Raw genomic sequence first — 112,432 nt, 5'->3', positions numbered from 1 at the left:
TCACCGGAGCCCTTCGGTGTGCTCGGGCCAGGCATGGCCGAGCACGTCCCTGCTCATCAACGCGGCCTTGATCTGAAGCAGGGTGTCCGGCTGCGAGAGAGGCGAGCCGAGCAATTCCTCGATCCGCTTGAGCCGCAGGCCGACGGTGTTCGGGTGCACGTACAGCGCGGCTGCCGTCCGGGCGGTGTTCAGCTCCTGCTCCAGGTAGGTGCGCAGGGTCTCCATCAGGGCGGCGTCCTTGCGGGAGTCGTAGTCGCGCAGCGGTGCCAGGACCCGGTCCGCGAAGCGGATCAGCTCGCGCGGGTCGTCGAGCTGGAGGAGCAGACCGTATATGCCGAGATCGGACAGTGTGACCGTCCGGTCCCGCCCTCCGCTCAGCTGCCCGAGTTCGATGGCTCCGCGGGCCACCCGGAAAGCAGCCGCGTACTCGTGGAGTTCGGAGCAGCTCTCCCCGACCGCCACGGTCACGGTGGAGCCGTTCAGCGTCCGGCTGACCGCCTGGCGGATCGAGTCGCCGGCGGCCACCGGGTCGGCGTGCTGCTTCGAGGTGCCGTCGGGCCACAGCACCACCACGAACTCACCCCAGTTGGTGACCAGCGGTCGCGGTCTGATGCCCTCGGTCGCGCCCTGCACGATGCCGAGCAGCCGCCGTACGTCGGCCGGTCCGGCATCCCCTGGACGATGCGCGGCCGCGGGGTCCGCCGTCGCGGCGTCTGCCTTGATCACCAGCACCCCGTGCGGCCGGGAGAGGTCGTGGCCGAGCGTCTGGGCACGTGATCGCAGCGTCCCGGACGCGGCGCCGGAGAGCAGATCGCTCAGCAGGTCTCCCCGCAGCCGCCACTCCACCTCCAAAGCGGTCCGGCGGCGCAGCAGTTCGAGGGCGGCCACGGTGGCGCCGTGCTCCACGGCGCGGTGTCCGAGCGGGCCGAGGTCGGCGAGCCGGCCCGGCAGCCAGATCCGCGCCACGAGCTCTCCGCCGAGCAGCACCGGCGCCACGATCCGCGGTCCGACGTCCGCGGCCTCCACCTCAGTCAGCCGTTCGGAGACGGTCTCATCCGGGAGCTCGACGTTCGGGACGTCCAGTCGGGCGCCGCCCTTCTTGGCGCTCCCGAGCGGGTGGCCGGTCGGATCGGTGATCAGGACCGGGCAGGTGAGGAGTCCGGACAGGGCAGTGGCGACGCCTTGTACGCCTGCCGCGCGCAGAGCCACGGATGTCAGATCGTGGTGGATCTGCTCGGCCTCCTGCAACAGCCGGTGCTGTGCGGTCAGCGACTCGTTCAGCTCCTCGAGGTCGGCGATGGTGTCGCGTTCGCGGTCGCGGAGCCTGGCGGTCTCGATGGCTATCCCCGCCTGATCGGCCAGCGTGAGCAGCAGCTCCAGCTCGTCGGCGGTGAAGGCGTGAACCTGGGGCCGGTAGCAGTTCAACGTGCCGGCCGGCACTCCGGCGACCTTGAGCGGTACGGACACCATGGAACGGTAGCCCTGCTCGCGCGCCAGCTCTTCCCAGGGCCGGAACATCGGCTCCGCCGTGACGTCCTCGATCGCGAGGGGCTCGCCGCTGTTGAACGCCCGGCTGGACGGGCCCTCCCCCAGCGGCCCGGGCCCGAGCCGGATCGGGTGGTCGGTGTTGACGCGCGCGACGTACTCGGGGGAGAAACCGTAGGACCCCTCGATCACCAAGGCGTCCTGACTTTCGTTGGCCAGCAGCACGCCGCAGAGCTCGTAACCCATGAGGGTGCAGGCCTTCTCTGCCACCAGATCCAGGAGCACCGGCAGGGGTACGGGCTTGTTCACGGCGGTCGCGATCTCTGCGACGCCCGACAGCCACCGCCGCACCTCGTTCGTGCCGTCATCGGTACGGCTGGGGAGCGTTTTGTACACGGCGTTCACTGTGCCTACGCACAGCGAATTCGACAAGGGGGGTGCCGCCACACATTGAGCGGGTTCGAGTCGCTCCGGGACAGTGGGGAGCACAGATCTTCAACCGAATCGCCAAGGAGTGCCCGTGCCTCCGCGTGTCGTCGTGGTCGGTGGCTCCCTCGGCGGGCTCAGTGCAGCCCTGTACCTGCACCGGAGGGGTGCGGACGTCGAGGTGTTCGAGCGCAACGCGTACGAACCGTCCGACCGCGGAGCGGGCGTGCTGCTGCTCCCGTCGACAGAGCGGCTGCTCGCCGAGTCCGGCGCCCTCGATATCGCCGTGGCGCGGACGGTGCGCCACTTCGACGCCCAGGGCGTGCTCCTTCATGAAGAGCCTCGCGCTCACCACTTTGCATCCTGGGCCGCGCTGCACCAGGCGCTGCTGACAGCTTTGGGCCGCGACCGGGTGCGCCGAAACCACGCGGTGGTCGGTTTCGAGCAGGACGGCCGGGCCGCCGCGGTCCTCTTCCGCGGGGGGCGGGTCGAGCGGGCCGACCTGGTGGTCTGCGCCGATGGCACCGGCTCGACGAGCCGGCGGCTGCTGCTCCCTCGGTCCTTCCCGCGTTACGCCGGATATGTCGCCTGGCGGGGCCGGGTGCGCGAGAGCGACCTGCCGCCGTCCGCGTCCCGGGTTCTCACGGGTGCGGTGAGCTTTCTGCGACTGTCGGACGGCTATGTGAGGGTGAGCCCCGCGCCGGGGCGCCTGCTCGACTTCGTCTGGTACCGCGACGTCCCGGACGGCCGGGCGCTCGCCGCCGTGCTCACCGATCGCACGGGTGTCCAGCGCTCGCTGACGGTTCCGGCGGGCATGGTGCCCGAGGCGTCCGTGCAGCGGTTGCGGGAAGCGGCGGCCGAGGTGATGCCGCCGGTCTTCGCCGAGCTGGCGACGCGGGCACCCGAGCCGTACATCGAGCAGATCGTCGATGTCGCGGTGCCCCGGATGGTCGTCGAGCGGATCTGCCTGATCGGCGACGCGGCCTTCACATCGCGTCCCCCCGCGACGGCAGCCGCGGCGAAGGCGGTCGAGGACGGCTGGTCCCTCGCCGAGGCGGTCGACCGTACGGGCGCTGATGTGCCGGTCGCCCTCGCCGAGTGGGAGCCGCCGCGGCTGCACGGAGGGCGCCGGCTGGTCGCCGGTGCACGGGCCCTCGGCCGCCATGCGGGACTGTGGGAATCCACAGTCAATTGGCCATTCACCGTGTAGCCACACATGTTCCGGCCTCGCCTCGCAGGCCAGTCTGGTCGGGCCCAGAACAGACCTGGAGGCAGATGATGAACGAATACGGCCGGCTGCGAGTGGCGGTGGTCGGCGGGTCCATGGGCGGTTTGACCGCCGCCCTGGTCCTGCACGAGCTCGGTTGCCGGGTGGATGTGTACGAGCGGTCACCTGAGCTGCTCGACGGGCGCGGGGCCGGAGTGGTCCTGCAGCCGGACACCATGCGCTGGTTCCAGGAGCGCGGCGGAATCGCCGCGGTGGAGCAGGTGAGCACCGGATCCTCCACGCTGCGCTACCTCGGACCGGGCAACGAGATCATTCACGACGAGCCCAGCCAATGGCGGTTCACCTCGTGGACGGCCACCTACCGGGCCCTCCTCGACGACTTCGGAACCGAGCGGTACCACCTGGGTGAGCATGTGGCAGGGCTCGACCAGGACGCCGACCAGGTGACGCTGAGGTTCGTCAGCGGGCGGCAGGTCAAGGCGGACCTGGTGGTGTTCGCGGACGGTATCTCCTCCACCGGTCGGCGGCGGCTGCTGCCGGAGGTGCGGCCGCAGTACTCCGGCTATGTCGGATGGCGCGGCACGGTGCTGGAGAGCGAGGTCAGCGAGGAGACCTTCGAGCTGCTGCACGACTCGCTCGCCTACTCGGTCGGACCGAGCACCCACATCTGCATGTACCCGATCCCCGGTCCGGCCGGGGCGCTGGAGATCGGCAAGCGGCACCTTAACTACGTCTGGTACCGCAATGTCGCCGAGGGGCCGGAGCTGGACGAACTGCTCACCGACAAGCGGGGCTTCCCCTGCGCGGTGTCGGTCCACCCCGGGATGGTGCAGGACCGTTACGTCGAGGAGATGCGCGCCGCAGCTCGGGAGCAGCTGGCACCGGCCGCCGCCGAGATCGTGGAGCGCACCGAGCAGCCGTTCATCCAGCCGGTCCTGGACATCGAGGTGCCCAGGATGGCGTTCGGCCGGGTGGTCCTCACCGGTGATGCCGCCTTTGCCGCACGGCCACACGCCGCGGCCGGCACCGCGAAGGCCGCCGCCGACGCGTGGGCCCTGGCCGACGCGCTGCGCGAGACCGGCGGCGATGTGGTCTCCGCCCTGGAGAAGTGGGAGCCCGGCCAGCTCGAACTCGGCCGCAACCTGCTGGCTCGGGTCCGTGCCATGGGGACCCGCTATCAGGTCGACGGCACCGCCGATCCTCGCGACCGCTCGCTGCGGTTCGGGCTGTACGGCCCGGACCGGTGACAGCCGGTAGCAGACAGCAGACATCCGTAACGACAGGAAGGAGGTCCGCCCATGCCTGAGGTTCCCGAGGTACAGGTGGTCCGGCACGACGAGCTCGACGACGACACCCCGCAGACTCCGGGTCTGCAGCGCTTCGAGGCGGTGTCCGCGAAGCGACTGGGCTCCACGGAGCTGTGGATGGGACTGTCCGTCCTCCCGGCGGGCGCGAAGACGGGCGTCCACCATCACGGCGAGTCCGAGACGGCCCTGTACGTGCTCAGCGGCATCGGCCGCTGGTGGGTCGGCGACCGGCTGGACCAGGCCCGCGAGGCGCATGCCGGGGACTTCGTGTTCATCCCGCCGGGCGCGGTGCACTGGGAGGAGAACGGCAGCGACACCGAGCCGGTGCGCATGATCGTCGCGCGCAGTACACAGGACGCCATCGTCGTCAATCTCGACCACCACCCATACGCTCCGGCGCACAGCTCGGACCCCGCCCAGGACCGCGCGTCCCATGGTTGAGAACACATGATCCGTGCCACAGCCTGTGGATCAGCACAGTCACCTCCTGGATGGCGCGACGTAATCTCGGGGTAACCGCACCCCCTGCCGACCTCGGCCCGGGCCCCGGTCACTCGCCCTTCCTCAGGAGCCGCACCGAAGGACAGGCAATGAAGCCGCCCACATTCACGTACTGCGATCCCGAATCCGTCGATGAAGCCGTCACCCTCAAGAACGAGTACGGCATCGACTCCCTCGTCCTCGCCGGAGGACAGAGCCTTCTCCCCATGCTGAACATCCGGCTCGCCAGGCCGGAAGCGCTGATCGACATCAACAAGATCGGTGAGCTGCAGAAGATCGAGCGCTGGTCCGACGCCCTGGAGATCGGCGCAGGGGTCCGGCAGTACGAGCTGGAGAACCACCCTCTCGTCCAAGAGCTGGTCCCACTGCTGCCCCAGGCCGTCAAGTTCATCGGCCACATCGAGAACCGCCACCGCGGCACGGTGGGGGGCAGCATCGCGCACGCCGACTCCGCCGCCGAACTGCCCTGCACGGCGGTGGCGCTCGACGCGACGGTGGTCGTACAGGGCCCGTCGGGCTCCCGCACCATCGCCGCCCAGGACTTTTTCCAGGGCTGGATGACCACCGCCCTGGAGCCGGAGGAGGTCCTCGTGGCGGTCCGCTATCCGGTCATGCCGTGGACCGCCGGCCACGGGTTCGTCGAGGTCGCCAGGCGGGAGGGCGACTTCGCGCTCGCCGGTGCCGCCGCGGTGGTGAACCTCGGCGAGGACGGCCGCTTCGCCTCCCTCTCCGTCAGCGCCGCCAGCATCTCGGACACCCCCGTGCGCGCCACCGAGGTCGAGCAGGCGCTGACCGGCGAGCTGCCGACCAAGGAGAACATCGCCAAGGCTGCCCAGGAGATCGTGCCCTCGGTCACCTCGGGAGACGACATGCACGCCACGCGCGCGTACCGCCGGCACCTGGCCACCGTCGTGGTGCAGCGAGCGATCACCGCGGCCGTGGCCCGCGCTCACGAGAGGAGCAACCAGCAGTGACGACTTCCACCGGCAGCAAGTACCGCACCGACCGCCGGACCGTGACCGTGCGCATCAACGGCCGGGGCGTGACGCGCGAGGTCTCCACGCGCACCACGCTCGCCGACTTCCTGCGCGACGAACTCGACCTGGTCAGTGTCCATCTCGGCTGCGAACACGGCGTGTGCGGATGCTGCACCATCCTCCTCGACGGCCACTCGGTGCGCTCCTGCCTGATGCTCGCCGTCCAGGCCGACGGGCACGCCATCGAGACCGTCGAAAGCCTGTCCGGCAACCCGGCGGAGCTGCACCCCATCCAGGAGGCCTTCGCCGAGGAACAGGGGCTGCAGTGCGGCTTCTGCACGCCCGCGATGGTGCTGCGCACCAAGGAGATCATCGAGACCGGTCGTGAGCTGACCGATGCCGAGGTGCGCCACGAGATCTCCGGGATCCTGTGCCGCTGCACCGGCTACCAGAACATCGTCAACGCGGTCCAGTCCGCCAGTGCCAAGCTCCGCTGCGGTGCGGCCGGGGCCGGCTGCTGCGCGGCGGCGGCCGACGACAGCACGGGAGGTCGCCACTGATGGCTGCGGAGCACACGAACACCATGGACAAGCCCGGCTACAAGTACCTCGGCGCGGACCGCAAGCGGGTCGAGGACCCGCGGCTGCTGGTCGGCCGCGGCGGGTACATCGCGGACCTCAAAATCCCGGGGATGCTGCACGCAGCGATCCTGCGCAGCCCCGTGCCGCACGCGCGGATCCGGTCCATCGACGCCACCGAGGCGCTGAAGCTGCCGGGAGTCGTCGCCGTGGTCACGGGCGAGGACTGCAAGGCGAAGATGAACCCCTGCATGAACTTCGGCCCGGCCACCGTCGCACAGTATCCGCTGGCGGTGGACAAGGTCCGCTACGTCGGCGAGGCCGTCGCGGCGGTCATCGCGGAGAGCCGGTACATCGCCGAGGACGCCGTGGAGCTGCTGGAGGTCGACTTCGAGGACCTCCCGCCGGTCACCGACCCGATGGCGGCCATGGAGCCCGGGTCCGCCCTGCTGCACGAGGAGCACGGCAGCAACATCGGCTACGAGCGGACCTTTGAGTTCGGCGATGTGAACGCCGCGTTCTCCCAGGCCGACTTCGTGGTGGAAGACAGCCTCCACTGGGGCCGCTCCGCGGGTATGCCGATGGAGACTTCGGGCGCGGTGGCCCAGCCAGGGCTCAACGGTGTGCTGGAGATCTACTGCAACTCGCTCAACTTCAGCTACTTCTCCTTCCTGATCGCAGCGGCACTGAAGCTGCCGTCCAACAAGCTGACGATGAAGCCGGTCCCCGCCGGCGGCAGCTTCGGCAGCAAGTTCACCGCGCACAAGGTGCCCACCCTCGCCGGCTTCCTGGCCCTGCAGGTGGGCCGCCCGGTCTCGTACATCGAGGACCGGATCGACCACCTGATGAACTCCGATCACCACGCGTCCGACCGCTACTACGACGCCCGCATGGGCTTCCGCGGCGACGGGACGATCGTCGGACTCGACATCGACGTCGTCGACGACTACGGCGCCTACATGCAGTTCGGAGTCGGCACCCACGGCAACGCCTTCTCCCAGATCGTCGGCCCGTACAAGTTCCGCGACGTGAAGTACCACCTGCGTGCGGTGCTCACGAACAAGTGCCAGCAGGGCGCGTACCGTGGCTTCGGCTCCGAGGTGCACAACTGGGTGCTGGAGCGGCTGATCGACAAGGCGGCGCAGCGGCTGGGGCTCGCCCCGGAGGAGATCCGCCGCCGCAACTTCATCCAGCCCGACCAGTTCCCGTACAAGATCCCCGGCGGCAACGTCTACGACAGTGGCAACTACCCGGAAGTGCTGGACAAAGCCCTGTCGATGATCGACCTGGACAAGTGGCGTGCCGAGCAGAAGCGGCTGCGGGAGGAGGAGGGCCGCTACATCGGCATCGGCCTGGCCACCACCCAGGAGCGCAGCGTGTTCAGCGCCACCGAGTTCTGGGCGCTGATGGACAACCCGGCGTTCCCTCTCACCTCGAGCCCCGAGAGCGCGACGGTGACGATCGACCCCACCGGCGAGTTCCAGCTGCTGCTGCACTGCCAGTCGATGTGGGGCAACAGCCCCGAGACGGTGGGCGCCACCGTGCTGGCCGAGGAGTTCGGCATCGCGCCGGAGAGCGTGAACGTCCGGTACGCCGACTCCGCTCACGCGCTGCCGGGCACCGGCCCGGGCGGCAGCCGCTACACCGTCATGCTGGCCGGTGCCGTCAGGGGCGCGGCGCGCAAACTGCAGAAGAAGCTCATCGACATCGCCGCGCACACCCTCGAGGTGGCCGCGGAGGACCTCGAGCTCGTCGACGCACGCGTGCAGGTCAAGGGCGCACCGGAGCGGGGACTGACGCTGGCCGAACTGGCGGGAACCGCCTACTTCTTCGCGCTCAACCTGCCCGAGGGCATGACCAGCGGGCTGGAGGAGTCCTACACCTACGACCACCCGTACACGACGCTCCCGTCACCGGACCGCTCGGACCTGGGCGTCTTCTACCCGATCATGGGCCACGCCTGCCATATCGCGGTTCTGGAGGTCGACCCCGACACCGGGATCCTGTCCTTCCTCGACTACGTGGCGGTGCATGACGCCGGGACGATCGTAAACCCCAAGAGCCTGGGCGGCCACGTCACCGGCGGCGCCGCGCAGGGGCTCGGGTCCACGCTGTACGAGGAGCTGGCCTACGACGAGGACGGGCAGTTCAAGTCCTCGACGTTCATGGACTATCTGGTTCCCACGGCCAACGAGGTTCCGGCGTTCCGCATGGCGCACGTCGAGACCCCGTCACCGTTCACCGAGTACGGCATCAAGGGCGGCGGTGAGGGCGGCCGCATGGTGACCCCGTCGGTCGTCTCGGCGGCCATCGACGACGCGCTACGGGACTTCGGGATGCGGGTCCGGGAGCTCCCGGTCAAGCCCTCGGAGATCGTGGCGGCAGTGCAGGCGGGGCGCGCTGCGGCAGGGTCTGTCTGATGTCCGCCACCGCCGCGGAGCTGCTCGCGGTCCTCGGAGAGCTCCGGCCCGAGGACCGCGAGCTCCGGCCTGAGGACCGGCTCCGGCCCGAGGACCGCGTGGGACGCCCCCGCCCTGTCGCCCTCGCCACGCTGGTCGCCGTTCGCGGCTCGTCCTACCGCCGGCCCGGAGCCCGGCTGCTGATACGCGAGGACGGCAGTACGGCCGGCAACCTCACCGGCGGCTGCCTCGACGCCGAAATCGTCGAGGCAGCCCGTGAGGTCGAACGGACCGGGGCCGCCCGGATGGTGACGTTCGACCTCACCGCCGACGAGGAGGCCGTCCTCGGCTGGGGCATGGGATGCAACGGCGTGCTCGACATCCTCGTCGAACCGGCCGGGTCCGCCCGGGCCGCGGGACTCGTACTCGCCGAAGCGGTGTCAGCCCGCCGCAGGACCACCGTGCTGACGCTCATCTCGGGCGCAGCCATCGGCCGGCGCTGGTGGCAGGTCGGCTCCGCGGAGCCGACCGGCGGGGCCGACGCCGGGCCCCCGCCGAGCGCGGTCCGGTCCGCGCTCGCCGCAGGCCGCAGCGGCCTGGTGACGCTGCCCTCCGCAGCGGGCGAGGAGCGGGCGTTCGTCGAGGTCCTTGATCCGCCGCCGCGGCTCGTGGTGTGCGGTGCGGGCGTCGACGCGGTGCCGGTGACCCGCCGCGCAGCGGAGCTCGGCTGGGACGTCGTCGTGGTCGACGACCGGCGTCTCGTGCTGGACCCCGACCGCTTCCCGCCGGGGACCAGGTTGGTCCTCAGCGCTGCGGGCACGGTCCGTGAGCTGCCGGTGGACAGCAACACCTATGTCGTCGTGATGAGCCATAACTTTCTGCGGGACCGCGACTACCTGGGCGCGGCTCTCGGCACCGCCGCCAGATACATCGGGGTCCTTGGGCCTCGCCGGCGGCTGCAACGGCTGCTCGACGACCTCAGCCGCAACGGAGTGCTGCCGACCGAGCTGGACGAGCTGCGGCTCCACGGCCCCGCCGGGCTGGACCTCGGCGCGCAGGGACCGGACGAGATCGCCATCTCGATCGTCGCCGAAGTCCTGGCCGCCAGCCGCGGACGTGCCGGCCAGGAGACCATCAGCCGCCCGTATGCGCTGGATCTCGCTGCAGAGCCCACTGGCTGAACGAGCCCGATACCTGAAGTCCATCGATAGGAACACACCGTGCAACTCCAGAACTCCTTTGTGGTGTCCTCCCCGGTCGAGAAGGCCTGGGACTACTTCCTCGACGTCGAGAACATCGTTCCCTGCATGCCGGGGGCGGAGCTCGTCGAGACCATCGACGACAAGAACTGGCGCGGCCGGCTGAAGCTCAAGTTCGGTCCGGTGGCGATGGCGTTCCAGGGCACGGTCGAGATGGTCGAGCGCGACGACGCCGAGCGCCGGATGATGCTGCGCGGTACGGGCAAGGACCAGCGCGGCCGAGGCAACGCGTCGGCCGACATCCACGTCGTGGTCGAGCCCGGCCCGCAGCCGGACACCACATCGGTGTCGGTGTCCACCGACCTCAAGGTGAGCGGCCAGATAGCCCAGTTCGGCCGCGGCATGATGCAGGACGTCTCCGAGCAGATGACCAAGAAGTTCGCCGACTCGCTGCAGTCCCGCCTGCAGGAGTCGCAGCCGGTCCCGGAGCTGGGGCAGGAGCCGAGCGGGGAGTGGGGTGAGGCGGCCCCCGTGGGGGCTGCTCCCGCCGCGGCGCGGCCGGCAGCCCAGCCCGCGCCCCGGGAGGCCGAGGCGGTCGCCGGGTTCCGGCTGCTGATGGGACTGCTCGTGCGCGCCGTTCTCCGGCAGTTCGGAAAGCTGCGCCGGCCCGCGGGAGCACAACGTGACAACTGACCTCGCACCGACGACGTCCGGCGGCCGTAACGGCATCTCCTCGGTCGCCGAGGTCAAGGAGCGGCTCGGGCAGTTCCGTTACCTCGCCGACGACGGACTCGCCACGGCCGCGTACCTGGCCCTCGGCCTGGAACGCCCGCTGCTGCTCGAGGGCGAGAACGGCGTCGGCAAGACCGAGATCGCCAAGGCGCTGGCCGGACTGCTGGACCGCGAGCTGATCCGCCTGCAGTGCTACGAGGGCATCGACACCAGCCAGGCCCTGTACGACTGGCACTACGGGCGCCAGCTGCTCGCCGTCCGAGGCGCCGGCGACAGCGGGGCGGAGAACGTCTTCACCCGGGACTATCTGCTCACCCGCCCGCTCCTTCAGGCCTTGGAGAAGGGCGACCGCGCCGTGCTGCTGATCGATGAACTCGATCGTGCGGACGATGAGTTCGAGGCATTCCTGCTGGAACTGCTGTCGGACTTCGCGGTCACCATCCCCGAAGTGGGCCGGATCGAGGCCGCCTCGCGCCCGCTGGTCGTCCTCACCTCCAACCGCACCAGGGATCTGCACAACGCGCTGCGCCGCCGCTGCCTCTACTACTGGGTGGAGCACCCGGACATCGAGCGCGAGTTCCAGATCCTGCGGCTGCGCGCACCGGAGGTCCCGGAGACACTCGCCAGGGAAGTCGCCGCGACCGTACGGCGGGTCCGCGGGCTCGGCCTCGGCAACCCGCCGGGAGTGGGAGAGAGCATCGACTGGGCGGGCGCCCTGAACATGCTGGGCGTTTCCACGCTGTCGCCGGAGACCGCCGTCGCCACCCTGAGCGCCCTGGTGAAGGACGTGGACGACCAGCAGGTGGTGCGGGAGAAGATCGCCGACGTCGTACCGACGGCACCATGACGGCGTCCGCAGCCTCCCCGGCCGAAGTGACCGGCCGCGCATGCGTGGAGTTCGTCGCACTGCTCAGGGACCGCGGCCTGCAGCCCGGGCCCGAGCAGACTGTGGCGTTCTACTCGGCGCTGCACCTGGTGGGCGCGGACTCCGCAGGCTCCTCCGGCCTGCGGCAGATGTACTGGGCCGGTCGCGCGGTGCTGGTCAACCAGCGGCACCACTACCCGGTGTACGACCGTGCGTTCGCCGACTTCTTCGGAGGCTCGCCGACCGATCCGCAGGAGGGGCCGCCGGCGCCGAAGGCGGTCCCGGTGAGCGTCCGCGAGCGGGAGGACGCCGCGCCCGGCACGCCGACTCCGCGGGCCGCCGACGCCGAGGACGAGCAGGCCGACCATGCCCGGCTGGTCCCCAGCGAGGTGCAGCTGCTGAAGGAGAAGTCCTTCGGTGCGATGACAGCCGAGGAGCGGCGCCGGGCCGCCGCGCTGATCCGCCGGCTGCGCCCGGACCTCCCCCGGCGGCGCAGCAGGCGGCAGCAGCCGGCGGCTGCGGGGCGGTATCTGCACGTCCGGGGGCTGCTGCGCGGATCGCTGCGGACCGATGGCGAGCCGATGCGGCTGCCCCGCCGACGGCAGCGCTTCCGGGAGCGTCCGCTGACCCTGGTGATCGACGTGTCCGGCTCCATGGCACCGTACGCCAAGGCGCTGCTGCGCTTCGGGCATGCGCTGATGCACGCGGGACACAGCGTGGAGGTGTTCACCTGCGGGGTGCATCTGACCCGCGTCACCGATGCACTGCGCAAGGTTTCGGTGGACGCCGCGCTGCGTCACATCGGTGGCGTCGTCGACGACTGGGATGGCGGCACCCTGCTCGGCACCTCGATGCGCGAGCTCATCGAGCGCTACGGCGGGCACTCCTCGGTGCGGGGTGCGCTGATCGTGGTGTGTTCCGACGGCCTCGACCGGGACGATCCGGCGACGCTGGGCGAGGCGATGCGCAATCTGTCGCGCCGGGCTCACCGCATCATCTGGCTCAACCCCCTCAAGGGCGACCCGCGGTACCGGCCGCTGGCCCGGGGCATGGCAGCCGCCCTGCCCCACATCGACATCTTCCTGCCCGGTCACAACCTCGCAAGCCTCGAGAACCTGTGCCGGGCGATCTCCGGCCGGCACGCGTCGCGACGGAAGGCTGTCTCCCATGTCCCAGCCCACGCCGCCGATTGACCTCGGCATGCCCCGTACGAGGCGGGCCCCCGACCTCGCGGGCCGCCCGGACACCCCGCTGCTGGTCGACCGCTTCGGCCGTACGGCCACGGACCTACGGGTTTCGCTGACCGATCGCTGCAATCTGCGCTGCACCTACTGCATGCCTGAGGAAGGCCTGGAATGGATGCCCCGGCCCGACCTGCTCGACGACGGCGAGGTGGCCACACTGATCGGGATCGCCGTACGCAGGCTCGGCGTCACCGAGGTGCGGTTCACCGGCGGTGAGCCACTGCTGCGCCGGGGGCTGGAGGAGATCGTCGCCGCCACCGCGGCGCTGTCGCCACGGCCCCGGATCTCCCTGACCACGAACGGGGTCGGGCTGGCCGCGCGGATCGACGCGCTCGCCGAGGCGGGGCTGGACCGCGTCAACGTATCGCTCGACACCGTGCGCGCCGACCGGTACCGCACGATCAGCCGGAGGGACCGGTTCGACGACGTCCTGGCCGGGCTGGCCGCCGCAAAGGCCCTCGGTCTGGAGCCGGTGAAGGTCAACGCGGTGTTGCTGCGTGGCGTGAACGACGACGAGGCGGTGCCGCTGCTGCGCTTCTGTCTCGACCACGGTTACGAGCTGCGCTTCATCGAGCAGATGCCCCTGGACGCCCAACACGGCTGGCAGCGGTCGCAGATGGTCGGCGCGGACGAGATCGTCGATGCCCTCGCCGCCGCCTTCACCTTGACCCCGGACTCCGAAGAGCGGGGGTCGGCGCCCGCAGAACGCCTACTGGTGGACGGCGGCCCGGCAACGGTCGGCGTCATTGCCTCGGTCACCAAGCCGTTCTGCGCCGCGTGCGACCGCACCCGCCTGACCGCCGACGGGCAGATACGCAATTGCCTGTTCAGCCAGGAGGAGACCGATCTGCGCGGGCCCCTGCGAGCCGGGGCCGATGAGGAGACCCTGGCCGGTCTGTGGCGGGGCTCGGCATGGGCCAAGGCAACCGGGCACGGCATCGACGGCCCCGGCTTCACCCAGCCGGTGCGCACGATGAGCGCCATCGGCGGGTGAGGGGAACGGGGATGAACGCGAAGACCGAGTCCGCCGAACGGCGCGCGTACGACCGCGGCTTCTGGTACGTGGCGTGCGGCTTTCTGATCGTGATGTCCTTCGGCACCCTGCCCACCCCGCTGTACGTGCTCTACCAGGCCCGGGACCACTTCTCCGCGGCGACGGTGACCGTGGTGTTCGCCGCGTACGCGGTGGGCGTACTGCTCAGCCTGTTTCTGCTGGGCCACTTCTCGGACGTGGTCGGCCGGCGCCGGGTGCTGTTGCCCGCCGTGCTCGTAGGCGTCGTCGCGGATCTGGTGTTCCTGTTCTGGTCCGCACTGCCCGGACTGCTTCTCGCGCGGGTCCTCACCGGAGTGTCGGTCGGCCTGATCACCTCCACGGCCACCGCGTATCTGGCCGAGCTGCACCAGGCCGCAAGGCCCGGGAGCAGCACGCGGCGGACGGACGTGGTTGCGATCGCAGCGAATCTCGGTGGCCTTGCCCTCGGTCCTCTCGTCGCCGGGCCACTCGCCGATCTCGCCCCCCGGCCGCTGGAACTGCCGTACTGGGTCTACCTCGTGCTGCTGGTGTCGGTGGCCGGACTGCTGAGCCGCGTTCCCGAGACGGTCGACGTACCCGAGCCCCGTCCGCCGTACCGGGTGCGGCGCATCACGCTTCCCGCCATCCGGCGTGGTCGCTTCCTCGCCATGGCCGTCTCGGCATTCGTCGCGTTCGCCGTGTTCGGACTGTTCGCCGCACTGGGACCGTCATTCGTCCTCCACTCCTTGCACATGCCATCCCACACCGCCGGTGGGGTGGTCACCACGACGGCGCTCGGCGCCGCCGCCGTCGCTCAGGCCGTGGTGCGCGATGCGACCGCGAGCCGCACGCTGGCAACCGGGTTCGCCGCGCTGGCCGCCGGGCTGGGACTGGTGGTTGTCGCCGTGTGGTCCGCGGGGCCGGGGCTGTTCCTGGCCGGTGCGCTGGTCGGCGGCGCGGGAGCGGGATTGGTCTTCGCCGCGGCGGTCGAGACCGTGGCGGACAGCGCCCCGGCCGGACACCGCGCGGATGTGCTCTCCGGTGTCTTTTTGGCGGCCTATCTCGGCATCACGCTGCCTGTCGTGGGCCTTGGAGCAGCGACGTGGTTCGTTCCCGAGCCGGTCGCTCTCACCGCGTTCGCGGCCGTGATGGCGGTCGTCGCCACGGCGGCGGGCACCGTCGTCTTCAGGGCGACAGCCGAATCCCGCGTACCGCCGGATCCCGAGCCGTACTGCCGTCTGACCGGCGGCCGCTGAGCGTGGACGAGGTCTTGGCCGCGGGGACGGGACCGGGACAGGGCGGAACCGTCATCTTCATCGGCACGGTGCGCGACCACAACAACGGCAAGGAGGTGATCCGCCTGGAGTATGAGGCGTATCCGAGCCTGGCGTTGAGGATCCTTGCGGACATCATCCGCCGGTGCGAGGCCACCGCCCCCGGCGTCCGCGCCGCTGTCGTCCATCGCACGGGCCGTCTCGAGATCGGGGAACCGGCCGTCGTCCTCGCGGCGTCGGCCCCACCGCGCTGAAGCCTTCGCGGCCGCCCGCGCATGTATCGAGCTCCTGAAGGAAGAGGTGCCGACGGGGGCAGGCCATGCAGCCGAGGCCATCCATTGATCGAACTCCTAAAGCGGGTGTCGCAGGTTCGAATCCTGCCGGGGGCACCACGCGTTACTGCTCTGACCTGGGGTTTCTCCCCCAGGGAGGCGCTCTATTCGGCCTCGGACTCCCGTCCGGGGCCGTTTGCGTGAGCGGTGCGTTAGCGGACGGATCGCCAGACCCCGATATTTCTCCGGACGGACCAGCAGCATCCAGCACGGACTCTTCCGCCTCGTCGGGCTCGGGCTCCGCATCGGGGGTGGTGTTCTCGGATGTGGCGCGAGCGCGCGGTACGAGCCGGGCTGCGGCCTCAGCAATGGCGAGGTCGGCCTCGGGCAGCAGGCTCGTGTACGTATCGGCCGTGATGGTGATCGAGGAGTGGCCGAGCATCTCCTGGATGTCCTTTTGCCTGCGGCACGAGGGAGGCTACGCGCTTGCGGAGGCTGAGCCGGAAGCCAAGGACGAATCCCTTAGCGAGGCGGCGCCCCGCCTGCTGGCCGAGGCGGTCGGCATTCGGGATGTATGGACGCAGCCCGGCGCCGAGAGCCCCTTCCTGGTCGACGTGACCAGGTCAGGGCAGCACAGGTACGGCCCTCGCCTCCAGGTTGGCATCCGCTATCTCCCCACCTGATCGGAACCCGATGAGTCCTCGAAACCAGCAACTCGCCTACGTAGTAAGCCTCGTCGCAATTGGCGGCTCCCTCCTGCTGGGCATCTGGAGAGGCTGAATGTACGAGCGCAGGACCAAGGAGCAGCCCTCCGTGCCTCCTCCGCCTGTCGGCACGGTAGGGGCCACCAGGCCGCCCACCGATGTCCGCATTGGCGACTTCCTCCTCCTCGACGGCCAGTATCAGCGGATCCAGGACATGAGGTCCGCCGGCACTTCGGCCCACCGCGTTCTGCACTTCGCCGGACCCACCCCGCTGATCATGCGAGAGGCCCGGACCACCTACCGGCCCCTCGAACGCCGCTGATCGCAGCCCGCTCGGACACCGCACCATCCTTCTCACCTCAACACGCAAGGAGCACTGTCATGCGCTTTCGCAAAATCCACGGCACAGGAAACGACTTCGTCCTGCTCTCCGGCCTCGAACCGGACGACGACAAGAACTGGCCCAAGGAGGCCGAGCGCCTGTGCACCAGGCGTACCGGCATAGGCGCGGATGGGCTGGTCATCAGTCGATTGGTCAGTGAGGACCCCGCCGTCCTCGACGTCACCTGCTTAAACGCGGACGGGTCGATCGCAACGATGTGCGGCAATGCCCTGCGATGCTCCGCCTGGGCCGCTCGCCGCGATCACGGCTTTCAGCAGATGAGTCTCCACATGGCCGGAGTAGTGCACGAGGCGATCGTGTCGGACGACTCCGTGTGGGTCACGGCCGAGGTGGGCGAAATCCTCCCCCGGCGCTTGCAGACGGTCATCAACGGCAGGCCGACCTGGTTCGACAGCGCCTACACCGGCACGGAGCACGTCGTAGCCATCGTGGACGACGTGGACGCCATCGACGCGGTAGTGGTCGGTCGCATAGTCCGTCACCATCCCGACCTGGCCCCGCTGGGCACGAACGTCAACTTCGTTCAATCCGCCGGCAGCCAGGCGCTGAAGATCCGCACCTACGAACGCGGCGTCGAGGCGGAAACCCTGTCGTGCGGAAGCGGGGCAGTCGCAGCCGTCATCGTCGCGACCATGCGCGGACTGGTCGCACAACGCGCCGTCACCGTCCACAACCGCGCCGGGGAGCCGCTCATGGTCCGGCCACACGACGCCCGGCCGAACCGAACTCAGTGGGTCGGCGGTCCGGTCACCAACACCTTCGAAGGGGTACTCGCATGACTCTCTTCCTCAGCCCCAGCTCGCACCTCGCGATGCAGAAGGCCGCCGAGGAGCTGCGTACATGGGGGCAGAGCCGCCAGGGCCTCGGCGTCGCCCTGATCTACGGGCCGGTGTCCGCCGAGGACAGGCTCTACCACTCGAAGTGCCCCGTCGAACAGCGATCCGTCACTGCCCTGGCCGAGGCGCTGGAGGAGATCGGCGCCCGCTGGCAGGTGCTGGACCCGTGCGAACCGGACTTCATCATGGACCTGGTCGGGTACGAAGTGGCTCTCTCGAACCTCCACGGGCCGTACGGTGAGGACGGCCGGTTGCAGGGCCTGCTCGACTACCTTCGCGTGCCCTACTGCGGCAGCGGAGTCGGGGCATCCGCGGTGGCCGCCGACAAGATCCTGTGCAAGCGGATGATGCTGACCCTTGGCGTCCCTACGCCTGGCTGGCAGGTCTGGACCGGCGGCCCGGCGACCTGGAACGGGCCCCCGTGATGGTCAAGCCGCCCTTCGGCGGGTCCAGCGTGGGCATGAGCCTCGTACACGACCCGGCCGAGCTGCCCGGCGCCCTGGCAGACGCTGCCGGCGACGAGGGCGCGGGCGTGCTCGTAGAGGACTACGTCAGCGGCGCGCCGCTGACCGTGGGGCTGCTGGAGCTTCCGGGCGGCTCCGTCATCGTCTTTCCGCCGCTGGCCACCGAAGCCACCGATGCCGAGTTCTATGACGCCGACACGAAGCTCGACGTGGACTCCAGGGGAACCGTAACCGTGCGCGCCGCCGAGCTGGCGGCCGATGTGCTGGACAAGATCACGGGGGACGTCCGGACGCTGTGGGACGGGATCGGGCTGCGCGGTTCAGCCCGTATCGACTTCATCCTCACCGAGGACGGCGGGCCGTACGTGCTGGAGGTCAACAGCACACCGGGCATGTCCCGTGACAGCAACTTCGCGGTGGGGGCGGCAATGGTCGGACTCACGCACACGGACGTCGTATTGGCCATGCTGCACGAGGCCCTGACCCGCCCGCCGTACGATGTCCCCCTGCCCACTCCCGCGTTCTCCAGCACCACACTGACGCGGGAGGCTGCCGTCTCCCCGTAGGAGCCTGCCGCTGTGCCGCGCGTCCACGAAGTCCCCATGTGCCGTCAGCTCATCACCCCCGCCGAGTGGGATCTACACGGGGGCTGGGCACTAGGAGACAGGATCGAATGGTCCAACCGGGCGTGCGGCCTGGCATCGCTGAGAATGATCCTGCTCGCCTACGGGCACCAGGCGCCCACGGTGACGGAACTCCTGAAACTCGCGGTCAAGCATGAGGTTCTGACCCCGCGTGGAGCACTTCACGTGGGGATCGCGAGCCTGGCGACCCACCTGGGAGTGCCTTCTCTCGCAGAGCCCGTTCCCGTCGAAGAACTGCTCGGCCGCCTCGATGACGCCCCGCTCATCGTGTCCGTGACCGAGCAGTTCCCCGATGACGGCCGTTCAGGCGGCCACCTCGTCATCCTTCGCGGCTACGAGGACGGCCCCGAGCCGACGATCTTCATCCGAGACCCGTCAGCCTGGGGCCAGACGCATGATCGCGTCCCCCTCAGCCGCTTGTCACCTTCCTACACCGGCCGCGCGATCACCTTCGCGCCCCTGATTCACAACGGAGAGTCTTGATGACCGAGGCAGTCGGCGAGACGACCGAGGCCGTAGGCGGCCGGAGGATCGCCGTACTCGGAGAGATGCTGGAGCTGGGCGACGAATCCGTTGAAGCCCACCGCGAGATCGGGCGCTTCGCGGCGGAAGTCGGCGTCGATCTCGTCTTGGCGGTCGGCGGGGACCTCGCTAAGCAGCTCGCCCTCGCGGCAGGAGCAGCGGGGGTTCCCGAGATTGGCATTGTTCGCGACAACGAGACCGCTGCCGCCTACCTCGAATCCATCCTCTGCCCAGATGACGTTGTGCTCGTCAAGGCGTCCCGCGGCGGTCAGCTCTGGCAGATTGCCCAAGCGCTTACCGGGCAACCCATCACCAGCCTGTGACCCCGCCTCCAGCCCACCAGGTGCTGTGCCCCACATAGGTTCGGCCGTGGGACCAAGCACCCTGGGCTCATCCACCGCAGTGTCCACGATCCGGCCGACAGCACCTGTGGCTGCGTCAGTTTCCGAGGGAGTCATTTCGGAGCGACTTCGGGAGTCATTCTGGAACGGGCATCGTGATCAATGTCAGTGACTTTTGATGTCACTCGGGCGCTGCGGGGCCACTCCTTCCGGTTCCAGGCTTCTCTGAACCAGACCATCGCTCTGGCTTGCAGGAGTCGCCTCGGACCGCTGCTTCGCGTTCGGCTCTTGCTGCCGTGAGTGAGGCTCTTGACCCTCACGTGGCGTCAGGCTGCATAGTCAGTGCCGTGGGGGATCACTGGACTGTGGGACGCGTGGCCGAGCTGGCTGGCGTGAGCGTCCGCACGCTGCATCACTATGACGAGATCAGGCTCGTTCGGCCGTCGGCGCGGACCGCGGCCGGGTACCGGGCCTATTCGGCGGGCGACGTGGAGCGGCTGCGGGAGGTGCTGGCCTAGGTGGCCACCGTCCTCGCAGAGTTTCCCTCGCTTGCTGGGATGGCCGACGCGATCGGTGCCCGCTGAGGCGGTGCCCATCCCGTGGGACTGCGCTGACGGCCTGTTCGAGGCGTACTGGCGCCGACCGGGGGTGTATCTGGAGGATCACGTGCGCCGTGCGATGTCGGTGTGGACGAGGGTCGGGCCGGAGGCCGAGCAGCGGGCGGTGCGAAGCCTCAGCGATGACCTCGACTCCGGCCGGTGGGCCAGGCGCAACAGCGACCTCGCCGACCTCGACGCGGCAGATCTCGGCCTCCGCCTGCTCATGGCTTGACCCGCGTCGCAGGTTCAGCGTCATGGCGGCTTCTGGACGGCCGCTGGTTCGGCTGGTTGTCAGGCGGCTCTTCCCGTGTGGCGCCCGGTCAGCTGGCCTGGGCTTGTTCGGCTTGGGCCTTGGTGTGGGCGAGGCGGTAGGACTCGGTGCCGGTCTGGATGATGGCGCCGTTGAAGGTCAGCCGGTCGACGATGGCCGCGCAGAGCCGGGGATCGGTGAACGTCTTCGTCCATCCGCTAAAACTTTCGTTCGAAGCGATGGCGACACTGTTCTTTTCCTCGCGCTCGCGCTGGGCCTGCGCCTGGTGACCGTGCCCGAGGGCCTGACCGCCCAGAAGGCCCGCCAGTTGGCGACCGCCGGCACCGCGCTTCGGGCCCACCTGGCTACGGGCAAGACACTGCGATCCCGGCTATGGCGCGCAGCCATCTACGGAGTCCATGGCCCTTGTGCAGGCTCTCCGCAATCAGGACGTGGAGGCTTATGCCGAGGCCCTGGAGGCACTGGCCGCCGCGCACCGGCGGGAGCACCGCACGCGTCGGTGCGCCGAGCTGCTGGGCGTCCTACGCGCCGCTCACCCTCTGCTGGCAGGCCGCCTCGTGGACAGCGCCGGCGATCCCGATTGGGAGGAACGGCTGGGATCCCCGGAGCGGGCTTGGGCGTGGGCGAAGGCTTCGCAGTTCCTGGACAGGCAGCGCACGCCCGGTCTGCAGCGCAAGCTCGAAGGAGACCTGAGCGAGCACGAAGCCCGGCTGGAACATGTGACCGGTGAACTCGCCGCGGCCTGGGGTCGGTTGCACTGCCTGGAGCGGATGACGCAGGAACAGCGCTCGGCGCTCCAGGCCGCCGAACACTGGGGCTGCCTGAAGTACAACCAGGCTCTGACCGGGAACTCGGACTCCTTCATGGCCCTCTCAGTCGAGGGCCGGGAGACCGCGGACTACTACAAGGCGCTTCAGTCGGGAGAACTCGGCCGCGCCGGCGCTCGCCACACGACTCCTGAGCAGGCGCTATCCGGATCACTTCGTCTCGATCGTGCCAGCCGACACGGCCCTGCGCGCAGGGTGGGCCCTGACCAGCAGGGACTCCGGCCCGAGGTCGGGCGCTACCGGTACCGCCCGCAGTTCTTCGCCGAGGTATGGAGGCCCGGCGAGCCCTCTCGCGTCGTTCCCGATCGCGTGCAAGGGCAACCACAGTGGGCTCTCCGCCTCGCATACTCAGCTCGTATCGGCTTCCGCCCACGTTGAGGCGGTGGTCGGCACGGACCACGTCTTCCGACTTAACCGGAAGCGGGTCGAGGCATTCTCCGGAGTCGCCGAGGATCTCTTCGGCCACCTTGAGGAGGGACGCATGGAACAGTACCGTCGCGAAATCTACGCGCGCCGGTCCACCTGGCCGCGCGATACCTGGGCCCCACGTTGGAACGGTCCCGTCTCCGTACATCCTGACGGTTCCGTGCCGGCTATACGCCTACTGCGCGATTAGTCCACGTTGTACATATGCGCAGTGGCGCTCGGCCCCGTGGGCGCAGCTAGCGCCCACCCGGACTTCGAGGACTGGCGCGAAGCGGCGAAGGAGCCGCGCACCGCGGAATCCGTCGCGGACCTGGTGGGGATCTCCACGGTGGTCACCCGTCGGTACCTGAACCACCTCGTCGAGCAGGGAGCTGCCGTCGTCGACCACCGGTACGGCCACCGCGGCCGACCGACCAATAATCGGTTGGCGGCGCGCGCTTTCGGCGGACCGGCGGCGACGGGGCCGTCATCAGCTGGGGGGCCGATGGTGCACCGGGCGCTGGAGGCAGCCGACCGCCTCGCGGTTTACGGCATCGACGCCGCAGTCCCCGACCTCAGGTGGCTGCGCCCCTTGGATGAGGACGCCATCGCCCGCGCCGTCGAGATGAGCGACGGACGCGTCGTCGGCGCCCATGAGGCCAAGCGCGAACCTCGGTGAGCTGGTCACCACCCGATCCCTGATCACCATCCGGAGCCAGGCCTCCGCGGACACGGCACTCCGGCCATGCGCCTGGCCGCGCAGTTCGCTGGGCGCATGCAGCTGTGGTGACCGGAGTCCGGCCCCGCAGCGCGGGGCATCGCAGGGCCTGGCACGCCATCCGCCGCCAGGTCCTCTCGAATTCAGCAGGCGTAGAATTAGCTCATGGCGGCGACCCCGTTCGTCTCCCCGATCGGTGCCTTCCGGCGCGGCGATCTCGGCCGGGCCGGGGGCAAGGGCGCGAACCTCGGTGAGCTGGTGCGCGGAGGGTTTCCCGTACCGCCCGGATTCGTGGTGACCACGGACGCCTACGAGCTGGCCCTGGAGCACAGCGGAGTGGGTGATCGGCTCGCCGAGCTGCTGCGAGAGGCCCCGGATGGCTCGGCCGTCCGCCGGGCGGTCGAGGCGGCCGGGATCCCGGCCGAGGTGGCCGACGCCGTGCGGCGCGCCTACCGGGAGCTCGGCGCCGGCGCCGTGGCGGTGCGGTCGAGTGCGACTGCGGAGGACCTGCCCGGGGCGGCGTTCGCGGGGCAGCTGGAGAGCCGACTGAACGTCGTGGGTGAGATCGCGGTGCTGGACGCGGTGTGCCATTGCTGGGCATCGCTGTGGACCGAGCGCGCCGTCTCCTACCGCGAGCGGCACCACATCGGACAAGCCGACCGGTATCAGGAACGGGACCGGGGTCCGGGCGTCGCGGTCGTGGTGCAGCGCATGGTGCCCGCCGCGTACGCGGGCGTGATGTTCACGGCGAATCCGGTGACCGGGGCGCGCGACGAGATCGTGGTCGACGCCGCCGCCGGGCTCGGCGAGGCCGTCGTCTCCGGCCTGACCACGCCCGACCACTTCGTCGTTGGCAAGCGGAGCCGACTGCCGCGGCTGAAGGAGGCGCGGCCGGGCCGCCGCGAAGTGGTCGTACGCCCCCGGCCCGGCGGTGGGACCGAACAGCTGGCGCAGCCCCGCGGCCACAGCGCACCGCCCCGCCCCGCGCTGCCCCGCCCCGCCTTCCGGCAGCTCGTACGGCTCGGCGTCGCGGTTGAGCGGCACTTCGGGAACGCTCCGCAGGACATCGAGTGGGCGTGGGCGGACGGGACGGCGTACCTCCTTCAGTCGCGGCCCGTCACCGCCCTCCCGCCCGAGCCCGGGCCACTGCCCAAGACGAACCCCCTGGAGCGCGCCGCCGCCGTATTCGTGCCGGAGTTCTTCCCCATTCGTCCCTACCCGCTCGATGTCACCACGTGGACCGGCGGGTTGCTTGGCGTGGGACGCCAGTTCCTGCGGTTCTCCGGATTCTCGGTCTCGCCAATGTGGTGGACTTTCGTCGAGGAGGACGGGGTGGCCGTCCGGCTCGCCCCGCTACGGCTGCCGATACCCACGCCGAAGGCGCTGCTGCTGCCCGCCAAGCTGCTCCGCCGCGCCGTTCGCCACGACCCGCGGACCTGGGAGGACGATCCGGACCTGGCCCGGTGGATCGATCAGGTGCGAGCCCTGGAGCGACGGGATCTCGGCCGCCTCCGGTGGGGCGACTTGCACGCCGCCGTACGCAAGGCGCTCTCCTTGATGTACCCGGTGCTCGAACTGCGCCTGCGGTACTTCCCGCGGACCGTGCCCGCCATCGCGTACGTGTATCTGCTGTTGTGCGTGCTCGGCCGCAGGGATCGCATGGCGGCCTTGTTCTCGTCCGGCGACATCAAGACGGCTCAGGTCAACCGGGCCGTGGAGGAGCTGGCCACCCGGATCCGCTCCGATCCCCGACTGCGGGAGATCTTCGCCTCGCACGAGCCCGGCGAGCTGTGGGACGCGCTCGCATCCCATCCTTTCCAGGCCGAACTACGCAGTTTCCTCGACCGTTACGGGAACCGGGAGACCGTCTCGCCGGTCCTTGCCACGCAGCCGACGTGGAGCGCGGCCCCGGAGGTCGTCCTCGGCCTGCTGAAGGGGTTCGCTGCCGCCGAGCCGCCCGCCGAGCGCGGCCGCCCGGCGGATGAGGTGGTGCGGGAGGAGATCCTGGCACACCCCCTGATGCGGGTGCCACCGCTGCGGTCCGTCACCGTGCGGGCGCTGGACCTGATCCCGTGGTTCGTGCGGATCCGAGAGGACACCCGGTTCTATCTGACCCTGGCGCTCCCTGTGGTCCGGCGGATCCTGCTCGAGTTCGGGCGCCGGCTGGCCGACGCAGACGCGCTCGATACCGCGGACGATGTATTCCATCTCAGGCTCGAGGAGCTGGCACGCGACTGGCCGCCCTCCGAGGAACTGCGCACGATCGTCGAGCGGCGCAAGCGGAAGCGGGCCGCCCTCGGGGACACCCCGCTGGTGGACCCCCGCCTTCTGAGGGCAGCCGGTCCTGCCGGCGCCACCGGCCCACCGGGGCGTGTTCCCGGCGACGTCCTGCTCCGCGGAACCCCGGGCAGCCCGGGCGTCGCCGACGGCCCGGCACGGATCATCCGCGACGCCCGCGAGTTCGGCCGGCTGCTGCCGGGCGACGTGCTCGTGGCGCCCTACACCCACCCGTCGTGGACTCCGCTCTTCCAGCGCGCGGCGGCGGTCGCCGTCGACAGCGGAGGCGCGGCGTCCCACGCGGCGATCATCGCCCGCGAGTACGGCATCCCCGCCGTGATGGGCACAACGGACGGCACGGACAGGCTCACCGACGGCCGGCCCGTCCGCGTTGACGGCAGCCGGGGGCTGGTCCTGGCGCCGGGCTCAGCGGACGGTGCGTAAGAATTCCCCACGCATGTGGACGTCCGGCAAAACCACGGAAGTTGTTGCGGTTGCACCGGGCTACCGTGTTGCAAGGCCGTTTGCACCAACGCCGTGCCGATCCTTGTGGAGGTAGAGCAATGCACGTCCCATTCAGCGTCACGGACTTCCTGGAGCGCGGCGAGACCGGCTTCGCCGAAAGTGTGGCCGTGGTCGACGAGCCCAGCCAACCGGCGGACACTGTCGGGCAGCTCACCTATCGCGATCTCGCCAACCGGGTCCGCGCCTGGCAGGCAGGCCTGGATGCGCTGGGGATCAGTGCGGGCGAACGTGTGGCGGTTGTCAGCCACAACTCCGCACGCCTGCTCGAACTTCTGCACGCGGTGCCGAGCAGCGGCCGGATCTGTGTGCCGGTGAACTTCCGGCTGAACCGTCACGAGGTCGGCTACATCGTCGAGCACAGCGGCGCGTCCGTGCTGCTCGTCGATCCGGAACTCGAAGCAGCGCTGTCCGACGTCAAGGTGGCGCACCGGTTCGTGCTGGGCGAGCAAACCGAGACGGAACTGCTGCGGTTCGCCACCGAGCCGGTCCCATGGGCGTCGCCGGACGAGAACGCGACGGCCACCATCAACTACACCTCGGGTACCACCGCTCGGCCCAAGGGCGTGCAGTTGACCCACCGCAACATCTGGGTCAACGCGGTCACCCTCGCCATGCACACCCGCGCCTGGGAGCGCGACGTGTATCTGCACACGTTGCCGATGTTCCACTGCAACGGATGGGGAATGCCCTTCGGCCTCGCCGGGCTCGGCGCCCAGCAGATCGTGCTGCGCAAGGTGGACGGCGCCGAGATCCTCCGCCGCGTCGAGCGGCACGGGGTGACGTTGATGTGCGGCGCGCCGGCGGTGTGGAACGCGGTGCTCGAGGCGGCGCAGCGGTGGGAAGGGGAGATTCCCGGCCGCGATCGGGTGCGGGTCGTGTGCGCCGGTGCGCCACCGCCCAGCCGGACCATCGCTCGCATCGGTGACGAACTGGGCTGGGAGTTCCTGCAGATCTACGGACTGACGGAGACCTCCCCGCTGCTGACCTTCAACCGCTCCCGCCCGGCGGACGAGGCCCGGCCCGCCGAGGAACGCGCGCGCAAGCTGTCCCGGGCCGGGGTTCCCGCGCTGGGGACGCGGCTGCGTATTGCTGATTCCGGCGAGGTGCTGGCCCAGTCGAATGTGATCATGGACGGTTACTGGAACAACCCCGAGGCCACCGCCGATGCGCTGCGGGACAACTGGTTCCACACCGGCGACGGCGGGTCAATCGACGACGAGGGACACCTGACGATCTCGGACCGGAAGAAGGACGTCATCGTCACCGGCGGCGAGAACGTGTCCTCCATCGAGGTGGAGGACTGCATCTTCTCGCACCCGGGGGTGGCCGCGGTGGCGGTGATCGGTGTGCCGGACGAGAAATGGGGAGAGACGATCAAGGCACTGGTGGTCGCGGCCAACGGCGCGACGGTCACCGAAGCGGAGATCATCGCGCACTGCAAGCAGCGCCTGGCCGGGTACAAGGCGCCGACCTCTGTGGAGTTCCGCACCGCGATCCCGCAGACTGCCACGGGGAAGGTCCAGAAGTTCAAGCTTCGGGAGCCGTACTGGAAAGGCATGCAGCGCAAGGTGAACTGAAAGAAGGACGATGAGTCAGGACCAGGATGCCGTTGCCCGCCTCTACCCGCCGCGGCTGCGCGGCCGGCCGGGAAGGTTGGAGGTCTGGTATGCGACCTTGACCGACCCACGGACCGGTACCGGGGTGTGGATCCACCATGAGGTGGTGACCCCGCCGGACGGCTCACCTGCCCATGCACACGGCTGGGTCTCGGTCTTCATCCCCGGAAGACCTCCGGTGACTGAGCGATTCACGGCCGGATCCAAGCCGGTTGACCAGGGCGATGACTACTTTGCGACTCCCGACGTGCGCGCCTCGCGTACCCGGCTGATGGGGTGCGCCGGCCCGATCCGATGGCAGCTGGACGTTCACGAGGACGGCCCGCCCCTGTACACCTTCCCTCGCTGGGCCTGGGAGCGGGGAGTCCTGCCGGCCGCGCAGATCGTGCCCGCACCGGACGCAAGCTTCCACGGTGTCCTCGAAATCGGCCCGGAGCGTTTGGAGTTGTCGGGAGCCAGGGGTGCCGTCGCCCGTATCGCCGGACACGGCAACGCCCGGCGCTGGGCCTGGCTGCACGCCGATCTGGGCGGCCGGGACGTCCTGGAAGTGGTGGCCGCCGTCGCCCGTCGGCCCGGCATGCGGTTGCTCCCGCCGCTGCCCCTGTTGCAACTGCGCGTCGACGGACGGGACTGGCCAACCGATCCGCTGCTTGCCTCCCCGCTGTTCAAAGCCCGGATCGGCTTGCCGGAATGGTCGGTGCAAGGCCGGGTCGGGCGGCGCAGGCTGCGCATCGAGGTACGCCAGGACCCCGACGACTGCGTGACGCTGAGCTACACCGATCCGGACGGGGCGACAGCCACCTGCGCCAACAGCGAACGGGCTTCCGCCGAGGTGGTGGTCGAGCGACGTGCCGGCTCCCGGTACGAGCTCGAGCACCGCTGGACACTCGACCACACCGCACACGCCGAGGTCGGCACCCGCCCATGACAACGTTGCGCCATCCCCGGCCGCGGCCCTGGCGGCGTGGGCGTGGCGGGCCTCAGTCGTCGGCGGCCGCCGCGAGGATGTCCTGCCGAATCTGCTCCATCAGCTCGCCCATGTCGCGGACCTCGGGGTCGAGTTCGGCGGCCCGCGGCGCCACCTTCTGGAGCATCGCCATCGTGGCTACCGCGAGCTCAACGGCATCGTCGCTCCGATCCTCGGCGAGCAGTGACTCGATCTTGAAGGCGAGGCTGGCGAGTGTCTCATCATCGGTGGCCGGGACCAGGTATTCCTCGAGACCCGGTGGGTAGGGCGTCCGCTCCCGCAATTCGCGCAACGCGGTCACGACCGCAGGCACGGCACTGAACCGGTCGAGCAAGCCGATGAGCACGTACAGTCGCGCCACCAGCCGTGGCCGGCCGGGGTGGCGGTCCAGCCAGGCGAGCAGAGCACGCTGATCACCAAGATGGTCGACGATCCGCGACATCTTCTCTGCGATCGGGTTGGGCAAGGTCCAGTGGAACGGCATGATCCGCGTTACCTGATGAGCGAGTGTCGCCTCGCCCTCTGGGTCCAGCGTGCCATCGACGAAGCCGTTGACCAGCGTAGGGTCGAGCCCGTATTCGGTCGGCATCGACCGCTCTTGTGAGTCTTGCGACGAGACGTCGCGGCGCTTGCGGAATAGCCGGGCGCCGATGTTGCTCAGCGGTTTGTCCCGCATGAATCCTCCCACCTCCGCATACGCTGTCCGCGTCTTGTTCCGGTACCTGCTTCTCGCCGCCGTCCATCCCGCGATGCCGCGTCTTCCCCTCCGACCGGGGCTGAGGCCCGCAGCCTGCACTGACACCCTGACCCTCGCCCGCGGGGAACGCGCCGTTTGTTAACCCATTTGGGTGACATGGAGGGCTGTGACCGGGAGCCTCAGCACGACCAGCACCGCTCGGTGGCGTCGTACCCCAGCGGCGCTTTTCGCCAGTCGGCCGATCCACAGCTGCCGTGGCTGTCCTTTCCTCGACCAGCTGGCCCCTGGCTTTGCGGTGGTTCAGCTCCAGCTCGGCGAGGGCCCGTTCCGCTCCCCATACGGCACCGGTCGGCCTGTGAACGCGTCCAGGAGCACACGGTCGCCAAGGAGCCGGTCCAGCTTCACCGTCACCTTCTCGCCGCGCGGCTCGCCGGTGCAGGGACCGTCCTTCGTCCCGACGACAGATGCGGACAGCACCACGCTGCCACCCGTTTCCAGCACGTCCACGGCGGGGCCGTCATCGCACGATCCGTAGGTGGCCCACCACGGTGACGGACCGGCCGTCCGCGTCCACCTCGACAAGCCGGCCGAGCGGGGCCGGCTCGTCGGTGGGCACCTCCCTGGCCGACGATCGGCGGCTCGGGGAGCTTCGACGGACTGAGGGCCACGCGCTTGAGGGGTGTCGTAGCTCTCCAGGGTGGACAGCCACGCAAGGACGGTCGACCGCTGGCGCCGCTTATACGTACCGGCGCTCGGCGTGATCGCTGTCGCGCAAGGAGAAACGCCGACCGGATCGCGCCGCGGACCGATGGCAGCCCGAGTCGTCCCGGTGCGGGCCGACTCCCCCGCGGACGGCCCGGCACCGGATGTGTGCCACAAGTAGTGATCCTCTGCCAGCGCACGGGGCCTGTCAATAAATTCAGAAGATCTCGTTCCATCTCATCCCGTTTTATTTATCTATCTGCCTCGCGTCTTTCAGTTTTTTACGGATGACTCAGGTCGCGTCGGGCCGAGGTCCCCTAAGATCCACAGACATGTCGTCACATCAGCCGGACGGAGTGGCGGACGGTCACCGGCGCGAGGACCACGACGCTGCCCTGCGGTTCGGGCAGCGCTTCCGCCGCCTGAACCAGGTGCTCTACCCCGCGGACCTGGGACGGCCATACCGGGAACGGGAGATCGCGGATCAGGTGGGCCTGTCGGTCAGCCAGGTCAGCAATCTGCTCAACGGCCGGTCTGTGCCTCGGGCAGACCGGGCTGTGATACTGGCGCAGAACCTCTACGGCGTGCGCGTGGAGTACTTCTTCCTGCCGGATGACGACCCGTATGTGCAAGCCGTCGAGGAGGACCTGCAGGCCATCGAGAAGGAGCGCCGCGGTGAACCAGTGAGCCGCAGCTACCGTACCGCCGGCAGTGCGACGCAGGCCGATGCGCAGCTGCTCCGCGACGAACAGGTCCGCGCCATAGCCGAGGGCGTTGCCGGACTGCCTCGGGACATGCGGGAGACCGTCGGCGCTCTGGTGGACCAGCTCCGCCGGGCCGCCGGCTTCCAGTCGAAGAAGCAGCGGGGAAGTCGGCAGTGAGCGAGCCCGGCAGCGCTCCACTCGTGACATCTTGGCTATTGCCGGAGGGGGAGGGCATCGGCGTGGGCATGCGGGCGGAGAGGCGCCGCGTCAGGGGATTACTGAAGAACCTTGGACTGCCTGCGCACCCGACCCTCAGCCAGCTGGTCGCCGCGTACGAGGCCCGGACCGGCCGCCGGCTGGTGTTCATCGAGCGGGACGTCCCGTTGGGTCAGCCGTCGGGTGAGTACGAGCAGTACCTGACAGAAGACCGCATCTTCTACCCCCGGCACACCAGCTGCGCCCACCAGAATCTGGTCAAGTGCCATGAACTGGCGCATCTGCTGCTCGGCCATCAACCCCGGCGCGTGACCATCAACCCCGCAGTGATCCGCCGAGTACTGGGACGCTCCCACTACGACGACCCCGCCGAGCACCAAGCCGAGACCGTCGGACGCCTGCTGTACCTCGAGCTGAATCTCGAGCCCGATGAAGGTGCCGCCGCCCAGATCGCACCGTCTCTGGTCCACCGCGAGGGACGCCATGTCTGAGCTCGAGGCGCCGTTCACCATCACCTACCTGTCGGTGGGCGCCGTCATGTACGCGCTGGCGGCCTACAAGGCGCTGGACTGGTCCCGCGAGCGCATCCCCGGCCTGCTGCTGATGGCCAGCGCCGGGTTCGCCGCCGGCACCGGCTTCATCTCCGCCGCGCCGGACGTCTACCGACGGATCGGACAGGCCAGCGGCATCTCCAACCTGGCGACCCTGGTCGTCTACACCTCCATCACCGTCTGCTGTGCCTTCTTCCTCGTGCTGGTGCTGCTGTGGTCACCCGACCGTGCCGGCGCCCCCGAGGGCGACGAGACGCCGGGCACGGTGAGGACCGCGCTGCGGCGGGTCGTGCCGCCGTACGCTGCCGTGATCGCGCTCATGGTGACCCTGTTCCTCTCCGCCGACCTGCCTGCCCGTGAGACTCCGCTGACCTTCGACACCACCTTCGCCGGCCGACCCGCCATCTTCGGCTACCTGATGGTGTATCTCGCCGGCTTCGGCGCGGCGTTGTGGTCGATGATGTACGTCTGCTGGCGGCGAGCGAAGGAAGTTCGGGACCCGGTCCTGCGCCGTGGACTCCTGCGCACATCGGCCGGCTGCGCCATCGTCTCCGGCTATGCCATCTGCAAGATCATCGCGATCAGCGGCGGAGCACTCGGCACAGCGGCACTCGATCCCCTGAGCACGGACCTCGGGCCCGCCTGTGCCTCCCTCGGCGGTGTGATCCAGGCCGGTGGATGGGTCTACGCCGCCATCCGGACCCGCCGGCAGCGACGCCGCGACTTCCGCGCCCTGGAGACCCTCTGGACCACGGTCACCCGTGCCGACCCCGCCGTCATTCTCACCAGTCCCCCCGCCGGATCGACCTGGGACTTCCACACTCTCGGCCGCGTCGGCGAGATTCGCGACGGCCAACTGGCGCTGCGACCCTGGACCTCCCAGGACATCGTGGACACAGCACGGCGCCTCGGCCAGGAGCACGGCCTGCCCACGCCGGAACGCGACGCGCTCGCCGCGGCAGCCGCGCTCAAAGGCGCGCTGCAAGCCCTGAAGTCCGGACAGGCCCCCGAAAGGCCCTGCGAGCAGCCCCCTGGGATCGGGGTGCCTGCGCACGCCGAACGGCAACACCTGGTCGCGGTCGCCCGCCACCTGGACAGCCCTCTGGTCTCCCAAGTCCTGGCCAAGGCGGAACGACAGTGAGCCGCGGTGATGCCATAACGCGCGTGGGCAACGACCAGGAGCAGGCCCATGCGGTGTACCGGCGGCTGGCCATGGTCGACTGCCCGGAGGACCTCAAGCTGGGACTGAACCTCGGTTTCTACCGGGTCTTCGGCGTCCCCAGCATCGCCCGCGTGCTGGCTGGCACCGGAAAGATGACCGGACAGCCGAAGGTCAGAGCCAAGGCGACCGGCACGCTGATGTACGCGATCATCGAGCACGGCCTCGACGCGTCTGGCGGACGCGAAGCGGTGGCCACCCTGAACCGGATCCACGCGCACCTGCCCGTAGGCAACGAGGAGTTCGTATACGTCCTCGCCGCCTTCTGCATCACTCCCATGCGCTGGATCGACCAACACGGCTGGCGGAGCACAACGGCGGCGGAGAAAATCGCGGCTCACCGCTTCTACTGCGGCTTGGCCGAGAGGATGGGCATCGAGGGAGTACCCGACTCGTACGAGGCGCTGGCTTGTTGGACGGACGACTACGAGAACCAGTACTTCGCAGTCACCGCGGAAGGCCGGGCGCTGATGGACGCCACCCGCGTTCTCCTCACCGACCGCTTCCCATCTCCTGCCGCACCGATGGTGCGCGCCGCAGCGGACGCACTGCTCGACGAACGCCTGCGCGCGGCGGTGGGAACAGCATGCCCGCCGGCCCTCGTCCGGGCCCTGGTCCACGGAGCCCTGCGGCTTCGGGCAAAGACCTTGCGGAGACGGCACCGCCGGTAGAGCCGCCTTCTCCGGTCACCGCAGGCGCCGCACCGAGGTGCAGCGCCGGACGGCCGGAAGAAGGCGGCTGCTTCTGGGACCCGGGCTCGAGCAGGGATTCATTCCAGTGCCGGGGGCGGTTTCTCCGTACTGCCGTCAAGGCGCGGCTGTGGCTCCCCGCTCACCGCTGTTTCTGGTGCCGCGTCAGCCAGGGTTTGCCCGGTAGCGAGGTGACCTGGTGCGGTCAGCTGCAAAGCGCCGGATCGGCCTCGTAGTGGGCCTACTCGGTCGATCGGGCAACGCAGCGGATGGCCGTGCCAGGGCGGCGAGCGGGGCAAACCCTGGCTGACGCGGCACTAGCCGCTGGTGCCGAAGTCCTGGGTCCACCACGGACCGCCGTCCCCCTCGTGGACGCCTATGCCGATGTCCTTGAAGGAGCAGTTGAGTATGTTCGCGCGGTGGCCCTCGCTGTTCATCCAGGCGTCCATCACTGCGTCCGCGTCCGGCTGGCCCTGGGCTATGTTCTCGCCGACGGCGGACCAGACGTAGCCCTCTCGCTCCACTCGGTCGCTGACCTGCGAGCCGTCGGGACCGGTGTGCGACATCTGCCCGGTCTGCGCCATCACGTCGGAGTACTTCTCGGCGGCCGCCGTCAGCTTCGCACTGCTGGACAGCGGGCTGCAGCCGGCCTCCGACCGCGCCTGGTTGACCAGTTGGAGGACGCGGGCGGTCTGACCCGTGGCCGCGGGCGGCGCCTGCCGCGGCGCCGGGTTGCTCCGGGCAGCCGTCGTCGCACTGCGCGTGGCGGGCCGCTCGACGGTCCGGGTGGGCGTCTTCTTCACCGTGCGCGTGGGGGTCGGCCTGGCCGAGGTCTTCTTGTGCTTTGGGGAGGCGGTCTTGGACGCCGTCGGGGAAGCGGTGGTGGGCGTCGCCTCCTCGGCCATGGGGGACGCCGAGGAAGCGACGCCGTCCGAGGCTGGTCGGGCCTCGGCCACCGCTGCGCCGTCTCCCCCCGAACTGACGACAGCCACGCCGGTGCCGACGCCGGCGGCGACCGTAAGCACTCCCGCCGCCAGTGCCAGCCTGCGCATCGGCAATCCGGTGGCGCGGCCGGAACGGCGCCGATGGGACGTCGGGCGTCTGCGGTGGCGAGGGCTCATGGTGATCGTCCTCCGGGGGTATGGGGGGTAGCGCCGGCCCTGTCGTGCAGGCCGACGTCGAATGACCATAGGCACCCGATCGAGGCCGATCATCGTTGGAGCGAGATCTTCAAGAATCCATAAGTGTTCACTCAGGCGGGGTTTGGGATCACCACGGTCTTCCATGGCGGAACGCCATCTTCCGGCTTTCCGGGGGCCATCCTGAGCGGCCGTCAGCCGCCGCCGGGAGAGGACGACGCAGGAACCGGGACGGGCTGCTGCGGCACTCGTTCGCGAAGACGCGCGCACCCGCGATGTACCGACTCGGGAGTCACCTGAGCCGTCGAGGACAAGGGAGTTGATACCTCAGCGATGGGTACGGAGGGGCTCAGCTATCTGCTGACACTGACGGCTCGAGGGGCAGTCGGGGAAGAATCCGGTCCACCGCGGCGGAGTGTCCAGTGTCCCGCGTGCGAAGACCACCAGCGCTTTGGCGTTCCCGTAGAGCAGTCCGCCTTGGTCCGTGAACGGGTGCGTTTCCAGCAGCCGGGCCAGGTCCCGGCGTCGAAGCCGAACTCTTCCCGCCACATCGCGACCAGGTCGCGTCCGGTGCAATCCGTGCAGTCCTCCGTGGTGAAATACCGTGCCGATCCGCTGTCGATCAGCCGCGCCAGCCCGGCGTAGTCGCGTTCGCCGTCGCTGCGGCGATGAACATGATGTTCGACATGGACCGCCCCACCCCCGTATCGAGGATGTTGATCTGTGCCTATCAGCTGGCATCAGAGTTGTTCAAGAGTGAACTGCCTTACGGCGATACCCTGTTGGTGTTGAACAGCGAACGGCGACGCTCGGTTACGGCGCGGCCCTTCTGGCACGGCCGAAGTCGTCCGCTCTTGCTACGTGACGGTGAGGCAGCCCGTCATGCCGCGGCCGGAGATCAGGACCGCACGCTGAAGGTGCGCGTGGTACCTGCGAAGGCGCTGACGCCGCCCGTGAGGCGCTTGGCGTCACCGTGATAGCTGATGCGGTAACTGCCGACCGTGCTGCCCTGCGGAATGTCCCAAGTGACCGTCACCTTTGATGACGCGATCCCGTCGCGCTCCCACCGCAAGGTCGTCGACCAGTCCCCGTCGTCGGCGACCGGGCGCCATGTGCTGCCGTCGAGCCGCTCCACGCGCAGGTAGGTGCCGCCCCGGTGCAGGTCGTTGCCGGGGTGGGCGCCCGCGAACACGGCGACCACCCGGTCGCCGGCCCGATAGGCCTCGCCGGGCTGGCTCAGGACGTCCCCGAACCTCTTCCCCAGTTGTGGCGCGTCCGCCACGATGGGCGGTTGGAGGGCCAGCACCTTGTCCGACAGGTCCGGGGGCACGGGGCCCAGCGGCGGTGTCGTGCCGTCGCGCATGGCGCGGGCCAGCTCCGCGGAGACCTGCTGCAGCGCGGGCAGCTGCCAGCGGCCGAAGAGCGTGCTTCCCCCTTCATACTGCTGGGCGTCGTACTCCTCCGGCGTGGTGAGGTAGTGGAAGTAGGAGTTCGCGTAGCCCGCCACGAGCACGTCCTCCAGCTCGGCCCCGAGGGTCTGCGCCACCGTGCGGCGCAGTCGCAGGCCGGCACCGATGGTGACTTCGCCGGGGATGCCGATGAGATGGAGCCGGCCGATCCGCAGCAGCTGGACCGGGACCCGCTCTTGCACCCACGGGTAGAGGCGGTTCATCTCGCCCACCGGTACGAAGATGTCCTTCGGCGCCTGTGCCTCGCGCATTTCGGGCGAGGCGGTGTAGATGACCGAGTCGGAGACCGCGTCCCACAAAGGGTTTTCGCCCTCCTGGAAACCGGGGAAGGCAGGACCGTCCTCCGTGCTGCCGGCGGCCATGGACGCCCCGATCGCAGGCTTGGCGGTCCGATGCGTACGGCCATCACCGGTGAACTCCGGCTGGACTGTGACGCCCGAGAGATCCACGTACACCAGGCGGGAGTCCACGCCGCCGCTGAGTCGGGTGCCGGCCTGCTCGAGCTGACCGGCGGCCGCCTCGTACTGACGCAGGCCGCCCGCCCTGGTGCGCTCGAAGTCCGCCGGGGTGGTTGGCGGTTTGAGGTCGAGATTGGGCGACATGTCGCCGGCGTTGGTCTGCGCGAAGGCGGTGACGACCTCCGGTGTCGTATCTGCCAGGTAGTCCGCGCGGGCGACCTCGCGTTCCCAGTGGTAGGCCGCGTAGCCCTTGTTGTCGGCGCTGATCAGCCTGTTGTCGCCGGACATGCTCGTACCGTGGGTGGCGAACCAGTTGACGGCCCCGACCAGCCGCCCGCCACGCTCGACGCGCAGCAGCGTCGTCTGGGGATCGATCGCGCCAGGAAAGTGGTCCGTGATGTCTGCGGGGTTACGGTCGAAGGCCACGCGGGACCGGTTCACGCTCGCGTCGCGCAACTCCCCGTGGGTGAGAATGAGTTCCGAGGGGGCGAGATCGTCGTGCGCCCGGCCGGCGGCCTCCAGGATGCCGTGGGTGATCGCGTCGAAGGTCTTCGCGTGGAAGCCGAGCGTGGTGAGGTTGTACAGAAGGTGGTGGGAGTGGCCGCCGGGGCCGGAGTGGGTGTGGGTGGCGGCGATCATGACATTGCGGGCGGTGTAGAGATCGCCGTAGCGCTCGGCGAGGCCGCGGAGCACCGCTTCATGCACACTGCTGAAGATCATGCCGGCGTCGACCACGACAAGGAGCACCCGATCACGAGCGGCATCGTCGGCGATGACGAAGGCCCGCGCCCGTAGGCGTGTGTGCAACCCCTGAGCCTGCTGGTCGACGCGTCCGTAGCCCATCATGCCCACCTCGGCCACCTCGCCGGTGGCGTCGGCGATGCCCCGGCCCACGAGGTAACCCCCCGCATTCGGGGTGTCCGCACGAGCGGTGCCGGCGCGCTCATCGGCCACCGCCCCGGGGGCGCGTGCGAGGAGGCTGAGTCCTGCCGTCGCGGCCCCGGCGCGCAGCAGGTTCCGGCGACTGCTGCCCCGGCTCGACTGCGTCTCGGCGGAGGGCCGGCCATGGACATCGGCGAGCTGTGGGGCTCGGAGATCTTTCACGCGCGCTCCTTGCAGCTCCTGGTGTGGGGGTGAAGCGAGCATGACAGCCGGCCAGAGGCGCTGACAATGTGCCGACAGGCACGAACTCGGCCCACCGGGCGCCCGTCCCAAAAGACGACCGGACCCTACGGCGGCCCTACACTGACGCTCGATCCGAGCGCCATGACGATCGAATCAAGCGTTGAATTGTTCTCTTCCACGAGATTCTGCTGTACGGTCATCGCCATCAGTCGTAGGGGAGGTACTTCGTGGACCGCAGCCGACTCCGGCACCTCCTGGCCCGGGAGATCACCGAAAGTGCAACGCGCAACCCTCGCTCGCAGGCCGCCTACGAGCGCGCGGAGCACCTGTTCGGACGCGTGCCGATGACCTGGATGAACAAGAACGCTGCCGCCTTTCCGCTCTACCTGGAGGGAGCGCGCGGCGCTCGGGTCCGGGACATCGATGGGCATGAGTACATCGACTTCTGCCTCGGCGACACCGGCGCCATGGCCGGGCACTCCCCCGCTCCGGTGGCCGAGGCGGTGGACCGTCGTTACCGTGCCTCGGGCGGCGCCACCGCCATGCTGCCGACCGAGGACGCCGAGTGGGTGGGCGCCGAGTTGGCCCGCCGTTTCGGTCTGCCCCGCTGGTCCTTCTCCCTCACCGCGACCGACGCCAACCGCTGGGCCATCCGGCTCGCACGGGCCGTCACCGGCCGCTCCAAGATCCTGGTGAACAGCTACTGCTACCACGGCAGCGTGGACGAATCCCTGATCGTGGTCGGCGCGGACGGCCACGGTGCCAGCCGGCCCGGCAATGTGGGCGCGCCCTGCGACGTCACGCTGACCAGCCGGGTCGCCGAGTTCAACGACCTGCCGGGTCTGGAGCGCGAGTTGGCCCATGGCGACGTGGCCGCGGTGCTGATGGAGCCGGCCCTCACCAACATCGGCATCGTGCTGCCGGAGCCCGGCTATCTCGAGGGCGTCCGCGAGCTGACGAGGCGTTACGGCACCCTGCTGATCAACGATGAGACGCACACCTTCTCGGCGGGTCCCGGCGGCTGCACCGGCGCGTGGAACCTGCGGCCGGACATCCTCACCCTCGGCAAGGCCATCGGCGGCGGCATCCCCGCCGGCGCGTACGGCCTTTCGGAGGAGCTGGCCGACCGGCTGCTGCGTCGCAGCGACCTGGACCTGGTGGACATGGGAGGGGTGGGCGGCACCCTGGCCGGCAACGCCCTCTCCGTCGCGGCCATGCGCGCCACTTTGGAGCACGTCCTCACCGACAACGCCTTCGCCGCCATGTGCGCTCTCTCCGAGCGCTTCGAGCAGGGCGTGCGCAAGAGCATCGAGGCATACGGACTGCCCTGGTCGGTGAGCCGCCTCGGGGCCCGCACCGAGTACCGCTTCGCCTCGCCCCCGCCCCGCACCGGCACCGAGTCCGCGCACAGCGCCGACGCCGAGCTGGAAGACTTTCTGCACCTGTGGATGGCCAATCGGGGCGTGCTGATGACCCCGTTCCACAACATGGCACTGATGTGCCCGGACACCACCGAGGCCGACGTGGATGTACACACCGCCCTCTTCGATGAGGCCCTGGCGGAACTGACCGGCTGAGGCGGGGGACACTGCGCGCGTGGACGACATCGACCGGGCCATCCTGCGGGAACTGCAGGCCGACGGCCGTATCCCCTATGCCGACCTCGGCCCCAAGGTGGGGCTCTCCCCCTCGGCCGCCCGGCAGCGACTGCAGCGGCTGATCGACACCAAGGTGGTGCAGGTCGTCGGGGTCACCGACCCGATGGCCATGGGCGGGCAGGCCATGGCACTGCTGGGCATCGCCGTGGACGGCGACGCCCGCGCGGTGGCGGACGAACTCTCCCGTCACGAAGAGGTCATCTACGTGGTGCTCACCTCCGGCACTTTCGACCTCTTCGCCGAGGTCGTCTGCCAGCGCCCGTCCGAGCTCCTGGACTTCATCAACGACGTCGTCCGCCCCATCGACGACGTGGCGAAGGTGGAGAACTTCCCGTACTTCGGCATCCACACCCACCGCTTCATGTGGGATGTGGGCTGAGCCGGGACCACCGGTCAGGTACCTCCGCCTCCGGCGAACTTGCCCTTCTCCAGCGCAGCTTGGGGCCGCCGCCGGACCTGGCTGCTGGCCGGCGGTCCAGCCCGTTTCGCGTTCATGCCCCGACCGGTGGCTCCGGAACGGCTGCGCTGGACACCGGCGCAGGCGGCGGCATTCCAGCGACACAACGCCCAGGCCTTCGCCGACCAGTTTGGCCGACCTGCTCGAGCCGCTGCCGGACACGGGCATGCGGCACGGTGAGGCGCTGGGCCTGCACTTGTGCACAGGGTCGGGTTGCGCCCCCGCTCTGGCGAGGACGGTCAAAGCCGCCGCAGGCCGCCCGCGAGCCCCGGGTCAGACCGTCGGGACGACAGGATTTGCACCTGCACCCCCTTGCCGCGTGCAGGGTGGCCGAACTTCACCTCGGCGCCCCCCGCCTCGACGACGTAACGTTGGGGGTATGGAGAGCGAGCCGATCGTTCTGCCGTATACGGACCCTGCCTTCCTCCTGGATCCGTTCCCGTTCTACCGGCGATTGTGCGAGGACGGCCCCGTGTGTCGTGCCGTGCTCGCCGGCGGGGTGGAAGCCTGGCTGATCACCGGCTACGAGGACGGGCTCGCGGCGCTGTCGGACCCCAGGCTGAGCAACGACATCCGGGACGCCGCCGACACCCGGCTCCTTGAGCGGCTGCCCTCGACGGAGCGGGAGTCCTTTCTGCGGAACATGCTCCGCGTCGATCCGCCCGACCACACCCGGCTGCGCCGTCTGGTCTCCAAGGGCTTCACCGCCCGCCGCGTGGCCGAGCTGCGTCCACGCGTACAGGAGATCACTGACGCCTTGCTCGACGCGGTCCTGCCGATCGGCCGCGCCGATCTCATCGCGGACTTCGCGCTGCCGCTTCCGGTCACCGTGATCAGTGAACTGCTGGGCGTGCCTGTGCAGGACCGGCACGACTTCCACCGGTGGACCGACGCCATGATCCCCCGGCAGGCCGAACCGCCCGACCCGGCCGTGATCGACAACGCCTGGCAGCAGATGCGGAGCTATCTGAAGGGGCTTCTGGAGGCCAAACGGGCCCGGCCCGGGGACGACCTGCTCAGCGCGCTGGTCACCGCCCGGGACGAGGAGCAGCGGCTGGACGACCACGAGCTGATCGCCATGGCGTTCCTGCTGCTGGTCGCTGGGTACATCACCACGGTCAACCTGATCGGCAGCGGCATCGCCGCGCTGCTCGCCCACCCCGAGCAGCTGGAGCTGCTCCGGGCGGACCCGGGGCTGCTGCCGGACGCGATCGAGGAGTTCCTCCGCTACGACGGGCCGGTGAACCCCGGCATCGCCCGGTTCGCCCGCGAGGACGTCGACATCGCCGGGGTGAACATCCCGCGCGGGGCGACCGTACTGATCGCCACCGCCATCGCGGACCGCGACCCGGCACGCTTCCCGGACCCCGACCGCCTGGACATCGCCCGGCGGGACAGCTCCCACCTGGCGTTCGGGCACGGCATCCATTACTGCCTGGGCGCGCCCCTGGCCCGGCTGGAGGGACAGATCGCCATCGGCACCGTCCTGCGCCGGCTTCCCGGTCTCGCCCTGGCCGTGCCGCCCGGCACGCTGCTCCGACGGCCCTCCGTACTGCGCGGCCCGGAGCACCTGCCCGTCACGTTCACCCCGCTCGCCCCGAGCTGAGCCGGCCCTGCGCGGTTCCAGAACTGACTCAGCGTCTTCGCGTCTCGTCGCTGCGCAGCTGGTCCATGAGGCGGCGGGAGGCGACCTTGATCAGCCACCCGCGAGGATTGTCCGGGAGGCCCTTCTCTGGCCATTGCCGGGCGGCCGCGAGCAGCGCCTCTTGTACGGAGTCCTCGGCGAGGCCGAAGTGCCCGTCGCGGCGTACCAGCGCGCCGAGGACCCGCGGCGCATGCAGACGCAGCAGTCCTCGACCTCGGTCGTACGTCTCACGGCAGCACCTCGCCATCGACGAGAACAGCAGCACCTTCGTGCCCTACCCGGCGCTGCCCTGACATCCGCCGCGCGCACAACGAAAGGAAGGGTCCGCCGGGTAGCTAGCTACCCGGCGGACCCTTCCGTATGGCTGCCTCAGTTGGCTGCGGGTGCTACCTCCACAGCCACCGGCTGGCTGCCGGCGGTTTCGCTACGAGGCTGAAGGACCCGCTCCGCGAGGTGGCCGAACAGCACCCCGAAGGAGGCCCACAGGGTGAGCTGGATGGCCAGGGCCGCGAGGCGGAACTGCCACAGCAGCGTCGCCGAGAAGTCGTGCGGCACCTCGTTGATCGTCGGCAGGAACGCGTAGGCCAGACCGACAGCGAGGACGAACCCCGCCCCGGCCACCACCGTGGCGTACCAGGTGCCCAGTCGCGGCGCGAGGCGCTTGCCCAGGATGACGGCCGCGACCGCCAGCAGCACGCTGAGGGCCATCATCAGGAAGTACAGCGTGGTGCGCTTGCCGATGGTGTCGGGGTCGCCGACCGACGGCGGGTTGGCCGGGTACTTCAGGAACGGCACCAGGTAGACCGCGACCAGGGCGGCGGCCGACAGCAGGGCGGCGGTCGCGCGCGGACTGAAGCGGCCGATCCGGCCCAGGGCGAAGCAGAACGCCAGGGCCGCGATGCCGCCCAGCGCCACGCCGTAGATGAGCACGCCGGTGGCCAGTCCAGCGGTGGACTGCATGGTGCGGCTCACCAGCTCCGCGCCGTGTTCGTGGGAGTGTCCCTCCTCGTACGCGATGGCGGCGTCCACGTGCGGTTCGCCGAGCAGATAGGCGACGACGAGGGCGAGCAGCCCGGCGGCGAGGCCGGCGAGCATGCCGCGCACCAGGAGAGATCTGACGGTGATGGAGTTCACGTTCGGGGCCCCTGTCAGTGGCAGGGGAAACCGAGCAGGTGGCGGCCGTCGTGCACCCACTCGTGCACGTTCTCGCCGGAGAGCAGCGCCGTCGCGCCCTGCTCGGCACCGACGAAGTACAGCAGGATCAGCATCAGGATGCCGAAGAAGGCCGCCCAGGGCAGGATCACCCGGATCGGCAGCGTGGCCGGAGCGGCGGGGGCAAGAGTCGGCGGGGCGACGGACTGCGCCATGGCAGGACCTCCCGGGGAACGCGCGTCCCATGTCGTTGGAGCTCGGAACGACGGCAGCGGGTCTGACTCACCCAGCGATCACCACCCCGGGGCGGGGTCGGCTCCTGCCGGGCTTACAGTGGCGCGACCGTGCCGGATTCCCACCGGCTTCCGTTTGCCGTCGTCAATATCGTCGCGACGGTATCGCGAATGGGCGATCCGGCCAAGGGGCGCGCGGGCCGCACAGGGGTGCACACCATTCCGCATGTGTGCCCCCAAGGCCCGGTACTCATCGGCTGGTTGGCCCAGGGAGGAGTGGCGTGTGACCACTCGGGTGATGTTGATCTCACCAGCGGTGAGTGCTGCTCTGCGGCAGGCGCGCTTCGACGACGGCTGCTCCCTGGACGCCGCGGGGCTGCGGCGCGCTCGGTTCGCCGCCGAAAGCGTGCCGGCTGCGGACCGCGTAGCCATCTCCCCCACCGCACGCTGCGGGGAGACCGCCACCGGTCTCGGCCTGGACGCGGTGCCGCGGCCCGAGTTGGCCGGGCTTGCGATGGGCCGGTGGAGCGGCATGACCCTGGAGGAGGTCACCGCCGCCGAGCCCGAGGCGGTGAAGGCCTGGCTTACGGACCCGGCGTGCGCACCGCACGGCGGGGAGTCGCTGTTCGAACTGTGCGACCGGGTGGGCGGCTGGCTGAAGAGGGAGGCCAGTGAGCCGGGGCGGGTGGTCGCCGTCGTCGAGGTCGATGTCGTACGGGCGGCGGTCGTACGGGCGCTGGATCTGCCCGTGCAGGCGTTCTGGCGGATCGACGTACCACCGCTGGCCGCCGTGGAGTTGAGCGGGCGCGCCGGGCGATGGAACCTGCGGGCCGGACGGCCGCTGGGCGACGGCGGGTAGGCTGGGGAACGCAGTCGGTTCGCCCCCGCCCTCCCCCGGCCTTCGGCATGGGGGACCCCAGCGGGAGCGTCCTAATCCCGATCCGCGGTGTGCGCCCATCGCCGGTAGCCGATACGAAGCGACGGCCACCGGCACATCGTTCCCCGATGCAATGGAAGCCGCTCATGCGTTTGGATCGCTCCGAGTTTGAACAGTCAACTCTAGGAACCCGGCAGTCACTCCCATCAATGGCGGAGGCGGTTGCTGAGTCCAAGCGGGCTGCCCGACGACAGTCCGTTGACCGGCGAGAAGTGGCTTCCGGTCCGTAACCCCCCGTGCTGACCGGTACGGCGGCCCTCGCCGCGAAGCTGTTCGAATTTGTCGAGAGGACAGGTGATGGGAGCCCACGAGGGTCCGCAGCAGTCGGAGGAGGCAGCCGCCCCCCGCGAGGTGGGACGGCGGCGATTCCTGGGATACGTGGTGGCAGCTTCGACACTGACGGTGGCAGCGCAGTTGGGGGAAACGGCTGTGGCACCCTCACATGCTGCGGCGGCTGTCCCGTCGCCTTCCCAGCCGTCCGAGCTGTACGACCTCAACGACATGCTCACGGATGCCGCGCGGCCCACGTCCAACCTGATCAGCATTCAGGTGCACACCGATGGCACCGCCTCGTTCGCGCTGCCGCGCGCCGAGGTGGGTCAGGGCATCACCACCTCCAGCGCGATGCTGATCGCGGAAGAGCTGGACCTGCCCCTGGACAAGATCCGCATCACGCTCGCCGATGCGCGTCCGGAGCTGCTGTTCAACCAGCTCACCGGCGGGTCGAACACCACCATCTCCACCTACACCCCGATCCGCGTCGCGGCGGCCACTGCCAGGCACCGGCTGCTGGAGGCCGCGGCCGCGGAGTTCGGCGAGCCGGTATCGGCGCTGACCAGCCGCGCAGGGATGATCACCTCAGAGAGCGGCAAGAGCGCGACCTACGGCTCGCTGGCGGAGAAGGCCGCGAGCCCGCAGACCGTGCAGGTGTCCGTCACTCTCAAACCGCAGTCGCACTTCTCGGTCATCGGCACAGCACAGAGCCGGATCGACGCGCTCGAAAGCGTCACGGGCCGTAAGCAGTTCGCCATGGACCTGGACATACCCGGCGCAAAGCCGACCATGGTGTGCCGGCCGCCTACGATCAACGGCACGGTGCGGTCGGTACAGAACCTGGCAGCGGTACGGGCGATGCCGGGCATCACCGATGTCGCGAGCGTCTCCACCGGCGTAGCGGTACGGGGAAAGACCTTCGGGCAGTGCATCGACGCGGTGCGGGCATTGCAGGTGACCTGGGGCCCCGGCACCGAGGACGGAGCGTCCGATGCCACCGTGCTGCGGGAACTGAAGGAAGCCGAGCTTCCGTTCGCGGTACCGAAGCTGGGACTGCTGACGAAGGCCGTGGAGGGCACCTTCACGTTTCAGTTCGCCAGCAACAGCGCATTGGAGCCGAACTGCGCGGTGGCCGACGTCAGGCCCGACCGGGCCGAGATCTGGGCCGCGCTGAAGTCGCCGATCGTGGCCCAGCAGGCGATCGCGGAGAAGCTCGGGTTGCCGCCGACCGCGGTCACGGTACATGTCACCGAGGGCGGCGGGTCGTTCGGACGCAAGCTGTTCTTCGACGCAGCACAGGAAGCGGCCGAGATCTCACAGACCATGGGCAAGCCGGTCAAACTCATGTGGCATCGCACCGACGATTTCCGGCAGGGTCGCACGCACCCGATGTCCACGAGCCGAGTGCGTGCCACGTACACGGGGAGCGAGGTGCTCGCGCTCGAGCAGCGGCACACCTCCGTGGCCACGGACTTCGGCCACGGCCTCGGCGAGATCATCACCGCCATGGCCGCGAAGCTGCCCGTAGGCGACATCGGCTTCTCCGAAACGGTATTCGAACTCACCCAGCAGACGCCCTACAACTTCGGCACCACCACCCAGCTGCTGAGCGAGGTGGACAAGGGGTTCAACACCGGCAGCATGCGCAACATCTACTCACCCAACGTCAGATGCGCGCAGGAGCTCATCGTCGACCAGCTCGCCAACGCGATGGGCAAGGACCCCTACCGGTTCCGCCGGGAGTTCCTCAAGGACGACCGCGCACGTGCCGTGCTCGACAAGGTCGCGCAGATCGGCGGCTGGGGACGGGCGATGCCGGCCGGGACCGCGCAGGGCATCGCGATCCACCCCGAGTACCACGCCGTCGTCGCGGTGCTCGTCGAGATCGACTGCCGTTCGGACACGACCGGCCGTAAGGTCCATGACGCCTACACCGGACCGCGGGTCACCAAGGTCGTCTGCGCCGTGGACGTCGGTCTCGCCGTCAATCCACGCGGCCTGGAGGCCCAGATGATGGGCGGGATCATGGATGGCATCGCCATCACCCTCAGCTCCAGCCTGCACCTCAAGGACGGACACTTCCTCGAGGGCAGCTGGGACAACTACTTCTACACCCGCCAGTGGAACACGCCCCCCGAGCTGCGGATCGTGGTGATGCCGCCGACCACCGGCAAGCCCGGCGGGGCAGGGGAGCTGGCCGTCGCCGGGGCGATGGCGGCCGTCGCCTGCGCGTACGGCCGGGCCACCGGATCAATGCCGACCCGATTCCCGATCAACCATGACGGCCCGCTCGGCTTCGAGCCGCTGCCGACCGTTCCCCCGATTCCCGCCTCCCCCACTGACGGCCTGACCCGCGCCTACTAGGAGCAACCGTGCCCCAACACACCTTCATCCTCAACGGCAAGCAGGTCACGGCGGACGTCGAGGGCGACGTGCGGCTGCTGTGGGTGCTGCGCGACGTCCTGGGTGTCACCGGCCCCAAGTACGGTTGCGGGCTGGGCGTTTGTCAGGCCTGCACCAGCCACATCAACGGCAAGGCGTTCAACCCCTGCTCGGTACAGGTCAAGGACATCCAGCCCACCGACGAGATCACCACCATCGAGGGCCTGCCCGCCACTGTCGGCAAGGACCTGCACCCCATGCAGGAGGCCTGGCTCGAACACGACGTCGCGCAGTGTGGTTACTGCCAGCCCGGGCAGATCATGGCCGCCGTCGCCAGGGTCAAGCAGGCCCGGGCGGCGGGCCACGAGATCGGCGAGGCCGACCTCGACGAGATCCGCAACATGTGCCGCTGTGGCACCTACCACCGCATCCGCGAAGCCATCATGGCGGGCGCGAAAAGGTTTTAGGCCGACCACCTGCGGCGCGACGATCAGACCGGAGCGCGCTTGGAGCCAGATGCATCCACTGCCGCAGCAGCGTCAATCGGGGGCCTGCCCGGCACAGATGCCCTGGGAGGTGGGGTCAGAGGAGAAAGCCGGATCGGACCAGGAGAGGGACCACGTGGTTCTGTACCGCAGGAGCGAGCATTGGTGCGTGCTCGTCGCTGCCGTTGATCCATCGCAGGTCAGCCAGTTCGGCGGCCGGCCGAGGGACCTGGTCGATCTCGGCCCTGAAAACCGTCATACGCATCGGCACGCCTTCGAGTGCGGCGACATCCTCAACGTCGAGCAACATGGTGAGACTGGTGGGGGCCACGCCGAGCTCTTCATCGAGTTCACGGATGAGTGTCTCCTCGGCGCTCTCCCCCGCCTCCGGTTTGCCACCAGGTAGATAGAAGACGTTCGGAGCGGCCTTCTTGCTGACCACGAGCAGCCGGCCCTGCTCTACGATCGCCGCTGCCACCACCGTGATGGTCGATGGCCGCTGACCACCGTCGGTCGCGACGTCCTTGTTCACATCCTCAGCCCCGCATTTCTGTCAGACATGGATCGGTCAGACATGGATCGGTTGCCGAGCGCTCCTGCCAAACCCTCGGCCAAGCCGGCGAGGTTGTGTCCGCTGGAGAAGACATCGATATGGGGCAGTGCGGCCTGCATTCCGCGTACGAGCGGCTCGTACGCCGGGTCCTCCTTGAGGGGGTTGAGCCAAACGACTCGGTGGGCGAGGCGGGACAGCCGCAGCATCTGCTGTCCGAGCAGCTCCGGGTCACCGAACTCGAGCCCGTCCGAGCAGATGACCACCGCCGCCCCTCGGGCGAGACCGCCGTGGCCGTACCCGTCGAGGAAGCACTTGAGGGAGCCGCCGATGCGCGTGCCACCGTCCCAGTCGACGACTTCGTCGGCGGCCCGTCGTAGCGCTTCGTCCGGCATGCCCTGCGCCAGCTCGCGGGTCACTCGCGTGAGCCGGGTACCGAAGCAGAACACCTCCCATTCCCGCTGCGCTCGCACTCCCGCGTGGGCAAAGAAGAGCAGCGCACGGGAGTAGGCCGCCATCGAACCGGAAACGTCGAGGAGGAGGATGACCCTGCGTGGGCGGAGCCTGCGCACACGCCACGCCCGGCGTACCGGCTCGGCCCCGGTACGGAAGGAGGCCCGCAGAGTGCGATGGAAGTCGGGCACCCCCCTGCGGGCGGCTCGATAGCGCCGGGAACGACGGGGGATCACCGGCAGGCGAGCGCCGACCGCGAACAACGCCTGGAGCTCCTCCTCGGTGCAGTCGGCGAATGATTTCTTCCTCAGCAGCTCGACGTAACTGGCCATGGAAACCTGCTGGTCGGCGTCCTCGTCGGATGGGTCGGCCAGCCCCGCGGTGTGTGCGGTCCGCATGACGGCTGGAGCCTCCGGCGGCGGTTCGGGCATGAACACCGACTCATGGTCGGCGAAGAAGCTCCGGAACACGCGTTCGTAGACCGCGATCTCCTCCCGATCGCTGACCAGCGTGGCCAAGCCGGCCCAGTAGAGCTCTCCAAGTTCGGCCGCGGCGCGGCAGAAGTCGATGATCTGGCCGCTGCCCACCGGCAGGCCCTCTGTACGCAGCACCCTGCAGAATCGGGTGGCGAGCTCTACCGGGTCACTCACCGACGAGCTCGTGCAGTCGCGGTTCGACCAGGCGCATGTCGTCCTGGTTCTTGATCGCCCAGCCGAGCGTCAGGCGGCCCTCCTCACTGGTGACGGCCTCAGCTCCCAGCAGCGCAAGCGCATTGGCCCAGTCGATCGCCTCCGCGCTGCCCGGCCGCTTGATCAGGTCGAGCTCGCGCAGCCGCGCAATGGCGGTGACGACCGAGCGGGCCAGCGGTTCCGATACATTGGGGGCCCGCAGCCGCACGATCTCCACCTCCCTCTCGAGCTCGGGGAACTCGATCCACTGATACATGCACCGCCGTTTGAGCGCGTCGTGCAGCTCCCTGGTGCGGTTGGACGTGAGGATCACCGCGGGCGGTGACACCGCCCGGATCGTGCCCAGTTCCGGCACCGTCACGGTGAAGTCGGAGAGCACCTCGAGCAGAAAGGCCTCGAACTCGTCGTCGGCCCGATCGATTTCGTCGATCAACAGCACGGCCTGCTTCTCGGCCCGAATGGCTTGGAGCAACGGTCGGGCGAGGAGGAAGTCCGGGCCGTACAGCTGCCGTACCCGGTCCGCGGCATCGATCTCCCCGTCCTGCAGGGCGCGGGCGAACAGCAACTGGCGTCCGTAGTCCCACTCGTAGAGCGCCTGCGAGGCGTCGATGCCCTCGTAGCACTGCAGGCGAATAAGCTCGGTATCGAGGACACCGGCGAGTGTCTTGGCGATTTCCGTCTTACCGACTCCGGCCTCACCCTCGAGCAGCAGGGGCCGGCCCATCTTGAGGGAGAGCAGGATCGCGGTAGCCAACCCACGCCCCGCCAGGTAGTTACGGCCGCGCAGGACGTGCTGCACTTCGTCGACGGTGTCGAACGGAAGGCCGGACGGCCCGCCGCCCTGGTGCTGGTCGATGCTCATCGCTGCTCCTCCGGCTGATGCCGGGGTTGCCGTGGTCTCCGCCTCGGCAACCCCGGCACCGACTCTGCCCTATTGCTATGCACCCGCCGCCTTCTCCGGCGAGCCGATCTTGCCCATGAGCCGCAGCACGTAGTCGGGCGTGAGCGGCAGCTTCTCGACACGAGCTCCGAACGGGGCGAGAGCATCTGCCACCGCGTTGGCCAGGGCGGCGGGAGCGGCGATCTGACCACCCTCGCCCATGCCCTTGATACCGCCCACGGTGAAGGGGGACGGGGTCTCGATGCTGATCACCTCGATCGGCGGCACGTCGGAGAACGTGGGCACGAGGTAATCCATGTAGGTCGTGGTGAGCGGCTGGCCCTCGTCGCTGTAGATCAGGTGCTCGAGCATCGCGCCACCAAGTCCCTGGACGATCGCGCCGTGCACCTGCGCTTCCACGATCATCGGGTTGATCACCATGCCGCAGTCCTCCACCGCGATGATGCGGTCCAGGGTGACCACGCCGGTGTCGGCGTCCACCTCGCACAGCGCCACGACGCAGCCGTTGGCGTAGTTGGCGGGCGGGTCGTAGAACCGGGTGGCGGACAGCAGCGGTTCGCTGTTGCGCACCTCGGAGTCCCAGTGCGCGGCGTAGGCCACGTCGGCCAGGGTCTTGAACCGCGACGGGGTACCCGCGACGGAGACCTTCCCGTCTTCGATCACCAGGTCCTCGGGGCTGGCCTCGAGCATCTTTCCGGCCACCTGGAGGATCTGCTCGCGGACGTCCGCGGCGGCCCTGGCCACGGTGGCACCGCCGATGACGGCGCTGCGGCTGGCGTAGGTGCCGAGCCCGTACGGCGTGTTCGAGGTGTCGCCGTGCAGGACCACGACATCCTTGATGTCCACTCCGAGGCCGTCGGCGGCGACCTGGGCGAGCGAGGTCTCGTGTCCCTGGCCGTGGCTGGACACGCTGACCGCGACGGTCACCTTGCCCGACGGATCCACGGTAACGGTGGCGTTGTCGTGCGAGGGCAGCGGCGTACCGGCCTGGGCCGAGGATTCGCTGCCCCACGCGGTCTGCTCCACATAGGAGCTGATGCCCAGACCGATGTAGCGGCCCTGCTTGCGCAGCTCCTGCTGCCTCTCGCGGAACGCCTGGTAGTCGACGGCCTCGAGCGCCTTGTCCAGAGACTCCAGGTAGCTGCCGCTGTCGTAGACCTGGCCGGTGCACGAGAGGTACGGGAGCTCGTCGGAGTGCAGCATGTTGCGCCGGCGGAACTCCGCCGGATCCATGCCGAGGCCGCGTGCGATGTCGTCGAAGAGGAGCTCCCGCACGGTGTTCGCGGCGGTCCAGCCCACTCCGCGGTACGCCGCCACAGGGCTCTTGTTGGTCAGGAAGGCGCCGACCTCCTCCCGGTAGTTCTCGATCCGGTAGGGGCCGGGCAGCGACTTCGCCGCGAGCGCCGGCTCGATCAGGGCGCTCTCGGTGTTGAAGGAGTAGCCGCCGCCGTCACCGACGAACTCTCCGCGGACGCCGAGTATCTTGCCGTCGTTGGTGACGGCGACCTCGAGGTTGATCGACTGCTGCTTGGAGTGGGTCGCCGCGATGAGGTGCTCGTGCCGGTCCTCGATCCACTTGACCGGCCGCCCGAGCCGGGTCGCGATGTAGGGAATGGCGATCTCTTCGGGCACCGTGCACATCTTCTGGCCGAATCCGCCGCCGACCTCGGGTGCGATCACCCGGACCTTGTTCTCGGGCAGGCTGAGCTGCCCGGCGATCACCGAACGCAGGAAGTGCGGCATCTGGGTCGACGACCAGACGGTCAGCTGCTGGTCGGCGCGGTCGAAATCGGCCAGCACGCCCCTGGTCTCCATGGGCGCCGCCATGTAGCGGTTGTGGTGGAACTGTGTGCTGAACACACGGTCGGCCCTGGCGAACGCCTCGTCGACATCGCCGTGGGTTTCCGCCTGGCGGTAAATCTCGTTCGTGCCGAGTTCCTCGAACAGCAGCGCGGCGTCCGGCGCACCGGAAGCCGCCACATGCGGCACCGGCGGCAGCTCCTCGTACTCGACGGCAGCACCGAGTGCCTCGGCAGCGTCTTCGGCTGCGTACCGGTCCGCTGCGAGAACGATCGCCACCGCGTCCCCGACGAACCGGACCTTGTCGACCGCGACGACCTGCTGGGGCGTCCTCAGGAGGTTGTCGAGCGCGACGTGGTCGATCAGCGGCGGCACATCGCGCAGGTCCTCGCCCGTGAAGGCGAACACGGTCTTGCCGAGTCCCGGAAGCACGGACTTGTCGATGGAGACGATACGGGCGTGCGGGTGGGGGGAGCGGACGTACACGGCATGAAGCATCTGGGGCAGTTGGAGATCCGCTACGTAGCGGGCCGCCCCCGTCAGATAGCGCGGGTCCTCCAGGCGCCTGGCCGGCTTTCCGATCCACTTTCCCTTGCGGATCGCGCGGTTATCGCTTCCCCACTTCCGGATCGACTGTTCCCTGAGGTCCAACGTTTCAGTCATGTCAGCTCTTCCTCTCGCCGGAAGGTGTTGCCGTCGCACCGCTCTGCACCGGGGGAACGGCCGTCATGAGACTCGGACGCCCATCTCCGCTGACTTCGCTGCCTCGGCAGCGGCCGCGGTCGATTTGATGATGTTCTGGTAGCCGGTGCACCGGCAGAGGTTTCCGTTCATCCCCTCGCAGATCTGCTCCCGGGTGGGCTCGGGATTCTCGGCGAGGAAGGCATGCGCGGTTATCAGCATTCCTGGCGTGCAGTATCCGCACTGCAAGCCGTGATTTTCCGCGAAAGCCTTTTGGATGTGGTCCAGTTCGCCGTCGGAAGCAAGTCCCTCGACGGTAGTGATGTCTGTTCCCTGTGCCTGGACGGCGAACATCAGGCACGCCCGGACCGCACGGCCGTCGACCAGGACGGTGCACGCCCCGCAGACGCCGTGTTCGCAACCGAGCTTGGTTCCGGTGAGGTCGAGATCGTCACGGAGAACGTCAGCGAGCGTCTTCCGTGGTTCGACCAGCAGTTGATGCGGAATGCCGTTGACATTCAGCTCCACAATTTGCTTCGAGCTCGTTGTCATGCCGAATCTCCTTCGCCTTGGTCGGACAGCGCGCGCGGGCAGTGCGCGGGGCGCTGGGTGGTCACGCGGGAGATCCCGCACGTTCGAGTGACCGGGTGATGGCCCGCTTCGTCAGCAGTCCCGCCACGTGGCGCCGGTAGTCCGCACTGGCGTGGATGTCATCGGTCGGCCGCACGGCGGCAGAGGCTTCCTCCATCGCACGTTCGAGGAGGTCACCGCCTATTTCGCTGGCCTTCACACCGGTGATCAACTGCTCGACGGCGGTCATGCGAAGGGGGGTGGCGGCGCCGCCGAAAATGGTGATGCGCGCCCTGCTCACGGTGTCAGCCTCGAGCGAGACGAGCGCCACCACACCGAGGATGGCGAAGTCGCCGTGCCGGCGGGCGACTTCCTCGAAGTACCACCCGGTACGCCCGCTCGGTACGTCGAATTTCACCTCCGTGACGATCTCGTTTGGCTCGAGCACGGTGGTGAGGTACGACTCGAAGAAGTCGTCCGAGCTGATGGTACGCGTTCCCGCGGCACTGCGGGCGGTGACCTCGCCACCGACGGTCAGGAATACCGCCGGCATTTCGGCAGCCGGGTCCGCGTGGCAGATGCTCCCAACCACGGTGCCGCGGTTACGGATTTGCGAGTGGCCGACATGGGACAGCGCCTCGCGTACCACAGGCAGCACCGAGTGGAGTTGGTCGGAGCGCTCCACGGCGTACTGCCGCGTCCCCGCGCCGATCGTCACGTGATCCGGTCGGACCCGGATGTGGTCGAGACCCTCGACGGAGTTGATGTCCACGAGGTTGTCAGGAGCGGCCAGTCGGAGATTCAGCACCGGCACCAGGCTCTGGCCGCCGGCCAGTACCTTCGAGCCGTCCGGGTCGGAATCAAGGATGCCGACCGCCTCATCGATCGTTCGGCAGGCGTGGTACTTGAACGGAGGTGGCTTCATGGGGCGTCTCCCGGGTTGAGAGCACTCGGATTCGGAAGCTTTCGGGCGAGCTCACGTCCATCGTCGAAATGGCGGCTCGGCGGACCGGATTGAGCTGATGATCTGCGAGGCTAGTGGCCGCGTGGCATGGCATCTTTAGGCGTTCGGCCGAAGCTTGGAAGGCCATTTGTTGGTTCTGCACAAGGTGTTTGCGTTCAATGTCCGTGCTGTTTCGTCACCGTCGCCACAGCGTGCCCGGCACCTCGCCACGCAGCCCCCCGAGGGGGCGCTCGGGGGGCTGCGTGGGCTCTGCCGGATCTTCGGCTATACGGTCGTACTCGCCTGGTCCACCTGTTCAGCCGCCTTCAGCACAGCCCGGACGATCTTCTGATAGCCCGTACAGCGGCACAGGTTTCCGCCCAGCGCCAGCCGGACCTCGTCCTCGTCGCACGAAGGGTTGGTGTCCAGCAGGGCCTTGGCGGACATCACGATGCCCGGTGTACAGAAGCCGCACTGCACACCGCCCTCCTCCAGCAGCGCCTGCTGGATCGGGTGCGGGCGCGAGGGTTCCGACACGCCTTCGATGGTGGTGATCTCCCGCCCATCGGTCTGCAGGGCGAGATAGGAGCAGGAGTTCACCGGCCGCCCGTCCACAAGCACCATGCATGCGCCGCACTCGGAGTCGTCGCACCCTTCCTTCGGCCCGGTCAGGCCGATGTCCTCCCGCAGCATGTTCAGCAGCGACCGGTGCGGCTCGACGTCCACGGACGTTTCGACGCCGTTGACCCTCACATTCAGCGGATACTTCATTCCGTACTCCCGGCGGTGGCCGTGGGCAGATTGCGATTGGCAGGGACGGCGATGTCGGTTCCCGCGGCGCGCGCGGCGGCGACCGCCAGGGCCCGGCTCACGACGACCGAGATCATCGCCTGCCGGTACCGGGCGCTCGCCCGGACGTCGTTGATCGGCTGCACGGCCTCGGTCGCGATCGCCGCCGCGTCGCGGAAGGAGGCACCATCCGGCCGGAGTCCACGCAACAGGTCTCCGGCCTCCCGTGCCAGCACGCATGTGGGTGCTGCCGCGCTCAGTGCGATCCGGGAGTCGGCCACCCGGCCGTCCTCCCCGAGCGTGACCAGTGCGGCCGCGCCCACGATCGCGATCTCCATCGCGCGCCGATGCTCCAGACGGACGTACGCACTCCCTGTGGCGGGGGGCAGATCCGGCAGACGCACCGAGGTGAGCAGTTCATCGGGCTCGGCTGTGGTGCGGCCGGGGCCGACAAGCAGATCCGCGACCGGCACCGTACGAGTCCCGCGAAGGCTGAGCAGCTCGACATCGGCCTCGAAGACCAGCAGCGGGGCACCGGTGTCCATGGCCGGCGAGGCGTTCATCACGTTGCCGCCCAGAGTGCCGGTGTTCCTGGTGGCGGGTGAGCCGACCAAGGCGGACGCATCGGCCAACGCGGACCATTGGTCACCGATAATCGGCGATCGTTCCAGCCAGGCATGCGATGTCAGCGCTCCCAGTCGCAACCCTTCTTCGGTCTGCGCCCGGGAAGCCAGATCGGTCGCGCCGTGGATGGCGATCAGCGCTTCCGGAATGGGGTGTTTGCCGCTCCTGGCGGCCACGACCAGGTCGGTCCCGCCTGCGACCACGCGCGCCCCGTCGTTCTCTGCCAGCAGCGCGGCGGCCTCCGCCGCGGTGGTGGGCGCGAAATAGCGGCTCATGCCAGCTCTCCTTCATGCTCGTGCAGTGCCGTCCACACGCGTTCAGCCGTCATGGGCAGGGCACGGACCCGTGTGCCGGCCGCTGCCGCGATCGCGTTGCCGATGGCCGCGGCGGTGCCCACGACCGGCGGCTCGCCCACCGCCTTGGCGCCGTGCGGTCCCCCTTGGTCGACCGGGTCCTCAAGCAGCTCGACGTTGACGCGGGGAGCGTCGGCGGCGGTGACCAGCTTGTAGCCGAGCAGGCCTGGGTTGAGCTGGTGCCCGCCGTCGTACTGGCTGCTCTCCAGCACCGCCATGCCGATCGACTGGATCACACCGCCCTCGACCTGGCCCTGAGCGCCGAGCGGATTGAGGACCCGGCCGAACTCGTGCACGGCGGTCACTTCGGGCACCGTGACCGTGCCGGTGTCCGGGTCGACGCGGACCCTGGCGATGTGGCAGAAGAAGGAGGGCGCGAGGAAGGCGGAGTACCCAAGCCGGCCCCCGCAGCCCCGCAGGTCGTGCTCGGGCAGCGACGGCGGGGTGCCCGAACCGCTGCCGATCAGCAGGGACGACTGCTGGGCCGCTGCCGCGACGCTCGCGATCGGCAGCGCCTTGGACGGAACGCCGCGGACGCGGGCACTGCCGTCGACGAGTTCGAGGTCCTCCTCGGCGACCTCCAGCATCTCAGCCGCCTGCCGCAGGAGCTTGGTACGGACTTCTCTGGATGCCTCGATCACCGCCCGCCCGTTGTTGAACGTGGTCTGGCTGCCGGCGCTGCCCAGGTCGAACGGTCCGGCTTCGGTGTCCTGGTACACGATGGAGAACTGGTCGGGCCGCATACCGAGTTCCTCGGCGGCGAGTGTGGCCAGGCCCATCACCGAGCCACTGCCGTTCTCCTGCGCCCCGGTGACGATGGTTCCGGTCCCATCGGGGTTGAGCTTCACGTACGCACCGGAGCTTGCGGGGAGGCTGAACCACCAGCCCACCGCGATCCCCAAGGCCTCGCCGGGAGCGAGGTCCTTGCCGGGCCATCCCGCGATTTCGGCCGCGCGCTCCAGGCACCCTTCCGCACTCGAGCTGATGAACCGCTGACCGGTCTGACCTGTGTCTCCGGCCCGGACGAGGTTGCGGCGGCGGAACTCGAGCGGATCCAACCCCACGCGCCTGGCGAGTTCGTCGGTGTGCTGCTCCACCGCCCAGCATGTCTGCGGCCCACCGGGCGCGCGGACGCTGCCGGCGGGGGTGCGGTTGGTGTAAACGGTGTGTACCTCGGCGTGCAGGTTCGGCACCCGGTAGGGACCGGCCACCATCATCAGGCCGATCTCCGTCGCGAACAGTGCGTCGCCGCAGTAGGCACCCGAGTTCAGCAGGATCCGGGCTCGCCGCGCGGTGATGGTTCCGTCCGACCTGACGCCAGTGGTCAGCTCGATCTTGGCCGCGTGCCGCACCTTGTCCGTGGCGACGAACTCCTCGCGGCGAGTGAAGACGAGCCGCACCGGTCGCCGGGCCTGCCGGGCGAGCAGTGCCACATGGGCCTCGAAGTGGAAGTCGCACTTCCCGCCGAATCCTCCGCCGAGGTGCGGAACCACGAGCCGTACGTTGCTCTGCGGGATCTGCAGGGTCTCCGCCACGCCGGCACGAGCCGGGAACGGCACCTGGCTTGTACTCCAGATGGTGACCTTGTCCCCCTGCCACTGCGCGACAACGGCGTGCGGCTCGATCGGGACGGCGTGTGCCATGTCGCTCTGGTAGGTCTCGGTGAGGATGTGGTCCGCCTCGGCGAAGCCCGCGTCGATGTCCCCCTTGACCGATGTCATATGGCCGCAGTCGTTCGGGCCCCGGTCCACGCCGTTCTGCGTCTGGTAGCTCTTCCATTCCGGATGCACCAGCGTCGAGGAGCCCTTGAGGGCCTCCTCGACGTCAAGGACCGGGTCGAGGTCCTCGTAGACCACGCGGATCGCGGCGCAGGCGGCCTCGGCCTGCTCTGGGGTCTCGGCCGCGACGGCGGCCACGATCTCGCCCTCGAACCGGACCACCTCATGGGCGAACAGCGTCCGGTCCTTGACGAACATGCCATACCGCACCATCGGGGCATCGGCCTGGGTGACCACGGCGTGCACCCCGCGCATGGCGCGGGCCGCGGTCGTATCGATGTCCACGATCCGGGCGTGCGCCCGCTCGGCGTATACGAACTTGGCATGCAGCAGACCGGTGAACGCCAAGTCAGCGGTGTACCGGGCTTGACCGGTCACTTTCTCCAGCCCGTCCCCTCGGACGAGCGTCTGGCCGATGAGCGAGGTCATGCCGAGTGCCTCCTGGCTCGTTTCGCACGTGCTGATGACTGTGGACCGAAGGTCACGGGAGGGCCGACCGCCCGAGCTTTGATCCGGACCGCGGGTTCGCGGAGATAGGTCAGCGGGATCTCCTCGACGTCGACGACCTGTACCTGTGCCGGGTCGGCGCCGGCTTGGATGGCTCGCCCCACCGCTTCCTCCGAGACCTCGTCGACGGCCGCCCGGAGCCGGTCGGGACGGCTCGCGCAGATCCGCTCCGCGTGCCCGCTGACCGGGGCGATGGCGGCCCCGAGTGCGTTGGCGACCTCGAAGTGTGGTGGCCGGATGACTTCGCGGACGCCGGGAAAGCTGTTCGGTGCGATGTCGCCGCCCCCGCCGACCACGATCAGGGGGAGGTCGTCCGCCCCCAGCCGGACCCGGTCGATGGCCTCGGCGAGCAACCCGTCCCACAACTCCAGGTGCTGGGCGAGGCCCGCGTGCCACTTGGCCGGGACGGGGCAGGTGCCCGTCGCGGCACGCCCGGCGGCGACGGCCGCGTCCGTGATGGTGGGTGTCGGTCCGCCGAAACAGAGCGCTTCGGCAGTCAGCGAACCGCCGACGTTCATCCGGCCGTTCGCCCACTGCTCTGCCGCGCCCAGGACGACGGAGCCACCGCCGAACGGGATGCTGAGGACATCCGGCAGCCGGCAGTTGGTGTCGACACCGCCGATCGAATTGGGCGGCAGCGATTCCCAGGGAAAGCCGTTGACCAGCCGTCCGACCGCGGTCGTCGCGCAACCGATGTCGGCGACGATGGCGTCGGTCACGCCACTGCTGTGCGCACCACCACGCATGCTGTTCGCCGGGCCGCTGCCGATGGTCAGCATCGGGAACCGCAGCGAGTACTCCAGCGCCATGAGAGTGCCGTCGTTCTGGGTGATGTAGCACTCCGCGTCAAGGCCGGTCCGCTCGACCGCGGTGTGGAACGACCGCCCGATGTCGGCCGCGACGCCGGAGAGGGCAGCGTTGAGAATGGTGGCGTTCTCCCGCTCCACCAGCCCCAGGGCGCCGATCTCGTGGCTCATCGAGATGGGGATGTCCCCCAGTTCCCGCCGCATGATCTCGGCCGCCCGCAGCTCGTCCGCCGGGTTCACCAAGGAGAACACGGACGTGATGGCGACTGCGGCGGCACGGGTGCCGACCGCGGACGCGAATGCGACAATCGCCGCCTCATCGAGCACCGCAAGCGGTGCGCCGTCTGACTCGCATCCGCCGGCGACGGTCGCGCTGCCGGCGTGAACGGCGCGACGCAACTCGGACGGCCAGGCCACCAGCGGCGGTATCGCGAAGGTGAGGGGGGCCCCGATGCGCAGGACTGCGACATGGCGCAGGCCCGACGCGCTCCGGATCGCGTTCGTCGCCCGCCTGGCGCCCAAGGTGGCGCAGCGGATCCGTAGGGGATCGACGGCCGGATCCTCCAGCAGCCGCGCGATCCCCTGTTCGACGCCGGCGCTCAAGTCGTCCGTGGTCGGAACCTTGACCTTGGCGACCAGCGTGCCCGCCGAATCGACGATGACCGCGTCGGTGTTGGTGCCGCCCACGTCGACGCCCAGTCGCAGCTTTTCAGTGGTGGGCACGGCCGACCCCCGGTACGTAGTCCACGTCGTATCCGAAGGACCTCGGACCGACCACACCCAGGCCCTCTTCGGTTCGCCACACATCGGGTCCAGGGAGGGCCACCACCCCGACGCGCTGCCCGTGGTGCAAGCGCTCCGTGCCCACCGGGCGGCCGTCCGCGAGGGTGAGCATGGCGATGATGTCCGGGACCGTGACGAGCACCTCGCCGTCCTCGAGAGCTACCAGCACCTCGTTCTGCAGCTCCAGGCGCAGTCGCCGCCCCGAGCAGGCGCCGGTGCCGTCGACGACCGCATGGCCGCGGCTGAATCCGGCGCCTGTCCACCGCTGGATCTCGGTGACCCGTCCCTCGATGAGGACACGGCCGGCGGTTTCGTCGGCCAGCGCCTCCGGCCATCCGCTCCGGCGGTTCCGCATCATCTCCCCGATCCGGAGGGCCTTGGAGACGGAGCCGCGGATCGCGGCCTTTGCGGCGGAGCGCGCGGTCATCGTGTACAGGGCTCCGGCGCAGGTCCCACCGAACGTGGCGGCACAGCTGCGGACGAGGCGTTCGGCATCCAGGTTGCCGGCCGCGTTGACGGCGATGACATTGCCCCGGCCGTCGGTCAGCAGGACCGGACTCGCGGACATGCCGGCGATATGCATCGCCTGCTGCTGCATCTCGGGGAACGCCCGTCCCATGCCGTCGGCGTCAAGCAGTGGTTTCCCCTGCCGGGACGCCCACATCACCGGCAGCAGGCCGTTCACTCCCGCGATCTCGTAGCACATCATCGCGCTGACCGAGGAGTGGGTGCGGGCTTCGACGGCATGCAGCAGTTGCGCGCCCTCCTGCCCGCTCCACACCCGCTCCTGGGCGACCGTGGGTGAGCCGATCAGCCCGCAGGGCATGATCAGGGCCTCGGGATCCAGAGCATCGGGATCGACGATCTCGACCGGCCCGCTCTCGGCGATGGCGTGGCGCGCCATGACGAGCCCGATGGCGGGGTCTCCACCCCCACCGGCGCTCAGGATCGCGCAGCCCAGCGCGAACGCCTCGATGTTTGCCGTGTCCAAGAGCACGGCACCGAACTTAGGCTCCGGCGTCCTGCGGTTCATTGACGCCTGGCACAAAAGGCTTCTATGTTTTCGTGCACTTCACCGAGGGAGGCCGTATGGCGTTGCTCACCGATCTGATGGACGCCCCTGGCCTGCGGCTCGAGTGTGTGGCTGACGGCGCCGATAATTCGGACGCTGAGTGCGTTTTCGTCGCCGAGCGGCTGCTGGACCTGCAGAACGCGCCCGCGAAGTGCGTCGCAGTCCTTGGATCACACATCTGCGCGGCCGTGGACGGCTACCAGTTCGACATCGCGTTGCGTACGGCTGTGGCCCGGGGCGTGGTTGCTCTCGTCCTCTCTGAGCCCGCTACATCCCCGTTGACCTCCACCTCCGTGGAAGCCGCACGCCGGTTCGGGATCACCATTCTTCGCCAGACGGAGCCGGTGAACCTGGCGGACCTCGTCACCAATCTCGACGCCGGACTGCGCGGGTCGGCGGAGCTGGCGCTGCGCCGGGCGGTCGAGGCCTTCGACCGGACCACTGCCACGGCTCCGGATCCCGCGGCGATGGTCGAAGACGTCGCCAAGGCAGCAGCTGCGGACATAGACGTCGGAACGGAACCGGAGGGCGAACTCTCGTTTCCGATCGCGGAGGACGGTCAACCGGACCGGTGGGTCGTCATCCGGGACGCATCGGCCCGGTCCCGCCCCGAGCTTGTGCTGGTCGGCAGGCTGCTCGCGGACACCCTCGCGCTCGCGGCGGACGCCGCCCGACGTGCCGAGGAGCTGCCGATCCGGTCCCGTGCCGAGCTGCTGTCCGAAATCCTGGACAGTTCGGAACAAGGCCGCTCGGAGCTGCTGCGGCGAGCCCGAGCCATGGGCCTGCCGATCGACGGCTGGCACGTCGTGGTGCGCATCGAGCACGACAACGCCGAGGAACTGTGGCGCGAGGAGGTCGCCGGGTTCGAGGCGCGCCAACTGCTCGGCAGGACCGTACTGGACACCGTCCGGTCCACCGGCGGGACCTGGCACCTGGCCTGGATGGAACGCTCGGTGCTGGTCATTCGCATGTGCCGCAACGATCCCGGTCCCTCCGCCGGAGCCCAGGCCACGAAGTCGGCGAACCGGGCGTTGCAGGAGGCGGTACGCCGGTTCCCCGATGCGGTGCTGTACTGCGGCGTCGGCACCGCGCACTCGGGTTCGCTGGGGCTGATCAACTCCGCCGCTGAGGCCAGAGCGGCTGTCGCGGCCTCCCGGACCCGCAACCGGCCGGGCGTCGCCACCGCCTTCGACAACCTCGGCCTTCGGCGCACACTCGTGGAGTGGTACGCCTCGCACACCGCGCGCAAGGCCATCTCCACAGTGCTCGCGCCACTCGACCGCATGAGCAACAGCAAAGCAGAGGAGGCGATCCGGACGTTGCAGGTCTACCTCGACAACCACGGCTCGTTGTCGAAGACCGCGGCAGCGCTGCACCTGCATCGCAACTCGGTTGCCTACCGGGTTGAACGAATCTTCTCCGAACTCGACGTCGATCCGGACAATCCCGACGACTGGCTGCTTCTACAGCTCGCCTGCCGAGCCCGCGGGCTCGCCTGAGAACTTCTCAGTATGGGCGGCTGATCAGCGAGCGACGGTGAGCGCACTTCTCCGTGGCCCCGTGCCGGGTGGCGCGCAGGAGCACGCCACCCGGCACCCGTCCGTGCTCAGCGCCCGGTGGAGCCGCGGGCCTCCGAGCGTGCGTGCCCGTAGAAGGTGGAGCTGGCCTGGGCGTCACTCGCGCAGATCGCCTGGTGCCCGTGGCCCGGATCCCGGTCCATCTCCACGGCCAAGTAGAACTTGCCGCAGTGGTGGCAGCGGATCCGCGCCTCCCATTGGTCATCGACCTCCTGACGCGGGTCACGCGGCCGCCGCATGACCGTCCGTTCCGGCCCGGATGTGGCGAGCACCAGCAGCTCCGCCAGCGCCGACACCACGAACGACAGCGGCAGCGCCCAGGTCGCGGTCCACGAGCTGTCGTCGCCGACGCCGAGCAGCACCATCCCGACGGCCGTTCCGGCCGCCCAGGCGCACAGCCCGCCCCAGTTGAACAGCGTCACCCGGCCCGGCCGCCACTCGGTGTGCTCCGCGGACGGCCCGCGGAACCAGCCCCAGGCGATCCAGACCAGCACGCACGCCGTCCAGGTGACCGTCAGCACCGACTGGTACCGCAGCGCGGCGAGCAGGAACGAGAAGACATCGCTGAGCATCACCACGTACACGATGACGCCCACGATGATCGCCCACGTCACCCGCGACAACTTCAGTTTGAGGACGCGGGCGGCCACGTTCTCGAGGTTTGTAGTCGCAACGTAGAAGTTGGCGGTATTGATCCTGGTTTGACTGATCCAGACCAGGACGACCGCCGTCAGCCCCATCAGCTGCACCATGCCCAGCACACCGGAGAGCTCGGTCAACTGCCCCTCGGTGGGGATCGTCAGGGCGATGAAGATGCCGACCAGGCCGTTCGCCAGGATGGTGAACAGGTAGAAACCGGGGCCGAAGGTCAACCAGCCGTTGAGGCGGATGTCGCGGCGCGAGGTCCGGCCGAACCGCGCGTAGTCCCAGGTGAACATCATCAGCACCCAGTCACCCATGTACACCGTGAACGCCCACCACCAACCGGGCCCGCTCACCTGGACCTCCTCCGGACGCCAGGTGAGCCAGTCCCCGCCGGTACCGTGCGCCTGGATCGTCCAGACCACCGCGACGACCAGCCCGATGACGTAGAACGGGAACAGCAGCCCGTTGAACTTGTCCAGGAAGACCCGGACGCCGCCGAACACCAGCGGCACGCTGTAGGCCACCACGATCAGGTACCAGATCTTCAGGTCGACGCCGCCGAAGTACTCATGGAAGGCGACGGCGATCACCGAGCCTTCGAAGGTGCAGAAGTAGATCGAGATCACGGCGACCAGCAGCGGCGCCAGGACCCCGCCCGTGTAGCCGAACAACCCACGGGAGAACAGGTTGACGGTCGTGCCCGTGCGGGCCGCGTAGGCCGACAGCACGTAGTTGACGGCGCCGTAGGCGATCACGGACAGCACCATGCCGATGATGGCGTCCACCGTGCCGACGGCGAGCGCCACCAGCGCCCCGAGAATCAGCCAGAACATGGCGCTGGCCAGTGCCCACCAGGCGCTCGCCAGCGGCAGCGGACTCATCCGCCACGAGCGCGGCACGACATGCTGGGTGTAGTCCTCGGTGGCGGCCTCGCGCACGACCTCGGGATCGTCGGTGTAGATCACCTCGAGATCGGTTGATCTGGTCGGGTCGGCTTTCATGGGCATCCGCTCCTTGAGTGACTGGGTCCATGTGTCCACGCGGCGCCCACGAAGGAGAAGGCGGAGGGGGGTCCGCGAGCGCCGCGGTCAGGCGTCGTCGGCCCGCTCGATGAAGGCATCCGGAGGCGATCGGGCGGGACGCACGGCAGATCGTGCCCCCGGTCCGCCCGCGTCGACGTCTCCGGATCAGACATATGACGGGCCGAACTTTGCCCGGCTCGACTGTTCCCCCCAACTGCGGCCGAAGCGACAGTGGTGCCCGGAGACGGATCATCCCGACGACGCTCGGAAGTGCGCCGGACCGTGGGTGCTGTCGGCGCCGACCCCAAAGGAGCCAGTCATGAGCAAGGTGCCGGTTGGTGTGTTCATCGCGACGGCGACAACGCCGCCGGAGCAGGTGGGTCCGTTGGCCCGTCAGGCGGAGGACTTCGGCTTCGGCGAGGTCTGGGTCGCCGAGGACTGCTTCTACTACGGCGGCTTCACCTCGGCCGGGCTGGCCCTGCAGGCCACCACGGACATCACCGTCGGCCTCGGCATCATTTCCTCGATGACCCGTCACCCCGCGATGACCGCGATGGAGATCGCCACACTGGCGCGGGTCCACCCAGGCCGCTTTCTGCCGGGCATCGGCCACGGTGTGCCGGCCTGGACCAACCAGATGGGACTGACCCCCCGCTCGCCGCTCACCGCCCTGGACGAGTGCGTGACCAGCATCCGGCGGCTGCTGTCCGGCGAGACCCTCGACAACGAGGGCCGGCAGTTCACCTTCCGGGACGTGTCCCTGAGCTTTGTGCCCGACACCGAGGTCCCGCTGCTCACCGGCGTGCTCGGACCCAAGTCCCTGCGTCTGTCGGGCAGGATCGCGGACGGCACCGTGATGAGCGTGCTCGCGGGCACCAAGTACATCGAGTCCGCACTCCGGCACATCCGCACCGGGATGACCGAGGCCGGTCGCAGCTCACACCTGTTGCCGACCTTCGCGCTGTTCAGCGCCAACAAGGACAGCGAGGCCGCACGCGCCGCGGTCCGGCCGCTGCTGGCCTTCTACCTCGAAGCCGTGGGCCCGCACAACGCGCTGACGGAGGCCTTCGGCTACAACGACCACCTGGCCGAGTTGATGAGCGAGGGCGGCACCGACCGACTGGTGCGGGAGATGCCGGAGGAATGGATCGACGAGCTGGCCGTGGCCGGCGATCCCGACCAGGTCGGCGCGCGCATCGAGCAGCTGCTCAAGGCGGGTGCGACCAGTGTCGTGCTGTCACCGGTCAACCCGGAGAGCGCGGCTGAAGAGCTGGAACTCGTCGCGAAGTCCGTGCTGCCGGCACTCGGCCGCTGACGTCTTCGTGCCCCGCGTCGCCACCACCGAGAACGTTCTCGGTGGTGGCGACGCCGCCACGGCCGCGGCCAGGCCGCCGCAACGTCCGGCCGTGCGGACCGAGCCGGGAGGGAGGCAGCCGGGTTCAGTCGCCGAGGGCCAGTCGCAGCTGGAGTTCCGCGACGAGCCTTTCCACCGGATCGTCCAGGTTCAACCCGGACAGCTGTTGGATCCGCTGCAGCCGGTAGCGCAGCGTGTTTCGGTGGATGTAGAGCAGTTTGGCGGCCTCGGTGAGGTCGCACGCCGCGTCGAAGTAGGCCAGCAAAGTGGCGATGTAGTCGGAGTTGCGTTTCTCGTCCAGCTCACGCAGTACGTCGATGCTGCCCTGGAGAAGCTGCGGACGCTCATGGGCGAGCTCGCGGATCTCCGCCAGCACCGCCCTGGGCCGGACCTCGTCCGGGGACGCGATGTCCGGCTCGTCGGTGCTCACGAGCAGACGCACGATCCGGTCGACCTGGGTGCGGGCCGCGGGCAGCGCGTCAAGGGAGTCGATCAGAGTGCTCATCCCGGCCACGAGCCGGACATTGAGCTGGTTGGCCGTCAGGGTCACGATCTCCTGTGCCAGGGGCGCGCTGGCCTCCCGCGTGGGCGTGTCGGGGATCAGCGCGTAGACATGATCGCCTGCGGTCACCGCGGTTCCCCGTCGGTCCCCCATCTCGGCCCGCAGGGCCACGAGATCGTGGACGGACAGCCGTTCCGCCGGGTCACCGGACCACCCGCCGCGCGGCCGGAACGCCAGCACGCGGAACCGCTCCCCGCCGGACATTCCCAGCCGGGCGGCCAGCAGCGAGGCCGACCCGGTCCCCTCCAGCACACCGCGCAGGCATTCGGCCCGCAGCCGGCGGTCCACGTCCTCGGCCGCCCTGGTCCGGACGATCTGCGCGGCCGCGATCCGCGCTACCTCGGTCAGTGCGGCCTCCGCATCGGGCCCGAACGGCCGGGTGCCCTGGATCACCCACACATAGCCGAGCACATCGAGGCCGGCCCGGATGGCGGACACCAGCCGCGGGCGTTGGCCGGGCGTGTCCAGCCGCACCGGGCGCAACGACTCGCGGATCTTGCCCATCGAGCCCGAGTCGCGCAGCCACTGCATGAAGCCCGGTGGCGGGTAGCGGCAGAGGATGGACGCGCGCCGCAGTTCGTCGATCTCGCCGCCGCGTGTGGAGAAGGCCCGCACGTGCATGCTCGCGTCGTCGATCTCCACCTCGCCACCGAGGTCCGCGGCCGCGGCGTCGGCCAGCGCGAACAGATCACCGATGGACACGGTGCTCTCGTGATCGCTGCGGAACACGTGGCCGGTGGCGACCGCGGCCCGCACCTGCGCGTGCAGGTGCTCCCAGGCCAGGTCGCGCGGCGCCACCAGAACCGCCACGTCCGCCCGGTCGGCCACCGCCCGGGCCCACTCGTGCTCCTCCAGGCCCTTCAACACCACAGCGGATGCCCTGGCCTTGGCCGCCGTCTCGATCAGCTGGACCAGACCAGGCGAATCACCCGAGACCCCGACCGCGAAGACGATGTCGTCGCGGTCGATGCGCACGGGGTTGGTGACATCCCAGATCACCGCCGTGCGCACCCGCCGGTCGAGACCGGCGGGTGCGCTGACGACCTCCAGGAAGCCGCTGCCCAGCTGTGTCAGCAGCTGTTCGAGGGAGATGGCGTCATCCGGCTGCCCGCTGGCGCTGTCAGCCCCTGGATCGACCGGTCCCTTCCTCGACATGGATGCGAACACGGGTCTCGCCGCCTCCTGTTCGTGTCGGACCGACTTTCACCAGCGGTCAGTCATCGGAGCCGATCTCCTCGTCCCAGCGGCGCAGCGCGGCGAGCACGTCGAACGGCGTGAGCGGGAGCGACCGCAGCGGGGTGCCGATCGCGTCAGCGACGGCGCAGCCGATGACGGCGGCCACCGGGATGATGGATGGCTCCGCGACTCCCTTGGCCCCCAAGGGGCCGTAAGAGCAGGGGTTCTCCAGGATCGCGATCTCGACCGGCGGCACGTCGAGTGCGGTCGGCAGCCGGTAGGTCTCCAGGCCGCTGTCCACGACGACCCCGTCGCTGACCCGCAGGTTCTCGTAGAGCGCGTAACCGATGCCCTGCGCCACACCGCCCTGGATCTGCCCCTCGATCATCTGCGGGTTGATGGCCCGGCCGACGTCCTGCACGACGACGTAGCGAGTGACCCGCACCCGCCCGGTGTCCGGATCGATCTCCACCTCGGCCAGGTGCGCGTGGTAGGTGGCCGCGCTGAAGTGCGTGAACGCCGCCCCCACCATGCAGCCCGCGTCGAACGGCACCGGCGGGGCGACGAACTTGCCGGCCGCCGAGATCGGCCCGGAGGACCACATCGCGGTCGCCGCGACCGCGGCAAGGCTCACCCGTCGTCCCGGAGCGCCGACCACACCCACGTGGCCATCGACCAGCTCCAAGTCATCCGGGGAGGCCTCGAGCATCCCGCCGGCCACGTCCAGTACCTGCTCGCGAACCTGCGCCGCTGCGTCGAGTGCCGCGCTGCCCGTCCCGAAAGTCGTCCGGCTGCCCTGGGCGCCGTGGTCGTAGCCCGCCGCGTCGGTGTCGGCAGGCGTGACCAGCACATCCTCGAACGGCACGCCCAGCTCGTCGGCGACGATCTGACGGATTCCGGTCGCCACCCCGCCGGTGCCGATCTCGGCCGCCGCGCAGGTCACCGTGACCGTACCGTCCTCCCCCAGCTTGACCGTCGCTCCGGCCGGACCGGGATTGGTGATCCAGGTCATCGGCACCACCGCCACGCCTCGCAGCGGCCGGCGTGTGGCGGTCAGCTCGTCCCAGGGTGCGATCTCATCGGCCTTGGCCAGTGCCTGCTCCAGGAAGGCGTCGTCGAGTTGCTGGCCGTTGACCATCTGATCGCCGGCCTTCAGTACGTTGCGCAGCCGCATCTCCCGCCGGTCGATTCCCAGCTCCCTGGCGATATGGTCCAGGTGCATCTCCTGGGCGAAGACGCAGTAGTTACCGTTGACGCCCCGGAAGGCGGCGGTGGGCGCGGTGTTGGTGTAGACGACCTTGCTGACGTAACGGGCGTTGGGAATCCGGTAGGTCCCGCCGAGGGCGAGCGGTGCCAGGTTCGCGCACGCCACGGTCTCGCCGCTGGAGTTGGCGCCGTTGTCGCAAAGGATCACGCCCTCCTGGGCGAGGATGGTGCCATCCTTCGCCACGGCGGTGCGCAGGCGCACGATGGCGTTCTCCCTCGGGCCACAGGTGGCCTGCTCGTCGGCGCGGCTGTTCACCACTCGCACCGGGCGCCCCGCCTTGCGGGCCAGAACGCAGGCCATCGGCTCGAGCATCGCGTCCAGCTTGCCGCCGAACCCGCCGCCGATGGTGGGCACCACGACCCGCACGTCGGAGGGGCGGACGCCGAGCAGTTCCGCGATCCGCCCACGTACCAGGAAGGGGAACTGGGTCGGGGTGTGCACGATGTAGCGGCCTTGCTCGTAGCGGGCGACGGCGGCGTGCGGCTCGATCGAGCACTGATGCTGGCGGGGAGTGCGGTATTCGTCCTCGACCACCAGGTGCGCTGAGGCGAAGGCGGCCTCCATGTCGCCCTGTTCGACCTGCGCCTCCCAGGCCAGGTTCCCGCCGCGAGGCCCCTCGAGGAGGGTCTCGTAGCTCTCCCAGTCGGGGTGGATGACCCTGGCGTCGTCGGCGAGTGCCGCCTCGAGATCGTAGACCGGTTCGAGGGGGTCGATCTCCAGATCGATCGCGGCGATCGCGGCGTCGGCCTGCTCTGCGGTGTCCGCGGCGACAGCGGCGATCGGCTCGCCGACGTAGCGGATCTCGTCGCGGGCGAACACCGTCTGGTCCTTCAGGACGAGCATGCCGGACAGCCCCGGGGTGTCGGCGGCGGTGGCGACCGCCCGGACCCCCGGGATCTTCTCCACCTGGCTGGTGTCCAGCCGGGTGATCCGGGCGGCCGGCACCGAGGAGCGCAGCACCCGGACCACCAGGGCGCCCGGTTCGGTGTAGTCCATGCCGTAGACCGCGGTTCCGCGCACCTTGGCGTCCCCGTCCGCCCGTCGGACGCTGGTACCCACGACTGTCATCGCCGGCCTCCGTCGGTTCCGGCGGCGCGCAGTGCCGCATCGACGATCTTCTGGTAGCCGGTGCAGCGGCAGATGTTGCCGGTCAGGGACTGGCGCACGCTCTCCTCCGTCAGATCCCGGTGCTGCTCCAGTAGCGCGGTCAGGGTCATCACCATCCCCGGTATGCAGGCCCCGCACTGCACTCCGCCGGCGTCGAGCAGCGCGTCCTGGACGGGGCTGAGCGGGCCGTCCGCCCCAGCCAGCGACTCCACGGTGCGCACCGAGCGCCCCTCCACGGTGGACACGGGGAGCAGGCAGGAGGCGACGGGCTGATGGTCGATCAGGACCGTGCAGGCGCCGCACCGCCCCTCGCCGCAGCCGGGTTTGGCTCCGGTGAGGCCGAAGTGCTCACGCAGCACCTCCAGCAGCGGCGTCAGCCCTGGGACGTCGGACTCGACGCCTCGGCCGTTGAGCGTGAACGCGTACGACACAGCATCCTCCTAGACGGCAAGCTCGGTGCATGCGCGGCGCACCAGCGACGGCAGCACCTCGCGGCGGTACCAACCGGGGGCGTCACGACCGTCCCTCGGTGTGCAGTCGGCCGCGGCCAGCCGGCCCGCCTCCTCACCGGCGGCGGCCGACGGCCGGTTGCCGACCAGCGCGCCGGCCGCGGCGTGCGACAGCCGGGCGACGGGTTCCACGGATCCGAACGCGACGCGCGCCGCGGTGACGACTCCGTCGGGATCGAGATCCACACAGACGCAGACATTGGCGATGGCGTACTCGCCGCCACCGCGCACGGTGAGGCGGACGAACGCGGAGCGACGGGTGACCGGCGCCGCAACCAGCGCCCGCACGATGATCTCGTCCGCGGGCCGCTGCGCTCGCTCACGCAGGTAGTCGCCGAGCGGCACGGTCGCCCGCCCCCGCGGCGAGACCGTCTCCAGCCGGGCGTCGAGAGCGAGCAGGGCGGGCACCAGATCCGCCTCCGCGAACCCGGTCGCACCGATGTTGCCGCCCAGCGTCGCCACGTTCCGCATCTGAGGGAATGCGGACTGACCCGCCGCGCCGACCAGCCCCGCCAGCGCGGCGGGCAGTGCGCGGGACGCGAGGTCGCTGTGCGTGGTGAGCGCGCCCAGCGAAACCTCCTCGCCCGACTCGATCGCGCGCAGCTCCGCGATGCCGTTCAGCGAGACGTAGCAGCAACGCAGCTCATCACCCCGCAAGGAGGAGCGCATCACCCAGGTTCCAGCGGCCAGCGCCGCTCCGCGGTCACCGAGATCGGCCAGTGCGCGCACCGCCTCGTCGACCGAGGTGGCCGGTAGTACCTCGCAACTGTTCGTGGTCGTACTCACCAAATCACCTCGCGGTGTTGTGTTTTTTGGAGCCTCGAGCCAAGCGGCGTCCGTTACCGCTCCGAGCGGACGTGGCGGACATGGCGAGAACGCAGGCGCAGCGTCGCCTGCGTGAGGTGTCCGAACCCGGGGCTCATGGACCCATGCCGATCCACTCGGCGCCGTCCGGAGAGATCTCCTTCTTCCAGATCGGCACTTCTTCCTTGAGCAACTCGATGCACATCCGGGCCGCCTCGAACGCTTCCGCCCGATGCGGGGCGGATACGGCGATGACGACGGCCGCGTCGCCGATCTCGAGCCGGCCGGTGCGATGGGCGACGGCGACGCGGACACCGGCTGCGATGGACTGGCACCGGTGGATGATGTCGGCCAGGGTCTTGAGGACCATGCCGGGATAGGCCTCGTATTCCAGGCGCGTCACCTGCTTGCCGTGGTTGTGGTCGCGCACGGTGCCGATGAACACGACGGTGCCTCCCTGCCCCGGGCCCGTGACGGCAGTCAGGACCTCGTCAACGCTGAGGGGCTGGTCGGTGAGGCGGCAGTAGGGGTCGGCACCACCGGCCACCGGGGGGATCATGGCGACGACGTCGCCGTCGGCCAAGGGCTGCTCAGGTGATGCGAAGTCTTCGTTCACGGCCGCCTTGACGTGACGGCGGACGCCCGCCAGGCCAGGGTGCGTATGGCACAACTGGTCGATGAGCCGGCCGAGTGTCGCACCGTCGGCGACGGTGACCTTCTCCTCGTGGGTACCGACGAAGCGTTCGCGCAGCGCACCGAAATACAGCACGCGGATCTGCATGGAGGTCCTCTTTCTCTCCCCCGGAAGGAGCTCTCAGCCCCCGATGGCGGACATCGGCCTGGACGGCTGCAGGAATCCCAGATCGTCGATGCCCCCACCCGCCTTCTTCGTCCACATCGCGGCTCTCCACCGCTCGGCGAGCTCCTCATCGGTGGCTCCGGTGCGCAGCGGGGTGCGCAGATCGGACTCCTCCCGCGCGAACAGGCAGTTGCGGATCTGACCGTCCGCGGTGAGCCGGGTCCGGTCGCAGGAGCCGCAGAACGGCCGGGTCACGCTGGCTATGACACCGACCCGCCCCGGACCCCCGTCCACCAGCCACGTTTCCGCAGGGGCGCTGCCACGGACCCCTTCGTCCTGCGGGGCCAGGTCGAACACCGCCGACAGCGAGTCGAGGATCTCCGCGGCGGTCACCATGCCCTCACGGCTCCACCCGTGCTGCGCGTCCAGCGGCATCTGCTCGATGAAGCGGAGCTCGTACCCGCGCTCCAGGCACCAGCGCAGCAGCTCGGGCGCCTCGTCGTCGTTGACGCCGCGCATGAGCACCGCGTTCACCTTGACCGGCCGCAGGCCCGCGGCGTCAGCCGCCGCGAGCCCCGCGACCACGTCGGCCAGCCGGTCCCGCCGCGCGAGCTTGCGGAACCTCTCGGGCACCAACGTATCCAGGGAGACGTTGACGCGGTCGAGGCCCGCCTCACGCAGCGGCCGGGCGAGTCGGGGAAGGCCGATGCCGTTGGTGGTCAGCGAGATCTGGGGCCGCGGCTGAAGCGCGGCGACCCGGCCGATCACATCGAGCAGGTCGCGCCGTAGCAGTGGCTCGCCACCGGTGAAACGGATCTCCCGGACGCCGAGCCGCGTCACCGCGATGCGGATCATTCGGACGATCTCGTCCGCAGTCAGCAGCTCGGGTTTGGGAAGCCAGTCCAGTCCCTCGGCAGGCATGCAGTACGTGCAGCGCAGGTTGCAACGATCCGTAAGTGACACCCGGAGGTCGGTCGCCACCCGGCCGTAGGTGTCGATGAGCAAGGGTGCCTGCTCGGTGATCCGGCCCATGCGGTGCCTCGTCTCAGGTTGCGGGATGCAGGGTGTAGGACGGGAAGTTCCCGTGCAGCGGGTCGTCGGGCGCGCCGTCGGTCACCGCGCGCACGAGCAGCTCACCTCCCACGAACGCGCCGCGCCACGAGGCTCCGTTGCCGCCGAAGACCTCCTCGCGGTCGCCGCGCGACCGCGGCTTGTTGATGCCGACCTTGAACGCCTGCAGCTCTCTGCCCAGCCGCTGGGCCGTCGCTTCGTCGTCGCAGGCGAGAGACGCGACGAGCGCACCGTTGCTGGCGTTCATCGCGGCGAGCAGCTCGGCCTCGGTGTCCACGAGCACGATCGTGTCGACGGGGCCGAATGGTTCGGCGTGGAAGAGCTCGGACGAGCTCGGTGGGCTCAGGATCGCGACCGGCGCCAGGTAGGCAGAGCGGTCCTGGCCGTCAATGAAGCGGCCGCGGCCGAGGTCTCCCCGGTACAGGGGTACACCGCCCCGGTCGAGGGCGTCCGACGCGGCGTCGTTCAGCTCCTTGACCTTGGCAGCGTTGATCAGTGGCCCGTAGTCGAGATCGGGCAGCGCATCGTCCGGTGAAGCCACCGCGAGCGGGTGCCCGAACCGGACCTCCTCCAGCACGGGCAGGTAGGCCGCCAGAAAGTTGTCGAACAGCGAGCGCTGCACAACGTAGCGGGGGTAGGCGGTGCACCGCTGCTTGGCGTAGTCGAAGCTCTTACGCAGATGGCCGGTGAGTGTCTTCCAGTCACTGAACTCCCACACTCCCCAGCAGTTCAGGCCTTCCTGCTCCAGGATGTGCCGCTTGCCCTGGTCGACGAGGCTCTCGACCTGGCTCCCGGCCGCTCGTCCGCCGACGAACGAGACGCAGCCGATCTCCGGTGCCGCCACCAGGGCCGGGGAGAGCGTCCTGCCGGAGCCGCTGACCAGCGTGATGGGCAAGCCCTCGCGTGCCGCGAGCGCGCAGGCCAACGTCAGGCAAGCCAGTCCGCCGTCGGTCGGCGTCTTCGCGATCACGGCGTTGCCCACGAGCAACTGGACCAGCATGGCGTGCATCAGCACGCTCATCGGGTAGTTCCAGCTGGCGATGTTGCTGACCGGTCCCGCCAGAGGTACGCGGTCGCCGAGCATCCGGTCGATTTCCTCGACGTACCACCGCACTCCGTCGATACAGCGGTCCACGTCAGCGGCAGCCAGGCGCCACGGCTTGCCGATCTCCCACACCAGCAGCAGGGACAACAGGTCTCGGTGGGCCTGAAGCGCGTCCAGCGCGGCCGTGACCCTGGCCTCGCGCTCCGCGAGCGGCACCTGACGCCACTCGCGGTGCGCCTGCGCGGCCGCGGCGACCGCGGCGGAGGCCTCCTCGAGACTCAAAAACGGCGGACCGGCGATCTCGGTGCCGTCGACCGCGGAGGTCGCGGGGATGGGATTACCGTCGCGGTGCCACTGGCCGCCCCACAGGTTGAGGACGCGGTCGTCGTGGAACGCCTCCGGCGCGACGGCCACGCAGCGCGCGTAGGCGTCCGCCCAGGCCGTGCCGGGCTTGAGGATGAGAGACACGTGCACCTCCTGGTTCAGTGACTTCTGGTCAGGCCGCTGACAGCGACACCGGAGTGCGTCTTGTACCTCTTGTTGATCGAAATGAGCACCGCCGTCAGCGGCTCCAGCTGACGCGCCAGCCGCAACGCCCCGGCGTCCACTCCGGACCGGCCGGTGACCGCCCGGACGAGCTCCTGCACGACGCCCTTCGCGGCCGCGTCGTCACCGCAGACGAGGACGTCCTCGGTGTCGAGGTACTCGGCGTCGCCGAGGAGGCTCACCGCGGACACGTGGTGGAAGGCTCCGACCACGTGGCTGTCCGGCAACAGTCCGGCGGCCTGCTCAGCGGCACTGCCGTCGCTCACCGACAAGCCATAGGGGCCGCGTTTGTCGAACCCCAGCGGATTGACACAGCTGATCACGGTCTTACCGGCCAGTTGGTCGCGCAGACCGGCCACGAGCCCGGCATGGCCGTTCCATGGAACGGCCAGCAGGACAACCTCGTTGACCTGCGCGGCTGTTGCGTTGGACGTCCCGGAGACGGCCCGGTCCGCGGGGAGTCTGGCGTTGAGCTCCTGGGCGGCCTCCTGCGCCCGCTCAGGCGAACGGGATCCGAGGGAAACCCGGTGTCCGGCGCGAGCGAACCGGTACGCCAGTCCCTTGCCCTGCGGGCCCGTGCCACCGATCACGCCGATGGAATAAGTCTGCGACGGCATGGGTGCTCCTGTGGGTGAAGGGGTCGGGGTCACAGCGGTGCGAGCTTCTCTACCGGCGTCCAGTCGTAGTCCAGGCCGAAGGCGCGGGGGCCGAAGACGTCCAGTGCCTCAGGTGTGCGCATGATCGCCGGTGTCGAGATGGCGATAACCCGCACTCGCTGTCCGTAGCGCAGTGCCTCGGTCGTGATCGGCGTCGCGGTCTCGGCATCGAGCACCGAGATGAGGTCGGGGACGATGGCGAGCAGCCTTCCGTCGCTGCGGGCCAATAGGTGCTCGTTCTGGAAGGTGAGCTCCACCTTCGTCGCACCGTCGAACGTCGCGATGGTCGCGGTGCCGCGGACGAACCCATCGGCACTGCGGCGCTCGATGTCGACGACCTTGCCCTCGAGCAGGACGCGCGCGTGCTCGTAAATGGTGCCGGACAGGTACTCGATCAACGCCTGGAACGGATCCTGCTGGTTCTCCCTGGCCTCCCGGATCGCCCGGCCGAGCCGAAGGGCCAGCGTCATGGTCCCCGGGATCGCGGTGCGCTTCACATCGGTGCCGCTCATGGGGTATTCGGCGATGTAGGAGACGCCTCCCATGCGGATCGTCACTCCGCGCGCGAACCACTCCATGCTGCGGTTGTCAGCGCCGGTGTCGATGATCGTCACGTTCTGGCGCTCATCGCAGATCGCCATGGGTGAGCCCGCGACCCCGTACACCCCGAAGGTCTCCATCTGCAGCTCGGGGAAGGCGCGTCCCATCCCGTCGCCGTCGACGATCGGCAGCCCGGTTCGCGCCGCGACCAAGAGGGGAACCATCGAGTTCAGGCCGCCGCACTCCATCGGAATGATGGCGTGGGCCTTCCTGCCGAGATGCCGTTCCAGCCGGCGCAGTGCCGTCACCGGCTCGTCCCCGCCGGGGATCTTCTCGATGACGACGGTCGGTGCCCCCATGAAGGCGCTGGCGATGACGAGCGCCTCGTCGTCGACCTCCTCCGGTTCGATCAGCCGGATGGTGCGGCCGCGCCGGAGTTCCTCGCCCACCAGCAGCGTCCCGATGTAGGGATCTCCGCCACCACCGGTCCCCAGCAGGGCGGCGCCCCGCGCCAGGTCTTCCAAGTCGTCAAGTTCAAGCGTGTACGCCATGTTCCTGTTGTCCTTTCGATCGCCCGACACCGCGCCGCGTCACCGGGCGAGGACGAGATCTCCCACTGCCTTGACCCGGATTCGTGTCGCGTTGCCCGGCAGGTAGGCCAGGGGGACTTCATCGACATCCACGATCTGCACCGACGAACGGCTGGCACCGGCCGCCACCGCCTTGTCGATGGCCTCTTGCTTGGCCTCGTCGAGCACGGCGTCCCGCCGGCCGGGCTGGATCGAATACATCCGGTCGATCTCACCGCCCACCTGCGCGATGGCCGCGCCGATCGCGTTCGCGGTGGCGAAGAACTCCGGCCGCCTCACCTCACCGACGCCGGGGAGACTTTCCGGGACGAGGATGCTGCCGCCGCCGACGGCGACCACGGCGATGGGCTCGGCGCTTGTGCGCACCCGGTCCACCACGGTGGTCATGTCCTCGGAGATCCGCTGCAGGACGGCGTCGATGAACGACCGGTCGAGGTGACGGACCTGGCTCCGGTCCCCGATGTCGGCTATCCCGGCAGCCACCGCGATGTCGGTGCAGGTCAATGTGTCGCCCCCGAACACCAGGGCCTTCTCCGTCAGCCGGTAGCCGACGCTGTCGGGGCCGACGCCGAAGGGCTCGGCCCGTACGCGGCTCCCCCCGCCGATACCGATCGAGAGGACGTCGGGCATACGGAAGTTGGTACGGATGCCACTCACGCTGACCTCGGTCGAGGCTTCGTGCGGGAATCCGTTGCGGAGCATGCCCACATCCGTCGTGGTACCGCCGACGTCCACCACGGCGCAGTCGCGCAGGCCGGACAGGAAGGCCGCGCCGCGCATCGAGTTCGTCGGTCCGGAAGCGAAGGTCGCGACCGGGTAGCGGCGCGCGTAGTCGACGTCCATGAGCGTGCCGTCGTTCTGGCTGAGGAACAGCGGCGCGTCGATCCCCGCGCCGCTCACCGCGTCGGCCAGGCCGCGGCAGATGTGGTCGGCGAGCTCGCTCAGGCAGGCGTTGATGACGGTGGCGTTCTCACGCTCCAGCAGGCCCATGCGTCCGATCTCGTGGGACAGGCTCAGCGACACCCCGGGAAGGAGCTCCCCCAGGATCTCGGCGGCCTCACGTTCGCACTCCTCGTTGACCGGGGAGTACACCGATGAGATCGCGATGCTGCGCACTCCCTGCGCGGCGATCTCGTCGGCCACCCTGGACAGCTCGTCCCGGCTCAGGGGCGCGATCCGCCGTCCGTCGATCTCGTGCCCGCCATGGCACATGTACGCCCGGCCGTCGATCGCCCGCACCAGGCGTTCGGGCCAACTCGACATCGGGGGCAGGGCGGCGGTCGCCGGCAGCCCGAGCCGGATCGCCGCCGTCGGGGCGAGGCGGTTTCCCTCCACGATTGCATTGATGAAATGCGTCGTACCGATCATGACGCCCTGGATCGCCGATGGTTGGTATTCCGTGCCCGACAGGAGGGTTTTCAACGCCTCGGCGATGCCTGTCGTTACATCTTCGGTGGTTGCAACCTTGGTCTGTGCGCACACCCGATCGCTGTCCATGAGGACCGCGTCGGTATTTGTTCCACCTACGTCAATGCCAATGCGCATCGGCTCTCCATTGTTGTGTCCAGCAGACCTCGACCTCATACCTTGTCCGTAGCCACGCAGCCTTGTCCGCGGACGAACGCATATGCCGTCGGCCTGACTGGACCTTAGATTCGGCGTGATGACGGGGTCATTGTGCTTTCTGCGGCCAATGAAGCCGGAAATTGTGCAACCCGCCTGACGCGGCCTCCCGACCAGGGGGTTTCACAGCGAGTGAGCGCTCGGATCGCGCCGGCGCAGTGGCCGCGGCCACGCGGAGCCCTGCTTCCGCGGGGCCCAGGATGCCTGTTCCGGTCCCGCCCAGCCGTCCCTTGCGACTTGCACAAGATCCCGCGAGGAATTGTGGGAAGCGCCGAAGACCTGCAGGTCCGGGGGCTCGTAGTTTTCCGTGGCAGGCCGGCCAGTCCGGCCACCGTTGATCCGCTGCGGCTTCGTCCCCGGACCGCCCGCAACGCAGGAGGAGCGATGCTCGAGCAACGTGCGGTACCGCACCCACTGGTGGGCGTGCGATGAACGCCTCGACTGACATGCCGGTGGGACTGGTTCTCGGAAGCCATATGCCGGCCAAAGACATCGTGGCCATGGCCCGCCGGGCCGAAGATCTCGGATTCGGAGAAATGTGGTTCTCCGAGGACTGTTTCTTCTCCGGTGGAATTGCTGGAGCCGCCGCGGCGCTTGCCGGGACCAACCGTTTGCCACTCGGTCTCGGAATCGTCTCCGCGGTGACCCGGCACCCCGCGATCCTGGCCATGGAACTCGCCACACTCGACGTACTCTTTCCCGGCCGCATTTACGGCGGTATTGGGCACGGCGTGCCTGCCTGGCTGGACCAGATGGGTCTCATGCCGCCGGCGCCGCTGAAAACCCTCCGCCAATGCGTAAGCGCTGTCAGGCAACTGCTTGACGGAAAATCGCTCACCGAGGAGGGTCCATTCACCTTCGACAACATCCAGCTGACCTACCCGGCAGCCACCCGCGTGCCGCTCTACACCGGGGTGGTGAACGAGAAGGGGCTACGGGTGTCAGGCGCGGTCGCCGACGGCACGATCCTGTCCGTCCTGGCCAGCCCGGCCTACGTCGAGTGGGCCAGGGCCCGGATCACCGAAGGCGCCGAAAAAGCCCAGCGCACCGACCCGCACCGGCTGGTGACCTACGCCATCTTCTCGGTCGCCTCCGACTCCAAGATCGCCAAGGCCGCGGTGCGGGAATCCATCGCCTTCTACCTCGCGGCGATGCCCAACAGCGCCCTGTCGCAGGTGTACGGGATCCAGGACGAGCTCAATGAGCTGCTGGCGGCCGGCGGCGGAGCCGAGGCCATCGCGCGGGACATGCCCGACGCCTGGGTCGACGACCTGGCGGTCGCCGGCGACCCCGACGAATGCGCGGCGAAGCTGCGCCGCCTGCTCGACGCCGGCTCTGACTCCATCGGGCTGTGGCTGTTCCCGGCGGACCAGGCCAGCGAGGTCGCCGAGCTCACCGCCCGCGAAGTACTTCCCCGACTCTGACGAAGGATTCTCATGGCCTACCGCGTCTTCTTCCTCAATAAGCTCCGCGACGGTGTCGACCCGGCCGACTACGAGAGCTGGATCCGGCGCACCGACTACCCGGTCGCTCGCGCGAACCCGGCGATCCAGCGCTACGAGGTCACCAGGCTCGAAGCGACGCTGGACGACGGTTCCCCCTCCTACGACTACCTCGAGGTCCTGGAGGTCGTCGGGATCGAGGAGTACCGCCAAGCGCTGGAAACACCGGAGTTCAAGCAACTCCTGGGCGAGTGGTCGGAGTTCATCGCCTCCTGCGAGGCGGTCCACGGTGGGGTGATCGAGTGACCCGTCGCCGGTCGGCGGCCCCTCGTTACAAGGAAGCGACCCATGCGTGACGTCCTTCACGCCATCACCGGCTGGTACGACTCCGGGGAGCGCTTCGCTCTCGGCACCGTGGTCCATACCTCCCGCAGCGCGCCCCGCGGCCCGGGGGCGGCCATGGCCGTCTCCGCCGCGGGCGAGGTAGTGGGCAGTGTCTCGGGCGGCTGCGTGGAGGGCGCCGTGTACGAGTCGGCCCAACGCGCCGTCACGACCGGCGAGCCGGTCCTCGAGAAGTACGGGGTGAGCGACGACGAGGCCTTCGCCGTCGGTCTCACCTGCGGCGGGACCATCCATGTCTTCGTGGAACCGGTCGACCGGACGATTTTCCCCGAGTTGGGCGAGGTCGTCGCGTCGATCGAGCGGAGCCAGCCGGTCGCGGTGGCGACCGTGGTCGACGGTCGCGGCCGGATCGGCGCTCGCCGCGTGGTCTGGCCTGACCGCGCTTCCGGATCGCTCGGCGACGGGCGGCTCGACCACGCGGTGACCGAGGACGCCCGCGCCATGCTGGCCCAGGCGCAGACCGGCACCCGGCATTACGGGCTGCACGGGGAGCGGCGCCACGACGAGGTGTCGGTGTTCGTGCAGTGCTACACGCCCGCTCCCAGGATGCTGGTGTTCGGTGCCATCGACTTCGCCTCCGCCGTGGCCAGGGTCGGAGTCTTCCTCGGGTACCACGTCACCGTCTGCGACGCCAGACCGGTGTTCGCGACCCGTAGACGGTTTCCTGAGGCGCATGAAGTGGTCTGCGAGTGGCCGCACCGGTATCTGGCCCGGACGGATGTCGACGAACGCACGGTGATCTGCGTACTCACTCACGACCCCAAGTTCGACATACCGCTGCTCCAGGTCGCACTCGGGACGCGGGCCGCCTACATCGGTGTGATGGGCAGCAGACGGACCCACCGGGACCGGACCGACCGGCTCCGGGAGCAGGGGGTCACCGACGACGGGTTGCGGCGGCTCGCGTCGCCCATCGGACTGGACATCGGTTCGCACACCCCGGAGGAAACCGCGATATCCATTGCGGCGGAGATTATCCAGACCCGCGCGGGTGGCACCGGCGAGCGCCTGTCGAGGATCGACGGCCCCATTCACCGCGGAAGTGCCCGACCGACCGCATTGCTGGCAGATCTCAGGGAGTGATCCATCCATGCAGCTCGAAAACACGTTCACCGTACCCCTGCCCGCGGACCAGGCGTGGCCGGTCCTGCTCGATGTCGAGCGGGTGGTGGCGTGCGTACCAGGGGCGACACTGGACTCTGTAGACGGCGATGACATCACGGCGCGGATGCGCGTCAAGCTCGGTCCGATCATGATGACCTACCGGGGCCAGGCCCGATTCGTGGTCAGGGATGAGGCCGCTCGCCGGGTCGTCATCGAAGCGTCCGGTAAGGACAGCAAGGGCGCCGGGACCGCAAGTGCGACGGTGGAGACGTCCCTGCGTGAACGCGGCAAGGAGACCGAGGTCCACGTGCTCACGGAGCTCAAGTTGACCGGGAAGCCCGCACAGTTCGGCCGCGGAGCCATTCAGGATGTCTCGTCAACGTTGATCGACCGGTTCGCCCAGGCTCTGTCTGCCGAACTGGCCGCCTCCGAGTCATCACACGACACAGATGCCCGCCAGAACGGTGCGGCGCAGATTCCGACACCAGCGACCAACGGCGGCGGCGTTCCGACCAGGCTCACCGCTCCCGCCACCGCGGGGACCAGCCTCCGTACCGCTGACGACCACCTGGATCTCCTCGATGCGGTCGGTCCCGTGGCGAAGCGGTTCGCGCCAAGGATCGCCGGCGCGGCACTGCTGATCGTCCTCCTCGCACTCCTGGTCTGGGGTCTCACCAGGAATTGACCGGTCCGCGGAGTCCGGCGCGCACCGCTGGTGAGTCCGCAGATGAGTCTGGTCTGCGGTTTATCGCCGCTCTGGCGGGGCTTCCCAAGACCCGGCAGGCCCCGGCGCAGGGGCCAGGAGCCGTTCCCCCAGGGCTGCCTGGCGACCTGCTCAGCGGTCCCCGCGGGTGCGGGAAGCAGCCGCAGCTCCAGCCGTACGGGCCGGCGCAGTTGGGACCATCTCCGTGGCTCCGCCAGCCTTCGCCATGGAACTCCGCGCTGCTGATGGTGCACAGGCAGGGGCCGCCTCCCGTCACCCCCGGCACCGACCCGAAACCTCAGTAGCCCTTCGGCTGCGGCCTTGCCCAGGCCGCCGATGGCGCCGGTGATCCCCGCGTTTCTCCGGTCAGATCGTGAGCGGCCCACAGCGCAACGGCGCCAGAGCCAACCGGCGTGCGGGTTCTACTTGGTGAGGTGCTTCTGCAGGTCCGCGAGGACCTCGTCCGCCGCCATCACGCCGAGGCCGAGGTACCAGGTCTCGTCCGGGACGTCATACGCGTGCCCGGACTTGACGGCCTTCAGGTTCTTCCACAGCGGGTTGCCCTGCGCCTTGGACTTGTCCGTGGCCTTCGGGTCGCCATAGACGCCGGTGAAGATGAAGTCGGCGTCGGCCTGGTTGATGTTCTCGGCGCTGATCTCGGCGGCGAGGTCCTCGATGTCCTGGTTCTTGGGGCGAGGGATGCCCGCGTCCTTGAGGATCGTGCCGATGAACGAGGCGTTGGCGTAGAGGCGGATCACGCCGTCGGGCAGGTAGCGGACCATGGAGACGGTCGGCTTGTCCGCACCGAGCTTCTCGTCCAGCGCGTCGACCTTCTTGTCGTACTCGGCGAGTTGCTCCTTGGCCTTGGCCGTCTTGTCGAGGGCGGCCGCGTTGAGGAGGTAGTTCTCCTTCCATGTGAAGCCGGGGCGGATGGAGAAGACGGTGGGCGCGATCTGCGAAAGCTCGTCGTACTTGTCGGCGGCACGCAGCTGGCTGCCGAGGATCAGGTCGGGCTTGAGCGCGGCGATCGCCTCGAGGTTGAGGTTGTTGATGGTGCCGATGTTCTTCGGGTTGCCCGCGTCCTTCTTCAGGTACGCCGGCAGCTCCGGGGATCCCTCGGTGGGCGCGAGGCCCACCGGCTTGATCCCCAGCGACACGACGTTGTCGAGCTCGCCGACGTCCAGGACAACGACCCGCTTCGGCTGAGCCTTGATCTCCGTCTTGCCCATAGCGTGGGTGACGGTGCGGGGCCACTCGCCCGGCTTGGCGTCGGTGCCCATCGCCGCGGTCTTCTTGACCGCACCCGCGAAGTCCTCGCCGCCCTGGGCGACGGCCTTCTTGTCGCCGGACTCGGCCGTGGGGTTGGCCGCACCCTCCTTCCCGTTACCGGAAGTGCCGCCGCATGCCGCGAGGGAGAGTGCGACGACAGCGAAGGCAACGACGGCGGTGCCACGGCGTCTGGGGAACATAGGGACACTCCTGTTACGTACGAGCTTGTCGGGCAAGCGCTTGTCAGGTAAGGCTTACCTTAGATGATATGTGTGCCTCCGATGCAAGTCCGGAGCACCTGGTTCCGGTCAGGCATGACGCCGAGTTGCCCGGTACGCCGAGCAGCGGCGTTGTGAGAAGCAGGCCATCACGCCCGGCGGGGCCCAGACCGTGGTGGCACCACCACAGCCGGGCCCCGCCCCAACTCAACCTGAAACTGGACGGAAACCCACAGAACACCCTTCAGGCCACGGCGGCTTCAGAGGCCGGGCTGTGTCCGGTCCGGCGCGCGTCGGGCACCGCGAGCATCACGATTGCGCCCAGCGCCGCCGGAATGGCGAAGGCATAGAAGTTGGCAGACAGGCCCCAGCCTGAATCCATAACGAAAGCGCCGTAGACCGGTCCGAGAATCGCCCCGAGCCGACCGATGCCCAGCGCCCAGCCGAGCCCTGTGGCGCGCATGTGGGCCGGGTAGAACGTCGCGGTGTAGGAGTTCACGATGATGGTCGTGCCGATGGTGCAGGCTCCGGCGACCGCGACCAGGCCATACAGCACGGCCGACGGGAAGTTGAAGCTGATCAGCCAGATGCAGGCGGCGGCCGTCAGGAACATGCCCGAAGTGATCTTCTTGGCCCCCACGCGGTCGGCCAGGTTGCCGAGCAGGGGCGTGCCGATGATGGCACCGAGGTTGAGCACCAGCAGGAACGCCAGCGCCGACCCCAGCTCGAAGCCGGCCTTGCGCATGATCTGGGCAAGCCAGGTGTTGAGGCCGTAGACGAGCAGGAGACCGAACGCGGTGCCCACCCAGAACAGCAGTGTTCCGACCACGTACCGTCTGGCGAACAGCGCCCGCAGGCCATCGAACGCGCTCGTCCTCGATGAGCCGGCATCGCTCGCCGAGTCCTCGAGGGCCAGGTCGAAGCGTGCCGCGAGCGCTTCGGCCTCGGCGTGCCTGCCGCGGGCGATCAGGTAGCTGGCCGACTCCGGGAGCTTGAACCACATCACGGGCAGCAGCACCAGGCCGAACACGCCACCGAGTACGAACATCGCACGCCAGCCGAGTCCCGGAATGATCCAGATGGCCGACAGGGCCGCGACGATCCCGCCGATCGAATATCCGCAGAACATGATGGCGTTGGTGACGTTCCGCCGCCGGGGATGGGCGTACTCGACAGTCAGGGCGATCGCGGTCGGAACGACCCCGCCCAGGCCGACACCGGCTATGAACCGGGTCAGGCCGAACAATTCGGGGGTGGGGGCGACCGCCGCGAGGAACATCGCGGTGGAGAACCAGGCGACACAGGCCATCAGGATCCGGCGGCGGCCGACGATGTCGGTGACCGTGCCGATGAGCAGTGCGCCGATCAGCATTCCGATCAGCGCGTAGGAGCCGATCCGCCCGGCCTCCGCGGCGCTCAGCTTCCATTCGGCACCGCCACCGAGCAGGGTCGGTACCACCGTGCCGTAGACGATCAGGTCGTAGCCGTCGACGATGATGGTGGCGCAGCACAGGACCACCGGCAAGAAGCGCGACCGCAACGCGCCCTGATGTGTGGTGTGCGGGCTGGTCATTTCGCTTGTCCTTTCTCGGGACCGACACATCTGTGAGATGAATGGCGTTCAGTGGCCGCGGAACGCCTCCTCCAGCCACCAAGCGCCTTGCTCGCGGGTCACCTTCGCGTCGATCAGCAGCGGGGTGTCGCGGGAGCCTTGGAGCCAGTGCTCAACCGGAGCCAGGTCGGCGACAGTGCGGACCGTGAGCGCGGTGAAGCCGAATCCGGACGCGATCGAAGCAAGATCCACGGGCGGGAACCGAACGGTGTCCAAGGGGAATCCGCCCGGCCCGAAATGGTGCACTTCGGCACCGTAGGCGTCGTCGTTGTAGACCACGATGACCATCGGCAGGCCCAGCCGCACCACGGTCTCCAGCTCCGACACGCTCATCAGCGCACCGCCGTCGCCGAGCGCCGCCACGGGCAGCCGGTCCGGCCGGGCGAGCGCCGCGCCGATCGCGGTAGCCAGGCCGAGTCCGATGGACTGGAACGCCTGGGTGAAACAAAAGCCCTGCTCGTCCGGTACCGACAGGAACATGCTCGGATAACCCATGAAGTTGCCCGAGTCGACGGCGATCACCCGCTCGTCCGGCAGCAGGTCGTCCAGACTGATGCTCAGCGCCCGCGGGTCGATCCGCTCGCCGTCGCCGGTGTCGTCGAAGGGCACATCGCGCCAGCGGACCGAGTCCGCGATGCGTCTGCGGACCTCGGGTGTGCGGTAGCCGTGTGGCGCGTCTCCGCGTGCGGCGCTGCTGCTGATCGCGGTGAGGGCGCACCGTGCCGTCGCGGCCACGTCGCCGACCACCCCGAAGCTCACCTCGCGGTGGGCTCCGATGGCCTCGGCGGTGTCGTCGACCTGGACCACTGTCGTCCCGGGGCCGATCAGCCGCCCGTGACGCATGGTCCACATGTTCAGGGCACATCCCCATCCGACGATCAGGTCGGCCCGGCTGATCAGATCCGCCGCCAGGGGTGAGGAGAAGCCCCCGGACACGTCCAGCGACCACGGGTTCCCCTGGAAAAGCCCCTTGGCCACCGCGGAGGTCGCGACCAGCGCGCCACAGGCCTCCGCCAACTCCAGCAGGACGTCCCTGCATCCCGGTCCACGGGCGCCCCGACCTGCGACGAAGACCGGACGCTCTGCCGTATCCAACACCTTGGTCAGCGCTGCCAGTTCGGTCGACGACGGCTGAACCGGGAGGGGAGCGGGAGGCAGGACCAGCGGCCCAGCGGGCGCCCCCGTGTCGAGCGCCTGTGTCTCCAGCGGCAAGTTCAGCAGCACGGTACGGCGCTGCTGCACGGCGGTGGCGACGGCACGGGTCGTCTCCGCGACCGCTGTGTGTGCCGAGGTGATCCTGGCCGGCACGGCACCCACGGCCGCAGCCAGCCCGCTCTGGTCGACGGAGAAGTTCGACGTGGGCTCACCGGCCTCGGCCGCCAGCACCAGCAAGGGCGTTCGGCTCTTGGCCGCTTCGGTGATACCGGTCAGCGCGTTCGTCAGGCCGCATCCCTGATGCACGCTCAGCACAGCCGGCTTGCCGGCCGTCCGTGCGTATGCGTCCGCCATGGTCGCGGCGCCGCCCTCGTGGCGGGCGGCCACGAACCGGGCCCCGGCCTCGACCATGGCGTTGGTGACGTGGAAGTTGCCCGACCCGACGACACCGAAGACGTGGTCGACACCGAGCGAGACGAGGGTGGCGCCGACCGCCTCAGCGACGTTCATCGGCGCTCGACGATGGCTGAAGCGTGGACGGGCGCACTGGAGACACCGGTGACGGGCGACAGGGGTGGGCCGCCGGCGCGGATGACGACGACCACGGGGGTGATGGGCATGATTCCTCCCTTGGGACGGTGGTCGATCGTGCTCAGTTCGGACCGACCGTGAGCGCGTCGCATGGTAGACGCCTCTTCGCGGCCTGGTCTGGGGTCTCCGGTATGGGGTCTCCGGTACGCCCGGACCGCGGTGCCGTCGTGCGTCAGATCGACTCGCTCGACGTATGTGGAGCCGTACAGCTCCCTGATCCCCCTTGATGAGGGCGAATTCCGGATCGCGTTCCCGCCGTCGAAGCGGTGCGAGGATGCTATTCCGCTTTAAAAACGGGCGTCAATAAAACGGAAGGAAGATTGCACGGAGTGCCCAGGGCCAGGCGCGGTGGCGGAGATGGCCTCGGGGGCAGGAGGAGGTGTCGAAGGTGCCGTTGCCGCGGTACGCCTCCTCCTCCCGTCCCCGCCCGCCGGGTGAACTGCCCGTTGAGGGAGTGATCACGAGATTGCCGAGTCGTCCGTGGGTGCGGATGCCGGGGGCGTCCAGGGGCCGGTGAGCGGAGCCGCGGGCAATGGTGCCGGGGTGCGTATGAGGGGCTGCCGATGCGTCGTGTCATGGTGCAGCCGGAAGACGTCGAAGCGGTTGTAGTGGCCGATGATGTCGTGCATCTGCTTGGGCTGGATGCAGCGTGCCAGGTCGACCTCCGCGTAGACGATGCCCTGCTCGTCGACGAGCGGCTCGGTGACCGGGCGGCCGTCGGGGCCGAAGATGCCGGACAGCGCGCTGCGCGGACGTCGCATCGCCTTGGCGATCTCCGGGTCGTCGCCGGCCGCGACCTCGATCATCTCCTCAGTGATCGTCGAACAGGAGACGATGGAGAAGAGCTTGCCCTCGAAGGAGTGCGCGGCGGTGCGGATCGCGATGGCCTCGGACATGTCGTAGTCGGCGGGCGCGACCGGCAGCGAGATGTAGTTGGAGACGTGGACGAGCTCGCCCTGGGCGAGGAGGGAGAAGCGGGCGAGGGTGTTGGTGTTCTCGCCGCAGGCCAGCACGCCGAGCGGGCCGACGGGGGTGTGGTGCACCCGCACCGAACTGCCGTCGCCGCCGGTCCAGGTGAGCTTCTCCGCCCAGGTGGGAACCAGCTTGCGGTGCACGCCGAGGAGCGCGCCGTCCGGGCCGATGACGCATACGCTGTTGTAGAGCACACCGAGGCTGTGGGCACCGCGCTCATTGACGCCGATGACGACCGTGGTGCCGGTGGCGGCCGCGGCGGCGCGCAGGGTGTCGACGTGCGGGCCGGGCACGTCGATCGCCGAGCGGTAGAGCTTTTCGTACCAGGGGGATCCCTGAACCGGGTTCATGGTCCAGTTCCAGTACGGGTAGCCGGGCACGAACACCTCGGGGAAGGCGATCAGCGAGGCGCCGTTGCCGGCCGCCTCGTGGATGAGGGCGACGGCCTTGTCGACGGTGGCGGCGGCGTCGAGGTAGACGGGAGCGGCCTGGACGGCGGCGGCGGTGAAGCGGGGGAAGTCCTCGAAGTGCTGCATGCTCAGGCTGTCCTTTCCTTGACAGTCGGACGCCAGCGGTGGTGGATGTCGGGCGCGGGGGCCGGGCACAGGACGAGGGCGGGGCGCTCGCGGCCACCGGCCGGGGGCGGGGTGCTGCCGGGGCGCAGGGCGCGCGGCCAGTGCGCGGCCGGGCCGCGGTAGCCGAGCGCGGCGGCGGCGTGCAAGGTCCACGCCGGGTCGTGGAGCTGGGCGCGGCCGAGCGCCACCAGATCCGAACGGCCCGCCAGAATAGTGGAGTTGGCGTCGTCGTACGTGGAGTAGCCGCCGACCGCGATCACCGGTACCCCGGCCTCGGCGCGGATACGGGCGGCGAACGGCGTCTGGTACGTACGCCCGTACGCGGGCCGCTCCCAGGGCACGACCTCGCCGCTGGAGACGTCGATCGCGTCCGCGCCGTGAGCGTGCAGGGCGGCCGCGACGGCGACCGCGTCCTCGATCGTCGTGCCGCCGTCGGTCCAGTCGACGGCGGAGATCCGCACGATCAGCGGTTTGTGCTCCGGCCAGACGGCGCGCACCCGGTCCAGGACGCGCAGCGGGAAGCGGAGCCTGCCGGTCAGGCCGCCTCCGTAGGCGTCCGTGCGGTGGTTGGTGAGCGGGGACAGGAAGGAGGAGAGCAGGAAGCCGTGGCCCGCCTGGAGCTCCAGGACGTCGAAGCCGGCGGCGTCGGCGCGCCTGGCCGCGGACGCGAACTCCTCGGCGATGACATCGAGTTCGGTCTCGGTGAGGGCGTGCGGCGCGGGGTGGTCGCCCCAGGCGAGCGGGGACGGGGCCACCGTCTGCCAGCCTCCCTCGGCCAGCGGCTCGCCCAGCGAGCCATGGGCGGGCACCTCCGTGGCGCCCTTGCGTCCACTGTGGCTGAGCTGGACTCCGACGGCGGCGCCGCTGTGCGCGTGCACCAGGTCGGTAATCCGTCGCCAGCCCGGTATCTGCGCGTCGTCCCAGAGCCCCGGGCAGGCCGGGGTCACCCGTCCGGTGGGGCTGACCGCGGTCATCCCGGCCAGCACCAGGCCGGCCCCGCCGAAGGCCGCACCGCCCAGGTGCACCAGCGCGGCGTCGCCGACGATGCCCTGGCCGGTCGCCGAGTACGTGGCGACGGGGGCGGCCACCACACGGTTGCGCAGCTCCAACGGGCCCAGCCGGTAAGGCTGGAACAGTGGCGGGGCCGCGTGCTCCCCGCCGAACCAGCGCTCCAGCCCGGCGGCGTACTCGGGGTCGCGGACCCGCAGATTGTCGAAGGTGACCCGGCGACTGCGGGTGAGCAGGTTGAACGCGAACTGCTCGGGCTCCTGGCCGACCGCACACTCGATCGTCTCGAACCACTCCAGGCTGGCCTGCGCCGCGCGCTGGGTGGACTCCACGACGGGCCTGCGCTCCCGCTCGTACCGCGCCAGCGCGGCGTCCAGGGCGTGCGACTCGGCCTCGAGGGCCGCCGCCAGTGCGAGTGCGTCCTCCATCGCGAGCTTGGTGCCGGAGCCGATGGAGAAGTGTGCGGTGTGCGCGGCGTCGCCGAGCAGCACGATGTTGCGGTGGCGCCAGGTGCGGTTGCGGACGGTGGTGAACCGCACCCACTTGGAGTTATTGGTCAGCAGCCGGTGCCCGCCGAGGAAGTCGCCGAGCAGTTCGGCGCAGCGGGCCACGCTCTCCTCGTCGCTCTCGCCGGGCAGGTATTCCTTGGCCGCGAAAGCGTCGAAGCCCGCCGCCCGCCAGGTCCGCTCGGTCATCTCGACGATGAAGGTGGAGCGGTCGCAGCTGAACGGATAAGCGTGCACCTGCACCGGTCCATGCTCGGTCTCGGACACGACGAAGGTGAATGCCTCCAGCACCCGGTCGGTGGCCAGCCACATATAGCGGCAGTCACGCACGTCCAGCGAGGGCTGGAAGACGTCCGCGTGCTTGGCGCGGGTCGCCGAGTTGACGCCGTCGGCGGCGATCACCAGGTCGTACCGGTGCGAGAGCTCGTCAGCGGACGGGGCCTGGGTGCGGAAGCGCAGATCCACGCCGGACTCGGTGCACCGCAGCTGCAGGATCTGCAGCAGCCGTTTGCGGGAGATGGCGGCGAAGCCGTGTCCGCCGGAGGTCTGCACGCTGCCCCGGTAGTGGATGTCGATGTCGCTCCAGCGCGCGAACTCGGCCTCCATGGCCGCGAAGACGGCCGGGTCTGCACCCGCGATGCCGTCGAGCGTCTCGTCGGAGAAGACGACGCCGAAGCCGAAGGTGTCGTCGGGGGCGTTGCGCTCCCAGACAGTGATCTCGCGCGAGGGGTCCAGCTGCTTGGCGAGGGCGGCGAAGTACAGGCCGGCGGGGCCTCCGCCGATGACCGCGATGCGCATCATGCGGTCTCCTCCGCCGCCGTGGCGGGCGCGGCCTGAAACGCGTCCCGCACCTTCTGCGGCCAGGGCGTGGCCGACGGGGAGTCGGGCTCGGCGTGCGCGACGATCATCGTGCCCTGGGCGGCGACGCCCTCACGGCCGCGCACCTCGAAGGCGTACGTGAGCGAGGTGCGGCCGAGCCGGACCACCCGCAGCCGGATGGTCACGGTCTCGCCGAACCACAGCCGGGCGTGGTAGTTGACCTCGTGGCGCACCCGTGGCGCGCGCCCGAACAGCCAGTCCAGGCCGTGCCGGCGCAGCAGTTCGGCCTCCGCGGCCTCCACCCAGCGCAGGATCGCGGAGTTGTGCTGATGGCCCGAGGCGTCGGTGTCATACCACTCGACCCTGCGTTCCACGACCACTTCGAGGGCCGTGTCCGGGTCAGCCGTACGGGGATCCGGTGGGTTCATCTCTTTCCTCCAGCCTCTTGACACCCTCGAAGCTATAGCGTGATTCTGACGAGCGTCAACAAAGTGAAATTAACGAGGGAGGTCGAGCGGACATGGCGTACAGCGACGACGTGCTGGGCCGGGCCCGGGTCAGCGACACCGCGGATCTGAAGGCGTACTACGACCGGCTCGCCCAGCACGAAGCCGGAGCGCTGTGGACGGTCGCGAACGAGATCGAACCGTGGTACCCGCAGCCCAAGTCGGTTCCGGTGCACTGGTCGTACGAGCAGCTGCGCCCGCTGGTGCTGGAGTCGCTCGACCTGGTCAAGGCCGATGACGCGGGCCGCCGGGTGGTGATGCTGGTCAACCCCGGCCGCAAGGACATCTCGGCCGCCGTCGGCATGCTCTACACCGGGCTGCAGGTGATGGGGCCGGGCGAGTCCATGACCGCGCACCGCCACCAGGCCGCCGCCCTGCGCTTCGTCGTCGAGGGCCAGGGCGCCTGGACGGTCGTCGACGGGCAGAAGCTCAAGGTCGGCCCGCGCGACTTCGCCATCACCCCGAACTGGACCTGGCACGAGCACGGCAACGAGGGCGACGACGGCCCCGTCATCTGGCAGGACGGCCTGGACATCCCGCTGGTCAACGCGCACGACGCGGGCTTCTACGAGGTGCACCCGAACCTCTACCAGGAGCAGGGGAAGGTCGTGAACTCCTCGCTGCTCACTTACGGCGCCGGTGAGCTGCGCCCGTACGGATTCGAGGACGGCTGGACCAAGCCGTACTCCCCGCTGTTCGCCTACCCCTGGGAGCAGGCCTATCCGGCGCTGCTGAACGCCGCCAAGGCCACCGACGGCTCCCCGTACGACGGGATCATCCTCGAGTACAGCAACCCGCTCACCGGCGGATCCGTGATGCCCACCATGGGGGCCCACCTGCAGCTGCTGCGCCCTGGCGAGGCCACCAAGGCGCACCGGCACACCGGGTCGGTCGTCTACAACGTCGCCAAGGGCCGCGGCCACTCGATCATCGCCGGACAGCGCTTCGACTGGCAGGAGGGCGACATCTTCTGCGTGCCCTCCTGGGCCTGGCACGAGCACACCAACGCCAGCGGCAGCGACGACGCCGTCCTGTTCTCCTTCAACGACTTCCCCGTCATGCGCTCCCTCGCCTTCTGGCGCGAGGAGGCCTACGCCGACGGCGACGGCCACCAGCCGGCCGCCTGAACCGCCCCGCACCGAGCACAACCCCCGAGGAGTTCACATGCTGCTGGTCAGCTATACCCGCGACGGCGACGAGGCGCGCCGGCTGGGCGTACAGCACGATGACACCGTCATCGACATCGCCGCACTCGCCGCCGAGTACGACACTGAGATCCCCGGTCTCGGCGCCGCCCCCGCCACCGTGCTGGACCTCGTCCACGCCGGGCCCGAAGCCGTCGCCGCGCTGACCGACCTGCTGGCCCGCCCACTCCCCGAAGCGGCGCAGCGCCCACTGGCCGAGGTGACCCTGAAGGCGCCCTTGCGCCCCGGCAAGATCGTCGGCGTCGGCCTCAACTACACCGAGCACGTCGCCGAGTCGGCCCGTACGCTCGACACCGACAAGGAGCTGCCCCAGCGGCCGGTGCTGTTCAGCAAGCCTGCCACCGCCGTCACCGGCCCAGGCGATCCCATCCTCCACAACGGCGACCTGACCTCCCAGCTCGACTGGGAGTGCGAGCTCGCCGTCGTCATCGGCAAGGCCGCCAAGAAGGTGCGGCCCGAGGACGCGCTCGACCACGTCTTCGGCTACAGCATCGTCAACGACATCAGCGCCCGCGACCAGCGCCGCTCCGGCCAGTGGTTCTATTCCAAGGGACAGGACTCCTACGCGCCCTTCGGCCCCGCCGTTCGCACGGCCGACGACATCCCCGACCCGCACGACCTGGACCTGTCGCTGCGCGTCAACGGCGAGGTGAAGCAGAAGGGCAACACCCGCCACATGCTCTTCCGCATTCCGGAACTGATCGCCGACATCAGCGCCGGCATGATTCTGGAGCCCGGCGACGTCATCGCCACCGGCTCCCCGGCCGGCGTCGGCGCCAGCTTCACCCCGCAGCAGTTCCTCACCCCCGGTGATGTCGTCGAGGCGACCGTCGAATCGATCGGCACCCTGCGCAACCCGGTGGTGGACGCCCGATGAGCGAGCGCCCCAGGGCCTTCCGCATCGGCCAGATCGTGCCGAGCTCCAACGTCACCATGGAGACCGAGATCCCCGCCCTCTTCCGGGCCCGGGAGACCGTCGCCCCCGAGAGGTTCACCTTCCACTCCAGCCGGATGCGGATGAAGCAGGTGCGGAAGGAGGAGCTGGCCGCCATGGACGCCGACTCCACCCGCTGTGCCGCCGAGTTGTCGGACGCTCAGGTCGATGTGCTCGGCTACGCCTGCCTGGTGGCGATCATGAGCATGGGCCACGGCTACCACCGCGCATCCGAGAAGAAACTGACCACGGTGACGCAGGAGAACGGCGCTCCGGCGCCCGTCGTCACCAGTGCGGGCGCGCTGGTCGGCGCGCTGCACACGATGGGCGCCCGCTCGATCACCCTCGTCGCCCCCTACCTCAAGCCGCTCACCCGGACCGTCGTGGAGTACATCCGCAACGAGGGCATCGAGGTCGGCGACTGGACAGCACTGGAGATCCCCGACAACCTGCAGGTCGCCGCGCACGACCCGCGCGAGCTGGCGCCCATCGTCCGCAAGCTGGATCACAGCGACGCGGACGCGATCGTCCTGTCGGCGTGTGTGCAGATGCCGTCGCTGGAATCGGTCGAGGTCGTCGAGCAGGAGCTGGGCAAGCCCGTGCTGTCCGCCTCGATCGCCACCGCCCACCAGATGATGCGCGCCCTCGGGCTGCCGGCCGTCGCCCCGGGCGCGGGACGACTGCTGTCCGGGGCCTACGCCGACGCGCCTTTGCCGTCCGTCTGACCCTCCCCCAGCTACCGCTGGGAGGGCCCATCCAGCCGTAGGTAACGACAACGGGCCGACGCTCCCCCGCACGGCGCCGGCCCGCCCCCTTCATCCCGCGCCCCGGACGTAGTCAGTCAGAAGGGAGGACTGCCCATGCAGCTCTCACCGTCCGCGCACCAGGACACGTACTGCCGTGACCATCTGCCGCCCGCGGCCGAGTGGCCGGAATTCCACTTCGACCTCCCAGAACTCCACTACCCCGAGCGCCTCAACTGCGCCGAAGTGCTCCTGGACGAGACCATCCGCCGCTTCGGCCCCGACCGCCCCTGCCTGCGCACGCCCACCGAGACCTGGACGTACGGCGACCTCCAGCGGCACGCGAACCGGATCGCCCAGGTCCTCACTGAGGACCTGGGGCTGGTGCCAGGCAACCGCGTCCTGCTGCGCGGCCCCAACACCCCGCATCTGGTGGCCTGCTGGGTCGCCGTCATCAAGGCAGGCGGGGTGGTCGTCACCACCGTCCCGCTGCTGCGCGCGGGCGAGCTGACCCCGCTTATCGAGCTGACCCGGCCGACCCTCGCCCTGTGCGACCACCGCTTCAGGGACGAGCTGTGCACAGCGGCGGGTGACGACCTGCCGGTCCTGTGCTACGGCTCGGGCGATGCTGCGGATCTCACTGCCCGGGCCGCCGCCAAAAGCGGCGAGTTCACCGCCGTCGACACCGCCGCCGATGACGTGGTCCTCCTCGGCCCCACCTCCGGCACCACAGGCCGGCCCAAGGCCACCATGCACTTCCACCGCGACGTCCTCGCGAACGCCGACACCTTCTCCCGGCACATCCTGAAGCCCACGCCGGACGACGTGTTCACCGGCACGCCGCCACTCGGCTTCACCTTTGGCCTCGGCGGGCTGGTCGTCTTCCCCCTGCGCGCCGGCGCCTCGACGCTGCTGCTGGAGCGGGCCACACCTGGCGAACTCGCCGACGCGGTCGCCGAGCACGGGGTAACCGTCCTGTTCACCGCACCCACCGCGTACAAGGCGATCCTCGCCGCCGGCCGGGCACCGGACCTCAAAGGCATACGCCGCTGCGTGTCGGCCGGCGAGCACCTCCCGGTCACAGTGTGGGAGGAGTTCGAGCGGGCCACCGGCATCCGCATCATCGACGGCATCGGTGGCACCGAGATGCTGCACATCTTCATCTCCGCCGCCGACGACGACATCCGGCCCGGCGCCACCGGCCGCGTAGTCCCGGGCTTCCGCGCCGCGATCCTGGACTCGGACGGCAACCCGGTACCCGACGGGACGCCGGGCCGGCTCGCCGTCCAGGGGCCGACCGGGTGCCGCTACCTCGGCGACGACCGGCAACGGGTCTTCGTCCAGCACGGCTGGAACATCACCGGCGACACCTACGTCCGCGACGCCGACGGCTACTTCTGGTTCCAGGCCCGCAACGACGACATGATCATCTCCTCCGGGTACAACATCGCGGCCCCGGAGGTCGAGGAGGCCCTGCTCGCCCATCCCGATGTGGCCGAGACCGCGGTCGTCGGCACCCCCGACCCCGAGCGAGGCGCGATCGTCAAGGCGTTCGTGGTGCTCCGGGAAGGCGTCGCGGGCGACGACGCGAAGGCGGCCGAGCTCCAAACCTTCGTCAAGAACACCATCGCCCCATACAAGTACCCGCGGGCCGTGGTCTTCCTCCCCGAACTGCCGAAGACCGCCACCGGCAAGATCCAGCGCTTCCGGCTGCGCATCCAGGAAGGCTGAACAACGCGCCCGCCAGGCTCGTTGCTACGGTGACCGGATGACCAGCGCACGCGCAGCCGCCGGCTCCGGGGAGACGGCGGACCTCCCGATCCGGCCGTCCTCCGCCCCGCCCCGGACATTGATCGTCACCGTGTACGGCCTCTACGCGCGTCGGCACGGCGGCTGGCTGTCCGTAGCCTCGCTGATCGGCCTGCTCGCCGGCCTCGGCGTCGACGAGCAGGCCGTACGCTCGGCCATCCACCGCCTCAAGCGGCGCGGCATCCTCCAGGCCCGCCGGCAGGACGGCATGGCGGGCTACGAACTGTCCGAGGAAGGCCGCACCATCCTGCGCGAGGGCGACGAGCGGATCTTCCGGCGGGAGCGCGCCGCCCTCGCCGACGGCTGGCTGCTCGCGGTCTTCTCCGTGCCCGAGTCCGAACGCAACAAGCGCCACCAGCTGCGCTCCCAGCTCGCCCGGCTCGGATTCGGGACGGTCGCGCCCGGTGTCTGGATCGCACCCGCCCACCTGTACGACGCCACGGCCGCGATGCTGCGGCGCCTGGACCTCACCTCGTACGCGGATCTGCTGCGCTCCGACCACCTCGCCTTCGGCGAGCTGTCGCAGAAGGTGCGGCAGTGGTGGGACTTCGACCAGCTGGAGCCGCTCTACCGCGACTTCATCGACACGCACGGCCCCCTGCGGGAAAGCCTGCTCCGCTCCGGGACCGACGAGCCCAGGGCGTTCGCCGCCTACGTGCGCGCCCTGACCGACTGGCGGCGGCTGACCTACCTCGACCCGGGCCTGCCCGCCGAGCTGCTGGCGGCCGACTGGGTCGGCATCCGCGCCGCCGACCTGTTCTTCGCGCTGCACGAGGAGCTCGAGGAGCCTGCCCGCGCCCATGTCGCGGCGACGCTCGCGGGTCAGCCTGCCGGCGGGTAAGTGCCTCCACATCAACAGGACGCACAGGAGTGGAGCGCTGCACCGATCACGGATGCGGACAGAACGTCGGCCGGATCTCCGCCGGCGACATCGGCCCGCCCACCGTCTCGGCGAGCGACGGGTGGGCCGATGCTGTCCCCGCCGGCCATGTGCCGGTGCGACACGGCGCTCGGCCAGGAGCCGGCACCATAGGGAGCCGCTAAGACGCGGCGACTTCGAAATCGAGAGTGGATGAGCCCTTCGTTCCCCAGTCGGTCGTGACCGCGGCGGTCAGCCGATAACTTCCCGCCTCGTCCAAAGTGTCACCAAAGTTGAACATCGTGATACCTCCAGAACGGCAGGCGCCGTCCTGATCGGTGCTGACCACTTCGGTACCGCGACGCAGAGTCCACTGCACGTAGCAACCCTCGTCCAACTGGCCGGTCGAGTCATACACCTCCGTGTTGGCGCCCGGAGTTGCGCCCAGACGCCATGTGCTCGGCCCGATCTTGCCTCTTTGCCCCATCTCGATGCGGATCGTGAGCGGGCCGGCGTGCTGGGGTGATGGCCTCTCGTATGTCTCCGGCGGAGGCTGTACCGCGACTGGTGAATCCGTAGTCACCGTGGGCTGAGGTCGTGGGGATGACCGGACTGGTTCCGGCGTGTGGACGGTACTCGTCGTCGGTTCGGGGGCAGAGGAGGAACCAGTGGGAGCGGGGAGGGAAGTGCTGGTGGGTCGCGGAACGGCCGCGCTGTCGACCAAGGACCGTAGTGACGGGACGTCAAATAACCATGCCAGGAGGCCGATTAAGCTGGCCAATGCGCTCACGCCCAGCACAACCGGGTGACTGGACAGAAACCGTCGCCAACCGCCCATTCGCGTATCCCTTTGCCGCTCTTGGTAGTGGCCGCCCACAGTAGCCGCTTTCGTCCCAACCCGAGCTCCGCTTGCGATCTCAGCCGACGATCGCGTAGAGCTGACCGGCGCCACTGGCGGGTCATCAGGCTCACCAATGTGATGAAGAATCCTCAGGCTCAGGATTCCTTAGCTGATCAGAGGCGCTCACCGTACGCGGATGGTCAGGACCTTGGTCTCGGAGAACTTCTCGCTCTCCGAGCTCTTCGGGGCCGTCTCGTAGGAGCAGCGGTAGCAGCCGGAGAGCCTTACGGTGGTGGTGCCCTGTGCGGCCGCGACAAACGTGTACCAGTCCTGACGGTTTCCGGCAGGGTCACCTGTCGTCGCGGGTTCTGCTCGCTCCGAGGTCACGAACGACACATCGGGGTCGGTGTTTCCGGCTATGCGCCACTTGATGCCAGGAACATTCGAGTAGCGGTTGGCGACCGCGAATCTCTCACCGCGTTTGACGGTGACAGTTCCCTGGAAGTCCTGGGCGACTTTTCTGCCTTCGACTGTGGTGGGCCCCACAGACCCGGCCGGGCTCTCCGGCCCACCGGGTGCCCTCTTGACCACGTCCACCGCATAGGTCATCGTCCGGCCGCTGCGAGTGTCCTTGAGTACCAAGGTCGATCCGCCCAGCTTCTCGGCATGGAAGACGAAGTACTGCGTACGGATAGCCATGCCTTCCCCGGACTCACCGTCCGGAGTGCCCTCCACCGTCTTCGTCCCTTTGTACCGGAATACGCCCTCTTCCTCGCCGCTGTCGGACACCGACCAATCGGCCGGTGTCCTCTTGTCGAGCCGTACGAAGACGGAGAAGTCCATGCCCACGCGTGGCCGCACGCTGAGTGCCTGGGATGGGTAGTCGATGTCGGTGCCTGGTCCGTGGGGCTTGGGCAACCCATAGTCCGTGGGCATGGGGGCGCAGCAGTTGTCGTGGGATCCGCACGCGGCCGTGGAAAGGGCGATCAGTGCCGTCGAGGCCGTGGCCAGGGCCAGCGCACGTCGACGGGCAAGGGGCTTCATGATGGCGCGCACACACTCAAGGGGCTTCATCGGCTGTCACTTGGGAATGTGGACTTCATACGTATCGGGCAGACGGTTGTCAGATGCTTTGGCCATGCCGCCGTTGACGAAGTCCTCCTCGCTGACCCAGGTGGTCGTGCCCCAGGGGTTGTAGATCTGCAGCATATTGCCCTCCTGGCCAACGATCATCATCGCGTGGGCACTGTCGCTGCCCTTGACGTTGACCGGTACGGGCTTGCCGTCGGCCACGGCCTTCTCGATCTCGGGAAGCGCATCCCGGCGGGAGTCGGCGCTGCCCACGTCCTTGAAATCGTATTCGGCGCCCGTGTGCGGGCTGATCTCCTTGTCGATGATCTCGGACTGGCCGTCTGTGTCCATGCCCTCCGGCTTGCCTGTGCCGAACCAGCCCGAGTATCCGCCGTCTCCCTCGTCGTGGACTCTGTGCTGTTCGGCCACCAGTCGGTCGCGAAACGCCTTGGGGTCGTTCTCCTGGCCGGACTCCCCGCCGGTGAGGCCGAGAGCGTAGACAGGGTCGACGATGGCTCTGGCGGTGACCGTGGAGGACGCCACACAGGTGCCTTCGCTGCCGTCTCCGCCCTGAGTCCAGCCCTGCCCCATGAACCCGGCGTTCTGCGTCGTCGAGTTCGTGGTGTCGCCAGGTGCGACGACAGGGGTGAGATGGGAGCGGAGCCAGTTCTCGTCGTCGCCGTGCGCGTGAATCTTCGCGCGGAACGCCTCGATGTCTTTCATGCCGTGCCCCGCCGCGAGCGCCTTCGTCAGATAGGCGCGCTCTTCCGGCGACTTGGAATCCGCCAGCATCTTGTCGAACGCGGCACGGTCGGCGGGGTTCAGCTTGTTCAGCCGGTCGCTGGAGCGCTCGAGGTCGGTGGCCGTCAGGATTTCGTTCTGCTCGCGAGCCGGGTCCTGCTCGGAGAGTGTTGTGGCGTCGGCCAGCATCAGCTTGTCAACGGCACTCATGCCCTTGGCGTCAACGTGCCCCGAACGGGCCTCGGACGCCAGCTTGTTGAGGTCACGGGCAGCCGCGCGTGCCGCGTCGTCGACTGCGACGGCGGCCGTTTCCATGGCTTTGGCGCCCTCCGTGGCGAAGCTGCGCGCTCTGTTCTTGGCAGCCTCCTCCTCGTCGTTCTCCACCCAGTCGTCGAAGAAGCCGTCCTCGGGGCCGAGGATGCTCAGCGCTTCCCGGAGCTGAGAGCGGCCCTGCTCGTCTTGCCCCTTGGCCGTGGCCACGACCGAGGCGAGCCTGAGCAGGGCGGTAGCACCGCCCCGGAAAGCGACACACATCTGGTCGACCGCGCGACACGCCGCCCCCACCGCGTCTATCGCGGTGAACGCGGTGGTTCCGGCCCAGGCGTTCGGCAGCTGGTCCTGCTCGACCTTGGTGAGACGGCGCTGGACGTCCTCGTCGATGGCGTCGGCGGCCTTTTGGTACTTTTTGGCCGCGTCCTCCATCGCATGGGGGTCGCCCATCGGCGCGTGGACCTCAAGGGCACCCTTGATCTCGGATATGAGGTCGTTCTTGCTGTCGGCACCCTGAATTGCCCTGACGCGCTTGGCCAGTTCGGCCCGTCGCGTCGTCGTGGACTCGCCCGCCATCGCCGCGGCCCCTCCCCGTAGTGTCCCTGTCCGTTACGGCGCTCAGGAGCTGCCCGCTCCTACCCCTGGCCCGGCTCGCCCTGGTGTCGGCTCTCCCAGCGCATGGCCATGATCGCCGCGACGGCCTCCAGCCAGCGGGCCGCGGTGTCGTCGTCGTCCACACCCTGCGCAACCGTCTCGGCCGTGGTGAGCCATTCCCTCACGATGCGCGTGGCTCGCTCTCCCGGCACGGGAACCTCGAGGCCGGCGGCATAGGCGATGCCACCGCTGCGGACGATCTGAGCCAGGAAGGCGACCGCGCGCGGAAGCACCCCCAACCGGTCGAGGACGACCGCCGCGCCGATCGCGCCGTCACCGAAGAGGGCGGTGCGCATGGAGGCTTGGGCCGGCAGGCCGAAGCGGATGAGAGCGGTGATGTCGAGCTCGGCGAGCTCGTCGTCGGTCTTCGTCACAGGCGTCATCATCGTCACCGGGCAGCCGTATCAGCCGAAGGGAGTCGAGGCGGGTGCGGTGGGCGCGGTGGGCCCGGAACGAGCACCGGCAGCAGCGTCGGAGCCGGCCCCTGCCCCGGCCGCTGTTCGCAGGCCGCTGATCGCGTGCCCCTCGGCGGAACGGTAGTTGTTCATGGTGACGCGCAGCTTGTTCGCTATCTCTTCCAGGGCGTCCTGAAGCACCTTGCCCTCCTTGTGCCACGCGTCAACGAAGTTGTCGTAGGCCGGGGCCGCTTCCTCGCCGCCGAACGCGGCGGGAGTGCTGCACTGCGGGGCCGGGAGGCCTCTGAGGATGGTGCCGAGGTCCCGCGCCGCGTTGTCCAACTCCCGCGCGGAATCGTCCCCCTCGCCCTGTTTGATCGAGTAGCCCGCACCCGCTCCCATGTCTGCACCGCCCCCGAAGAGTTCACGCCAGCGCCGACTGATGCTATCGCATTACATACGCCGGGGGGTCCGAGCGGCGGTGGGGCACCTGGGCCAGGAACTCTGTCGCCGCTCGGCCTGGCGGCCACCCCCGCCGGGTCACTCGTTGCCGTCGCTGCGGAGGGAATCGTCCTGAGCGCATGCTTTCATACCTTTGGTATGCCGGACGGTCCCTCGCCCGGAAAAACCCTGGGCGTCGGGGTCCGAGTCGAGCGCCGCGTCGTACGCGGCAGCGCGAATTACTCCCCCTCGCTGCCAACCGCGGATGGGGTCAAGTCCGAGCTCTGCGGTCAAGCCGCGCTACCGTCCCCCGCCCCGGTCAGCGGGGGCGCGCCGCGGCACAGTGCACGCAGGTGCTCGCCGCCGGGCGCACCTCCAGACGTTCTGCCGGGATCTGCTCGCCGCACCCCTCGCACCGCCCGTAGTCCCCTCGCTCCAGCCGTTCCAGCGCACGATCCAGATCGGCCAGGTGGTCGCGCGCCTGTGCCAGCAAGGCGGCGACATGGGCCCGCTCGAAGGCGGTGCTCGACCCCTCCGGGTCGTGCTCGTCGTCGATCGCCACCAGGGCATTGGCCTCGACGATCGCGTCGAAATCACGGCTCAATGCCGCGATCTGCGCGCTCGTGCCGGCACGTTCGGCCGCCAGCCGCTCGCGGACGGACTCACGCTCGATCGAAGGGAAAACGGCATCATGGGACGAATCGCTCACGACTACAACAACATCAGTACCCCGGTTCGCATTCCGCGCCCCGCGCCTTGGGTATCGAAAACCCTGCCCATGGCCTGTGAGGTGCGGGTTCTTGCGAGCGGCCGCCCGTCGGTAAGCAGGAGTGGAGCCGATCGTCCTGAGTAACCCTATGCGGGGCGGCGGCCCCAGCAGGTGACGAGGGGGGCAGTGGTGACGTCCAATTCCTCTTCGCGCAGGTGGGCCAAGTGCTGGTCGATCTCCGCGCCGGTGGCAAGCCCACCCGCTACCAGCTGCTCGCGCAGCTGACGCACGGTCGCGGCTTCCAGTTCCCGGCAAGCCGGCGAAGCGAGGGGAAAGTAGCCCTCGGCTCGGACATTGTGCAGCCCGGCGCCGCGCAGCAGGACAGGCAGGGAGCGGCCGAAGGCGAGGTCCGCACCGCTCTGGGCCAGCAACGTGCGAAACTCGCGGCGGATCCGGTTCGCCAGCTCTTCGGCCGGGCCACGCTCGTCAGGGCAGGCGAGTGGCTGGAGCGCCGGGTCGGCGTCCTCCACCACCAGCCAGCCGCCGGGCCGCACCGCTGCGGCCATCCGGCGCAGCACCTCAGCCCGGTCGGGTAGGTGCACCAGCACCAGTCGCGCGTGCACGAGGTCGAAGCCTCGGGCCGGCGGCTCATCCCGGGCCACGTCGTGACGTCTCACCTCGACCGGGGTGGCGGTCAGGCCGGTCAGCCAGGAGGTGTCGATATCCGTTGCCCATACGTGTCCGGTGGGCCCGACCCGCTCGGCGAGCGCACTGGGCACCGAGAGTCCGCCCGCTCCCACCTCCCAAATGCGCCACCCGGCGGCAAGCCCCAGTCGGTCGAGGTGGTCGAGCGTCCAAGGATCGAAGAGCTCCGCGAAGGCCTCGAAGCGCCGGCCGGCCTCGCGTTGCCGGTTGTCCAGCAGGTATCCCTTCTCCGGTGTCACGCCGCTTATCCTCCCAAACCACTGCCGCCGATCAATGGCTGCCCCCACTCACCCACGAATCTCGTCGTTGAGGCTGATCACACCTTCGCTCACGGCGCCCGGTGCGGCCCGCACCGACCCAACGGGGCGGCTCTGCCGGACGGCGAAGACAAGGCCGCCGCATGCGGCCGACTCGCGGGGCGACTCCGGCTACGGCGGTTGTTCCGCGCTCGGAGAAGTCGTTCCCACTCGACGTTCGTCGAGCGGGCCGGCGATCTGGCCTGACGGCGAACCCGGCTGGGGCGACAGACGGGCGCACGGCGAACTGCTCGCGTTGGGGCCAAGGTGGCCGCCTCCACAGGATGGGAGATCCGCAAAGGGGCAGGGACCCCATGGCGGCGTGACCGGCGTCGGGACGGTGATCGTGGCACGCGCGGCTCGGGGACGTGGACGATCGTGTCCACGCCGGCGCCGCCCAGGACGAGGACGTCGGTCTCGGTGCTCATGGGTCTGGTCGTTCCTCTCGGCTCGGGGAGGTGAGTCAAGCAGTCCGCCGCACCTGCGGCATTTCGATGTCGGCTTCGTATCTATATGCTGACTTTGTGATCAGGTCCGAACGGCTGGGACGCCGTCGTCCTCCCTACAGTCGGTGGGAACCTGCCTTGCTGTCGCCGGTGATCCTGACCGGCCTTATCGCTGGGCTGGCGTTCACCACACCGAGGGAGGTCGCCTTCAGCCGCCTCCTGCCCGCCGCACCTGCCCTGGCCGCTTCCATGTGGCCCGTGCTCCCCACTGTCCTGCTGGGGACGCTCTGCCTTCTGATCATGATCGGCCTCAGCTTCGTCTACACCGACCTGGGGACGGGGTACACATCGGCGGCGATCGCCGCGGTCACCGCGGCGGCCGCGTACGCAAGCCATGTCCGACTCCAGCGGGAGCAGGCTCTCCTCCACGTCCGGCTCGTCGCCGACGCAGCTCAGAGGGTCCTGCTGCGGCCCGTGCCGCGCCGCGTCGGCGGCGTCGAGATCGAGTCGCTGTATCTGGCTGCCCAGGCGCAGGCCCAGATCGGCGGCGACTTCTACGAGGCGGTGGACACCCCGTACGGGGTTCGCCTGCTCATCGGCGACGTGCGCGGCAAGGGCATGTCCGCGGTGGGGAGCGCCTCCACGGTGGTCAACGCCTTCCGGGAAGCCGCGTACGACGAGCCCGACCTGAGAGGAATCGCCCGTCGCCTGGAGGCCAGTATCACCCGCCACAGCGCAGCCGTCCCCGCCGAGGACCTGCCGGAGCGCTTCGCCACCGCCCTTCTCGCCGAGATCCCGGGCAGCGGCGACCTGATCAGGCTCCTCAACTGCGGGCATCCCCCGCCGCTGCTCCTGCACAGCGGGGAGATCCGAGCCCTGGAACCCACCACTCCCTCGCCGCCTCTCAACCTCGCGGCGCTCATCGGGGACCGCTACAGCGTCGACGCCGCAGCCTTCGCCCCCGGCGATCAGCTGCTTCTCTACACCGATGGCGTCAGCGAGGCCCGGAACCACAACGGCGAGTTCTTCCCGCTGCCGGGCTGGATGCGGCAACAGACGCCGGCGCCGCCCCGCGAGCTGCTCGACCGGCTTCACCGCGACCTCCTCCACCACAGCGGCGGAGGACTCGACGACGACGTCGCCGCCCTCGCCGTGCGCTCCGCGGCCCAGGCCGCGAAGAGCACGGGGGGCCGGGCGTAGCTGCCACGAGTGACGGAACTGACCGTAGCTGCGACAAAGTTGACTGCGCCACCATGGTCATCTCTGCTCAGCGGCTGTGCCATCGCGCAGCCGGCGCAGGCGCGGCCGGCCCTCGGAGTATCCGGGCGGGTGCAGGTCCGGCGGCGGCGTCCCGGCCGCCGGGGGATATGCAGCCCCGGTGGCGTGACTGCGCCCCCATGGTGCCGATGAGCCCCAATTTCTGCTTATGCTCCAGGAATGCTGGACTCGCGGCACCTCGCAACATTTCACGAAGTCGTCCGCGCCGGTTCGTACTCGGCGGCCGCGCGGGCACTCGGGTACACCCAGCCGGCGGTCACACAGCAGATGAAGGCTCTCGAACGGACCGTTGGCATACCGCTGTTCACCCGGGCCGGGCGCGGACTGAAGCTGACCGAGGCGGGGGAGGCGCTGTCCCGCCATGCCGAAGTGATCCTCGGCGATCTCGCCACCGCGCGCCAGCAGTTGGACGCACTGGCCAAGCTGCGTTCCGGACGGGTCAGGGTCTGCGCCTTCCCGAGCGCCAACGCCACCCTGGTGCCGGAGGCCATTGCCCGCTTGCTGGTCGACAGCCCAGGCATCCGGGTCGAGCTGCTGGAGGACGAGCCGCCGGCTTCGGTGCGCCGGGTGATGCGTGGGGTGTGCGACATCGCACTGGCCTTCAGCTATCCGGGACTGCAGGCGGAGACCTCGGACGACGTGGTCGAAGTCCCGCTGATGGAAGACCTGCTGACCGTAGTCCTGCCGGTCGGCCATCCGCTGGCACGACGGCACTCGGTGCGGCTGCGCGACCTGTCCGGCGAGCGGTGGATCGCCGGCTGCCCGCGGTGCCGGGCCAACTTCCTGCACGTGTGCGCGGAACAGGGCTTCGCCCCTGACATCGTTTTCACCACCGACGACAACCTCGCGGTGCAGAGCCTGGTCGCGGTCGGCGCGGGAATCGCGCTGATGCCGGCGCTGGTGCTCTCCTTCCTCTGCCACGCCAAGGTGACGGGGCGTGCGGTGGAGCCGCACACGCACCGCAAGGTTTCGGCCTACGTCCTGCGTGAACACCTACGGGTCCCGGCGACCAAGGTGGTGCTGGACGCGCTCACGACGGCGGCCGCCGCACGGAGCGGCTGCTGACAGCGGAGACCCCCGCCGCCCACCAAGCCCCCAGCCGGCCGTATCCATAAGCCGCACTTGGCAGGGGGCGAAAGGATTGTCATTGGACTGACGGGCGAGCCGGGCCGAAGTTGGCCACATGGCATCTCCCACTGCACCCGACGCCGTCGGCATGCGGACGAGCCCGTTACTCGACTGCCTTGCCGCCGAAGTCCGCGAGGTCGTCCAGCGCGGTCTTCCGCCCGAGCCGACCGCGCACCTGGTCGCCGAGCGGCTGGCCCCGTCGCTCGGCGCCTCCGGCCTCCTCACCGCCGAGCAGCGTGCGGGCGACCCCGACCACTATCGGCAGCACGTGCTGCACGCCGAGCCGGACGGCAGCTTCTCGATCGTCGCCCTGGTATGGCTGCCCGGCCAGCAGACCGCGATCCACGACCACGTCTCCTGGTGCGTCACCGGGGTCCACGAGGGCCAGGAGCACGAGCGCCGCTACCGGCTCATGACCGACGGGCGCACCGCACGTCTGATCCCGACCGAGGACGTGGTGAACCCGGCCGGGGTCGTCGCCGCCTTCGCCCCGCCCGGCGACATCCACCGGGTCCGCAACTCCTGTACGACGAAAGCGATCTCGCTCCACATCTACGGTGCTGACATCGCCAGGCTCGGCACCAGCGTCCGCCGGATCTACCAGCCGCCCGAGAACGAGCGGTGAGCGGCCGGAGCCCACGCGCCCGATCGACACCTGGCGCTCCTCACACCTGCGCCCGCCCGTGCGCCCGATCCCGGCCCGCCCCTGAGACCCGGGCGGCTGTGCGGGGCGTCAAGTCCCCGCAGGCATCCCCTGGCTGCCGCAGACCCCCGCGCACGCTTCCTGCGCCCCGACCATAGACAAGGATGGCCCCTGGTGAACCACAGCGCTCGGAACATCGCCGTGGTGGGTGCGGGAGCGGCGGGCACGTTGACGGCGATGCGCCTGCTCCACAACGCGACCGCCGATACCGTCCCGCCCTGCGTCTGGCTCATCGACCCCGGCGCCACCGGCCGCGGACTCGCCTTCGGCACGGACGTGCCCACCCATCTGTTGAACGTCCGGGCCGCGGGCATGAGCGCCCACCCGGACGACCCCGACCACTTCGTCCGCTGGCTCGCCGCCCGCGCGACCGGCCGGGACTTCGTCCCCCGTACCCTCTTCGGCCGCTACCTCGCCGACTGCCTCGAAGCCGCGCGCAAGAGCGCCGGGCCTCCGCACCTGGTACGCATCCACGATCGCGTCACCGGTGTCACCCACCATCCGGACCGGGCCGGTGCGCCGCTCACCCTCACGCTGCGGACCGGAGCCCCCCTCACCGTCGACGCCGCGGTCCTCGCCCTCGGCAACCTCCCGCCCAATCGGACGTGGGCACCGCCGGCGCTGCGTGACTCCCCGATGTTCCTCGCCGACCCCTGGGCCCCCGGCGCCCTCGACGCGGCTCCGGACAACTGCGACATCCTTCTCGTCGGGACCGGGCTGACCATGGTGGACGTGGCGCTCACACTGCGGCGCCCCGGACGTGTGGTCCACGCCGTCTCCCGCCGCGGACTGCTCCCCCGCCCCCACGTGACGGACCCGTCCACCGTACCGGCGGCCCCGCGTCTGGATGCCCGGGCCGGCCTGCCCGCCCTGCGCCGGGCCGTCCTTCGGCACCTCGCCGTCTGCCGCCGCGTGTACGGCGACTGGCGCTCGGGGATCGACAGCCTCCGCCCGGTCACCAGCACCCTGTGGCAACAACTGCCCCCTGCCGACCAGGCCCGTTTCCTCGCCGAGGACCTCCGGCTGTGGGAGGCCCACCGCCACCGCATCCCTCCGGCCAGCGCCGAGGCGCTGGCCGACGCCTGGGGCGCGGGCATGGTCAGCATCGGAAAGGGGAGTGTCGCCGATGCCCGTCCCGCCGAAGGCTCCCTGGACGTGACGCTGGACGACGGCCGCACCGTACGGGTGGGCGCCGTGGTCAACTGCACCGGCTGCCCAACCGATCTCACGCGTGCCGACGACCCCCTGATCACAGGTCTGCTCGCCGCCGGCCTCGCCTCGCCCGCCCCGATCGGCGGCGGCTTCGACACCACGTCTTCCGGCCGACTCCGCCCGGCCCCCGGGCACGCCCCGGCACCGCTGTGGACGCTCGGCTCACTGCGGCGGGGGAACCTTCTGGAGACGACCGCCATCCCCGAAATCCGCTGCCAGGCGGACGATCTGGCCCTGACACTCCTGCGCCGCGAGGACACGGTGCCGGCGGGGATGACGCAACAGCAGCGGTAGCCGCTGACAGATCGCGAGTCTCGCGCCACCGGGGCCCTGCGGGTGCGGGAGGCCTCCGAGAGCACCCCTGGAGCGTCGGTGACCTCCAGCTTGAGGTAATAGGGTGCGCCAGTCGGTGCGTGGCGCCATCGATCTCGCAGGGTACTGCGCATGGCGAGAGCTCTCTCAGTCCTGACTCACTGTCAAGAGCCATAGGCCGCCAAGCACCCCGGCGGTCAAGTGCCAGTGACCTTGTGGCATGCTGCGGCGGGCGAAGGGAGGAGTACATGCGTAAGCGCGTTATTCAGGTGCTGACCTGGGGTTCGGCGGCGGCGCTGGCGATGATGGCAGCGGCTGCATGCGTTCAGCAGAACCCGGCGGCGAAGGACACCTCCGGGAGTGTTTCCGCGTACGCCACGCGAGGTTCGTCCGGGTACGACTCCAAGCTGCAGAAGAGCGACATCCCCTGGAACGACGGTGGTCCCAGCCCGTACAACGCCGAGGTGAATCTCGACGACGGCCGCCGGGTGGCCATGCACTACCGCCAGGGCGAGGGGCTCGTCGAGCAGCATTACAGTCCCCGGGCGAAGGCCTGGACCAGACCGGTAGTCGTCTACCGCACCAAGGTCGACGCCTGCCAGGGAATCGAACTGCGGGCCAAGGCCGAAACGGTCGCGGCGATCGCGGACTTCGGCGGCTACTGCTACGACGGCGAGCCCCCGACAGAGTCGATCGCGGCCGTCGGCACCGGCAGCCTGACGAAGTGGGACATCAACGTCACCAAGGACTTCGACGGCTGGGACCGGGCCTCCATGTCCGATGACGGGCAGCGGGTCGACTTCCGGGCCGACATCACCCTCCACTGGAGCCGGACCGAAGGTTTCGACGGTCAGTAACGTGCCGTCAGGCACGAGCAGTTGTGCTTGGCGCCGGGTGTTCCCCAAACGCTGCCGGACCGCGCCGTCGTGGGCCGTCGAGGCGCACCGGCTGTTCGGGTACCCGACTGTTGCGCTGGGCCGGCTCATCGACTGGACCGCTGAGTGGCTACGGGGCGGGGCCCGGTCCGGTCTGGGACAAGCCGGTTCGAGATCCGGAGGCCCGACGTGGGACTGCTGCGGCCGGTGCTGGAGCCCGCCGCCGAGACGGCCCGCGAGCGCACCGACCGTCCGGTGCTGCTGGTGGCCGGTGCCTGCGGCGAAACCGCTCAGGCGGTCGCGGAGACGGAACTGGCCGCTTCGTACGGCTACTCGGCGGTGTTGCTCAGTCCGGGCGGTCTGGAGCACAGAAGCGAGGAGGAACTGCTCGACCGTGCACGGCGGGAGGTGCGGCGGCCTCGCTCAGGAGCGGGGCCTCTGGGCCCCGGAATTGATCAGCCTCACGGCTTCCTCGCTCGTGGAGACCACCGGCGGGGAGCCCTCCAAAGGCCGCTGCGCCGTCTCCCGCATCGCTGCCACGGCGCCGATGCCCTGAGTCGGCCCACGAAGGGGAGGACGGCCATCATCAGGACCATCGTGCCCACCAGGATCAGCAGGCTCCGCGTCTGCTCGTACTTCAGTTGATCGGTCAGGTACGTGGGCATGTACGACAGCAGCATGTAGTCAGTGACGTTGTACGCCGCGACGAGGGCCACGCACAGGACCAGCTGCCGCCAGTGGTCGACGAAGATCCGTTTGAACTCCTTGCGCGGCCCCGCATCCGGGTTGCCGTGCACCGGCGCCTTGGTGGTCAATCTGGCCTCGAGCTGCTGGAAGGCCGGGGTCTCGTCCAGCCTCAGTCGCAGGTAGAGGCCGATAAGACCCAGCGGGCCCGCGACCAGGAAGGGGACGCGCCAGCCCCAGTCGTTCATCGTGTCCGTGCCCAGCCACGCGGTCAGTGCGGTGACCAGCCCAGACGCGCCCACGTAGCCCGCGAGCGTGCCGAACTCCAGGAAGCTTCCGAAGAACCCGCGTCGCCGGTCCGGCGCGTACTCGGCGATGAACGTCGCCGCGCCACTGTACTCGCCGCCGGTGGAGAAGCCCTGGATCAGGCGGAACAGGACCAGCAGGACGGGCGCCCAGACGCCGATGCTGGCGTAGCTGGGGATGAGGCCGATCGCGAACGTGCCGATGGCCATCATGATCATGGTGACCCGCGCCGGCGTATCCCTGTGCCATCGCCCCTCGGCCTCGCCGTCCCGCACCGACCGGCAGAGACGACTCCGCATGCACCATCGGTCATCACGAAAACGAGTGATGATTCGCCTATCAGGTCTACGCGATGGTGGTGTCCGAAACGACATCCGGGAAGCCGTACAGCGTGGCCGGCGAAGGCCATCGGCCTGCAGCGCAACACCCGCGGTCCTGCCTTCCCTGCGGACTTCGCAGGACAACCTTGCGAACGAAAGGCACTGACGTGACCGAGCATTTTGTCCTCGCCGCGGTGCGCGCCCTGGCCCCGTCCGTGCGCGAGCGCGCCGCCGAAGCCGAGAGCCTTCGCCGGTTGCCTGATGCCACCGTCAAGGAGCTGGCCGCGGCGGGCGTATTTCGTCTCCTGCAGCCAAAGGCGTACGGCGGGCTCTCCGCCGACCCCGCCGTCTTCTACGAGACGCTGCGTGAGCTGAGCCGCGCCTGCGGCTCGACCGGCTGGGTCAGCGGAGTCTTCGGCGTCAACAACTGGATCGTGGCCCAGTACGACCGACGGGCCCAGCAGGAGGTCTGGGGCGCCGATGAAAGCGTCCGGATCGGCTCCTCCCTGGCACCGGTGGGCCAGATCACCCCGGTATCCGAAGGCTTCCGCGTCTCCGGGCGCTGGAGCTTCGCGTCGGGCTGCGACCACGCGCAGTGGATGCTGCTCGGCGGGATCGTCCGCGACGCCGGCACCAAGCCGGGCGAGATGCACCTCTTCCTGCTGCCCCAGGCCGACTACACCGTCGACCCGGCCTGGGACACGGTCGGTCTGCGCGGCACGGGCAGCAACGACATCGTCGTACGGGACGTCTTCGTCCCCGAGCACCGCACCATCCCCCTGCGGGAGTTGAGCGCGTGCATGCGCCCCCGCCACTCGGCCCATGAGGAGCCGCTCTACCGGCTCCCCATGGGGCCCGTACTGACCACGTCGATCTCCGCACCCATCGTCGGCATGGCCGAGGCGGCGTACCAGGGCTATCTGGCCGCGACCCGTGACCGGATCCGCGGCGCGGGCGGGACCCGGGTGGCCGAGGATCCCCACACCCACGTCCGCATCGGCCGTGCGGCCAGCGAGATCGACGCTGCCTGGCTCCAGCTCACCCGCAACATCGCCGACCTCTACGACTGCGCGCGGCGCGGCGAGGAGCCCGCACTGGCCCTGCGCACCCGCCTGCGCCGCGACCAGGTCCGCGCCACCGAACGCGCGGTGTACGCGGTCGACCTCCTGATGGAGAACGCGGGCGGCGGCGCCATGCGGACCGGCGACAACGTCGCGCAGCGCGCCTGGCGCGACGTGCACACCGGCCGTGGCCACATCTCCAACGACCCCGAGCGCTCCCTGGCGCTCTTCGCCCGCGACGCCCTCGGCTTCGACGTCCACGACCAGGACCCCATGCTGTGAGGACCACTCAACGATCCCGGTGCCAGGAATTTCTCAGTTCTTGGCGTTGCAGACGTCGGTGCCGAAGCGCGGGAGACCGGGGCTGTCCGCGTAGCCCTGGTGCGGCACAGCGAAACAGTGGTTGTAGGCGGTGCTGCTGAAAGTGCTGGGCGCGACGTACTTCGCGAGCACGAGCGCGCCGACCCGGCTGCCGCCGGGGCCACTGATGCCGGGCATTGGTGTGTTCGGGCCCGGGCCCTCACCGCAGCACGCGCTCGAGTCCTGCTGGGGCCGTCCGAATCGTCGTGGGCGAATTCTCACGCGGCTTCCATCCATGGTGACGGGCCATCTCCTGCCCTGGCCTTCATTTCGGCTTCGAGAAGAATGAAAAGCTTTTCCGGTCGTTGTCGATGGGCAACATCCATCGACATCAGGGCACAAGAGCCATGCCACACGCCAAATTCCGGTGCCTCGTTCGACGCAGACGGCATCGAACATCGAACTCCACGGCTTCCGCGTACGGGACCCGAACGGGCCCGACCCCACAGCCCTTCCCTCTGCCCTGGGCCGCCTGATCGGTTTTGGTCACAGCCCGCAGGAGCCGCGGTCGAGTTGGAAGTACCGGGCGTTGGCCCAGCGGCACAGCCGCATACCGACGGCGACGCCGGCGATCGAGACCACGGCGGGGAGGTACCCGCTGGCGACCTGGATGATCGGGATTGCCGGGCATCCACCTGAGATCGCCCAGCCGGTTCCGAACAACACCGCGCCGGGGATCACGCCGGCGTGGATGCGCCCCGGGGTGCGGCGGACCCGCAGCAGAGCGAACACGCACACGATGATCACGACGGCGCCGGCGAAGGCGAGGAACATGCGCAGGTCCTGGAAGGTGAACATGCGGTTCAGTTCGGCGTAGTCGCCGAAGCCGATGTTGGTGACGGTGTAGCCGAGGGCCAGTCCGGTGATGATGTTGGCCAGCAGAACTGCGCCTCGGGTACGCATCAGATCACCTTCCACAGGAGGAACGACACCGCGACGGCGGTGCCGAAGAACACGGCGGTCGCGACGATGCTGACCGGGCGTAGCCGGCCGCAGCCGCTGAGTCCGTGGCCGGAGCTGCACCCGCCGGCCAGTCGAGTACCAAAGCCGACGAGTACGCCTCCCACGAACAACACAGCGATCATGGTGGTCGGATTGGCGGTGACCAGGTTCCGAAAACCCGGGCCCATATCGAAGCGGAGCTGGAACCGCCCGGAAGTGACCGCGGCGATCCATCCGCCGAGGAAAATCGACACCAACAGGGCGGCTTGGGTGACCAGCGGGGCCGGGCGCAGGGCCGTGACCGAGGGACTCTCACCCGCCGTCGGCTCGACGTCCGGGTCCCGCGGCTTCGTCTCCCCATGCGGAACCTGCGGCGAGGTGGGCGCGCCGGGGCCGGTTCCGAAGTGCTCGGCGGTGGCTGCGGCGAGCGCGTCGACGAGAGCACGATCGTCGGTGAACTCCTCCTCCATCCGCTCGAGGTGGCGTTCGCGGCGCCAGTGCAACACGCGATCCCACGCAGACGACACCCCCAGAGACCGATCGGTGGCGACGGTGTAGGCGATGGTGACCAGAGCGAGCCCGATTGCGCCCGCCCACCAGGGCCAGTAGGTACTCATGCGGGGCCTCCCATCCAATCGACGAGCCGAGCCCACCAGCCGCGCTTCGAGCTGGGCACGTGCCGTGTGCCTTGAGCGATGCGGTCTGGTGGCCGGGCAATCCGTGTGGGTGGTGACGGCTCGTCATGCCGACCTGGTGCCGACGGAGTTGGTGGTGCGAACTGGGCCGTGGCTTCCGGTGCCTCGGTTCCAGGTCCTGACGGCTCAGGCGGTCGGGCCGGTGCCGGTTGGGACCAAGATGCGGTCTCCGGTGCCCACGGATTGGGCCGTGACGGCGGGACCTGCCGGGGTGCCTGCCTTGGATTGGCGGCACTGGACCGGTTCTCGTCGGTCGCGTGTCTGAGGTGGTGCGCCTCGTGTCCGTTGGGCAGCAGGCTGATTGGCACGCGCTCGCCGGTGAGTGACAACTGGTAGCGCGCACAGTCGCGCCAGCCATCCTCGCTGTCGCAGTAGTAGTCGCGCCAACGCTGCAAGCTCGCGCTGAGCAGGGGGAAAAGGGGACATTCTCCAGCGTGCAAGCAGCCCACGTAGTTCCCTTCTGACCGCGCGCCCGTCCGGGGTAGGCGGTTGCGGTTCTCGGTTCTTGTCCTCGCCGCGCCCCGGTCGACGATCTCAAAGGCGTCGTGGATTGTAGGCACAGCGCCATGCTGTGACTACCAGTCAGTGCATTCATGTGTGATGGAATCACTGTTTGGGTGCTTCGAGCAACCTCTGGTTGTCCTTATCGGACAACAGGACGGTTGATGTCACATAGAGAGATACGCAGCACGACGGATATGCCCGCATATCCACGCCGCTCACGTCCGCACGTTCGCCAGTCGACAGCAGATTCGATAATAATTCGAACCTCATGCTGGCGGCCTCGGCTGGTGTGAGTCAGTTGGCTGTGGCGAGGACGCGAATATTTGAGTTCGCATTCAAAGACGCTGAGCATCAGGATCGGTCACGACGGTGATGCCTGCGAAGGCAGAGCAAGCGCAGCGACACAATTCGAGATCGCTCCCTGCTCGTGCTGCTCCGCTCATCACCGCTGTGCCCGAACCCACCCCGCCGAGGCCCGTCGCGGCGGCGCAGCAGACCGAAGAATCAACACGGACGCCGAACCATCTCCCACCGCCCCCTATCATCGCTGACCGATCCACAAATCCGCAGGCAGGCGGAACGAGGCCGACGGACGGAAGCAGGGCGGGCGACGGAATACCGAGGGAGGCAGGCGGACGCGTGAACAGCTCGTCGTGGACGCTTCTTGTCCGTGATCTGGGCCCCGATACCGGCGCGGGTGCCGGCGACGACGCATGGCGCGGCCGCGACGGAATGCTGTCGCGGCGTTCGCTGTCTACGCTGAAGGTATGGAACTAGGCGTCAATGTTCCGAATTTCGGGCCTGGCACCAATCCGGACGTGCTCCTGCGGTGGGCACAGACAGTGGAAGGCCTCGGCTTCGAGCTTCTGATGGTGTCGGATCATGTCGCGGTGACATCCGATGTCGCCGAGCAGTACCCGGCGCCGTTCTACGAACCCTTCACCACCCTCTCCTATCTGGCCGGAGTCACCCGTCGGGTCCGGCTGGGCACCACCGTGCTCATCGCCCCGTACCGGCATCCGCTGCTCGTCGCCCGCATGGCCGCCAACC

99 protein-coding genes, 5 pseudogenes and 1 riboswitch are annotated in these 112,432 nt (G+C 69.3%); of the genes and pseudogenes, 55 read left to right on the top strand and 49 right to left on the bottom strand.

Annotation, left to right across the window (positions count from 1 at the left end; translation table 11 throughout):
* Positions 1-1,881, bottom strand: coding sequence for a helix-turn-helix domain-containing protein (locus tag ACY34J_RS11970; RefSeq protein WP_462726384.1), 1,881 nt, complete (start codon positions 1,879-1,881; stop codon positions 1-3).
* Between the two features lie 124 nt (positions 1,882-2,005).
* On the opposite strand from ACY34J_RS11970, the gene ACY34J_RS11965 reads away from it, so the two are divergent.
* The 22 genes and pseudogenes from ACY34J_RS11965 to ACY34J_RS11860 all read left to right on the top strand — a co-directional run.
* Positions 2,006-3,121, top strand: coding sequence for an FAD binding domain-containing protein (locus tag ACY34J_RS11965; RefSeq protein WP_462726385.1), 1,116 nt, complete (start codon positions 2,006-2,008; stop codon positions 3,119-3,121).
* A 65-nt stretch (positions 3,122-3,186) separates the two neighbouring features.
* Positions 3,187-4,386, top strand: a complete 1,200-nt coding sequence (locus ACY34J_RS11960; RefSeq protein WP_462726386.1) for an FAD binding domain-containing protein — start codon at positions 3,187-3,189, stop codon at positions 4,384-4,386.
* Positions 4,387-4,437: 51 nt separating this feature from the next.
* Entirely contained in the window at positions 4,438-4,887 is a 450-nt protein-coding gene (locus tag ACY34J_RS11955) for a cupin domain-containing protein (RefSeq protein ID WP_355895648.1), read from the top strand.
* Positions 4,888-5,036: 149 nt separating this feature from the next.
* Entirely contained in the window at positions 5,037-5,921 is an 885-nt protein-coding gene (locus ACY34J_RS11950; RefSeq protein WP_462726387.1) for an FAD binding domain-containing protein, read from the top strand.
* The gene (locus ACY34J_RS11945) at positions 5,918-6,484 is read left to right on the top strand and encodes a (2Fe-2S)-binding protein (RefSeq protein ID WP_462726388.1); all 567 of its coding nucleotides are present in this window, start codon (positions 5,918-5,920) and stop codon (positions 6,482-6,484) included. The genes ACY34J_RS11950 and ACY34J_RS11945 overlap by 4 nt, the downstream gene beginning before the upstream one ends.
* Complete coding sequence (locus ACY34J_RS11940; RefSeq protein ID WP_462726389.1) at positions 6,484-8,922, top strand: xanthine dehydrogenase family protein molybdopterin-binding subunit; 2,439 nt, start codon at positions 6,484-6,486, stop codon at positions 8,920-8,922. The genes ACY34J_RS11945 and ACY34J_RS11940 overlap by 1 nt, the downstream gene beginning before the upstream one ends.
* Positions 8,922-10,082 (top strand): XdhC family protein, encoded by a 1,161-nt coding sequence (locus ACY34J_RS11935; RefSeq protein WP_462726390.1) that lies wholly within the window; start codon positions 8,922-8,924, stop codon positions 10,080-10,082. The genes ACY34J_RS11940 and ACY34J_RS11935 overlap by 1 nt, the downstream gene beginning before the upstream one ends.
* A gap of 39 nt (positions 10,083-10,121) precedes the next feature.
* Positions 10,122-10,793, top strand: coding sequence for an SRPBCC family protein (locus tag ACY34J_RS11930; protein WP_462726391.1), 672 nt, complete (start codon positions 10,122-10,124; stop codon positions 10,791-10,793).
* Positions 10,783-11,679, top strand: a complete 897-nt coding sequence (locus ACY34J_RS11925; protein WP_462726392.1) for an AAA family ATPase — start codon at positions 10,783-10,785, stop codon at positions 11,677-11,679. Before ACY34J_RS11930 ends, ACY34J_RS11925 begins: the two co-directional genes overlap by 11 nt.
* On the top strand, positions 11,676-12,890 hold the full coding sequence (locus ACY34J_RS11920) for a vWA domain-containing protein (RefSeq protein ID WP_462726393.1): 1,215 nt from the start codon (positions 11,676-11,678) through the stop codon (positions 12,888-12,890). The genes ACY34J_RS11925 and ACY34J_RS11920 overlap by 4 nt, the downstream gene beginning before the upstream one ends.
* A 58-nt stretch (positions 12,891-12,948) precedes the next feature.
* Entirely contained in the window at positions 12,949-13,935 is a 987-nt protein-coding gene (moaA, locus tag ACY34J_RS11915; RefSeq protein WP_462726475.1) for a GTP 3',8-cyclase MoaA, read from the top strand.
* 11 nt (positions 13,936-13,946) lie between these two features.
* Positions 13,947-15,209: an MFS transporter gene (locus ACY34J_RS11910; RefSeq protein ID WP_462726394.1), complete on the top strand. Its 1,263-nt coding sequence runs from the start codon at positions 13,947-13,949 to the stop codon at positions 15,207-15,209.
* A gap of 2 nt (positions 15,210-15,211) precedes the next feature.
* A complete protein-coding gene (locus tag ACY34J_RS11905; protein ID WP_462726395.1) occupies positions 15,212-15,481 on the top strand; it encodes a molybdenum cofactor biosynthesis protein MoaE in 270 nt (89 codons plus the stop codon).
* Between the two features lie 416 nt (positions 15,482-15,897).
* A complete protein-coding gene (locus tag ACY34J_RS11900) occupies positions 15,898-16,182 on the top strand; it encodes a hypothetical protein (RefSeq protein WP_462761955.1) in 285 nt (94 codons plus the stop codon).
* Positions 16,183-16,312: 130 nt separating this feature from the next.
* Complete coding sequence (locus tag ACY34J_RS11895; protein ID WP_462726397.1) at positions 16,313-16,525, top strand: hypothetical protein; 213 nt, start codon at positions 16,313-16,315, stop codon at positions 16,523-16,525.
* 59 nt (positions 16,526-16,584) lie between these two features.
* Positions 16,585-17,385, top strand: a complete 801-nt coding sequence (gene dapF, locus ACY34J_RS11890) for a diaminopimelate epimerase (protein ID WP_462726398.1) — start codon at positions 16,585-16,587, stop codon at positions 17,383-17,385.
* The gene (locus ACY34J_RS11885) at positions 17,382-17,867 is read left to right on the top strand and encodes a D-alanine--D-alanine ligase family protein (protein ID WP_462726399.1); all 486 of its coding nucleotides are present in this window, start codon (positions 17,382-17,384) and stop codon (positions 17,865-17,867) included. Before dapF ends, ACY34J_RS11885 begins: the two co-directional genes overlap by 4 nt.
* 35 nt (positions 17,868-17,902) lie before the next feature.
* Positions 17,903-18,472 carry a D-alanine--D-alanine ligase family protein gene (locus ACY34J_RS11880; protein ID WP_462726400.1) on the top strand — a complete coding sequence of 190 codons (570 nt, stop codon included), beginning with the start codon at positions 17,903-17,905 and terminating at the stop codon, positions 18,470-18,472.
* Positions 18,473-18,508: 36 nt separating this feature from the next.
* Entirely contained in the window at positions 18,509-19,033 is a 525-nt protein-coding gene (locus ACY34J_RS11875; RefSeq protein ID WP_462726401.1) for a C39 family peptidase, read from the top strand.
* On the top strand, positions 19,033-19,395 hold the full coding sequence (locus ACY34J_RS11870; RefSeq protein WP_462726402.1) for a glutamate ligase domain-containing protein: 363 nt from the start codon (positions 19,033-19,035) through the stop codon (positions 19,393-19,395). Before ACY34J_RS11875 ends, ACY34J_RS11870 begins: the two co-directional genes overlap by 1 nt.
* Positions 19,396-19,805: 410 nt before the next feature.
* Positions 19,806-19,931, top strand: a complete 126-nt coding sequence (locus ACY34J_RS11865; RefSeq protein WP_462726403.1) for a MerR family DNA-binding transcriptional regulator — start codon at positions 19,806-19,808, stop codon at positions 19,929-19,931.
* Positions 19,932-19,934: 3 nt separating this feature from the next.
* Positions 19,935-20,244, top strand: a pseudogene (locus tag ACY34J_RS11860) (MerR family transcriptional regulator); the annotation flags it as partial.
* An 88-nt stretch (positions 20,245-20,332) separates the two neighbouring features.
* Here the strand turns inward: ACY34J_RS11860 and ACY34J_RS11855 are convergent.
* Positions 20,333-20,542 (bottom strand): annotated as a pseudogene (locus ACY34J_RS11855) (ATP-binding protein); the annotation flags it as partial.
* A gap of 139 nt (positions 20,543-20,681) precedes the next feature.
* Between ACY34J_RS11855 and ACY34J_RS11850 the strand changes: the two are divergent.
* From ACY34J_RS11850 to ACY34J_RS11830, 5 genes are all read left to right on the top strand, one after another.
* Complete coding sequence (locus ACY34J_RS11850; RefSeq protein ID WP_462726404.1) at positions 20,682-21,488, top strand: hypothetical protein; 807 nt, start codon at positions 20,682-20,684, stop codon at positions 21,486-21,488.
* A 274-nt stretch (positions 21,489-21,762) separates the two neighbouring features.
* Positions 21,763-22,194: a transketolase C-terminal domain-containing protein gene (locus ACY34J_RS11845; protein ID WP_462726405.1), complete on the top strand. Its 432-nt coding sequence runs from the start codon at positions 21,763-21,765 to the stop codon at positions 22,192-22,194.
* A gap of 204 nt (positions 22,195-22,398) precedes the next feature.
* Positions 22,399-24,954 (top strand): PEP/pyruvate-binding domain-containing protein, encoded by a 2,556-nt coding sequence (locus ACY34J_RS11840; RefSeq protein WP_462726406.1) that lies wholly within the window; start codon positions 22,399-22,401, stop codon positions 24,952-24,954.
* Between the two features lie 119 nt (positions 24,955-25,073).
* A complete protein-coding gene (locus tag ACY34J_RS11835) occupies positions 25,074-26,612 on the top strand; it encodes an AMP-binding protein (protein ID WP_462726407.1) in 1,539 nt (512 codons plus the stop codon).
* A gap of 10 nt (positions 26,613-26,622) precedes the next feature.
* Positions 26,623-27,579 (top strand): hypothetical protein, encoded by a 957-nt coding sequence (locus tag ACY34J_RS11830; protein ID WP_462726408.1) that lies wholly within the window; start codon positions 26,623-26,625, stop codon positions 27,577-27,579.
* 52 nt (positions 27,580-27,631) lie between these two features.
* Here ACY34J_RS11830 and ACY34J_RS11825 read toward each other — a convergent pair whose 3' ends face one another.
* A complete protein-coding gene (locus tag ACY34J_RS11825; protein WP_462726409.1) occupies positions 27,632-28,294 on the bottom strand; it encodes a hypothetical protein in 663 nt (220 codons plus the stop codon).
* Between the two features lie 321 nt (positions 28,295-28,615).
* Entirely contained in the window at positions 28,616-28,822 is a 207-nt protein-coding gene (locus ACY34J_RS11820; RefSeq protein WP_462726410.1) for a hypothetical protein, read from the bottom strand.
* Between the two features lie 527 nt (positions 28,823-29,349).
* On the opposite strand from ACY34J_RS11820, the gene ACY34J_RS11815 reads away from it, so the two are divergent.
* The 4 genes from ACY34J_RS11815 (at position 29,350) to ACY34J_RS11800 (ending at position 32,378) form a co-directional block, all read left to right on the top strand.
* On the top strand, positions 29,350-29,898 hold the full coding sequence (locus ACY34J_RS11815; protein WP_462726411.1) for a helix-turn-helix domain-containing protein: 549 nt from the start codon (positions 29,350-29,352) through the stop codon (positions 29,896-29,898).
* 62 nt (positions 29,899-29,960) lie between these two features.
* Positions 29,961-30,428: a hypothetical protein gene (locus ACY34J_RS11810; protein WP_462726412.1), complete on the top strand. Its 468-nt coding sequence runs from the start codon at positions 29,961-29,963 to the stop codon at positions 30,426-30,428.
* Complete coding sequence (locus ACY34J_RS11805) at positions 30,421-31,629, top strand: MAB_1171c family putative transporter (protein ID WP_462726413.1); 1,209 nt, start codon at positions 30,421-30,423, stop codon at positions 31,627-31,629. Before ACY34J_RS11810 ends, ACY34J_RS11805 begins: the two co-directional genes overlap by 8 nt.
* Before the next feature lie 23 nt (positions 31,630-31,652).
* Positions 31,653-32,378 carry an oxygenase MpaB family protein gene (locus ACY34J_RS11800; RefSeq protein WP_462726414.1) on the top strand — a complete coding sequence of 242 codons (726 nt, stop codon included), beginning with the start codon at positions 31,653-31,655 and terminating at the stop codon, positions 32,376-32,378.
* Between the two features lie 335 nt (positions 32,379-32,713).
* Here ACY34J_RS11800 and ACY34J_RS11795 read toward each other — a convergent pair whose 3' ends face one another.
* Together ACY34J_RS11795 and ACY34J_RS11790 are read right to left on the bottom strand one after the other, a co-directional pair.
* The gene (locus ACY34J_RS11795) at positions 32,714-33,448 is read right to left on the bottom strand and encodes a CAP domain-containing protein (RefSeq protein ID WP_462726415.1); all 735 of its coding nucleotides are present in this window, start codon (positions 33,446-33,448) and stop codon (positions 32,714-32,716) included.
* 985 nt (positions 33,449-34,433) lie between these two features.
* The gene (locus tag ACY34J_RS11790; RefSeq protein ID WP_462726476.1) at positions 34,434-36,476 is read right to left on the bottom strand and encodes a neutral/alkaline ceramidase; all 2,043 of its coding nucleotides are present in this window, start codon (positions 36,474-36,476) and stop codon (positions 34,434-34,436) included.
* Between the two features lie 338 nt (positions 36,477-36,814).
* Between ACY34J_RS11790 and ACY34J_RS11785 the strand changes: the two genes are divergently transcribed.
* The 3 genes from ACY34J_RS11785 to ACY34J_RS11775 all read left to right on the top strand — a co-directional run bounded on the left by ACY34J_RS11785 (position 36,815) and on the right by ACY34J_RS11775 (position 40,308).
* Positions 36,815-38,164, top strand: a complete 1,350-nt coding sequence (locus ACY34J_RS11785; RefSeq protein WP_462726416.1) for a transaminase — start codon at positions 36,815-36,817, stop codon at positions 38,162-38,164.
* 19 nt (positions 38,165-38,183) lie between these two features.
* Complete coding sequence (locus tag ACY34J_RS11780; protein ID WP_462726417.1) at positions 38,184-38,624, top strand: Lrp/AsnC family transcriptional regulator; 441 nt, start codon at positions 38,184-38,186, stop codon at positions 38,622-38,624.
* Between the two features lie 457 nt (positions 38,625-39,081).
* The gene (locus ACY34J_RS11775; RefSeq protein WP_462726418.1) at positions 39,082-40,308 is read left to right on the top strand and encodes a cytochrome P450 family protein; all 1,227 of its coding nucleotides are present in this window, start codon (positions 39,082-39,084) and stop codon (positions 40,306-40,308) included.
* Between the two features lie 31 nt (positions 40,309-40,339).
* On the opposite strand, the pseudogene ACY34J_RS11770 reads toward ACY34J_RS11775, so the two are convergent.
* From ACY34J_RS11770 to ACY34J_RS11760, 3 genes and pseudogenes are all read right to left on the bottom strand, one after another.
* Positions 40,340-40,594 (bottom strand): annotated as a pseudogene (locus ACY34J_RS11770) (sigma factor); the annotation flags it as partial.
* Positions 40,595-40,716: 122 nt separating this feature from the next.
* On the bottom strand, positions 40,717-41,481 hold the full coding sequence (locus tag ACY34J_RS11765) for a CbtA family protein (RefSeq protein ID WP_462726419.1): 765 nt from the start codon (positions 41,479-41,481) through the stop codon (positions 40,717-40,719).
* A gap of 14 nt (positions 41,482-41,495) precedes the next feature.
* Positions 41,496-41,714 (bottom strand): CbtB domain-containing protein, encoded by a 219-nt coding sequence (locus tag ACY34J_RS11760; RefSeq protein WP_462726420.1) that lies wholly within the window; start codon positions 41,712-41,714, stop codon positions 41,496-41,498.
* 35 nt (positions 41,715-41,749) lie between these two features.
* Positions 41,750-41,903: riboswitch (cobalamin riboswitch) on the bottom strand.
* Positions 41,904-42,015: 112 nt separating this feature from the next.
* On the opposite strand from ACY34J_RS11760, the gene ACY34J_RS11755 reads away from it, so the two are divergent.
* The 3 genes from ACY34J_RS11755 to ACY34J_RS11745 all read left to right on the top strand — a co-directional run bounded on the left by ACY34J_RS11755 (position 42,016) and on the right by ACY34J_RS11745 (position 45,791).
* On the top strand, positions 42,016-42,591 hold the full coding sequence (locus tag ACY34J_RS11755; protein ID WP_462726421.1) for a histidine phosphatase family protein: 576 nt from the start codon (positions 42,016-42,018) through the stop codon (positions 42,589-42,591).
* A 375-nt stretch (positions 42,592-42,966) separates the two neighbouring features.
* Positions 42,967-45,306: a molybdopterin cofactor-binding domain-containing protein gene (locus tag ACY34J_RS11750; protein WP_462726422.1), complete on the top strand. Its 2,340-nt coding sequence runs from the start codon at positions 42,967-42,969 to the stop codon at positions 45,304-45,306.
* Positions 45,307-45,314: 8 nt separating this feature from the next.
* Entirely contained in the window at positions 45,315-45,791 is a 477-nt protein-coding gene (locus tag ACY34J_RS11745; RefSeq protein ID WP_462726423.1) for a (2Fe-2S)-binding protein, read from the top strand.
* A 115-nt stretch (positions 45,792-45,906) separates the two neighbouring features.
* On the opposite strand, the gene ACY34J_RS11740 is transcribed toward ACY34J_RS11745, so the two are convergent.
* From ACY34J_RS11740 to ACY34J_RS11690, 11 genes are all read right to left on the bottom strand, one after another.
* Positions 45,907-46,341, bottom strand: coding sequence for an NUDIX hydrolase (locus ACY34J_RS11740; protein ID WP_462726424.1), 435 nt, complete (start codon positions 46,339-46,341; stop codon positions 45,907-45,909).
* Positions 46,338-47,462, bottom strand: coding sequence for a vWA domain-containing protein (locus ACY34J_RS11735; RefSeq protein WP_462726425.1), 1,125 nt, complete (start codon positions 47,460-47,462; stop codon positions 46,338-46,340). The genes ACY34J_RS11740 and ACY34J_RS11735 overlap by 4 nt, the downstream gene beginning before the upstream one ends.
* Positions 47,455-48,363: an AAA family ATPase gene (locus ACY34J_RS11730; protein ID WP_462726426.1), complete on the bottom strand. Its 909-nt coding sequence runs from the start codon at positions 48,361-48,363 to the stop codon at positions 47,455-47,457. The genes ACY34J_RS11735 and ACY34J_RS11730 overlap by 8 nt, the downstream gene beginning before the upstream one ends.
* Positions 48,364-48,438: 75 nt before the next feature.
* Complete coding sequence (locus ACY34J_RS11725; RefSeq protein ID WP_462726427.1) at positions 48,439-50,865, bottom strand: xanthine dehydrogenase family protein molybdopterin-binding subunit; 2,427 nt, start codon at positions 50,863-50,865, stop codon at positions 48,439-48,441.
* Between the two features lie 63 nt (positions 50,866-50,928).
* The gene (locus ACY34J_RS11720) at positions 50,929-51,435 is read right to left on the bottom strand and encodes a (2Fe-2S)-binding protein (RefSeq protein ID WP_462726428.1); all 507 of its coding nucleotides are present in this window, start codon (positions 51,433-51,435) and stop codon (positions 50,929-50,931) included.
* Between the two features lie 61 nt (positions 51,436-51,496).
* Positions 51,497-52,378, bottom strand: a complete 882-nt coding sequence (locus ACY34J_RS11715; protein ID WP_462726429.1) for an FAD binding domain-containing protein — start codon at positions 52,376-52,378, stop codon at positions 51,497-51,499.
* Positions 52,379-52,681: 303 nt separating this feature from the next.
* Positions 52,682-53,167, bottom strand: coding sequence for a (2Fe-2S)-binding protein (locus tag ACY34J_RS11710; protein WP_462726430.1), 486 nt, complete (start codon positions 53,165-53,167; stop codon positions 52,682-52,684).
* Positions 53,164-54,084 carry an FAD binding domain-containing protein gene (locus ACY34J_RS11705; RefSeq protein WP_462726431.1) on the bottom strand — a complete coding sequence of 307 codons (921 nt, stop codon included), beginning with the start codon at positions 54,082-54,084 and terminating at the stop codon, positions 53,164-53,166. The genes ACY34J_RS11710 and ACY34J_RS11705 overlap by 4 nt, the downstream gene beginning before the upstream one ends.
* A complete protein-coding gene (locus ACY34J_RS11700; RefSeq protein ID WP_462726432.1) occupies positions 54,081-56,369 on the bottom strand; it encodes a xanthine dehydrogenase family protein molybdopterin-binding subunit in 2,289 nt (762 codons plus the stop codon). The genes ACY34J_RS11705 and ACY34J_RS11700 overlap by 4 nt, the downstream gene beginning before the upstream one ends.
* Positions 56,366-57,976: a hydantoinase/oxoprolinase N-terminal domain-containing protein gene (locus tag ACY34J_RS11695; RefSeq protein ID WP_462726433.1), complete on the bottom strand. Its 1,611-nt coding sequence runs from the start codon at positions 57,974-57,976 to the stop codon at positions 56,366-56,368. The genes ACY34J_RS11700 and ACY34J_RS11695 overlap by 4 nt, the downstream gene beginning before the upstream one ends.
* Positions 57,963-59,033, bottom strand: coding sequence for a DUF917 domain-containing protein (locus ACY34J_RS11690; RefSeq protein WP_462726434.1), 1,071 nt, complete (start codon positions 59,031-59,033; stop codon positions 57,963-57,965). The genes ACY34J_RS11695 and ACY34J_RS11690 overlap by 14 nt, the downstream gene beginning before the upstream one ends.
* A 92-nt stretch (positions 59,034-59,125) precedes the next feature.
* On the opposite strand from ACY34J_RS11690, the gene ACY34J_RS11685 reads away from it, so the two are divergent.
* A complete protein-coding gene (locus tag ACY34J_RS11685; RefSeq protein WP_462726435.1) occupies positions 59,126-60,607 on the top strand; it encodes a PucR family transcriptional regulator in 1,482 nt (493 codons plus the stop codon).
* 107 nt (positions 60,608-60,714) lie between these two features.
* On the opposite strand, the gene ACY34J_RS11680 is transcribed toward ACY34J_RS11685, so the two are convergent.
* Positions 60,715-62,331, bottom strand: coding sequence for a purine-cytosine permease family protein (locus ACY34J_RS11680; protein WP_462726436.1), 1,617 nt, complete (start codon positions 62,329-62,331; stop codon positions 60,715-60,717).
* A gap of 340 nt (positions 62,332-62,671) precedes the next feature.
* Between ACY34J_RS11680 and ACY34J_RS11675 the strand changes: the two genes are divergently transcribed.
* Entirely contained in the window at positions 62,672-63,667 is a 996-nt protein-coding gene (locus ACY34J_RS11675) for an LLM class flavin-dependent oxidoreductase (RefSeq protein ID WP_462726437.1), read from the top strand.
* 124 nt (positions 63,668-63,791) lie between these two features.
* On the opposite strand, the gene ACY34J_RS11670 is transcribed toward ACY34J_RS11675, so the two are convergent.
* From ACY34J_RS11670 to ACY34J_RS11625, 10 genes are all read right to left on the bottom strand, one after another.
* Positions 63,792-65,423 carry a helix-turn-helix domain-containing protein gene (locus ACY34J_RS11670; RefSeq protein WP_462726438.1) on the bottom strand — a complete coding sequence of 544 codons (1,632 nt, stop codon included), beginning with the start codon at positions 65,421-65,423 and terminating at the stop codon, positions 63,792-63,794.
* A 58-nt stretch (positions 65,424-65,481) separates the two neighbouring features.
* Positions 65,482-67,779, bottom strand: coding sequence for a xanthine dehydrogenase family protein molybdopterin-binding subunit (locus ACY34J_RS11665; protein ID WP_462726439.1), 2,298 nt, complete (start codon positions 67,777-67,779; stop codon positions 65,482-65,484).
* Positions 67,776-68,249 carry a (2Fe-2S)-binding protein gene (locus tag ACY34J_RS11660; protein ID WP_462726440.1) on the bottom strand — a complete coding sequence of 158 codons (474 nt, stop codon included), beginning with the start codon at positions 68,247-68,249 and terminating at the stop codon, positions 67,776-67,778. The genes ACY34J_RS11665 and ACY34J_RS11660 overlap by 4 nt, the downstream gene beginning before the upstream one ends.
* Before the next feature lie 9 nt (positions 68,250-68,258).
* Positions 68,259-69,113, bottom strand: coding sequence for an FAD binding domain-containing protein (locus tag ACY34J_RS11655; RefSeq protein ID WP_462726441.1), 855 nt, complete (start codon positions 69,111-69,113; stop codon positions 68,259-68,261).
* Between the two features lie 133 nt (positions 69,114-69,246).
* The gene (gene moaD, locus ACY34J_RS11650) at positions 69,247-69,912 is read right to left on the bottom strand and encodes a molybdopterin converting factor subunit 1 (protein ID WP_462726442.1); all 666 of its coding nucleotides are present in this window, start codon (positions 69,910-69,912) and stop codon (positions 69,247-69,249) included.
* A 33-nt stretch (positions 69,913-69,945) separates the two neighbouring features.
* Positions 69,946-70,935, bottom strand: a complete 990-nt coding sequence (gene moaA / locus ACY34J_RS11645) for a GTP 3',8-cyclase MoaA (RefSeq protein WP_462726477.1) — start codon at positions 70,933-70,935, stop codon at positions 69,946-69,948.
* A gap of 40 nt (positions 70,936-70,975) precedes the next feature.
* Positions 70,976-72,514 carry an aldehyde dehydrogenase family protein gene (locus ACY34J_RS11640; protein WP_462726443.1) on the bottom strand — a complete coding sequence of 513 codons (1,539 nt, stop codon included), beginning with the start codon at positions 72,512-72,514 and terminating at the stop codon, positions 70,976-70,978.
* A 14-nt stretch (positions 72,515-72,528) separates the two neighbouring features.
* The gene (gene npdG, locus ACY34J_RS11635; protein ID WP_462726444.1) at positions 72,529-73,209 is read right to left on the bottom strand and encodes an NADPH-dependent F420 reductase; all 681 of its coding nucleotides are present in this window, start codon (positions 73,207-73,209) and stop codon (positions 72,529-72,531) included.
* A 29-nt stretch (positions 73,210-73,238) separates the two neighbouring features.
* Entirely contained in the window at positions 73,239-74,339 is a 1,101-nt protein-coding gene (locus ACY34J_RS11630) for a DUF917 domain-containing protein (RefSeq protein ID WP_462726445.1), read from the bottom strand.
* A gap of 39 nt (positions 74,340-74,378) precedes the next feature.
* On the bottom strand, positions 74,379-75,923 hold the full coding sequence (locus ACY34J_RS11625; RefSeq protein WP_462726446.1) for a hydantoinase/oxoprolinase N-terminal domain-containing protein: 1,545 nt from the start codon (positions 75,921-75,923) through the stop codon (positions 74,379-74,381).
* Between the two features lie 506 nt (positions 75,924-76,429).
* Between ACY34J_RS11625 and ACY34J_RS11620 the strand changes: the two genes are divergently transcribed.
* From ACY34J_RS11620 to ACY34J_RS11605, 4 genes are read left to right on the top strand one after another with little or no spacing between them, the layout of a single operon-like run.
* The gene (locus ACY34J_RS11620) at positions 76,430-77,425 is read left to right on the top strand and encodes an LLM class flavin-dependent oxidoreductase (RefSeq protein WP_462761954.1); all 996 of its coding nucleotides are present in this window, start codon (positions 76,430-76,432) and stop codon (positions 77,423-77,425) included.
* 12 nt (positions 77,426-77,437) lie between these two features.
* Positions 77,438-77,749, top strand: coding sequence for a hypothetical protein (locus tag ACY34J_RS11615; protein WP_462726447.1), 312 nt, complete (start codon positions 77,438-77,440; stop codon positions 77,747-77,749).
* A 42-nt stretch (positions 77,750-77,791) separates the two neighbouring features.
* Complete coding sequence (locus ACY34J_RS11610; RefSeq protein WP_462726448.1) at positions 77,792-78,928, top strand: XdhC family protein; 1,137 nt, start codon at positions 77,792-77,794, stop codon at positions 78,926-78,928.
* A 7-nt stretch (positions 78,929-78,935) separates the two neighbouring features.
* Entirely contained in the window at positions 78,936-79,634 is a 699-nt protein-coding gene (locus ACY34J_RS11605; protein WP_462726449.1) for an SRPBCC family protein, read from the top strand.
* A 440-nt stretch (positions 79,635-80,074) separates the two neighbouring features.
* On the opposite strand, the gene ACY34J_RS11600 is transcribed toward ACY34J_RS11605, so the two are convergent.
* The 6 genes from ACY34J_RS11600 to ACY34J_RS11575 form a co-directional block, all read right to left on the bottom strand.
* Positions 80,075-81,121, bottom strand: coding sequence for an ABC transporter substrate-binding protein (locus tag ACY34J_RS11600; protein ID WP_462726450.1), 1,047 nt, complete (start codon positions 81,119-81,121; stop codon positions 80,075-80,077).
* Between the two features lie 262 nt (positions 81,122-81,383).
* Positions 81,384-82,712 carry an MFS transporter gene (locus ACY34J_RS11595; protein ID WP_462726451.1) on the bottom strand — a complete coding sequence of 443 codons (1,329 nt, stop codon included), beginning with the start codon at positions 82,710-82,712 and terminating at the stop codon, positions 81,384-81,386.
* A gap of 48 nt (positions 82,713-82,760) precedes the next feature.
* The gene (locus ACY34J_RS11590; RefSeq protein WP_462726452.1) at positions 82,761-84,416 is read right to left on the bottom strand and encodes a thiamine pyrophosphate-binding protein; all 1,656 of its coding nucleotides are present in this window, start codon (positions 84,414-84,416) and stop codon (positions 82,761-82,763) included.
* A gap of 539 nt (positions 84,417-84,955) precedes the next feature.
* Complete coding sequence (locus ACY34J_RS11585; protein ID WP_462726453.1) at positions 84,956-86,005, bottom strand: carbon-nitrogen hydrolase family protein; 1,050 nt, start codon at positions 86,003-86,005, stop codon at positions 84,956-84,958.
* A 2-nt stretch (positions 86,006-86,007) separates the two neighbouring features.
* The gene (locus ACY34J_RS11580; RefSeq protein ID WP_462726479.1) at positions 86,008-88,356 is read right to left on the bottom strand and encodes an oxidoreductase; all 2,349 of its coding nucleotides are present in this window, start codon (positions 88,354-88,356) and stop codon (positions 86,008-86,010) included.
* Positions 88,356-88,805: an acyl-CoA thioesterase gene (locus ACY34J_RS11575; protein WP_462726454.1), complete on the bottom strand. Its 450-nt coding sequence runs from the start codon at positions 88,803-88,805 to the stop codon at positions 88,356-88,358. The genes ACY34J_RS11580 and ACY34J_RS11575 overlap by 1 nt, the downstream gene beginning before the upstream one ends.
* A 92-nt stretch (positions 88,806-88,897) precedes the next feature.
* Here ACY34J_RS11575 and ACY34J_RS11570 point away from each other — a divergent pair, with 92 nt between their 5' ends.
* The 5 genes from ACY34J_RS11570 (at position 88,898) to ACY34J_RS11550 (ending at position 94,415) form a co-directional block, all read left to right on the top strand.
* A complete protein-coding gene (locus ACY34J_RS11570; RefSeq protein WP_462726455.1) occupies positions 88,898-90,010 on the top strand; it encodes a cupin domain-containing protein in 1,113 nt (370 codons plus the stop codon).
* Between the two features lie 37 nt (positions 90,011-90,047).
* Positions 90,048-90,965, top strand: a complete 918-nt coding sequence (locus tag ACY34J_RS11565; protein ID WP_462726456.1) for a fumarylacetoacetate hydrolase family protein — start codon at positions 90,048-90,050, stop codon at positions 90,963-90,965.
* Positions 90,962-91,747 (top strand): maleate cis-trans isomerase family protein, encoded by a 786-nt coding sequence (locus tag ACY34J_RS11560; RefSeq protein WP_462726457.1) that lies wholly within the window; start codon positions 90,962-90,964, stop codon positions 91,745-91,747. Before ACY34J_RS11565 ends, ACY34J_RS11560 begins: the two co-directional genes overlap by 4 nt.
* A 135-nt stretch (positions 91,748-91,882) precedes the next feature.
* The gene (locus ACY34J_RS11555; protein ID WP_462726458.1) at positions 91,883-93,496 is read left to right on the top strand and encodes an AMP-binding protein; all 1,614 of its coding nucleotides are present in this window, start codon (positions 91,883-91,885) and stop codon (positions 93,494-93,496) included.
* Between the two features lie 37 nt (positions 93,497-93,533).
* A complete protein-coding gene (locus tag ACY34J_RS11550; RefSeq protein WP_462726459.1) occupies positions 93,534-94,415 on the top strand; it encodes a PaaX family transcriptional regulator in 882 nt (293 codons plus the stop codon).
* 199 nt (positions 94,416-94,614) lie between these two features.
* Here ACY34J_RS11550 and ACY34J_RS11545 read toward each other — a convergent pair whose 3' ends face one another.
* The 8 genes and pseudogenes from ACY34J_RS11545 to ACY34J_RS11510 all read right to left on the bottom strand — a co-directional run.
* A complete protein-coding gene (locus tag ACY34J_RS11545; RefSeq protein WP_462761953.1) occupies positions 94,615-94,851 on the bottom strand; it encodes a hypothetical protein in 237 nt (78 codons plus the stop codon).
* A 606-nt stretch (positions 94,852-95,457) separates the two neighbouring features.
* Positions 95,458-96,348, bottom strand: a complete 891-nt coding sequence (locus tag ACY34J_RS11540) for a hypothetical protein (protein WP_462726461.1) — start codon at positions 96,346-96,348, stop codon at positions 95,458-95,460.
* 6 nt (positions 96,349-96,354) lie between these two features.
* Positions 96,355-97,932, bottom strand: a complete 1,578-nt coding sequence (locus tag ACY34J_RS11535; RefSeq protein WP_462726462.1) for a WXG100 family type VII secretion target — start codon at positions 97,930-97,932, stop codon at positions 96,355-96,357.
* A gap of 59 nt (positions 97,933-97,991) precedes the next feature.
* Positions 97,992-98,393: a hypothetical protein gene (locus tag ACY34J_RS11530; RefSeq protein WP_462726480.1), complete on the bottom strand. Its 402-nt coding sequence runs from the start codon at positions 98,391-98,393 to the stop codon at positions 97,992-97,994.
* A 21-nt stretch (positions 98,394-98,414) separates the two neighbouring features.
* Positions 98,415-98,807, bottom strand: coding sequence for a WXG100 family type VII secretion target (locus ACY34J_RS11525; RefSeq protein ID WP_462726463.1), 393 nt, complete (start codon positions 98,805-98,807; stop codon positions 98,415-98,417).
* Between the two features lie 358 nt (positions 98,808-99,165).
* Positions 99,166-99,555 carry a TraR/DksA family transcriptional regulator gene (locus ACY34J_RS11520; RefSeq protein ID WP_462726464.1) on the bottom strand — a complete coding sequence of 130 codons (390 nt, stop codon included), beginning with the start codon at positions 99,553-99,555 and terminating at the stop codon, positions 99,166-99,168.
* 146 nt (positions 99,556-99,701) lie between these two features.
* Complete coding sequence (locus ACY34J_RS11515) at positions 99,702-100,499, bottom strand: class I SAM-dependent methyltransferase (RefSeq protein WP_462726465.1); 798 nt, start codon at positions 100,497-100,499, stop codon at positions 99,702-99,704.
* A gap of 392 nt (positions 100,500-100,891) precedes the next feature.
* Positions 100,892-100,984 (bottom strand): annotated as a pseudogene (locus tag ACY34J_RS11510) (adenosine kinase); the annotation flags it as partial.
* Between the two features lie 168 nt (positions 100,985-101,152).
* On the opposite strand from ACY34J_RS11510, the gene ACY34J_RS11505 reads away from it, so the two are divergent.
* From ACY34J_RS11505 to ACY34J_RS11485, 5 genes are all read left to right on the top strand, one after another.
* Positions 101,153-102,202 carry a PP2C family protein-serine/threonine phosphatase gene (locus ACY34J_RS11505; RefSeq protein WP_462726481.1) on the top strand — a complete coding sequence of 350 codons (1,050 nt, stop codon included), beginning with the start codon at positions 101,153-101,155 and terminating at the stop codon, positions 102,200-102,202.
* A 237-nt stretch (positions 102,203-102,439) separates the two neighbouring features.
* On the top strand, positions 102,440-103,345 hold the full coding sequence (locus ACY34J_RS11500) for a LysR family transcriptional regulator (RefSeq protein WP_462726466.1): 906 nt from the start codon (positions 102,440-102,442) through the stop codon (positions 103,343-103,345).
* 118 nt (positions 103,346-103,463) lie between these two features.
* Positions 103,464-104,033 carry a cysteine dioxygenase family protein gene (locus tag ACY34J_RS11495; RefSeq protein ID WP_462726467.1) on the top strand — a complete coding sequence of 190 codons (570 nt, stop codon included), beginning with the start codon at positions 103,464-103,466 and terminating at the stop codon, positions 104,031-104,033.
* Positions 104,034-104,225: 192 nt separating this feature from the next.
* On the top strand, positions 104,226-105,617 hold the full coding sequence (locus ACY34J_RS11490) for an FAD/NAD(P)-binding protein (RefSeq protein ID WP_462726468.1): 1,392 nt from the start codon (positions 104,226-104,228) through the stop codon (positions 105,615-105,617).
* Positions 105,618-105,883: 266 nt separating this feature from the next.
* On the top strand, positions 105,884-106,492 hold the full coding sequence (locus ACY34J_RS11485; RefSeq protein ID WP_462726469.1) for a hypothetical protein: 609 nt from the start codon (positions 105,884-105,886) through the stop codon (positions 106,490-106,492).
* 572 nt (positions 106,493-107,064) lie between these two features.
* On the opposite strand, the pseudogene ACY34J_RS11480 reads toward ACY34J_RS11485, so the two are convergent.
* A pseudogene (locus ACY34J_RS11480) lies at positions 107,065-107,724 on the bottom strand (MFS transporter); the annotation flags it as partial.
* A 263-nt stretch (positions 107,725-107,987) separates the two neighbouring features.
* Between ACY34J_RS11480 and hsaA the strand changes: the two are divergent.
* Positions 107,988-109,163, top strand: a complete 1,176-nt coding sequence (gene hsaA / locus ACY34J_RS11475) for a 3-hydroxy-9,10-secoandrosta-1,3,5(10)-triene-9,17-dione monooxygenase oxygenase subunit (RefSeq protein ID WP_462726470.1) — start codon at positions 107,988-107,990, stop codon at positions 109,161-109,163.
* A gap of 33 nt (positions 109,164-109,196) precedes the next feature.
* Here the strand turns inward: hsaA and ACY34J_RS11470 are convergent, their stop codons facing one another.
* The 3 genes from ACY34J_RS11470 to ACY34J_RS11460 form a co-directional block, all read right to left on the bottom strand.
* A complete protein-coding gene (locus ACY34J_RS11470) occupies positions 109,197-109,379 on the bottom strand; it encodes a hypothetical protein (protein WP_462726471.1) in 183 nt (60 codons plus the stop codon).
* Positions 109,380-109,727: 348 nt separating this feature from the next.
* Positions 109,728-110,144 carry a YeeE/YedE thiosulfate transporter family protein gene (locus tag ACY34J_RS11465; RefSeq protein ID WP_462726472.1) on the bottom strand — a complete coding sequence of 139 codons (417 nt, stop codon included), beginning with the start codon at positions 110,142-110,144 and terminating at the stop codon, positions 109,728-109,730.
* Positions 110,144-110,800, bottom strand: coding sequence for a YeeE/YedE family protein (locus ACY34J_RS11460; protein ID WP_462726473.1), 657 nt, complete (start codon positions 110,798-110,800; stop codon positions 110,144-110,146). The genes ACY34J_RS11465 and ACY34J_RS11460 overlap by 1 nt, the downstream gene beginning before the upstream one ends.
* 1,349 nt (positions 110,801-112,149) lie before the next feature.
* Here ACY34J_RS11460 and ACY34J_RS11455 point away from each other — a divergent pair.
* Positions 112,150-112,432: LLM class flavin-dependent oxidoreductase (locus tag ACY34J_RS11455; protein ID WP_462726474.1), on the top strand; the 283-nt coding region annotated here is incomplete at its 3' end.

The organism is Streptomyces sp. HSS9-12, from assembly GCF_054963655.1.
This window is presented reverse-complemented; position numbering and strand designations above follow the sequence as displayed.

Bases quoted from the DNA above. Each gene is read 5' to 3' on its own strand.
- ACY34J_RS11960 (WP_462726386.1), top strand. From the start codon at position 3,187: ATGATGAACGAATACGGCCGGCTGCGAGTGGCGGTGGTCGGCGGGTCC.
- ACY34J_RS11955 (WP_355895648.1), top strand. From the start codon at position 4,438: ATGCCTGAGGTTCCCGAGGTACAGGTGGTCCGGCACGACGAGCTCGAC.
- ACY34J_RS11950 (WP_462726387.1), top strand. From the start codon at position 5,037: ATGAAGCCGCCCACATTCACGTACTGCGATCCCGAATCCGTCGATGAA.
- ACY34J_RS11940 (WP_462726389.1), top strand. From the start codon at position 6,484: ATGGCTGCGGAGCACACGAACACCATGGACAAGCCCGGCTACAAGTAC.
- ACY34J_RS11935 (WP_462726390.1), top strand. From the start codon at position 8,922: ATGTCCGCCACCGCCGCGGAGCTGCTCGCGGTCCTCGGAGAGCTCCGG.
- ACY34J_RS11920 (WP_462726393.1), top strand. From the start codon at position 11,676: ATGACGGCGTCCGCAGCCTCCCCGGCCGAAGTGACCGGCCGCGCATGC.
- ACY34J_RS11910 (WP_462726394.1), top strand. From the start codon at position 13,947: ATGAACGCGAAGACCGAGTCCGCCGAACGGCGCGCGTACGACCGCGGC.
- dapF (WP_462726398.1), top strand. From the start codon at position 16,585: ATGCGCTTTCGCAAAATCCACGGCACAGGAAACGACTTCGTCCTGCTC.
- ACY34J_RS11885 (WP_462726399.1), top strand. From the start codon at position 17,382: ATGACTCTCTTCCTCAGCCCCAGCTCGCACCTCGCGATGCAGAAGGCC.
- ACY34J_RS11880 (WP_462726400.1), top strand. From the start codon at position 17,903: ATGAGCCTCGTACACGACCCGGCCGAGCTGCCCGGCGCCCTGGCAGAC.
- ACY34J_RS11875 (WP_462726401.1), top strand. From the start codon at position 18,509: ATGTGCCGTCAGCTCATCACCCCCGCCGAGTGGGATCTACACGGGGGC.
- ACY34J_RS11870 (WP_462726402.1), top strand. From the start codon at position 19,033: ATGACCGAGGCAGTCGGCGAGACGACCGAGGCCGTAGGCGGCCGGAGG.
- ACY34J_RS11850 (WP_462726404.1), top strand. From the start codon at position 20,682: ATGGCCCTTGTGCAGGCTCTCCGCAATCAGGACGTGGAGGCTTATGCC.
- ACY34J_RS11840 (WP_462726406.1), top strand. From the start codon at position 22,399: ATGGCGGCGACCCCGTTCGTCTCCCCGATCGGTGCCTTCCGGCGCGGC.
- ACY34J_RS11835 (WP_462726407.1), top strand. From the start codon at position 25,074: ATGCACGTCCCATTCAGCGTCACGGACTTCCTGGAGCGCGGCGAGACC.
- ACY34J_RS11830 (WP_462726408.1), top strand. From the start codon at position 26,623: ATGAGTCAGGACCAGGATGCCGTTGCCCGCCTCTACCCGCCGCGGCTG.
- ACY34J_RS11825 (WP_462726409.1), bottom strand. From the start codon at position 28,294: ATGCGGGACAAACCGCTGAGCAACATCGGCGCCCGGCTATTCCGCAAG.
- ACY34J_RS11815 (WP_462726411.1), top strand. From the start codon at position 29,350: ATGTCGTCACATCAGCCGGACGGAGTGGCGGACGGTCACCGGCGCGAG.
- ACY34J_RS11805 (WP_462726413.1), top strand. From the start codon at position 30,421: ATGTCTGAGCTCGAGGCGCCGTTCACCATCACCTACCTGTCGGTGGGC.
- ACY34J_RS11795 (WP_462726415.1), bottom strand. From the start codon at position 33,448: ATGCGCAGGCTGGCACTGGCGGCGGGAGTGCTTACGGTCGCCGCCGGC.
- ACY34J_RS11775 (WP_462726418.1), top strand. From the start codon at position 39,082: ATGGAGAGCGAGCCGATCGTTCTGCCGTATACGGACCCTGCCTTCCTC.
- ACY34J_RS11760 (WP_462726420.1), bottom strand. From the start codon at position 41,714: ATGGCGCAGTCCGTCGCCCCGCCGACTCTTGCCCCCGCCGCTCCGGCC.
- ACY34J_RS11750 (WP_462726422.1), top strand. From the start codon at position 42,967: ATGGGAGCCCACGAGGGTCCGCAGCAGTCGGAGGAGGCAGCCGCCCCC.
- ACY34J_RS11730 (WP_462726426.1), bottom strand. From the start codon at position 48,363: ATGAGCATCGACCAGCACCAGGGCGGCGGGCCGTCCGGCCTTCCGTTC.
- ACY34J_RS11725 (WP_462726427.1), bottom strand. From the start codon at position 50,865: ATGACTGAAACGTTGGACCTCAGGGAACAGTCGATCCGGAAGTGGGGA.
- ACY34J_RS11720 (WP_462726428.1), bottom strand. From the start codon at position 51,435: ATGACAACGAGCTCGAAGCAAATTGTGGAGCTGAATGTCAACGGCATT.
- ACY34J_RS11715 (WP_462726429.1), bottom strand. From the start codon at position 52,378: ATGAAGCCACCTCCGTTCAAGTACCACGCCTGCCGAACGATCGATGAG.
- ACY34J_RS11710 (WP_462726430.1), bottom strand. From the start codon at position 53,167: ATGAAGTATCCGCTGAATGTGAGGGTCAACGGCGTCGAAACGTCCGTG.
- ACY34J_RS11705 (WP_462726431.1), bottom strand. From the start codon at position 54,084: ATGAGCCGCTATTTCGCGCCCACCACCGCGGCGGAGGCCGCCGCGCTG.
- ACY34J_RS11700 (WP_462726432.1), bottom strand. From the start codon at position 56,369: ATGACCTCGCTCATCGGCCAGACGCTCGTCCGAGGGGACGGGCTGGAG.
- ACY34J_RS11685 (WP_462726435.1), top strand. From the start codon at position 59,126: ATGGCGTTGCTCACCGATCTGATGGACGCCCCTGGCCTGCGGCTCGAG.
- ACY34J_RS11680 (WP_462726436.1), bottom strand. From the start codon at position 62,331: ATGAAAGCCGACCCGACCAGATCAACCGATCTCGAGGTGATCTACACC.
- ACY34J_RS11675 (WP_462726437.1), top strand. From the start codon at position 62,672: ATGAGCAAGGTGCCGGTTGGTGTGTTCATCGCGACGGCGACAACGCCG.
- ACY34J_RS11670 (WP_462726438.1), bottom strand. From the start codon at position 65,423: ATGTCGAGGAAGGGACCGGTCGATCCAGGGGCTGACAGCGCCAGCGGG.
- ACY34J_RS11665 (WP_462726439.1), bottom strand. From the start codon at position 67,779: ATGACAGTCGTGGGTACCAGCGTCCGACGGGCGGACGGGGACGCCAAG.
- moaD (WP_462726442.1), bottom strand. From the start codon at position 69,912: ATGCAGATCCGCGTGCTGTATTTCGGTGCGCTGCGCGAACGCTTCGTC.
- npdG (WP_462726444.1), bottom strand. From the start codon at position 73,209: ATGCCGTCGCAGACTTATTCCATCGGCGTGATCGGTGGCACGGGCCCG.
- ACY34J_RS11630 (WP_462726445.1), bottom strand. From the start codon at position 74,339: ATGGCGTACACGCTTGAACTTGACGACTTGGAAGACCTGGCGCGGGGC.
- ACY34J_RS11625 (WP_462726446.1), bottom strand. From the start codon at position 75,923: ATGCGCATTGGCATTGACGTAGGTGGAACAAATACCGACGCGGTCCTC.
- ACY34J_RS11620 (WP_462761954.1), top strand. From the start codon at position 76,430: ATGAACGCCTCGACTGACATGCCGGTGGGACTGGTTCTCGGAAGCCAT.
- ACY34J_RS11615 (WP_462726447.1), top strand. From the start codon at position 77,438: ATGGCCTACCGCGTCTTCTTCCTCAATAAGCTCCGCGACGGTGTCGAC.
- ACY34J_RS11610 (WP_462726448.1), top strand. From the start codon at position 77,792: ATGCGTGACGTCCTTCACGCCATCACCGGCTGGTACGACTCCGGGGAG.
- ACY34J_RS11605 (WP_462726449.1), top strand. From the start codon at position 78,936: ATGCAGCTCGAAAACACGTTCACCGTACCCCTGCCCGCGGACCAGGCG.
- ACY34J_RS11600 (WP_462726450.1), bottom strand. From the start codon at position 81,121: ATGTTCCCCAGACGCCGTGGCACCGCCGTCGTTGCCTTCGCTGTCGTC.
- ACY34J_RS11595 (WP_462726451.1), bottom strand. From the start codon at position 82,712: ATGACCAGCCCGCACACCACACATCAGGGCGCGTTGCGGTCGCGCTTC.
- ACY34J_RS11590 (WP_462726452.1), bottom strand. From the start codon at position 84,416: ATGAACGTCGCTGAGGCGGTCGGCGCCACCCTCGTCTCGCTCGGTGTC.
- ACY34J_RS11585 (WP_462726453.1), bottom strand. From the start codon at position 86,005: ATGCAGCACTTCGAGGACTTCCCCCGCTTCACCGCCGCCGCCGTCCAG.
- ACY34J_RS11580 (WP_462726479.1), bottom strand. From the start codon at position 88,356: ATGCGCATCGCGGTCATCGGCGGAGGCCCCGCCGGCCTGTACTTCGCC.
- ACY34J_RS11575 (WP_462726454.1), bottom strand. From the start codon at position 88,805: ATGAACCCACCGGATCCCCGTACGGCTGACCCGGACACGGCCCTCGAA.
- ACY34J_RS11570 (WP_462726455.1), top strand. From the start codon at position 88,898: ATGGCGTACAGCGACGACGTGCTGGGCCGGGCCCGGGTCAGCGACACC.
- ACY34J_RS11565 (WP_462726456.1), top strand. From the start codon at position 90,048: ATGCTGCTGGTCAGCTATACCCGCGACGGCGACGAGGCGCGCCGGCTG.
- ACY34J_RS11560 (WP_462726457.1), top strand. From the start codon at position 90,962: ATGAGCGAGCGCCCCAGGGCCTTCCGCATCGGCCAGATCGTGCCGAGC.
- ACY34J_RS11555 (WP_462726458.1), top strand. From the start codon at position 91,883: ATGCAGCTCTCACCGTCCGCGCACCAGGACACGTACTGCCGTGACCAT.
- ACY34J_RS11550 (WP_462726459.1), top strand. From the start codon at position 93,534: ATGACCAGCGCACGCGCAGCCGCCGGCTCCGGGGAGACGGCGGACCTC.
- ACY34J_RS11540 (WP_462726461.1), bottom strand. From the start codon at position 96,348: ATGAAGCCCCTTGAGTGTGTGCGCGCCATCATGAAGCCCCTTGCCCGT.
- ACY34J_RS11535 (WP_462726462.1), bottom strand. From the start codon at position 97,932: ATGGCGGGCGAGTCCACGACGACGCGACGGGCCGAACTGGCCAAGCGC.
- ACY34J_RS11530 (WP_462726480.1), bottom strand. From the start codon at position 98,393: ATGACGCCTGTGACGAAGACCGACGACGAGCTCGCCGAGCTCGACATC.
- ACY34J_RS11525 (WP_462726463.1), bottom strand. From the start codon at position 98,807: ATGGGAGCGGGTGCGGGCTACTCGATCAAACAGGGCGAGGGGGACGAT.
- ACY34J_RS11500 (WP_462726466.1), top strand. From the start codon at position 102,440: ATGCTGGACTCGCGGCACCTCGCAACATTTCACGAAGTCGTCCGCGCC.
- ACY34J_RS11495 (WP_462726467.1), top strand. From the start codon at position 103,464: ATGGCATCTCCCACTGCACCCGACGCCGTCGGCATGCGGACGAGCCCG.
- ACY34J_RS11485 (WP_462726469.1), top strand. From the start codon at position 105,884: ATGCGTAAGCGCGTTATTCAGGTGCTGACCTGGGGTTCGGCGGCGGCG.
- ACY34J_RS11470 (WP_462726471.1), bottom strand. From the start codon at position 109,379: ATGCCCGGCATCAGTGGCCCCGGCGGCAGCCGGGTCGGCGCGCTCGTG.
- ACY34J_RS11465 (WP_462726472.1), bottom strand. From the start codon at position 110,144: ATGCGTACCCGAGGCGCAGTTCTGCTGGCCAACATCATCACCGGACTG.
- ACY34J_RS11460 (WP_462726473.1), bottom strand. From the start codon at position 110,800: ATGAGTACCTACTGGCCCTGGTGGGCGGGCGCAATCGGGCTCGCTCTG.